Below are 114,079 nucleotides of genomic sequence, written 5' to 3' on the forward strand. Positions count from 1 at the left end.
ATCTTCTGATTAGCCAAGGCGATTTTCCTCCGGCAGTCAAAATTGGTTCCCGCTCCGTGGCATGGCTGGAAAGCGAAGTGAATGACTGGGTTGCTGAACGTATCAGCAAACGCGAGGAAATACAGCAAGCGGGGAAGCGAAACGATGAGTAAATCCGTAACCGATACCGAAGCAGAATTCAAAACCTCGCTTCCCCTGCGCAAAGGTTCTGACGGCTTTGACACCCAACAGGACTATCTGATTAAGGGGTATTTACCAGCCTCGTCCGTTGCCAGCGCTTACGGTGCCAGCGGATCTTACAAATCCTTCCTGGCGGTATCATGGGGGTGCCATATTGCCACTGGCAAGCCGTGGGCTGGTAAACCGGTCACACAAGGAGCCGTCATTTATGTCGTCGGTGAAGGTGGGATCGGCGTTCCCCGCCGTATCCGGGCATGGGAGCAAACGCTTAACGGCGGTAGCCCGATTGATGCGCTTTATCGCATCGATTGCCCGGTCTTTCCTGCCAGCCCGGAGAGCGTACAACAGGTGATACAAGCCGCCAAAGATGTTAAGGCTGCAACCGGTATGCCGATCCGTCTGATCATTCTGGATACGCTCGCCCGCTGCTTCGGTGGCTCGGACGAGAACGCCGCTAAAGACATGGGTGCATTTATTCAGGGATGCGACTATATCAAAGCGGCCACACAGGCTACGGTGCTAATCATTCACCACTCTGGCAAAGATCAGGATAAAGGCGCGCGCGGTTCCAGCGCATTCCGGGCGGCACTGGACGTGGAGTTTAACGTGCGCCGTGAAGGTGACGGTGGCGCGTTGATCCTAAGTTGTACCAAGATGAAAGATGCGGAAGAACCGCCACGTCGTGCCTATGACCTACATTCCGTCGATTTATACGTGGATGATGATGGCGATCGGATCACCTCGCTGGTGCTGAACGATGAAGGCCGTGAAGTCAGGGAAAATGATGTTACCAGCGACCCTGATTTGATCGGTATTTCGCGGCTGACGGAAAATCATTTTGCCCTATGGCAGGCCATTCGTTCGCGCACGGCCAGCGGCGATAGCTGCACCCGCGCATTAGTCAGGGACGATATGAAAGCGATGGGATTTGATGTATCCAAAAAGTTTACCCGCTGGCTGGATAAACTGGAAAAGGATGGTCTGATCACATTGGGTGGCGAACACATTACGCCATTGCCGCATCGCCACAAAATGGGGGATTAAGCGGGGGAAAGTGGGGGCGAACGGATATCTGGTCATCCTGTCCGGTATTTTCCCCCACTTCCTGGATGTATATATACGCTAAGTGGGGGAATGATTTAACCTACTAATAAACAATCATTTTTTGCATAACTATAAAAATCATGTGGGGGAAAGCGTGATCCATCCCCAAATGGGGGGAATGTGGGGGATTATTTTCTAACTTTCCCCCATTAAGAAACAAGTAAACATACACATCAACAACTAAGTATTACTTAGTATATTTTTAACAAGCGCAGATGAGAATCGTGACAGGATACGTTAGAAATCAGGATTCTTATGCTACCTCATCGCTTAAAAGCCGCCCGTTTAAAGGCTGGCCTATCACAGGAACGGTTGGGGATTCTTGCCGGGATAGATGAAGCGACGGCCAGTGCTCGTATGAATCAATATGAGCGCGGTATACACACGCCGGACTTTGAACTGGCCTGCCGGTTAGCATCAGTTATGAATATTCCCGCCTGCTATTTTTATACGGTAGAGGACGATCTGGCGGAAATAATACTGGAATATGCGAATACTCGTCAGTCCGGAATCTAACCGATATATGAACCCATACCGCATATCGTCATTTACCGATTAGTCATATCTCTGATAGCGCCCGCATAAAGCGCCTCAATATTGATATCCTCATCAATATCTTCCCAATATATACCACCGCCATAGCTAAGGGTGAAATTATCTCTCTGTTTTGCCGTAGCGCGTTCAAGGCGAGGGAAGTTTTTGAGTGGGATATTTAGCTGTTCTTTTCCCTTAACCTGTACATGCAGATATTCGCTTGAAAAATAAACAGCTACTGTCGATTTATCCAGCAATGGATTGCTCATCCTTTTCATTCAATTTTTTCCTTATGCGTATTTTTCTGTCCAGTAGAACACCAGAATCATCAAAATAACGGCTGGGCCAGATTTCCGCAGGATGCACGTCCAGCGCCGTAGCCACAAGCCATTCTCCTTTTGGCCATGGGCGAGAAAGCACATTGGCGAGTGTTGAAGAACTCAGTCCCGCAGAACGCGATAGCGCGGCCAACGTAGTGCCTTTCTTACGTAAGGCGGCGATGATATCTGCCTGATGCCAGTCATGATGTGATGTCATACCTTTCTCCATTAAGATCCCAAGTAACCACACACACCAGATACTAAGTATTACTTAGTATATTTTCAATACATACAGATGAGAATCGCGGCAAGTCACGCAAGAAATCAGGATTCTCATGTTACCTCATCGCTTAAAAGCTGCACGTTTAAAGGCTGGCCTATCACAGGAACGACTGGGGATTCTTGCTGGAGTCGATGAAGCGACAGCGAGTGCCCGCATGAATCAATATGAACGCGGTATACACACGCCGGACTTTGAACTGGCCTGTCGGTTAGCGTCGGTTATGAATATTCCCGCCTGCTATTTTTACGCGGTAGAAGACGATCTGGCGGAAATGATTCTTGATTATTCTAAGGCGAAGAAAAATTAGTCACATAAGAAGTATTAGCTCCAGCCCCCCACGAGAAGGGGGCTGGAGCGGTGTAAAGGTAGATGCGCAGGTAATTGATGGATGGTGTCTGTAAAATTCTTTATTCTTTAAACCATTTAGGCATTTTTGATTGACTTACAAGAACACGTTTTAATGAGTCTTGGTTTTTATCATCTTTAATACAATTAATTTCTTCAAACCCCCACTTCCCATCACGATTAGAGAAATAGACTGTGTACTTGTCTGTATTAAATCCGAAATAACGCTCTGCGGAATCACTAATATTCAGAGAACCGCATGTTATAGAAGTATGCCATTCACTACTGGTAGCCCAATCGAGCACGACTACTACAAAATTCTCAGCCCAGCGAGGTACAGCAAACAACAGTAATGATGTTAACATGATGACTCCAAAAATAGTCATCAACTGATGCCCTTTTAATTTATTTGATACTAACAGAAAAATACCGTATGAAACTGGTTGTAAGAACATGAAAAAATAAATAGCAAAAAAAGCAATCTTCCATCCAAACTCAAGCAACGGAGAATCACTTATATCCATATTGCTCATTTGCATAAAATAGCTAGCCGCATATGTACTTGTAATGAAATACAATAAGGATACACCACTGACAAACACAATTTTCAGCTTACTAAAAATAACACTATTTCCACGTTCAAGGTCATAAAAGGTAAAAACACCGCTAATAACGACAAATATAATAAATGCCAGAATAAACCATCTAGCAAACCATACAAGACCAATGTTTAGTAAGAAAAAAGATGATAAAAAGAACAACCAGGCTAGTAATGATAGCCCTCCTGAAATTTTCTTGACAAGCTTGTCATTATTAAAATAAATAAAATAATATATTATTCTTCTAAATTCATCCTTTTTATAGAAACAAACAACCACCGTCAAAAAAAGAAACAACAAAATAAATATTTTTTTAAAAATGAATTCGTGCTTAACAAGAAAAGTATTAGTAATTAAAAACACTGATAAAATTATATAAAGAAAATACGTTTTTATCTTTTCGAATAACATAGCATTTTATCCATAAAATAATTACAGGTTAAATTATGAGCGCATAAAACTCATCCCCTCATAAACTCATACGGCACCACATACCCTTCCCGATTCGCATCAAGATAATCCGCCCACCATTGCAGCATCAGCTGCCGTTCTTCGATATGTTCGGCTTTATGAATATAAGCCGCCCGCACGCCATTGCGCTCCTGGTGGCTCATTTGCCGCTCGACCGCATCCCGCGACCACTGCCCGGACTCAACCAGGGCGCTACAGGCCATCGTGCGGAAACCATGCCCGCACAGTTCGGTTGTGGTGTCATATCCCATAACCCGCAGAGCATTATTGACGGTGTTTTCACTCATCGGTTTAGTCGGACGACGATCGCCGGGGAATATCAGTTCGTGACCACCGCTGATGGCCTTAATCTCTTTCAGCAGCGCCAAACCCTGACGGGAGAGCGGCACTAAGTGTTCAGTGCGCATTTTTGCCCCGCGCTGAGAGTGTTTCACGCCGGGGATCGCTTCACGTTCAGCCGGAATGGTCCACATAGCGCGTTTAAAATCGATTTCAGTCCAGCGGGCAAAACGCAGTTCGCTGGAACGGATAAAAACGCACAGCGTGAACTTTAAAGCCAGGGTGGTTAACGCTCGCCCTTTATAGTGTTCAATCCTTGCCAGAAAATCCGGCAGCTTATCCAGCTTCAACGCCGGACGATGGGTTGCCTTCGGCGGCGCTATTGCCCCGGAGAGATCCTGAGCAGGATTGCGCTCTATCAGATCGTTCTGCACCGCATAGCGCATAATATCGGTCACCCGCTGGCGTAGCCGTGACGCTAAATCGAGATGACCGTTTTGCTCCACGGCTTTCAGCGGTTCCAGTAAATCTTTGGTTTTCAGATCCGCAATGTGACGATGCCCTATCGCTGGCAAGATATTGCGCTCCATATCGCGCCATACCCGTCCAGCATGGGTTTCTGACCAGCGGTTTTGGCTGATGTTTCGGTGCCAGTCTCTCGCGACCTTCTCAAAGGTAATCAGCGCGGCCTGCGCTTCTTCCATTTCCTCTTCCCGTTTTTCTGCCGGGTTGATGCCATCGGCAAGCAGCAACCGCACCTCATCGCGCTTTTCTCTGGCCTTCGCCAGCGAGATCAGCGGATAAGCACCGAAAGCAATCCGGCTCTCCTTACCTGCAAAGCGGTACTTAAGATACCAGCGCTTAGAGCCGCCAGGGCTTATCAACAGATACAGACCATGTGCATCCGCGAGTTTATAAGCTTTCTCGCGAGGCTTTGCGGTTCGGGCTACAACGTCTGTCAGGGCCATAATTGGGGGTCAACTCTTAATCGAAGTGAACTGACCCTCATCTTGACCCCCAAATCATCTGGATGTCAATGGACGAAAAAAGACCAATGTGGATAAATTGAACAGTTCAGGAGGGAGTAAGATAATAATTAATTTGTTATTAAACAATTGGATATGGAAGTTAGTGGAAGATTATGGACATAAAAAAAGCCACCCGAAGGTGACTGATTTTTCCACAATGGTGCCGAAGGCCGGACTCGAACCGGCACGTATTTCTACGGTTGATTTTGAATCAACTGCGTCTACCGATTTCGCCACTCCGGCACAGAAGGGATACGGAAACGTTGTGGATTATACCTGTCGTTGGCTGCCATGCAAGCAACAGCGTATTCCGGCTACGCTAAGTGTCGAAAAAAACAGCGTAACCCGCCTTATGCCGCGCTAATGCGCGCGATCCCATGCTCTCTCAGGCATTTATCTCCGAACCCACTCGCAAAAACCTGCAAACGCTTCAGGGCGGTTTACATTTTCAGCCATTTGTTATCAGATCCTGTTATTGGTTCGCGTAATAACGCCGATACTTTCCCAATAACAGGGTGCCCGCTATGCGTTTCTATCAGATCGAACCCACGCTGGAGAACTACTGGCGCGGCATTATTCTGTTTGGCAAGAACGTCGCCTCCTATAAGTTCGCGCTGGCCCACGCCCTGTACGACGTCCGCCGCGACGGCAGCGACCTGATCCTGCTCGAAGACCTGGCGCTGCCCTTCAGCCAGCATCTGTGCCGCCATCTGCAGCAGGCGCCGAAGCAGATCACCTCTGCCAGAAGCCAATTCCTTAATACCTGCGACAGCTTTAACCGCCGGGAGATAAGCCAGGATCGGCTCACCGCCGCCACGGTGAAGCTCGGCTTTAGCGTGGTGCTGGATAAGTTTCATAACGTCAATCAGGGTGAAATCGATAAGCGCTTTTTTATCGACGAGCGCAAAACGCACAAGGGCATCCGCCTGACCGACAGCTTTTACCAGTTGACGGAGCGCCAGCAGTACCCGAACCTGATCCATGAAACCGAGGCCCGCTGGCGACTGGTCGAGCAGGCGTGGGCGATGAACGTCTCCCGCAGCCTGATCGCCATCGAGTATGATGCGGCCGAACAGCAGCTGTTCAGCGCCAGCAACGCCCGTCGGGTAGCTATCTCCAGCTGTCGCGACAGCCTCAACGGTTACCAAAAAGGACGATGCTTTTACTGCTACGCGCCGGTTAGCCTCGATCGCGGCGACGAGAACCTGGCCGACGTCGACCACTTTATCCCGTGGAGCGCCCGTCATGAGGTGGGCAATATCAACGGCGTCTGGAATCTGGTCCTCGCCTGCCGGGGCTGCAACCGCGGCGAGCGGGGCAAGTTTATGCGGGTGCCGTCGCAAAAATTACTCTACCGGTTGCGCGACAGGAACGAATATTTTATTACCAGCCACCTGCCGCTGCGCGAAACGCTCATCCGTCAGACCGGTAGCACGCCGGCGCGCAGGCATGATTTTTTAAACAACGCCTGGAATACCGCGCGTATTACCCTGCTTCATGAATGGGAGCCCCAGGCCGCCGGGCCGGATATCTTCTGATGACCATCAACTATTACCAACACAACGCCGACAGCTTTTTTACCGCCACCGTCGCTGTCGATATGTCCTCCCTGTACGCCCCCTTCGTTGAGGCGCTAACTCCGCCGGAGCTGATCCTCGATGCCGGCTGCGGTTCCGGGCGCGATGCGAAAGCTTTCGCCGAGATGGGCTATCGGGTCGAAGCCTTTGACGCCTCCTCGGAGATGGTGGCGCGGGCGGCGCGCTACAGCGGGCTGCCGGTCCGCCAGCGCAGCTTTACCGACATCAGCGAAACCGCACGCTACGATGGGATCTGGTGCTGCGCATCGCTGCTGCACGTTCCTGAAGATGAGCTTCCCGGCGTGATGCAGCGGCTGGCGACGGCGCTCAAACCCGGCGGCGTCTGGTACGTCTCGTTTAAATACGGTGCCGGCGAGCGCGAAAAGGAGGGACGACGCTTTACCGACCTCGATGAAGCGGGCCTCAAGACGCTGGTCGCCGCTCTGGCGGATATCGACATCACGCGGATGTGGCAAACCCTGGATAAGCGCCCGGACCGCAGCGAAACCTGGCTGAATGCGCTGCTGCTGAAGGCCTGAGCCTACGCTCCGTTCCCCTCGCCGCCGAGGGGAACTCTGGCCGCTCTTCGTTTCTCGCCCCACCCACGCCCCTCCCCACACCTCCTTCTGCCAAGCGTCGCCACCCCCAATGCTCTACACTTCCTTCTTATCTATGCCAAAACCAAGGAAACCGTCATGAGCATAATTAAAAGCTACGCCGCCAAAGAAGCGGGCGCCGATCTGTCGCTATGGGAATACGACGCCGGCGAACTCCGGCCGGAAGATGTTGAGGTCCAGGTGGAGTACTGCGGCATCTGCCACTCGGACCTGTCGATGATCGACAACGAATGGGGCATGTCGAGCTACCCGCTGGTTGCCGGCCATGAAATCATTGGTCGCGTAGCGGCGCTGGGCAGCGCGGCGCAGGAGAAAGGGCTGAAGGTTGGTCAGAAGGTCGGCATCGGCTGGACGGCGCGCAGCTGCGGGCACTGCGACGCCTGTATCAGCGGCAACCAGATCAACTGTCTGGAAGGCTCGGTGCCGACCATCATCAACCGCGGCGGCTTTGCCGATAAGCTGCGCGCCGACTGGCAGTGGGTGATCCCCCTGCCGGAAAGCATCGATATCGCATCCGCCGGCCCGATGCTCTGCGGCGGCATCACCGTCTTTAAACCGCTGCTGATGCATCGCGTCACCGCCACCAGCCGCGTCGGCGTCATCGGCATCGGCGGCCTCGGCCACATCGCCATCAAGCTGCTGCGCGCGATGGGCGCGGAAGTCACCGCCTTCAGCTCCAACCCGGCGAAAGAGCAGGAAGTGCTGGCGATGGGCGCCGATCGCGTGGTCAACAGCCGCGATCCTGAAGCCTTAAAAGCGCTGGCCGGCCAGTTCGACCTGATCATCAACACCGTGGCGGTGGATCTCGAATGGCAGCCGTACTTCGAAGCTCTCTCCTGGGGCGGCAACTTCCACACCGTCGGCGCGGTGATGAAGCCGTTCCCGATTCCCGCCTTCACCCTGATTGGCGGCGACCGCAGCATCTCCGGTTCGGCGACCGGCAACCCGTCCGAGCTGCGCAAGCTGATGAAGTTCGCCGGGCGCAGCAAAGTGGCGCCGACCACCGAGCTGTTCCCGATGTCGCAAATCAACGAGGCGCTCAAGCACGTGCGCGAAGGCAAGGCGCGCTATCGGGTGGTGCTGAAAGCCGACTTCTGACGATCTCCGCCGCGCTCAGGCCGCATGCGCGCGGCCTGAGCGCCAATGATTCAATATATCCGCCGGGCGGCCCGTCCGCCCGGCAGCTGCGCCTCCGGTCATTAAATAGTCATCTTCCCGCCATACTTTTGCAGTCAAAGCTTCTCACAATCCGTGCTTCGACAATGCCTGATTGAGACGTCGCCGTTATGAGAAAAAGCTGGCTCCCCTGGCTGATACTGTCACCTTCGCTGCTGTTTTTGCTGCTGTTTACCTGGTTCCCGCTGGGGCGCTCGGTCTACGACAGCCTGTTCGATACCCGGATGGTCAGCGACGGCGCGCAGTTCGTCGGCCTCGATAACTTCACCCGCCTGTTCGCCGACGGCGTCTTCTGGCAGTCGCTGGTCAATAACCTGCTCTATATCCTGCTGACGGTGGTACCGGGCGTGACCCTCGCCCTGCTGCTGGCCGTCGCGCTGAGCGAAAACCATCGCGTCAACCGCTGGCTGCGCACCGCCTTCTTCTTCCCGATGATTATCCCGATGGTCAGCGCCGCCGCGCTGTGGCTGTTTATCTTTATGCCCGGCCTCGGCCTGCTCGACCACTATCTGGCGAAGATCGTCGGCCCGATGAACAACAACTGGCTGGGGCGCAGCAATACCGCCCTGCTGGCGCTGGCGCTGATTGGGGTGTGGAAGTTTGCCGGCTACTACATGCTGTTTTTCCTCGCCGGCCTGCAGAGTATCCCGGCCTCGACCCGCGAAGCGGCGATTATGGAAGGCGCCACCCGCAGCCAGGTGTTCTTTAAGGTCACCCTGCCGCTGCTGCGCCCGACCCTGAGCTTCGTCATCACCACGGCGCTGATCTACTCCATCACTCAAATTGACCACGTGGCGGTGATGACCCGCGGCGGGCCGGACAACGCCACCACCGTGCTGCTCTACTACATCCAGAACCTGGCGTGGGATACCCACGACCTCGGCAAAGCCTCCGCCGCCACCTTCCTGACGCTGGCCGGGCTGTTCGCCTTCTCGCTGCTTAACCTCAAACTGCTGGAGAAAGGAGCCCACCATGAGCGCTGAAATTTCGCCGCTGGCCGTGCGCTCGTCGGGCGCATCGCGTCCGCTGTGGCTGCGCCTGCGTCGTTCGCAGCCCTTTACCCTCAGCGTGCTGATGTGCTGCCTGGCGCTGCTGTGGGTGAGCCCGTTTATCTGGATGCTGGCGACCTCGTTCAGCGCCACCACCTTCGGCGAAGATATGGCCTCGCTGCTGCCCAGGCTGCCGCTGACCCTCGATAACTTCCGCGACGCCTGGGCCAGCGCCGACTGGCCGAGCCTCTACGCCAACACCATTATCTTCACCTTCGGCACCTTCTGCGTGCAGCTGCTGACCATCACCACCGCCGGCTACGTCTTCGCCTGCCACGAGTTCCGCGGCAAGCAGACCCTGTTCCTGCTGTTCCTGGTGCAGCTGATGATCATGCCGGTGGTGATGATGGTGCCGAACATGCTGACCCTCAAAACCTTCGGCCTGCTCAATACCCTGACCGGGGTGATGATGCCCTACTTCACCTCGGCCTTCGGCGTGTTCCTGATGCGCCAGGCGTTCCTCGCCATCCCCAAAGAGCTGGAGGAAGCCGCGCTGATGGAGGGCTGCCGCTGGTGGCAGGTGCTGTTCCGCGTGCTGCTGCCGATGTCCTGGCCGTCGGTGCTGGCCTTCGCCACCGTCAGCATTACCTACCACTGGAACGAATACCTGTGGCCGCTGATGATGCTCAACGATCCCGATAAGCAAGTGCTGACCGTGGGGCTGGTCTCCTTCGCCATGGGCGCCGAATCCGGCGGCCAGTGGGGCACCATCGGCGCCGGGACGCTGATGGTCTGCCTGCCGCTGATGCTGGCGTTCATTCTTTTCCAGAAACAGTTCCTGCGAAGCTTCGGCTTCTCCGGGATCAAATAAGGAGTTATTGATGCTGTTAGCGCAAATTTCCGATACCCACTTCCGCAGCCACGGCCAGAAGCTGTACGGCTTTATCGACGTTAATGCCGCCAACGCCGACGTGGTTTCCCAGCTCAACGCCCTGCCGGAGCGTCCGGACGCGGTGGTGGTCAGCGGCGATATCGTCAACTGCGGCCGCCCGGAGGAGTACGAGGCGGCCCGCCAGATCCTCAGCGGCCTGAACTACCCGCTGTATCTGATCCCCGGCAACCACGACGATAAAGAGCTGTTTCTGGAATACCTGCATCCGCTGTGCCCGCAGCTCGGCAGCGATCCGCAGAACATGCACTACGCGGTGGACGATTTTGCCACCCGCCTGCTGTTTATCGACTCCAGCCGCGCCGGCACCTCCAGCGGCTGGCTGACGGACGAGACCATTAAATGGCTGGAAGCGCAGCTGTTCGACGGCGGCGATAAGCCTGCGACGGTATTTATGCATCACCCGCCGCTGCCGCTGGGCAACGCCCAGATGGACCCCATCGCCTGTGAAAACGGCTATCGCCTGCTGGCGCTGGTGGAGCGCTTCCCGTCGCTGACGCGCATTTTCTGCGGCCACAACCACAGCCTGACCCTGACCCAGCACCGCCAGGCGATTATCTCCACCGTGCCGGGAACCGTGCATCAGGTGCCCTATTTCCACGAAGATACCCGCCCGTACTACGATATGTCGCCGGCCTCCTGCCTGATGCATCGCCAGGTAGGCGAGCAGTGGGTGAGCTACCAGCACTCGCTGGCACACTATGCCGGGCCGTGGCTGTATGACGAAAACATCAGCTGTCCGACGCAAGAGCGCTAATCGCCATGCTTAGTTTGCAAAATATCAGTAAACGCTTCGACGGCAAGCCGGCCCTCAGCGCCCTGTCGCTGGATATTCACGAAGGCGAGTTCGTGGTGCTGGTCGGCCCCTCCGGCTGCGGTAAAAGCACCCTACTGCGCCTGCTGGCCGGGCTCGATCGGGTCAGCGACGGTGAAATCTGGCTGCATGAACAGAACATCACCGATATGTCGCCGCGCGAGCGTAATTTCGCGATGATCTTCCAGAACTACGCCCTGTTCCCCCATCTGTCGGTGCGCGACAACATCACCTTCGGCATGAAGGTGCGCAAAGAGGAGAAGGCCAGCTGGCAGCCGCGGGTGGATAAAGTCGCGCAGATGCTGCAGCTGGACGCCTTGCTGGATCGCAAACCGGCGAAGCTCTCCGGCGGCCAGCGCCAGCGGGTGGCGATGGCCCGCGCCATCGTACGCAATCCGCGGCTGTTCCTGATGGATGAGCCGCTCTCCAACCTCGACGCGCGCCTGCGCAGCGAGGTGCGCGACAGCATTATGGATCTCCACCAGCAGCTGAAAACCAGCACCATCTACGTCACCCACGACCAGACCGAGGCGATGTCGATGGCCGACCGCATCGTGGTGATGAACGCCGGCCACGTGCAGCAGGTCGGGCGCCCGGAGCACCTCTACACCCACCCGGCCAACCTGTTCGTCGCCGGGTTTATCGGTTCCCCGGCGATGAACCTGCTGTCGCTGCCCTGCGCCGACGGCGAGGTAAGGCTCGGCGAGCTGCGTCATCCGCTGCCGCCGCGCTATCGCGATGAGTCCCGCGTCTGGCTGGGCATCCGCCCGGAACATATCAGCGATCGCGTGGAAGAGGGCCATCTGCGCCTCTGTGCCACCGTGCTGCAACGAGAACTGATGGGGGCCGACTACCTGCTCCACGTCAGCACCCCCATCGGCACCCTGCGCTTTAGCCGCCGCCATCGCGGCGCGGTGCCGGAGAAAGGCGATTCGCTGATCCTCGGTTTCGCGCCCGGGGATATTCATCTTTTTCATGCTGAGAAACAGCATAATTTACTCCAGGAGATTGACCATGCTTAAAACTCTGACAGCCGTCGGGCTTTCGCTCGCGCTGAGCGGCGCGGCGCTGGCGAAAGAGAAGATCGATTTCATGTTCCCGGCGCCGGTAGACGGCAAGCTGACCATGGAGATGACCCGCGTCATCAAGGCCTTTAACGACTCGCAGCAGGACGTGGAAGTGCGCGGGATCTTTACCGGCAACTACGACACCACCAAGATCAAAGCCGAGTCGGCGCAGAAGGCCGGGCAGCCGCCGGCGCTGGTGATTATGTCCGCCAACTTCACCACCGACCTGGCGCTCAAGGATGAGATCCTGCCGATGGACGAGCTGTTCAAATACGGCGACCAGAAGGCCGGGGATTTCCTGGTCAACGAGTTCTGGCCGGCGATGCACAAAAACGCCCAGGTGATGGGCACCACTTACGCCATTCCGTTCCATAACTCGACGCCGATCCTCTACTACAACAAAACCCTGTTCGAGCAGGCCGGGATCAAGCAGCCGCCGCAGACCTGGGCCGAGCTGCTGGCGGATGCCAAAAAGCTGACCGACGAGAGCAAAGGCCAGTGGGGCATTATGCTGCCGTCCACCAACGACGACTACGGCGGCTGGATCTTCTCGGCGCTGGTGCGCGCCAACGGTGGGAAATACTTTAACGAAGACTATCCTGGCGAAGTCTATTACAACGCCCCGACCACCATCGGCGCCCTGCGCTTCTGGCAGAACCTGGTGTATCAGGACAAGGTGATGCCCTCCGGCGTGCTCAACTCGAAGCAGATCAGCGCGTCGTTCTTCTCCGGCAAGGTCGGGATGGCGATGCTGAGCACCGGCGCGCTGGGCTTTATGCGCGAAAACAGCAAAGACTTCGAGCTCGGCGTGGCGATGCTGCCGGCCAAAGAGCAGCGCGCGGTGCCGATCGGCGGCGCCAGCCTGGTGAGCTTTAAAGGCATTTCCGACGAGCAGAAAAAGGCGGCGTATCAGTTCCTGACCTGGCTCGTCAGCCCGCAGGTCAACGGCGAGTGGAGCCGCTTTACCGGCTACTTCTCACCGCGCAAAGCCGCCTACGATACGCCGGAAATGAAGGCCTATCTGCAGCAGGACCCGCGAGCGGCCATCGCCCTGGAGCAGCTGAAATACGCCCATCCGTGGTACTCCACCTGGGAAACCGTCGCCGTACGTAAGGCGATGGAAAACCAGCTGGCGGCGGTAGTCAACGATGCGAAGGTCACCCCGGAAGCGGCGGCCCAGGCCGCACAGAAAGAGGCCGATGCCCTGATGAAGCCGTACGTAGATAAAACCGCTCTCGCGGAGATAAAGTAAGCCCCCACCTCGTCGCCCCGACGGCCGCACCGCGCTGAGCGGGGCGACGAGGAGTTTTCACCCCAGCCGTTTGATTTTTCAGCCTAAAAAGGGTACTTTTTCACCCTCTCCCCGCGTGAATGGTCGTACATTATGCCTATTATTCAGTCTGTTGAACGTGCTTTGACGATCCTCGATCTGTTTAACGACCAGGCGAAGGAGCTCAAAATCACCGACATCAGCAAGCAAATGGGCCTGAGCAAAAGCACGCTCCATTCGCTGCTCAAAACTCTGCAGCTGCACGGCTATATCGATCAGAACCCGGAAAACGGCAAATACCGCCTCGGCATGAAGCTGGTGGAGCGCGGCCACTTTGTGGTGGGCTCAATGGATATCCGCCAGAAGGCGAAAAGCTGGCTGACGGAGCTATCCCGAAATACCGGGCAAACCACTCATCTCGGTATTCTCGACGGCCATGAAGGCGTCTATATCGAGAAGATCGAAGGCCGGCTTGCCGCCATCGCCTACTCGCGTATTGGCCGCCGCCTGCCGGTGCACGCCACCGCCATCGGCAAGGTGCTGATTGCCTGGCTGGGCGACGCGGAGCTGAATACCCTGCTCGAAGGCTATCAGTACACGCCCTTCACGCCCGCGACTATCACCTCCCGCGAGGCGCTGCTGGAGATATTGGCGCAAACCCGCGCCCAGGGCTACGCCCTGGATAGCGAAGAGAACGAACAGGGCGTACGCTGCGTGGCGGTACCGGTGTGGAATCATGAATCGCGGGTGATTGCCGCGCTAAGCCTCTCCACGCTCACCTCACGGGTGGACGATGACGAGCTTGTCCGCTACCGGCTGCAGCTGGAAGAGGCCGGGCGCCAGCTGTCAAAAGCGCTGGGCTACCCGGCCTGATGGCCTGGTCCGCTACCGGCAGGGCAGGTAGCGGAAGTAGTCAAAATCAGCGTAGCAGCCGTCGCCGCTGATATCCTCGCAGTGCAGGCCGACGAACGCCCCGGTAAAGAACCCGCGGCCGCCGATATAGTCGTCCGACAGTTTCCACGCCGCGTAGTCGATCGGCACCCGGTGCCAGTTCTCGCCGTCAAACGAATAGCTATAGCGGTACACCAGATGGTCAACGTCCACCCGCAGCCACACGCTCTGCGCCTCATCCGGCACCGGGATCGGCTGGTCGTGCAGCGGCCAGGACGGGACGTTGTGGTCGAGCTGCAGCACCTTCAGCGTCCTGCCCCGCCCCTCCTCGAAATCGACAAAACAGTAGCTCCAGTTTTTGGTGTTGTAATAGCAGGTTAACCCCGCGCTCTGCTGGAAGTTCTCCGGCGCAAACTCCATCCGCGTTTCGGCGCGGAAGGCAAAGTGCTGCCAGCGCCGCGCCACGGTGGACTGGGTAAAGGTGGAGTTAAGCGAATCGTTGCCGTACAGGCGCAGATAGCCCGGCCGGGCGCTGAGGGAGCCGAGCGTCTGGTCAAAGGGAATACGCAGGGTTTGCAGCTCCGGGTCGAGAGTCGCGCCGTCGAACTCATCGCACCACGCCGACTCTGCCGGCGCCTGGCTTTCCGTCATCTGCGGCCCCGGCACCGTCAGCGCCGCGTGTTTACCGCCTTCGATGACCGGCCAGCCGTCGCGCCAGGCGACGGGCGTAATGCCGGTTTCACGCCCCAGCGAGCAGTAGCCGCGCCCGCCGGATGCCAGCAGCGGTACGCCGGGCAGGCGCTGCGGGCGGCCGGTGAGATACGCCATATACCATTCGCCGGTATGCGTCTCCAGCAGCGAACCGTGGCCGCTTTTCTGCAGCGGATTCTCCGGCAGATGCCAGCTGCTCATCAGCGTCACCTCAGGAGACAGCTCATAGGGCCCGTCGATATTTTTCGCCCGCAGCACCACCACCGCGTGCTCGTAGCTGGTGCCGCCCTCCGCCACCAGCAGGTAGTACCAGCCCTCTTTGCGGTACAGGTGCGCCCCTTCGGTATAGCGCAGCCCGGTGCCGGTAAACAGGGTTTTACGCTGCGGCGACAGGGTCCGGGTCTGCGGGAAATACTCCTGCAGGACGATGGTACAGTGCGGATCGCTGTGGTGGCGCGGCCCCCACGGGCGGTAGATGTAGTATTTTCGGCCGTCGCTATCGTGAAACAGCGACGGGTCAAACCCGCCGTTGCCCATCGCAATCGGCTCGCTCCACGGGCCTTCGACGGAGGGGGCGGTCACCAGATAGTTGCGGCCGTTTTTCCACGGCGAGTCGACGATTTTCACATCGGTATACAGCAGCCAGAACAGGCCGTCGGCGTAGCTCAGACACGGCGCCCAGATGCCGCCAGAGTCAGGATTGCCTTTCATATCCAGCATCGACACGCGATCCAGCGGCGTGCTGACCAGCGACCAGTTTTTCAAATCCCGCGAGTGGTAAATACGCACGCCCGGAAACCACTCAAAGGTGGAGGTCGCGATGTAGTAATCCTCGCCCTGCCGGCACAGCGACGGGTCGGGGTTGAAACCGGTCAAAATCGGGTTAGTAATCGTGTACATATTGCCTCCCTCTTAATTGGATGCTGCGGCCGCTGCGGCGGGAACGTCTTCATTCTGCGCCGCGCGATGCTTACGTAACTGCTGGCTGATGGCCTCAACGCGCTCATCGCTCAGCTTGTAGAGTGAAAGCATGATGAACATGCCGACGTAGAGCATCACCGGCACCACGCAGAACAGGATTTTAATGGTGGTGAGCACCTCAAGCGGCTGCACGCTGCTGCTGGCGGAGTAGTTCACAAAGGCGAGAACCCAGCCCACCACCGCGCCGCCGATCGCCAGGCCGATCTTCAGGCTGAACAGATAGGTGGAGAACACCAGCCCGTCGAGGCGGCGGCCGCTGCGGCTCTCTTCATAATCCACCACGTCGGAGGCCATCAGCCACTGCAGCGGCGTGGTGGTGTTAAAGATGAACAGGAAAACGATGTTGAGCGCGAAAATCAGCCCAATCTGTTCGGCAGGGATAAAGAACAGCAGCAGGCTTAACAGCGAATAGATAACGATAATTCCTTTGAAGGCCTTCACCCGATCGAAGCGCCCCAGCAGGCGCGACGAGGCCAGCGAGCCGAACATGGTGGCAATGCTGCCGTACAGCAGAAACTGCATCGCCATCTCCGGGTGATCCATCACGTATTTGACGAAGTAGAGCGTCGCCCCGCCGCGCACCACGTTGGAACAGGTCGCCATCATTTTGAAGGCGCACATGATCCGCCACTGGCTATTGCCGAACAGCAGCCGAAGATCTTTCATCACCGAGGCGCCCGGCTGCACTTCGAAGGTGTAGCGCTCTTTGGTAGTAAAGAAGCAGACGTACAGCAGCGCCACGCCGGTCAGCCCCAGCACGCACATCGCGCCAAAGTAGCCCACCTGCTCGTTGCCCTTGCCGATGATCCCCACCAGCGGCAGCGCGATACCGCTGATCGCCAGCGATCCGGCGGCGGCGAGGAAAAAGCGCCACGACTGCAGCGTGTGGCGCTCTTTCGGATCGGCGGTGATCACCCCCGGCATCGCGCAGTAGGGCACGTTGACGAAGGTGTACACCAGCGTCAGCAGGATATAGGTGATGCTGGCATAGATGATTTTACCCTGCGCGGAGAAGTCCGGCGTGTAGAAGGTCAGCATGCAGACAAGGCCAAACGGGATCGCTCCCCACAGCAGGAACGGGCGGAACTGACCGTGGCGGGTGCGGGTGCGATCCACCAGCAGCCCCATCAGCGGATCGGTAACGGCATCCAGCACGCGTGAAACTAAAAACAGCGTTCCCATTACGCCGGCGGAGAGCCCAAAGACGTCGGTATAGAAATAGGCCAACAGGAACATCGTCGCCTGCCAGACAAAGCCGCAGGCGGTGTCACCCAGCCCGTAGCCAATTTTATCTTTCATGGTCAATTGCATATTTATCCCCAACCCCAGAGAGTGGAATGATGCAAACGTCAGGGGCCTGAAGAGGGCAAAAAAATACCCGCTGCGTCGTCAGGAAAACACCCGTGATGCGTGTGCCTAATTCACGTTTTCGTGTTAACAGAGTGTAATTAGGCGATCGTTTTTACAACAATGACCATTTTTAATTTATGAATTATGTTTTTTTGTTTTTGTGATTACGGTCGGTATAAAGATGAAACTGAAAAAAATATTTTTAGCTTTTATTTTTAATAGCTTATTGAATAATAAAATTCTCAAAAAATAGTCTTTTTAAGGAAACGAAAATTCGCCCGCGGAATATTTTCCGCAGGCTAAAATTAACGCTTATTTATTTATAAACCGAGGGCTTTTTTACCGGCGTTAATAACCTCAATAATTTTATCGGTATCATAAATACAGCCTTTCCAGGTGCCGCCGCTCACCGACTGCAGCGCGGCCCAGAGGCGCGTATCGTCCGGTAAAAAATCATGGGCGTGCAAATCCGGATGCGGCGCTCTCGCCGCCAGCTCCGCGGCGCCCTCCTCCACCGTCAGGCGCGCCTCCGCCGTGCCGATAAAGTTCACGCTGCCGGTCAGGGCAAGACGGTCGACCACGATCTCGATAATGTCGTTATCGCGCAGCCTGCCGATGGGCCCGCCCGCCAGCGCCTCGGGCGCCACGTGGCCAAAACAGGCGCCGGTAGAGACACCGGAGAAGCGGGCATCGGTGATCAGCGAAACCGTTTTTCCCCACGAAACGTGCTTCAGCGCCGAGGTGAGCTGGTAGGTCTCCTCCATGCCGGTACCGGACGGCCCGCCGCCGATCACCACCATAATATCGCCCCGCTCAATCTCGCCGTTTTTAATGGCCCCGATCGCCCGCGCCTCCGAGACAAATACCCGCGCCCGGCCGGTGTGGCGGTACACGCCGTCGTCGTCCACCACCGACGGGTCAATGGCGGTGGCTTTGATCACCGACCCTTCCGGCGCGATGTTGCCCACCGGGAAGGCCACCGTCGAGGTGAGCCCTTTCGCTTTAGCGCGCTTCGGCGGCAGGATCACGTCATCCGGATCGACGCCGTCCTGCTCCAGCAGGCACTGGCGGAACTTCTGCCGACGCTCCGAGGCCTGCCACCAGTCGAGGTTTTCCCCGACCGTCTGGCCCGTGACCGTCATGGCATCCAGGTGCAGCAGGCCGAGATCGCGCAGATGCAGCATCACCTCCGGCACGCCGCCGGCGAGGAACGCGCGCACCGTCGGATGATAGTCCGGGCCGTTGGGCAGCACGCTGACCAGCCGCGGGACCTTACGGTTGATGCGCGTCCAGTGCTCGACGTCGGGAATGGTGCAGCCCGCCGCGTGGGCAACGGCCGGGATATGCAGCAGCAGATTGGTTGAGCCGCCAAACGCGGCGTGGAGCACCATCGCATTTTCGATGGCCTTATCGGTCAGGATCTCGCGGGTGGTAATGCCGCGATTATCCAGCTCGCTCACCGCCCGCGCCGACTGGCGGGAGATCTCCAGCCATACGTCCTGCCCGGACGGGGCCAGCGCCGAGTGCGGCAACGCCATTCCCAGCGCCTCCGCCACCACCTGCGAGGTGCCGGCGGTGCCTAAAAACTGGCAGCCGCCGCCCGGCGACGCGCAGGCCCGGCAGCCTAATTCCGCCGCTTCCTGCAGCGACAGCTCGTGGTTGGCGTAGCGTGCGCCGATGGTCTGCACCTTTCCGGCATCTTCGCCAAAGGTTGGCGGCAGCGTCGCTCCGCCGGGCACGAGGATCGTCGGCAGATTATGCATCGCCGCCAGCGCGATCATGGTCGCGGGCAGCCCCTTGTCGCAGGTGGCGACGCCGATCACCGCGCGTCGGGTAGGCAGAGAGCGGATCAGGCGGCGAAACACGATCGCCGCGTCGTTGCGATACGGCAGGGAGTCGAACATCCCGTGGGTGCCCTGGGAGCGTCCGTCGCACGGATCGCTGACGAAGGCGGCGAAGGGAATGCCGCCGCTGCGGGTGATCTCTTTTGCCGCCGCCTGCATCTGCAGGCCAATCTCCCAGTGCCCGGTATGGTAGCCCAGCGCGATCGGTCGGCCGTCGCCCGCGCGAATCCCGCCCTGGGTGCCGACGATCAGTACCTCTTTTCCCGTCAGCTTATTGGCGTCCCAGCCCATACCGGCGTTTTGCGTCATGCCGAACAGGTTGCCGCTCGGCGACTCCATCAGCATTTGCGGCGTCAGCGGCAGCGCGCCCTGAGGGCCTGCGGCATGGGTGGTGACCGCATAGAATGCATCGTCCTGCGGGGTGAAAATCTTGTCGATGGTCATCGTTTTTTTCCGTTTCAGCAGAGCTTGAGCCGTTGCAGCAGCGCTTTGAGCTGCGCCTTACCCGCGTCATCCAGCGGCGAGGCCGGCGGCAGCACGTGCGTGGACAGCGGCCGGCCGCACAGGACCGTCGCCTCTTTAATCACGTTCACGAACGGCGTATCGAGCTGGTAGATCTGCGGAATTTGCAGCAGCGTCTGATGATAGTGCGCCGCCTGCGCCAGGTCGCCGTCGCGGAAGGCCTGCAGCAGCTTCACCGACAGCTGCGGCGCAAAGTTAACGCTGGCCGAGATCGCCCCGTCGCCGCCCAGCAGCAGCGTATTGAACAGGTGATCGTCGTAGCCGCAGAGCACCGAGAAGTTCGGGTGCGCCGATTTTACGATCAGGATCATGCTGCGCAGGTGGGCAACGGAATCGATGGTGTCCTTGATGCCGACGATATTGCTGCGTGAATCCGCCAGCGTTTTGACCAGCGCTGGCGTCAGGTCCTGGCCGCTGAGCGCCGGGAAGTTATACAGGATCACCGGCAGCGTGACGCAGTCCGCCACCTGCTGGTAGTAACGAATCAGGTTCTGTTCCGACACTTTCCAGTAGTAAGGGTTAATCACCACAATGCCGTCAGCTCCCGCCGCCTGGGCATGCTGGCTGAGCTCAATGGTCTCACGCGCATTGGTGCCGCCGGTGCCAATCAGAACCGGCACCCGCCGATCGACGTGGCCGATAGCGAATGCCGCGATCGCCTTACGCTCTTCGGCGTTGAGCTGCGAGAACTCCCCGCCGCTGCCGAGAAAGAACAGGCCGTCAACGCCCGCGGCGATCGTATCGTCGATAAGCGCCGCGAAGCCCTGCTTATCAAGCTGGCCGTCGGCGGTAAAGATGGTAGAAACAGGCGGAATAATCCCTGAGAACTGCACGGTCTGCTGCATGAGATCCCCTTGCTGATGCATTTGTTCTACATTATAGAACAGTGTTCGTTTATTTAACGATCATACTATGCTGCGAGGAAAGGCAAGGTAAATGGGGTTGCGGGCGCAGGTGCCCGTTTTTCAGGCTGGATCACAAAATGCTGCAACGGCGCTGATTCATAGCCCCGGTAAGCGCAGCGGAAGCGGGGAGAATACCAGGACGGTGCCAGCCCGGATTCCCGCCGGGCGCAGCGCCAGCAGGGGAAATCCCCGGAAGCGTTGCACAGCGCCAGTCCAGGCAGCAGGGAGCCGGGCCCACATCCCCGCAAGGCGGCGCGGCGCCTGCGGGGATTTTCCGAGGTAACGCTGACTTAGGCCTTATCCGCCTGGGATTCGGCCCACACCTTACGAGCGGCCTTGCGCTCTTCGCTGGTATCAAGCCGGTCCTGCAGATAGTGCTCAATCTGCTCGAGGCTGCGGTTGCGGGTTTCCGGCACGCATTTTATGACGAACAGCGCGCCAAATACGCCGATTCCGGCAAAGATAAAGAACGTCCCGGAGAGGCCAATCCACGACAGGAGGATCGGGAAGAAGAGCGAAATCAGGAAGTTGGCTATCCACATTGAGAACACCGCCCCGCCCATAAAGATCCCGCGCAGGCGGGTGGGGAAAATCTCCGACAGCAGCAGCCAGGTCACCGGCGACAGCGCGCCCTGCTGGAAGCTCAGGAACAGCAGCATTCCCGCCAGCACCATATAGGCACGCAGCGCGTCCGGCTGGCCGTTGACGGTTTCCGGCAGCAAATAGCTCACCGCGCCGATAAACACCAGGCAGGCGGTACAGCCAAACTGGCCGATCATGGTCATCGTCCGGCGGCCAATTTTACCCAGCATCCAGATGCCGACAAAGGTCATCAATACCGACACCACCCCGTTGGCGATGGTGGCAAACAGCGCGGCGTTATCGCTCATCCCCACCGACGTCAGCACCGTTGGCGCGTAGTACATAATGGTGTTTACGCCGGTAAGCTGCTGAATAACGGCAATACCGATGCCAATCATAAACAGTTTGAACAGCCACGGAGTCATAATTTCGCGGAACCGCGGCTTGCCGAGACTGCGCTGCTCGTCGAGGGTTTCGCTGATCTCCATCAGCTCCCATTCGACGTCCTCTTTGCGGCGGGTGCGCTCCAGAACCCGGCGCGCTTCCGCCAGGCGCCCTTTCATCGCGTACCAGCGCGGTGAATCGGGCATAAACATCATGCCAAACCACAGCAGCACGGCGGGCAGCGTGGCGACCGCCAGCATCCAGCGCCAGGTACTCTCCCCGCCCCACACGGCGTGGAACCCGGCGTTCGAGATATAGGCCAGCAGCTGGCCCGAGACAATCATCAGCTCCTGCAGCGTGACCAGCTGCCCGCGCTTATTCGCCGGCGCCATTTCGGCGATATAGACCGGAACGGTTGCCGCCGCGCCGCCTACCGCCACGCCGAGCACCAGGCGAAAGAAAATCATCCAGTTAACGTCGGGCGCCAGCGCGGTACCGATGGCGCCGACGGCGAAGATAACCGCCAGCCAGAGGATGATTTTCTTTCTACCCGCCGCGCTGGCCATATAGCCGGAAAGCAGCGCGCCGAACGCGGCGCCAAACAGCAATGAGCTGGTCACCAGGCCGGTGGTGAACGGGGTGAGATGCAGCTCATTGCCCATAAACAGCAATGCGCCGGAAATAACGCCGGTATCGTAACCGAACAGCAAACCGCCGAGCGTTGCTATCAGCGCGACGATTTTCACAAACGGCGTGGTCGGGGCATCGCTATTCGGCCCCGAGGCCCTGTTGAGGGTGAGATATTGTTCCTTTGACATAAAAGACTCCAGTAACCTGCCTTGTAGGGGGAGATCCGCTCTGGTCTGAATGCAGAGGCGATGGCCTCACTGACGTGTGTGTATCTGATTAGCGCGTAGCGCCTGGAAAAAGCAGGCCACGCTGCCGCATGGCCTGAAAGGGAAACAACGATTAGATTCCTGCCGTTTCGCGAATATATTTCCGCGCTTTCAGCGCATATTCAAAGGGGTTGGCCAGCGCCGGATCCTGCTCGGCTTCCACCACCATCCAGCCCTTGTAGCCAAAATCATCCAGCAGCTTAAATACCGGACGGAAATCGATCGCGCCGTCGCCAGGGACGGTAAAGGTTCCCTTTTTCACGCCGTCGAGGAATGAAAGCCCGTCGCGACGCACCTGCTCAATCACCGCCGGGCGCACGTCCTTCAGGTGCACATGGTTGATCCGCGGCAGATATTTTTTGAGGATCGCCAGCATCGGCTCTTCGCCGCCTTCGGAGTACCAGGCATGGCCGGTGTCGTACAGCAGGAAGACGCCGTCATCCACCAGCGACATAAATTTATCGATCTCTTCCGTCGTTTGAACGCCGGTGCCCATGTGGTGGTGCAGGCAAACCTGCATCCCTTTTTCAGCGGCCAGACGGCCCAGGGTGTTGTAGCCCTCGGCAACCCGCTGCCACTGCTCTTCGCTAAAGCACGGCTTAGCGTCGGCCAGAATCGGCTTGTCCAGCCCCTGAATGCTGCCGCTCTGCTCGGAGCAGCCGATCACCTTCGCCCCCATCGCATGGAGGAAATTCATATGGTTAACGAATTCATCAATGGTTTTTTCGCGCTGCCCGTCGGCAAAAAAGGTGCTAAACCAGGCGTTACAGATCTGGATGCCGCGGATCGCCAGCATCGGCTGCAGCACCGCCGGATCGCGGGGGTATTTACTGCCGACTTCGCTGCCGCTAAAGCCCGCCAGCGCCATTTCGCTGACGATCTGCTGGAAGGTATTTTCGCCGCCCAGCTCCGGCATATCGTCGTTAGTCCAGCCGATCGGAGCGATGGCCAGTTTGATATTATCTTTGTTCATTAGGTTGCTCCTGCCGCCGCGTCTTAACGACGCAGCAATTCACGTTCGATGAGTTCACGGGTTTCCACTGCCTGGTACTTCATCTTTTCCGGGTAGCCGAACAGGGAGGCGGCCACAATCGGCTCGCCGCCGACTTTGAACGTCCGTTCGGCAAATTTCATCTCGCGCAGCGTGCGGAACAGCGCGTTGAAATCAACGTCCCCTTCGCCGACGCCCACGTGCTGGTGCACGGCGGCATCAACGCCCGGCGGGTTGACGATGTAACGGCAGTGCCTGGTATGGTTGCGGGTATCGGCAATCAGTACGTGGGAGAGATCGCCGCCGGCGTAGCGCAGCATCTTCTCCACGTCGCCTTTCCCTTTGTCATAGAAGAAGGTGTGCGGCACGCTGTACACGTACTTCACGTTTTCGCTGCGGAACGACTTCACGATATCGACGGTTTCATTGTTCTCTTCGCAGAAGTCCCACGGATGCGCCTGGATCTCGACGCGAATGCCTTCGCGTTCAAAGATCGGCAGCAGCTCTTCCATCGAGCGATAGAACATCTCTTCGCAGATTTCCGGCTGGTTGGGATCGCCGGAGAACTCGGTGTTGATCACCTGGACGCCCATCTCCACCGCGACTTCGATCAGCCGCTTCCAGTTTTTTACCGCCGCCTGACGACGCGCTTCATCCGGCCCCGACCAGCGATAGACGCAGATGAATGAAGAGAGCTCAACGCCGGTGTCGCGCAGCGCCTGCTTGTACTCGGCAATCACTTCGCGACCGGCGCGCGGGTGCTTATAAAACGGGTTAATCTGCGGGTGCGGCGACTGCTCAATATAGCGGTAGCCCCACTCCGCCACCTGATGCACCATCGCGCTAATCCCGAGGTCTTTAATCACATCCACATCAAAGGCAATTTTCATCGTCGAGTCCTGTTTGCAGAGGTTCCGGAGACGAAGTCCCGCTTAGCGCTGGTAGAACGCCGGGCATTCCGGCAGCGCGACCGCTACCGGCTCAGCGCTTTCCTGCGCCTGCAGGCAGGCGTCGGCCGCGACGGACGCCGCATAGCCATCCCACGCCGACGGGCCCTGCAGCCTGCCGGCCTGCACGTCGTTGATAAAGGCCTGCAGCTCGACGTCGTAGGCTTTGATAAAGCGATCTTTCCAGTCGGTCAGGATCGGGGTCGACAGATTGGCCGCTTTGCGCATCTGCACCGCCGACGGCTCCGGCAGGCGCGCAATCCCGGTTTCACCCACGACTTCACACTGGATGTCGTAGCCGTACTGGCAGTTGACGAAAACCTCGACGTCGATCAGGGTGCCTTTTTTGGTTTCAAACGAGACGATCTGCGGGTCTTTCAGCCGGGCGTGGGTGTGGGAAGTCGCGCGCGGGAAGCGAACCTGCACCGAACGATAGTCGTCGTTAAGCAGCCAGCGCAGCACGTCCAGCTCGTGGATCAGGGTGTTGGTGATCGCCATATCGGTGGTGTAGTTCTCGCCGACGCTCTGGTTACGGTGCGCGCACTTCAGCATCAGCGGCGCGCCGATGTCGCCGTCATCAATCACTTTTTTCAGCGCCAGATAGCCTTCATCGTACGGGCGCATAAAGCCGACCTGCACCAGCCGACGGCCGGCTTTTATTTCGGCATCGACAATGCGGCGGCAGCCTTCCGCGCTCATCGCCAGCGGCTTTTCGCAGAATACCGGCTTGCCGGCGGCGATCGCCGCGAGGGTATATTCTTCGTGGGTCGGGTCCCAAGACGTCACCAGGATAGCGTCAACGTCGCTGGCGTTAATCACGTCGTGACCGTCGGCGTAGACTTCGGCGTGAACGCCAGGCAGCGCAACCGCCGCCCGCGCGTTGTCGGCATTGATGTCCGAAACGGCCACCACCGTGGCCCCCTGTAATACCTGCGTGCAGCGACGAATATGCTCTTTACCAATGGCGCCAGCGCCGATAACGCCTAATCTGAGTGACATAATTGTGTTCTCCCGCGGTTCTGTAGGGTTCAGGGTGGGTGTTCTGTTTTAGTAATCCCGCGCCTCGGCGCGTTTTTCATTTATCTGTTCTGCGACTTTGCGGATCCGTTCGGAGAGCGCCGTCTGGGCCACGCCGACGTTCCACCAGCTGCCGTACTTATGCACCATGGTTTTTGGCAGCACTTTAATATCAATCAGCGTACTGACCGTTTCGCGACGCGCGGCGTCCAGCGCCTGGCGCAGTTCATCAAGGGTGGTGACGCGCCAGGTTTTGCAGCCGTAGCCCGCGGCGATGGTCGCGAAATCGACCGGCACCAGGCCGCCCTGCAGCCGCCCGCTCTCCGCCGAGCGGTAGCGGAACTCGGTGCCGAAGCTGTCCATACCGTGCTCGATCTGCAGGTTGTTAATACAGCCGTTGGCCATGTTGTCGAGCAGCACGATGTTGATCTTGGCGCGCTCCTGTAAAGAGGTGACCAGCTCGGAGTGCAGCATCATGAATGAGCCATCGCCCACCAGCGAATAGACCTCGCTCTGCGGCTGCGCCAGCTTCACCCCCAGCGCGGCATTCACCTCGTAGCCCATGCAGGAGTAGCCGTACTCAACGTGGTAGGTGTTGATCGCCCGGTTGCGCCAGACGCGCTGCAGATCGCCGGGCAGGCTGCCCGCCGCCGCCACGATCACCGCGTCGGAGGCCAGCGTTTCATTCAGCACGCCCAGCACGCTGCACTGCGTTAAGGTTGAATCCGTGATCTGGCGGAATTCGCGGTACACCGCATCGCGATCCAGACGATCGTCAATTTCCGGGACGAAAGACTCCTCCTGCCATACCGCCTGATAGACGCGCTGGGTCTCTTTCAGCTGACGGCTCTGAACGCTGTCGATCTGCGCTCCCCATGCCGCCTGCCAGGACTCGCCTGCCAGCGCGCCGTCCAGCGCGGTAAGCGCTTCGCGGGCATCGGCCAGCAGCGGGATCCCGTCGAGCTTCCAGGCGTCAAAGTTGCTAACGTTGACGTTGAGGAAGCGCACGCCGGGGTGCTGGAAAAGCCATTTTGAGGCGGTGGTGAAATCGCTGAAGCGGGTACCGACGCCAATCACTAAATCAGCTTCTTTCGCCAGCAGGTTGGCCGCGAGGCAGCCGGTTTCGCCCACCCCGCCAACGTTCAGCGGATGGGAAGAGACCACCGAGCCTTTCCCGGCCTGCGTTTCCGCAAAGGGGATGCCGTAGCGTTCGGCAAAGCGGGAGAGCGCCTCGCCAGCGCCGGCGTATTTCACCCCGCCGCCGCAGATAATCAGCGGCTTGCGGCTGGCCTTAATCGCCGCCAGCGCATCCGCCAGCTGCGCGGCGCTGGCCGGGCGACGGTCGAGCCGATGCACGCGTCGGGCAAAGAAAGCGGGCGGATAATCCCAGGCTTCGCCCTGAACATCCTGCGGCAGACAGAGGGTGACGGCGCCGGTCTCTGCCGGGTCGGTCAGGACGCGCATCGCGTTAATGCAGGCGCTCATCAGCTGCTCCGGACGCGTAATACGGTCCCAGTATTTGCTCACCGCGCGAAACGCGTCGTTGGTGCTGATGCTCAGGTCATAGCTCTGTTCAACCTGCTGCAGAACGGGGTCAGGCTGGCGGGTAGCAAACACGTCGCCGGGCAGCAGCAGGAGAGGAATACGGTTGGCGGTCGCGGTAGCCGCGGCGGTAATCATGTTGGCGGCGCCGGGCCCTACGGAAGAGGTGCAGGCGATGATCTGCCGGCGCAGAGACTGCCTGGCAAAGCCGGTCGCCGCGTGCGCCATCCCCTGCTCATTACGCCCCTGGAATACCCGCATTTCGCCACTGTCCTGCTCCAGCGCCTGACCCAGCCCCAGCACGTTGCCGTGGCCGAAGATGGCAAAAATACCTTTAACGAATTTATGCTCTTCGCCATCGACTTCCAGATACTGGTTATCAAGGAACTTCACCAGCGCCTGCGCCATTGTCAGTCTCAGTTTGCCCATGTTGCACAATCCTTATTGTTCAGTATTTGTGTGTGGGTTAGCGCTTTAGCCCCTGCGGCAATACCGGAAAAGGTAGAGGGAAATCGTTAACGGCCACTGGAATACTGTTGGATTATAGGCAAACATTTTTTTCATTAAAAATAAATACAGAAAAAATATTTCATTTTGCGAGAAGGATCAAACTCTCAGCGCATTTCATCCGTTTCATCGACATCGGCGCGCAATCCGCCTCCCATCTTACGCCATGCAAAATGCAAATATCCTTTTAAAAATCAGGTATAAAGATGTTTATCATTCGCCATTTTTCACGCGGGAGCAGCCAGCGCTGGCGATCCTTTGTATAATGGGGCCCGGCGCCGCAGAGTGGTAGATCCCTCACACTTTTGGTTTTTTAATTTCGATCCAATTTGCAAATGAAATATTTATTTCTCAAACTAAGGGGAATCGTTCACCCTCAGGCTGTTTGTGGAGACCTCGTCGATATCGACCCTTCCGTACAGCAGACATGCAAAAGGAAACCCTAGCTATGAATGCAGCAGTAAAGCGGCTCGACGTCATCTGTATTGGCCGGGTGGCTGTCGACCTCTATGCCCAGCAGATTGGCGCAAGGCTGGAAGACGTCGCCAGTTTCTCTAAATATCTGGGCGGCTCCTCCGGCAACGTGGCCTTTGGCACCGCCATTCAGGGCTTAAAATCGGCGATGCTTGCCCGCGTGGGTGATGAGCACAACGGCCGCTTTTTACGTGAAACGTTAAGCCGTGCCGGGGTCGATACCGAATATCTGATCACCGACCAGCAGCGTCTCACCGCGCTGGTGATGCTGGGGATTAAAGATCAGGAAACCTTTCCGCTGATTTTTTACCGCGACAACTGCGCCGACATGGCGCTGACGCCGGAAGATATTAAGGAAGAGTACATTGCCTCCTCCCGGGCGTTGGCGATCACCGGTACGCACCTTTCACATGCCAATACCCGCGCAGCGGTGCTGAAAGCGCTGGAGTACGCCCGTCGCCACGGCCTGCGGACGGCGTTGGATATCGACTATCGCCCGGTGCTGTGGGGATTAACCTCGCCCGGCGATGGTGAAACGCGTTTCATTGCTTCCGGTTCAGTCACCCGTCAGCTGCAGGAAGTGCTACATCTGTTCGATTTAGTGGTCGGTACAGAAGAAGAGTTTCATATTGCCGGCGGCAGCACCGATACGCTGACGGCGCTGAAAAACGTCCGCCACGCCACCAAAGCCACCCTGGTGTGCAAGCGCGGTCCGATGGGCTGCGTGGTGCTGGAAGGCGAGATCCCCGACGGCTGGGACAGCGTGCCGCTGCAGCAGGGCGTGCGGGTGGAGGTGCTCAACGTGCTGGGCGCCGGCGATGCCTTTATGTCCGGCCTGCTGCGCGGCTGGCTGAACGACGAGGGCTGGGAGCAGGCCTGCCGCTACGCTAACGCCTGCGGGGCGCTGGTTGTCTCACGCCACGGCTGCGCGCCGGCGATGCCGACCAAGGTTGAGCTGGATGACTATCTGCTGCGCGCGGAATCGGTCCCGCGTCCGGATCTCGACGCGCGGCTGAACCATCTGCATCGGGTGACCAGCCGCCGCCAGCAGTGGCCCGAGCTGTGCATTTTCGCCTTTGACCACCGCAAGCAGCTGGCGGAGCTGGTGCAGGAAACCGGCCGCGATGCGGCCTGCATCCCTCAGCTCAAGCTGCTGCTGCTGGCCGCCGCCGAAGCGGCGGCGCAGGAGGCGGGGCTCGATCGGCGCAGCGGTATCCTCGCCGATGGCACCTACGGCCAGCGCGCGCTGAACGCCATTACCGGCAAAGGCTGGTGGATCGGGCGGCCAATCGAGTTGCCGGGTTCGCGCCCGCTGCGTCTTGAGCACGGCAATATCGGCTCTCAGCTGATCGACTGGCCGCTGGAACAGGTGGTTAAGTGCCTGGTCTTCTATCATCCGGCCGACCCGGCGGCGCTGCGCGCCGAGCAGGATGCGCTGCTGCTGGAGGTCTGGCAGGCCTGCAATAAGTCCGGGCACGAGCTGCTGCTGGAAGTGATCCTGCCGGAGAGCGGGCCGGATAAGGACGAGCGCCACTATTACGCCATGCTGGAACATTTTTACCAGCTCGGTATCCAGCCCGACTGGTGGAAGCTGCCGCCGCTCTCCAGCGCGAACTGGGAGAAGATCGCCGCGCTGATCGCACGCGAAGATAGCCTGTGCCGCGGGATCCTGATCCTTGGCCTCGACGCATCCCCCGATCGCCTGCGCGCCGGATTCGCCGAAGCCGCGAATCACCCTATCATCAAAGGCTTTGCCGTCGGCCGCACCATCTTTGGTCAGCCTTCGCGCCGCTGGATGCAGGGTGAGCTTAGCGATGAGGCGCTGATCGATGAGGTGAAACGCAACTACCTGGCGCTTATCGGCTACTGGCGCGAAGCCCGCCGCTAATCCTCTTCAGCCCGCACCTTCCCCCTCCGGAGCGGGCTTTTTCGATTTCTTCGTGAAATGAATCGCGTATTTCATCGCAAAAAATGAAAAATTCGCTTCATTTGGTACACTGGAAGTTATATTTCTTTCATTTCATCAGAGCGCAACTTATGGCCAATAATCCAACCCAACTTACCATCCTGCAGGATGAGATCAGGCGTCGCTACGATACGTTAAGCAAACGCTTAAAACAGGTGGCGCGCTATATTCTGGATAACAGCAATAGCGTGGCTTTCGATACCGTCGCGTCTATCGCCCAGCAGGCCGACGTTCCGCCATCAACCCTGATTCGTTTCGCTAATGCTTTTGGCTTCAGCGGCTTTAACGAAATGAAGCAGATGTTCAGACAGCATCTGATGGAAGAGACCGCCAACTATACCGAGCGCGCGCGCCTGTTCCGCCAGACCACCAACGATGAGAGCTCGCCGCCGGAAACGCCGACCGAAATTCTCAATATGTTTACCATGGTCAATACCCAGGCGCTGCAGCAGCTTGCCATGCAGACCTCGGGCGACGATCTTGAGCGCGCGGTGGCCCTGCTGGCGGAAGCGGAGAATATCTACGTTATCGGCCTGCGCCGCTCGTTTAGCGTCGCCTCCTATCTGACCTACGCCCTGCGCCATCTCGATCGTAAGGCCTTCCTGATTGACGGGCTCGGCGGCATGTTTACCGAGCAGCTGAGCCTGGTCGGCCCAAAAGATGTGGTGGTGGCGGTCAGCTTCTCGCCTTACGCCCGCGAAGTGGTTGAGCTGGTTGAGCTGGGCGCTCAGCGCAAGGCGCGGCAAATCGCCATCACCGACAGCCAGGTCAGCCCGCTCGCGGCATTTAGCGACGTCTGCTTCGTAGTGCGCGAGGCCCAGGTTGACGGGTTCCGCTCGCAGGTTGCTTCGCTGTGTCTCGCCCAAACGCTGGCGGTTTCGCTGGCCCTCAACAGCAGCAAAGAGCCGCAGGCCCAGCAGGCCTGATGCCCCGCCTCCCCGGAGGCGGCGCCCGCGCCCGTCCGGGCAACAACGACCGATCCTTCTTCCCTCTCCCGGATTGCGGCGTCAGCGCCTTCTCCGGGCTACCGCCGCACGCCTCGTCGCCCCGCTCAGGCAGCGCGACCGGGAAGGCTTCGGCAAGAAAAAAGGCCGGTTAGAGAATCTAACCGGCCCTGCATAGCGTTCATAGCGTATCAGTCGTGGCGAGGATAGTCGGGGCTATTGATCCACGCGTGATCCTCTTCCCAGCTAAACAGCCACCGGCGATCCGGACCGGCCATCACGTTCAGATAATAGCTGTCATAGCCGGCGATCGCCGCCACCGGATGATAGCCGCGCGGCACCATCACCACGTCGTGGTTGTAAGGCGCCATGCAGGCATCCAGGCTGCGATCATCGGTATAGACGCGCTGGAAAGCAAACCCCTGCGGCGGGTCGAAGCGGTGATAGTAGGTCTCTTCCAGCTGGGTCTCCCGACCCGGCAGCGCGGTATCGTGCTTATGCGACGGCCACGAGCTGGTGGCCCCCTCATCGGTGTAGACCTCGACCACCAGCAGGCAGTCAGCCTGCGCGCTATCCGGCAGAATATTGTGCACCCGGCGCTGGTTGCGCCCTTTCCCGCGATGCTCAACGCCAACCTCCTGCGGGCGAATCACCCGAGCCGGGAAGCTCCCCTTACCCGGCGCGCTGCATACCGCCAGCTCCAGATCGGAATCGGCGGTGACCTCGACTTTATCCTGCGGCGGTACGTAGACCGACCACGGCGGCGTGCGCTCAAACGGCGACATCCGCTGACCGAGGTCCGGGAAATCGGCCTTCGTCGTTTTGACCGATGCCAGCCCGGCAACCAGCACCAGGCACAGCTCGCGCTCGCCGCTTTCCAGCGTCACGCTTTGTCCTTTCTTCAGCATCCAGACGTCAAAGCCGATATAGCGCCAGCCGGCGCTTTGCGGCGTAATATGCTGGATCTGCCCCTTTTTTTGCGATTTAGCCAGTAACGACATGGCGCTCTCCTTCGCCGATTAGCCTAAAGTCGGCATGCTGAATTCAGATACGGTTTGCTGCCCTTCCGGCCAGCGGACGGTGGCGGTTTTCATGCGCGTGTAGAAACGAACGCCGTCCGGCCCGTGTACGTTCAGGGCGCCAAAGACGGAACGCTTCCAGCCGCCAAAGCTGTGGAACGCCATCGGTACCGGCACCGGCACGTTGACCCCGACCATCCCGGCCTGCACGTCGTGCACGAATTCACGCGCGGTGTGACCGCTGCTGGTAAAGACGGCGCTACCGTTGCCAAACTCGTGGCTGTTCACCAGCTCCAGCGCGCTGTGATAGTCGGCGACGCGCACAATTCCCAGCACCGGCCCGAAAATCTCTTCCCGCCAGATGGTCATCTCCGGCGTCACGTTATCAAACAGCGTCCCGCCGACGTAGTAGCCTTCATCATAACCCGCCACCCGCGGCTTACGGCCGTCGACGACCAGCTTCGCGCCTTCGCTGACGCCCTTATCAATATAGCCCAGCACTTTTTTCTGATGGCTGTCGGAAACCACCGGGCCCATTTCGTTCTCTTCTTTACCGCGCATGCAGCCAGGGCCGACCTTCAGCGCCTGCACCAGCGGCTGCAGGCGCGCAATCAGCTTATCCGCCGTGGCATCGCCAACGGCGACCACCACCGGCAGCGCCATGCAGCGTTCGCCCGCCGACCCAAACGCGCCGCCCATAATCGCGTTCACCGTGGCATCCAGGTCCGCATCCGGCATCACGATCGCATGGTTTTTCGCCGCGCCGAACGCCTGCACGCGCTTACCGTGAGCGCTGGCGGTTTTGTAGATATGCTCCGCCACGCCGGAAGAGCCCACGAAGCTGACCGCCGCAATCCGCGGATCGGTGTAGAGCTGCCCGGCGTCTTCGTTGCTGCAGTGAATCACGTTAAAGACGCCATCCGGCAGGCCCGCTTCTTTTAGCAGTTCAGCAAGGCGCACCGCAGCGGTAGGCGCCAGCGCGGGAGGCTTGAGGATAAAGCTGTTGCCGCAGGCCAGCGCGAGCGGGAACATCCACATCGGCACCATTGCCGGGAAGTTAAACGGCGTAATCCCCGCCACCACGCCCAGCGGCTGCATCAGGGAATAGCTATCCACGCCGGTACCGACGTCGGAGGAATACTCGCCTTTAATCAGGTGCGGGATCCCGCAGGCAAACTCGACCACTTCCAGGCCGCGGGTCAGCTCGCCCAGCGCATCCGACCACACCTTACCGTGCTCGCTAACGATGATCCCCGCCAGCTCATCGGCATGTTGTTCCAGCAGCATTTTAAAGTTGAACAGCACCCGGGCGCGGCGCAGCGGCGTGGTACGCGACCAGCTTTCAAACGCGTCGCGCGCGACCTGAATGGCGTCAGAGACCTCCTGGGCGGTGGAGAGCGTGACTTCGCGCACCACTTTTCCCGTCGCCGGGTCAAACACCGGCATCGTTTCATTGCTGCTGCTGGTAACGGTCTGCCCGCCAATAAAGTTTCCTGTGATCGTCATGTTCTCGCCTCATGGTGTGGAAGGCCAACGCTGCGGCCCATCTCCGATTTTGCTGTGCTATAACCGTAGTAAAATGAAATGTATATTTCAACATAGATATAAAATGAAATTCTAATTTGGTGATGATGGTCGCAATTTTCAGCAATAACGCTTCTGTTCCGGCAACAAAGCGCGATCGCCCGGCAACAGACGCTGCGGCCTTTTGACCGGACGCGCATCGGCTCTTTAGCGCACGCTATTTTGCGAGGCAGCTCAAATAATCACCATTTCACTCATTGCCAATTTTGAAATAAACGTTTTGACTAGTAGGTAATCGAACGAACCTACTTCATCCTGTTCCCGGAGAGTAAAATGGCTATTGCCCAGCACCGCTTCTGTATTAATCGCAAGATCGCCCCTTCGCTGAATATCGAGTCCTTCTTTCGCCTGGTGCATAGCCTCGGGCTGAACAAAGTCGAGCTGCGCAATGATTTACCCGGCGGAAAGGTGACGGACGACCTCAGCGCCCGCCAGGTGCGCGAACTGGCAGAGCGCTACCACATTGAGATTCTGACCATCAATGCGGTTTATCCCTTCAACTGCCGTACGCCGGAGGTGCGCAGCCTGACCGAATCCCTGCTGAAGGAGGCGCAGGCCGTTGGCGCGAAATCGCTGGTACTCTGCCCGCTCAACGACGGCAGCGCGGTGTCCACCGACGAGACGCTGAGCGCGCTTCGCGAGCTGGCGCCGCTGTTCTCTTTTTACGGCATCCAGGGGCTGGTTGAGCCGCTGGGCTTTCCGCAAAGCTCGCTGCGTTCGGCGGCGCAGGCGCAAACGCTTATTCACGATGCCCGCGTGCCGTTTAAGCTGCTGATCGATACGTTCCACCACCATCTCTACCCGCAGGCGGATGAGGAGTTTAGCCAGCTGGAGATCGACGCCATCGGCCTGGTCCACCTCTCCGGCGTCGAGGATAGCCGCCCGCGCGACCAGCTGACCGACGATGAGCGCATCATGCTGACGCCTGGCGACAGGCTGGAAACCTGCGAGCAGGTCAAAAATCTGGAAGCGCGCGGCTATCGGGGGGTTTACGCCTTCGAGCCGTTTGCGCCGGAGCTGGCGAACTGGCGCGAAGACGACATCCGTCGTGAGGTGGAGCAGAGCATCGCGCTGCTTCAGCAGCGCTGCGCCTGAAGAAAACCGACGCCCGCGCCGGGGTAAAGTGTCGATTCCTCTCACCTCTTTGCGACGAGTCTGCCTATAATCGACGCAGGATAAATGGAGGAATCGACCATGAGCTCACCCCTGCTGATTGCGCGTACGCTGGAAAAACAGCTGCATCTACTTCCCGGAATGGCCAACCGTCACGGCCTGATCACCGGGGCCACCGGTACCGGTAAAACCGTCACCCTGCAAAAGCTGGCGGAGTCATTTTCCGAAATCGGCGTACCGGTATTTATGGCCGACGTGAAAGGCGACCTCACCGGTATTGCCGAGGAGGGCCAGAGCAGCGAAAAGCTGCAGGCGCGGCTGGACAAAATCGGCGTCACCGACTGGCAGCCGCACGCTAACCCGGTGGTGGTGTGGGATATTTTCGGCGAGAAGGGCCACCCGCTTCGCGCCACGGTCTCCGACCTCGGGCCGCTGCTGCTGGCGCGCCTGCTGAACCTCAACGAGGTCCAGTCCGGGGTGCTGAATATCATTTTCCGCATCGCCGACGACCGCGGCCTGCTGCTGCTCGACTTTAAAGATCTGCGCGCCATTACCCAGTACATCGGCGATAACGCGAAAAGCTTCCAGAACCAGTACGGCAACATCAGCAGCGCCTCGGTGGGGGCGATCCAGCGCGGCCTGCTGACGCTTGAGCAGCAGGGCGCGGAGCACTTCTTCGGCGAGCCGATGCTGGATATCGCGGACTGGATGCGCGTTGATGCCAACGGCAAAGGGGTGATTAATATCCTCAGCGCCGAAAAGCTGTATCAGATGCCGAAGCTGTACGCGGCCAGCCTGCTGTGGATGCTCTCGGAACTCTACGAGCGCCTGCCGGAAGCCGGCGATCTGGACAAACCGAAGCTGGTCTTTTTCTTCGACGAAGCGCACCTGCTGTTTAACGATGCGCCGCAGGTTTTACTCGATAAAATCGAACAGGTTATCCGCCTGATCCGCTCCAAGGCGGTGGGGGTTTACTTCGTTTCGCAAAACCCGGCGGATATCCCCGACGCGGTGCTCGGCCAGCTGGGTAACCGGGTGCAGCACGCCCTGCGCGCCTTCACGCCGAAGGATCAGAAGGCGGTAAAAACGGCGGCGCAAACCATGCGCGCCAATCCGGCGTTCAGTACCGAACAGGCCATTCAGGAGCTGGGCACCGGCGAGGCGCTGGTTTCGTTCCTCGACGAGAAGGGCAGCCCTTCGGTGGTAGAGCGCGCGATGGTTATCGCCCCCTGCTCGCGGATGGGGCCGGTCACGGACGATGAGCGTAACGGGCTGATTAACCACTCCGCGCTGTACGGAAAATATGAGGAGGAGGTCGATCACGAGTCGGCGTTTGAAATGCTGCAAAAAGGGGTGCAGGCCACCACCGAGCAGCAGGACGCGCCGCCGGCCAAAGGCCAGCAGAGCAGCGACGACGACGGACTGCTCGGCGGCCTGAAGGATATCCTGTTTGGTACCACCGGCCCACGCGGCGGCAAGCGCGACGGTATTGTGCAAACGGCGGCCAAAAGCGCGGTGCGTCAGGTGACGAATCAGATAGTGAGAGGGATGCTGGGAAGCTTACTCGGCGGGCGAAAACGTTAGGTTAATGTCCCCCTCTCCGCGCCGGAGAGGGGGAGGCGCGCTAGCTTTTTCTCATCATCAGCCAGAGGCTTATCAGGAAGAAGCTGGCGCTCGGCAGCAGCGCGCCGATGATCGGCGGAATGCCGTAGACCAGGGTCAGCGGGCCAAAAATCTGGTCCAGCACGTAGAAGATAAAGCCGAAGCTGATCCCGGTGACCACCCTCACGCCCATCGCCACGCTGCGCAGCGGACCAAAGATAAACGACAGCGCCATCAGCATCATTACCGCCACCGACAGCGGCTGGAAGATCTTGCTCCACATATTGAGCTGGTAGCGGCCAGGGTCCTGACCGCTGGACTTCAGATAGGTGACGTAGTTATGCAGGCCGCTAATCGACAGCGCGTCGGGATCCAGCGCCACCACGCCCAGCTTATCCGGCGTCAGTTTGGTATTCCAGGTGCCGCTGACCATCTGCGAACCGGTGATCTGTTTCGGGTCGGTCAGGTTGGACTCATCGACCTGCGACAGGCGCCAGACCTTATTCTCGCTATCGAATTTCGCCGACGCGGCGTAGCGGACCGACTGCAGGCGCCGCGCATCGTTGAAGGCGTAGATGCTCACGCCGCCCAGCTCATCGTTGCCCTTCACCCGTTCGATATAGACAAAATTGTGGCCGTCTTTCGCCCACAGGCCCTGCTGAGTTGAAAGCAGCGAGCCGCCGTACATCTGCTGAGCGCGGTAGTTACGCGCCATCTGCTCGCCCTGCGGCGCAACCCATTCCCCCATAGCCATCGTCAGCAGAACCAGCGGGATAGCGGTTTTCATCACCGCCAGCGCCACCTGCAAACGAGTGAAGCCGGAGGCCTGCATCACCACCAGCTCGCTGCGCTGCGCCAGCGCGCCGAGGCCAAGCAGCGCCCCGAGCAGCGCCGCCATCGGGAAGAATATCTGCACATCTTTCGGCACGCTGAGAAGGGTATATAGCCCGGCGCCCAGCGCATCGTAGCTGCCCTGCCCGGCTTTTTTCAGCTGATCGACAAACTTGATAATGCCCGACAGCGAAACCAGCATGAACAGCGTCATCATGATGGTGTTGAAAATCGTCTTACCGATGTAACGGTCAAGTACGCCAAACGCCTGCATCACGCCGCTCCTTTGTTAAAACGGGCACGGAAGCGACGCATTGGCACCGTATCCCACAGGTTCAACAGCACCGCCAGCGCGAAATAGAGCAGGTTGATGCCCCACATCCAGATCATCGGGTCCATTTTACCTTTGCCGCCGTTCGACTTAATCGAGGTTTGCAGCAGGAAGAAGACCAGGTAAAGCAGCATTGCCGGCAGCATCGACAGCACGCGGCCCTGGCGCGGGTTGACGACGCTCAGCGGAACCACCATCAGCGCCATGATAAAGACGGTCGCCACCAGCGTGAAGCGCCAGTGCAGCTCGGCGCGAGCGCGATCGGTCTGGGTATGCCACAGCGTGCGCATATCCATCTGTTCGGTGTCATCGGGATCCGACGTCACCGCCTGGTGGCCGACAATCGCCTGATAGTTTTTGAAATCGGTGATGCGGAAATCGCGCAGCATCGCGGTGCCCTCAAAGCGGGTACCCTGATTCATGGTCACCACCTGCGAGCCGTCTTTCTGCTGCGAGAGTTCGCCTGAATCGGCGACCACCACCGACGGACGGGCGTTGCCTTTCGGCCGCAGCTGCGCAAGGAATACGTCCTGGAAACGCTTGCCGTTAACGCTTTCAATAAACAGCACCGCGCTACCGTCGCTGGCCTGCTGGAACTGGCCCTGGGCCAGCGCGGCCATGCCGGGGTTAGCTTTAGCTTCCGACAGCACTTCATCCTGATGACGGGACGACCACGGCCCCGCCCACATCACGTTTACCGCCGCGACTGCGCCGGTGAACAGCGCGAGGATCATCGCCGCCTTCACCAGTACCGCTTTGCTCAGGCCGCAGGCGTGCATCACCGTGATTTCGCTTTCGGTATAGAGTTTGCCCAGCGTCATCAGCAGCCCGAGGAACAGGCTCAGGGGCAGGATCAGCTGCGCCATCTCCGGAATGCCCAGCCCTAACAGCGAGAGCACCAGATTTGTCGGGATCTCGCCATCTACCGCAGCGCCGAGGATCCTGACCAGTTTCTGACAAAAGAAAATGAGTAACAGGATGAATAGGATCGCCAACTGGCTTTTCAGCGTCTCACGAACCAGATATCTTATGATTATCACTATAAATACGCCCGTAAAAACCCGTCTTATTGCAGGAAAATTGCTTGTTTCATGGCTTAAACGTCATTTATTCTCTTTGGTCGTCGAAAACATCGCTAAGATTAAATGACTCATCGGTTCTGCGTATCAGGTTTTTTTCTGACGAACCAAGGCCGTAATAACGTTAAGATTAACACGAAGTCACCACAACAGCGGACATGAGTTACGAAAGCTTTCAATTCTATCCGTAGCCACCGTCGTTGTCTTTAAGATTCAGGAGCGTAGTGCATGGAGTTCAGTGTAAAAAGCGGTAGCCCGGAGAAGCAGCGGAGTGCCTGTATCGTGGTCGGCGTCTTCGAACCGCGTCGCCTCTCCCCCATTGCCGAACAACTCGATAAAATCAGTGACGGCTATATCAGCGCCCTGCTGCGTCGCGGTGAACTGGAAGGTAAGCCAGGCCAGACGCTGCTGCTCCACCATGTGCCAAATATTCTGTCAGAGCGCATTCTGCTGATTGGATGTGGCAAAGAGCGCGAGCTGGATGAGCGCCAGTACAAGCAGGTGATCCAAAAAACCATTAATACCCTGAATGATACCGGGTCGATGGAAGCGGTTTGTTTTCTGACCGAGCTGCATGTCAAAGGACGTAACAACTACTGGAAAGTTCGCCAGGCCGTTGAGACCGCCAAAGAGACGCTGTACAGCTTCGATCAGCTGAAGACCAACAAGAGCGAGCCGCGTCGTCCGCTGCGTAAAATGGTCTTCAACGTGCCAACCCGCCGCGAGCTGACCAGCGGCGAGCGCGCAATCCAGCACGGCCTGGCCATCGCCTCAGGGATCAAAGCGGCAAAAGATCTCGGCAACATGCCGCCAAACATCTGCAACGCGGCCTATCTGGCCTCGCAGGCGCGCCAGCTGGCGGATACTTACAGCAAAAACGTCATCACCCGCGTGATCGGCGAACAGCAGATGCGCGAGCTGGGGATGAACTCTTACCTTGCGGTCGGCAACGGTTCGCAGAACGAATCGCTGATGTCGGTGATTGAGTACAAAGGCAACCCGTCGGAAGACGCGCGACCGATCGTGCTGGTCGGTAAAGGCCTGACGTTCGACTCCGGCGGTATCTCCATCAAGCCTGCCGAAGGCATGGACGAGATGAAGTACGACATGTGCGGCGCGGCAGCGGTGTACGGCGTCATGCGCATGGTGGCCGAGCTGCAGCTGCCGCTGAACGTCATCGGCGTACTGGCGGGCTGTGAAAACATGCCCGGCGGCCGCGCCTATCGCCCAGGCGACGTTCTGACCACGATGTCCGGCCAGACGGTTGAGGTGCTGAATACCGATGCCGAAGGCCGCCTGGTGCTCTGCGACGTCCTGACCTACGTAGAGCGCTTCGAACCGGAAGCGGTGATTGACGTGGCGACGCTGACCGGCGCCTGCGTGATTGCCCTGGGGCACCATATCACCGGCCTGATGTCGAACCACAATCCGCTGGCCCATGAGCTGATTGGCGCATCTGAACTGGCGGGCGACCGCGCGTGGCGTCTGCCGCTGGGCGACGAGTTCCAGGATCAGCTGGAGTCTAACTTTGCGGATATGGCCAACATCGGCGGCCGTCCTGGCGGGGCTATTACCGCCGGCTGCTTCCTGTCGCGCTTCACCCGCAAGTACAACTGGGCGCACCTCGATATCGCTGGCACCGCATGGCGTTCGGGTAAAGCCAAAGGCGCGACCGGTCGTCCGGTGGCGCTGCTGTCGCAGTTCCTGCTCAACCGCGCCGGGTTCACTGGCGAAGAGTAATCTTGCGGGCCGGATAGCGCGACGCTTATCCGGCCCGTGAGTTCGAGCAATTAGAATTCTGTACCCTATGGATTTCGAGTTGCATCGCGGCGGCAGAGCGGAGCACACTCCCGCCAGCATAGTTTACTCTGCGGCTGGAGTGCCCAAAGGCAGCCAACCAAGAGGCAACGGGAAAGACAACGGGTAGAGATATGAAGAACGCAACCTTTTATCTTCTGGACAATGACGCGCAGCAGGACGGTTTAAGCGCCGTCGAACAGCTGGTGTGTGAAATTGCCGCAGAACGCTGGCGCAGCGGCAAACGCGTGCTGATCGCCTGTGAAGATGAGCAGCAGGCCATTCGCCTCGACGAAGCGCTGTGGACGCGGCCACCGGAGAGTTTTGTCCCGCACAATCTGGCGGGAGAAGGCCCCAGAGGCGGCGCGCCGGTGGAGGTCGCCTGGCCGCAGAAGCGCAACAGCAGCCCGCGGGACATCCTGATCAGTCTGCGGGTAAACTTTGCAGATTTTGCCACCGCTTTCACAGAAGTGATAGACTTTGTCCCTTACGAAGACTCTCTGAAACAACTGGCGCGCGAACGCTACAAAGCGTACCGCATGGCTGGTTTCAACCTGAACACGGCAACCTGGAAATAATGGAAAAGACATACAACCCACAAGATATCGAACAGCCGCTTTACGAGCACTGGGAAAAGCAGGGCTATTTCAAACCGAATGGTGATGAAAGCCAGGAGAGCTTCTGCATCATGATCCCACCGCCGAACGTCACCGGCAGTTTGCATATGGGTCATGCCTTCCAGCAAACCATCATGGATACCATGATTCGCTACCAGCGTATGCAGGGTAAAAATACTCTGTGGCAGGCCGGTACCGACCACGCGGGTATCGCAACCCAGATGGTGGTTGAACGTAAGATTGCCGCCGAAGAAGGTAAAACCCGCCACGATTACGGTCGCGACGCCTTTATCGATAAAATCTGGCAGTGGAAAGCGGAATCCGGCGGCACCATTACCCGTCAGATGCGCCGCCTGGGCAACTCCGTGGACTGGGAGCGCGAGCGTTTCACCATGGATGAAGGCCTCTCCAACGCCGTGAAGGAAGTCTTTGTCCGCCTGTACAAAGAAGATCTGATCTACCGCGGCAAGCGCCTGGTCAACTGGGACCCGAAGCTGCGCACCGCGATTTCCGACCTCGAAGTGGAAAACCGCGAGTCTAAAGGCTCCATGTGGCACATCCGCTACCCGCTGGCCGACGGCGCGAAAACCGCCGACGGCAAAGATTACCTGGTGGTCGCCACCACTCGTCCGGAAACCGTGCTCGGCGATACCGGCGTGGCGGTTAACCCGGAAGATCCGCGCTATAAAGACCTGATCGGCAAATTCGTTATTCTGCCGCTGGTTGACCGCCGCATTCCAGTCGTGGGCGATGAACACGCCGATATGGAAAAGGGCACCGGCTGCGTGAAGATCACCCCGGCGCACGACTTTAACGACTATGAAGTCGGTAAACGTCACGGCCTGCCGATGATCAATATCCTGACCTTTGACGGCGATATCCGTGAAAGCGCGGAAGTGTACGACAGCAAAGGCAACGAGTCTGACGCCTACCCCAACGAGATCCCGGCTCAGTTCCAGAATCTGGAACGTTTTGCCGCGCGTAAAGCGGTGGTTGCCGCCGTTGACGCGCTGGGCCTGTTAGAAGAGATTAAACCGCACGATCTGACCGTACCGTACGGCGATCGCGGCGGCGTGGTTATCGAGCCGATGCTGACCGATCAGTGGTACGTTCGTGCCGACGTGCTGGCAAAACCGGCGGTTGAAGCGGTTGAGAACGGCGACATTCAGTTCGTGCCGAAGCAGTACGAAAACATGTATTTCTCCTGGATGCGCGATATTCAGGACTGGTGTATCTCCCGTCAGCTGTGGTGGGGCCACCGCATCCCGGCATGGTACGACAACGAAGGCAACGTCTACGTTGGCCGTAACGAAGACGAAGTGCGCCAGGAAAACAACCTCTCCGCCGACGTGGCGCTGCGCCAGGACGACGACGTTCTCGATACCTGGTTCTCCTCCGCGCTGTGGACGTTCTCCACCCTCGGCTGGCCGGAAAACACCGACGCGCTGCGTCAGTTCCACCCAACCAGCGTGATGGTATCCGGCTTCGACATCATCTTCTTCTGGATTGCCCGCATGATCATGATGACCATGCACTTCATCAAAGATGAAAACGGCAAGCCGCAGGTACCGTTTAAGACCGTCTACATGACCGGCCTGATTCGCGATGACGAAGGCCAGAAGATGTCCAAATCCAAGGGTAACGTCATTGACCCGCTGGATATGGTCGACGGTATTTCCCTGGCTGACCTGCTGGAGAAACGCACCGGCAACATGATGCAGCCGCAGCTGGCGGAAAAAATCGCTAAGCGTACCGAAAAACAGTTCCCGGACGGCATCGAGCCGCACGGTACCGACGCCCTGCGCTTCACCCTGGCGGCGCTGGCCTCTACCGGCCGCGACATCAACTGGGATATGAAGCGTCTGGAAGGTTACCGTAACTTCTGTAACAAGCTGTGGAACGCCAGCCGTTTCGTGCTGATGAATACCGAAGATCAGGATTGCGGCTTCAACGGCGGCGCAATGGAGCTCTCTCTGGCCGACCGCTGGATCCTTGCGGAATTCAACCAGACCATCAAAGCGTACCGCGAAGCGCTGGATAACTTCCGCTTCGATATCGCCGCGGGCATTCTGTACGAGTTCACCTGGAACCAGTTCTGCGACTGGTATCTGGAGCTGACCAAGCCGGTGATGAACGGCGGCACCGAGGCCGAGCTGCGCGGTACCCGCAATACGCTGGTAACCGTGCTGGAAGGCCTGCTGCGCCTGGCGCACCCGATCATTCCGTTTATCACTGAAACCATCTGGCAGCGCGTGAAGGTCATCTGCGGCGTGACGGCCGATACCATCATGCTGCAGCCGTTCCCGCAGTACGATGCATCGCAGGTTGATGAAGCCGCGGCTTCCGATACCGAGTGGCTGAAGCAGGCAATCATCGCCGTGCGTAACATTCGCGCGGAAATGAACATTGCCCCAGGCAAACCGCTGGAGCTTCTGCTGCGCGGCTGTAGCAACGATGCGATTCGTCGCGTAAACGACAACCGCAGCTTCCTGCTGAACCTGGCGCGACTGGAAAGCATCACCGTGCTGGCTGCCGATGATAAAGGCCCGGTTTCGGTCGCCAAGATCATCGACGGCGCCGAGCTGCTGATCCCGATGGCCGGCCTTATCGACAAAGATGCCGAGCTGGCGCGTCTGGCGAAAGAAGTGGCGAAAGTCGAAGCGGAAATCGGCCGTATCGAAAGCAAGCTCTCCAACGAAGGCTTTGTCGCCCGCGCGCCGGAAGCGGTCATTGCTAAAGAGCGTGAAAAGCTGGAAGGTTATGCGGAAGCGAAAACCAAGCTGGTTGAACAGCAGGCCGTGATCGCCGCGCTGTAATCCTCTGCCCCTTGTCCGACCGGGCAAGGGGCACAATCACCGCGGATACCACGCGCTGAAGACCCCAGGTTGCAGCACAAACGCCCGTCGCGTTGAACAGCGCTTGCGCTGCCCCCTTTTCCGATGTTATTAACAACAACATCATCCGCCATTTTTGCTATGAGTAATCGTATGAATACGATCGCGACCATCACGGTGTCGCTGCGCCGGATCACCGCGCAAGACAATGCGGCTATCGCCGGCGTTATTCGCCAGGTTTCAGCCGAATACGGGCTGACCGCCGATAAAGGCTATACGGTAGCCGACCCTAATCTGGATGAGCTTTTCCAGCTCTACAACCAGCCGGGTTCCGCATACTGGGTGGTGGAGCAGAATGGTCAGGTGGTCGGCGGCGGCGGCGTGGCGCCATTGGCCCACAGCGAGCCCGATATCTGCGAGCTGCAGAAAATGTACTTTATGACTTCGGCCCGCGGACAGGGGCTGGCGAAAAAGCTGGCGCTGCTCGCGCTGGATCATGCCCGCGAGCAGGGTTTCAGGCGCTGCTACCTGGAAACGACCGCCTTCCTGAAGGAAGCGGTGGGTTTATATGAGCACCTTGGCTTCGAGCATATCGACGGGCCGCTAGGCCATACCGGCCACGTTGATTGCGAAGTTCGGATGCTTAAAACGCTGTAATTTACGCCTCCCCGGTCGCGCTGCGCCTACCGGGGACCCGCCCTCATCCCGTTGCTCCGGGAACCCCGCTTCAGGCCGCCACCGGCACTCCGCTATGAAAGCGAATCTCGGCCTCCGGCGCGTTAATCAACGCGGCTTCCGCGGCGCCCAGCTGGCGCACGCGCTCGCTGATATCGTCTCCGGCAATCTGCTGCGCCAGGCGCAGATAATCCTCGAAGTGGCGCGCTTCCGAGCGCAGCAGCGACAGATAGAACTTCTGCAGGTCGTCGTCCAGCCACGGCGCCAGGGCGGCAAAGCGCTCGCAGGAGCGCGCTTCGATATAGGCCCCGCAAATCAGCTTATCGATCAGCATCGCCGGCTCATGGGATCGCACCTCCCGGCGTAATCCGCGGGCGTAGCTGCTGGCGGTGATTTTGACGTAAGGAATGTCGTGCGCCAGCATTATCTCGCGCACCTGCCAAAAGTGATGCAGCTCTTCTTTAATCAGCAGCACCATACTGTCAATCAGCTGGCGCCCCCACGGGTCGTCCGTATGCGGCATCGTGCTTTTATTTATCTGCTTATGCAGCGCGACGAAATCCGGCTCCGGGCCCCAGCGGTAGGTAAAGTCCTCGTACGGCTTCAGGCAGGCCAGCAGCTCATCGGCGCCCTCTTTATCCGCCACATATTTACGCACCAGCAGCATGGCGTTTTGCGCCGCTTTCAGCTCGCAAACCATATGATCGGTGAGCAGCAGCGGCAGGTGTTCCGGCTTACGAGCTTCATCAATCCACGCTTGCGGAGTTGTACAGTGCAGGAAGTTGAGTATGGGGGAGAGTATTTGCGGGTAATCCATCGAGGTTCCTTGCTATACGGCGGCAGATACCGCCGTATCCATCAGCGGCTTAGTGACGTACGCCGTCGTCGTCTTCATCGACGAAATCTTCGTCATCGTCTTCGTCGCCATCTTCACCGTTAGGGTCTTCGAAGTAGGTGCCCCAACCGTCATACTCCACGCCAAACTTTTCTGCCAGCGTCAGCAGCTGTTCAACCTGGGCGTCAATCAGCTCAACCTTCAGCGCGCTCTCGCTCAGGATGTCGCAGCAAATAACGGTTTCGCCTTCTTCGACTTCCAGCTCTTCCGGCTCGGTCACTTCATAACCCAACTTGAAGGCTTCTACCGCAACTTTTTCCAGCGTTTCGAAGTCGTCGGCGGAGAGATGATGCTCGATGGTGTACAGCGCGTCCGGATCGCTGCCGTCTTCGAGCAGCTCTTCAATAATCAGACGCGTTTCTTCACGCTGTTCTTCCAGTAGTTCCGGGTTTGCCATGGCTCGTTCCTCTTAATGTGCGGCAGTTACTTCTATTGTCACATACCGCCGTGATTGCCTCCACCTTTGTGCGAAAGATTTGTGTTGCGGGGTTGCAAATGAATATTCATACATATAAAGTGAATTTTAATTCAATAAGTGGTTTAAACCATGCGAGGGAAACATGTCCACGTTTTATCAGAAGCATTTTTTGAAGTTGCTTGATTTTACACCTGCAGAAATCACGGCCCTGCTCAAGCTGGCGACCAGACTCAAAACCGATAAAAAAAACAGTATTGAAATCCAGCATCTCGCCGGCAAAAACATCGCGCTCATCTTCGAAAAAGACTCTACCCGCACACGATGCTCTTTCGAAGTTGCCGCATTCGATCAGGGCGCGCGCGTAACCTACCTCGGGCCAAGCGGCAGCCAGATCGGCCATAAAGAGTCAATTAAAGATACCGCCCGCGTGCTGGGCCGGATGTATGACGGTATTCAGTATCGCGGCCACGGCCAGGAAGTGGTTGAAACCCTCGCCCAATACGCCGGCGTGCCGGTGTGGAACGGCCTGACCAACGAATTTCACCCTACCCAGCTGCTGGCGGATCTGCTGACCATGCAGGAACATCTGCCGGGGAAAGCGTTCAACGAAATGACCCTCGCGTATGCCGGCGACGCGCGTAATAACATGGGCAATTCGATGCTCGAAGCGGCGGCACTTACCGGACTGGATCTGCGTCTCGTCGCGCCGTCGGCCTGCTGGCCGGAAGAGAGCCTGGTGGCCGAGTGCAAAGCGCTGGCGCAAAAGAACGGCGGCAACATAACCCTGACCGAAGATATCGCCGCCGGCGTGAAGGGCGCGGACTTTATCTACACCGACGTTTGGGTATCGATGGGCGAAGCCAAAGAGAAGTGGGCCGAGCGTATCGCCCAGCTGCGTGACTATCAGGTGAACAGCAGCATGATGGCGCTGACCGGCAATCCGCAGGTGAAGTTCCTCCACTGCCTGCCGGCGTTCCACGACGATCAAACCGCGCTTGGCAAGCAGATGGCCGCCGAGTTCGGCCTGCACGGCGGCATGGAGGTCACCGACGAGGTGTTTGAATCTGCGGCGAGCATCGTCTTCGATCAGGCCGAAAACCGCATGCATACCATCAAGGCGGTGATGGTCGCAACCTTGAGTAAATAACCCGGCGGGGATTTCCCGGAGGCGGCGCGCAGCGCCTTATCCGGGCTACCGCACCGGCCCGTCGCCCCGGTAAGTGCAGCACGACCGGGGATTGACGGCGCTTAGCCCATCAGCATCTTCACCACCGCTTTGCGCACTTTGGCGGGCGAGCCCACCGCACACAGCGGCTTATGCACCTCCCCCGGATAAAACACCACAAAATCTCCCGCGCTGAGAATCATGGTTTTCTCCTGCTCGCCGGCGGCGAGGAACGCAATGTCTTTATCCGCCAGCCAGTCGATATCCGGCGTCCCGGCGGGCCGGGTGCTGAAGGTCATCCCCTCCTCGCCCTGCAGCACAATCTGGATATCCAGGTAGCGCGCGTGATACTCGGCGCGGCGCTCGCTGAGCGCTTCGGTAGTGTCCTGCGAAATCAGATAAAACAGATTGTTGCCGTCAATATCATGCTTACCGAGCGGCGTCTCCTCGCTGACGTGAGCCTTAACATATTCGATAGCCTGGCGCAGCGGTTCCGGTAGCCAGGCCTGCAGATGATAAATGTTCCCGACGATCATAATAACCCTCAAATATAAAACAGCTTTTCATTTCTGATTTTTATACGCCCCTTGCGACTGCCATACCACCACTTTTTAACGCTTTTTTGCGCTGACGCGGCGTTATCGAAGCAAACGTTTACCTGTTTGTGGACTAATCGCTTGATCCGAAATTTGAGCTGCGTATAATGCCGGTCGATTTGCCGGGAGGAAGCATGGTCTATTGCGTACGACATTCTGTCTTACCGCGTCTGAAAACAGGCGCTGGCGTAGCGTTTTTCTTTCCGTTGCTCAATGAATTCTCGAAGCCCCTTATTTAAGGGGCTTTTTTTTTGCCCAGGCGTCAGGAGATAAACATGGCTAACCCGCTATATCAAAAACATATCATTTCCATAAACGATCTCAGCCGCGAAGACCTTGAACTGGTCCTGGCGACCGCTGCAAAGCTGAAAGCGCGCCCGCAGCCGGAACTGCTGAAGCACAAGGTTATCGCCAGCTGTTTCTTTGAAGCCTCCACCCGCACCCGACTGTCGTTCGAAACCTCAATGCATCGCCTCGGCGCCAGCGTGGTAGGCTTCTCCGACAGCAGCAACACCTCGTTGGGCAAAAAAGGCGAAACCCTCGCCGACACCATTTCGGTCATCAGCACCTACGTTGACGCCATCGTGATGCGTCATCCGCAGGAAGGCGCGTCGCGGCTGGCAACCGAATTCTCCGGCGGAATTCCGGTGCTCAACGCCGGCGACGGCGCCAATCAGCACCCGACGCAAACCCTGCTGGATCTGTTCACCATCCAGGAAACCCAGGGCCGCCTGGAAAACCTTAACGTGGCGATGGTCGGCGACCTTAAATACGGCCGCACAGTGCACTCCCTGACCCAGGCGCTGGCGAAATTTAACGGCAACCGCTTCTACTTTATCGCCCCTGACGCGCTGGCCATGCCGCAGTACATCCTCGATATGCTTGATGAAAAAGGGATTGCCTGGAGCGTACATAGCGCCATTGATGAGGTCATGGAGGAGGTCGATATTCTGTATATGACCCGCGTACAGAAAGAGCGCCTCGACCCGTCGGAATATGCCAACGTGAAGGCGCAGTTTGTGCTGCGCGCCGCCGATCTGGAAGGCGCCCGCGACAATATGAAAGTGCTGCACCCGCTGCCGCGCATTGACGAAATCACCACCGATGTTGATAAAACGCCGCACGCCTGGTACTTCCAGCAGGCCGGCAACGGCATCTTCGCACGCCAGGCGTTACTGGCACTGGTACTGACTAGCGAGCTGGCTCTGTAAGGGGAAACGACCATGACACATGATAATAAACTGCAGGTAGAAGCCATTAAGCGTGGCACCGTCATCGACCACATCCCCGCGCAGGTGGGCTTTAAGCTGCTGACGCTGTTCAAGCTGACCGAAACCGACCAGCGCATCACCATTGGCCTGAACCTGCCATCGGGCGAAATGGGCCGCAAGGATCTGATAAAAATCGAGAACACCTTCCTCACCGACGAGCAGGTCAACCAGCTGTCGCTGTACGCCCCGCTTGCGACGGTCAACCGTATCGACGATTACGAAGTGGTCGGCAAGTCGCGGCCTAACCTGCCGGATCGGATTAACAACGTGCTGGTGTGCCCGAACAGCAACTGTATCAGCCACGCAGAGCCCGTTTCATCCAGTTTTGCGGTGAAAAAACGCGAAAACGACATCGCTCTGAAGTGCAAATATTGTGAAAAAGAGTTTTCACATTATGTGGTTCTGGCCGACTAATTGAGGTTGGTATTGGCAACCCGGCTCCCTATAATGGCCGGGTCCTTACGCGCTATCCTTCAAGCTGCTTCCTTGACGGCGACTCGCCCCCTGCCGCGTCGATGCAACCCGAAGGATTTCGCGTCACTTCTTAATTAAGCTGTTATTCAGGAGAACTCATGTCTAAAACTATCGCGACGGAAAATGCACCCGCAGCTATCGGCCCGTACGTTCAGGGTGTTGATCTGGGTAGCATGATCATCACTTCCGGCCAGATCCCGGTTGATCCTAAAACGGGTAGCGTACCGGAAGATGTTGCCGCTCAGGCGCGCCAGTCTCTGGACAACGTAAAGGCTATCGTTGAAGCAGCAGGCCTGAAAGTGGGCGATATCGTTAAAACCACCGTATTCGTCAAAGACCTGAACGACTTCGCCACCGTGAACGCCGCTTATGAAGCGTTTTTCACCGAACATGATGCGACCTTCCCGGCACGCTCCTGCGTCGAAGTTGCGCGTCTGCCGAAAGACGTGAAGATTGAGATTGAAGCTATCGCGATTCGTCGCTGATTGTTCGGCCCTCTCCGCTGCGGAGAGGGCTATCTTCGGCGATTCATCTCATGACGACGCATTCATCTCGCGCACAAAATCAATAAACGCCTGCAGGGGCACGGGGATCAGGCGACGATCGTTGTAGTAAAGATAGGGCCCGGAGAACGACAGCCACCACGGCTGTAGTATTGCCTCGAGCTGGCCGCTGGCGATAGCGGGCCGCAGCCACTCTTCGAACAGATAGATAACGCCAATACCGGCAATCGCGGACTCGACCGCCAGGTCGACTGCGCTACCGACGCTCACCACCAGCGGGCCATTCACCTGTACGCTGTAGCTCTCTCCCTCACGCTCAAACTCCCACGCCGGCATGACGCCCGTGGCGTAACGGCCGCGTATACATTGATGGCGCATCAAATCGCGCGGATGCGTTGGTCTGCCATGCTGGCTTAAATACGCCGGGGCAGCGGCAGTGGCAAAGCGCTGGCGGCGCGGGCCGATAGGAAGGGCAATCACATCCTGTTCGAGCCGCTCGTCATAGCGAATGCCGGCATCGCAGCCGTCACGAAACACATCCTGGACGTTACTTTCGGCGACGATCTCCAGCTGAATATTGGGATAACGGCGGATAAACTCCGGCACCAGAGAGGGCAATACCAGCCGCGCGGCGCTGACCGGCACGTTCAGCCGCAGCGTGCCGCCGGGAGTATTACGATAGCGATTGAGCGAATCCAGCGCGGCGTCCACTTCGTTCATGGCCGGAAGCAGGCGCTCAATCAGCGCCCTGCCGGCCTCGGTCAACACCACGGTGCGCGTGGTTCGATGAAACAGCCTGATACCGAGCTGCTCCTCCGCACGACGCACCGCATCGCTTAGCCGCGACGCGCTGCTGCCGGTGATCCTTGCGGCCTCGCGAAATCCCCCGGCCTTCGCCACTTCGACTACCGCATGCAGCAAACCAATATCCATCGACACTGTGCGCCACCTCGTACAGGTTGTTCTTATTTAGCCGGATAGTTGCACAGCGCATTCACCGATACAATCGAAACACACTCATACAGGAGAGCACCATGTCAAAACCCACAATGACTTACCGCCTCGGCGACCGCGAAGTTAACCGTTTAGGCTATGGCGCAATGCAGCTGGCAGGTCCGGGCGTTTTTGGCCCGGTGAAGGATGAAGCGCGGGCAATTCAGGTTCTTCGTGACGCCGTCGCCTCCGGCGTTAACCACATTGATACCAGCGATTTTTACGGCCCGCATGAGACCAACCGGCTGATTAAAAAAGCGCTACATCCCTATTCCGACGACCTGAGCATCGTCACTAAAGTTGGCGCACGGCGGGATGAAAAAGGCGGGTGGCTCCCGGCCTTCAGCCCGCAGGAGCTGACCCGCGCGGTAGAAGAGAACTTACAGAATCTGGGGCTGGACGCCATGCAGGTGGTGAATCTGCGCAGCATGCATGACGTCCATACGCCGAAGGAAGGCTCGCTGGAAAAAGAGCTGGAAACGCTGATTCAGCTGAAAGAGCGCGGATTAATCCGTCATATTGGCCTGAGTAACGTGACCGCCAAACAGATCGCCGATGCGCAAAAGATGACGCCGATTGTCTGCGTTCAGAATATGTATAACCTTGCCAACCGCCAGGACGACGAGCTGGTCGATAGCCTGGCCGCGCAGGGCATCGCCTACGTGCCGTTCTTCCCGCTTGGCGGTTTCTCGCCGCTGCAGTCCGCGCTGCTCGATGACGTCGCCAGCGAATTACAGGCAACGCCCATGCAGGTCGCCCTCGCCTGGCTGCTCAAGCGCTCGCCCAATATTCTGCTGATCCCCGGCACGTCATCGCCGCAGCATTTGCAGGAGAACCTGGCAAGCGCGCAAATTGCACTGTCCGATGAAGTGATGGAAAAGCTGAACGGGATCGCTGGCTAAGCTGCCGGGCTCTACGGAAAGCGTACTCTGCTACCATGCCGGCCCTTAATGCCGGCACTGGCATATCTCCCCTACTCGACCTTCGTCGCCCGCAGCAGTTTCTCCAGCGGATAGACCGCCGCAATCACCAGCTCATCCTGCGTTTTCGCCGCCTCATCCAGCTGCGCCTGCACCGACGCATACTCCTTATCATCCAGCGTTCCCTGGCGAGCCACCAGGTCCGTCAGGCGCATCCCCAGCGTCGCCAGCTTATCAACCTGCTGCACCACCGGGCCGATCGCCGCCAGCTGATAGCTGCTTTCAGTTAGCGCCAGCGCATCGGCGGTATTATTTTGCCAGCGGGTAAAGACGTGACGCAGCGCGTCCGCGCTTTCGTTATCTTCCGCATCGCTAATCAGCCTTTCGGCCCAGCGGTTAAGGCTGCGCACGGTGTCGCTCTCCGCCGGCAGCGCGTCGGCCAGCCGGTTCAGCGGCTCGAACTGATGATAGTTGTTGGCCTGGAATTTCAGATGCTGGCGGGTGTAATAGTGCGCCGGCTCGATGGCCTGGGCGAGGATCTGCAGCGCCAGGGTGCTGCCGCCGTTTGCCAGCCGGGTGAACTGCACCAGCTGCTGGCCGTGCTGCTGCAGGCCGACCGAGACCGTTGACCAGCCGTCCATCGCCTGCAGACGCTGGTACATATTGTCGCTGTCTTTGACATCCTGCGCCGACCACAGGCGCTCGGCAACCGCGAAGGTTCGCGGCCACAGCTTAATATCCAGCACCGGCGCCGCCACGTTTTCCGCCCACAGCGCCGCTTCGCCGCCGAGCAGGTTCTTCTGCTGTTCGCCATCGGGAACCACCGGCTGGCTCCCCTCGGGCACATCGTCCAGCCGCTGCCCGCTCACCGGATAGCGGACGTTGCCCAGCAGGAAGTAGCCGCCAAGCTTATCGTCGTTGACGGTCAGCACCGGCCGGGTTTCCCCCATCCAGGTATCGACGCTAAAGGTTATCTGGTTATCATTCAGCCATGCGATATCCTGCACCGCCCGTCGAGATTTTCCTTTAAAATCAATAAACCCGCGCCAGCCGCTCTCCCCTTTTACCAGCGTGAAGCTGCCTTCCACCGCGCTCCCCTTGAGCCGCGGCATCACGAAGCTCCAGCTTTGGGCGCTGTCGTTATCGGTAATGGTATCGACGCCGTTCAGCCCCTGCGGCACGATTTCATTGCGGTAGTGATAGGCGGTGTACTGCGGCTGATCGAGATAAAATCCGGTAGAGAGGATCCCGCGATAGCCGTGCTTCGCCACCTCCCCCAGCGCATCCTGCCCCTGCCACGACTGGATCAAAATGCTTTTCAGCAGATCGGGGTGATAGATTTCGTCCCAGCCCACCATCTGGCGACGATGTTTTTCGAGGATCGCCTCCAGCCTGCGGTTGAAGTACGCCTGCAGCGCGTGGCTGTCCGCCAGCCCCTTATCGCGCATAAATTTCTGGATCGCCGGGTTCGCCTGCCACTGGCTGTCGTCCACCTCATCCCCGCCAATATGCAGATAAGGGTCGGGGAAGATCGCCGCCAGCTCGCCGATCATCGCCTCGGCAAAGGCGTAAGTGGCCTCTTTGGTCGGGTCGAGCACCGGCTTAAGCACGCCCCAGTGGCGCTCCATTTGATAGGGGCCCGGCGCGCTCATCAGCTCCGGATAGGCCACCGCAATGGCCGAGGCGTGTCCCGGCATATCGATTTCCGGCACCACGCGGATGCCGCGATCCGTCGCGTAGCGCACGATCTCTTTCATCTGCGCCTGAGTGTAGAACAGCCCGTCGCTGGCCTGCTGCTGTAGCTTCGGGTAGCGCGTGGAGGCAAAGCGCCAGCCCTGATCGTCGGTCAGGTGCCAGTGGAAGACGTTGAGCTTGGCGGCCGCCATGCCGTCGATCTGCCGCTTAATGGCCTCCAGCGGCATAAAGTGGCGCGCGGAGTCCAGCAGCAGCCCGCGCCACGGGAAGCGCGGCGCATCGTCGATCGTGACGTAAGGAATGGCGGTATTCTCCGCGCCGTTCTGTATCAGCTGGAGCAGGGTTTCCATCCCGCGCAGGGCGCCGAAACGGGTGTTCGCCTTGAGGGTCACGCCCTCGGCGGTCACCTTCAGCTGGTAGCTTTCATCGCTGTCGGGGCGCGGAATGGCCGGGACCTTTTTGGCAATCACCACCGCAATAGTCGGCGTTTTCGCGGCGGTCATTTGCGGCTGCAGAGTCCAGCCGGTCTGGCGGGCGATGCGCTCCCGCCAGCGGCCGGCGGCATCCCCCAAATCGTCGCCGCTGACGTTTAGCGTCAGCTGATTATTCAGCACCAGCGCGCCCTGCGCCTGCGGGCGCTCGACGTGAGCCGGCCAGGGCATAAGCGGCAGGTCGCCCGCCGGTGCGGCGCAGGCCAGGCCGCTGAGAATTAATCCGCTGGTAAGCAGGCCATAGCGCACGGTGTTAAGCATGAGTTTTCCTTTTGATGACGGGCCAAAAAAAGCAAAACATTTGGTTAACACGCGCGAAAAATAGCGTCAAGGAAATGTAATGACGCGCTTCACAACTTGATGAAGTTTAAGATAAATGCCCTCTCCCTGAGCGGGAGAGGGGCGGAGGAAGTCAGGGTTACTGCCAGCCGTAGCGACGGCTGTAGAAACCTTTGACCATCTGGGTCAGCGTCATGTAGCCCGCCAGAATCGCAATCAGCCACGGGAAGTAGCTCAGCGGCAGCGCCTGCAGCTGCAAATAGCCCGCCAGCGGCGAGAACGGCAGCGCGATGCCGACCACCATCACCACCAGGGTCATCGCAAACAGCGGCCACGCGGCGCGGCTCTGAACAAACGGAATACGGCGGGTACGGATCATATGCACAATCAGCGTTTGCGACAGCAGCCCTTCAATAAACCAGCCAGACTGGAACAGCGTCTGCGCTTCCGGCACGTTGGCGTGGAACACCCACCACATCAGGCAGAAGGTGAGGATATCGAAGATTGAGCTTATCGGGCCGAAGAAGACCATAAAGCGTCCCAGCTCGGCCGGATTCCAGCGCTGCGGTTTACGGATCTGCTCGTCGTCAACGTTATCAAACGGGATCGCCACCTGGGATACATCGTACAGCAGGTTCTGGATCAGCAGATGCAGCGGCAGCATCGGCAGGAACGGCAGAAATGCGCTCGCCACCAGCACGCTGAAGACGTTACCGAAGTTCGAGCTGGCGGTCATTTTGATGTACTTGAGCATGTTGGCAAAAGTGCGGCGCCCTTCGATCACCCCCTCTTCCAGCACCATCAGGCTCTTTTCCAGCAGGATGATATCCGCCGCCTCGCGGGCGATATCCACCGCTCCGTCAACGGAAATACCGATGTCCGCCGCGCGCAGCGCCGGGGCGTCGTTAATCCCGTCGCCCATAAAGCCCACCACGTGCCCCTCGCGTTTGAGCAGCGTCACGATGCGCTCTTTATGCAGCGGCGCCAGGCGCGCAAACAGGGTGGTTCGTTTAGCCAGCGCCGCCAGCTCATCATCGCTGAGCGCTTCAATCTGGCTCCCAATAACTACCTCTCCCGCGTCGAGGCCCACCTCATGGCACACCTTCGCCGCCACCAGCTCGCTATCGCCGGTGAGGATTTTGACGGTAATGCCGCTGGCCTTCAGCGCTTTCAGCGCCGGGGCGGTAGTCTCTTTCGGCGGATCGAGAAACGCGATATAACCTTCGAGGATCAGATCCGACTCATCGGCCCGCTGATAGTCCCCTTCCCGCGCCGGCAGATAGCGGGTAGCCACCGCCACCACGCGCAGCCCCTGGCGATTGAGGGTGTCGGTGACGCGGCGGATACGGCGCAGCATGGTCTCGTCCAGCGGCACGATTTCACCGTTGTAGCGAACCTGGGTCGAGACGTTGAGGATCTCCTGCAGCGCGCCTTTACAGATAAGCTGATGGACGCCTTCCTGCTCGCTCACCACCACCGACATCCGGCGGCGCTCAAAGTCGAACGGGATCTCGTCCACTTTCTGCCAGCGCTCGGCAAGCTGGCGAGCGGCATCCAGCTCCACGCCTTCCAGCACCGCCGTATCCAGCAGATTTTTCAGCCCGGTCTGGTAGTGGCTGTTAAGCCAGGCGGAGTTCAGCACCAGCTCGCTCACCTTACCGGACACGTCGGTATGGTTTTCCAGCACGATTTTATCCTGGGTCAGGGTGCCGGTTTTATCGGTACACAGGATATCCATCGCGCCAAAGTTCTGGATTGCGTCGAGGTGTTTGACGATAACTTTCTGTTTCGACAGCTTCACCGCCCCGCGCGCCAGAGTCGAGGTGACGATCATCGGCAGCATTTCCGGCGTCAGGCCAACCGCCACCGACAGGGCGAACAGCGCCGCTTCCCACCAGTCGCCTTTGGTAAAGCCGTTAATCAGCAGCACCACCGGCGCCATCACCAGCATAAAGCGAATCAGCAGCATGCTGACGCGGCTGATGCCTTTCTGGAAGGCGTTGGGTTCGCTCTCCTGCTCGCTCACCCGCCCGGCCAGCTGGCCGAACCAGGTGCCGCCGCCGGTAGCGAACACGATCGCCTGCGCCGTTCCGCTCACCACGTTGGTCCCCATAAAGCACAGGGTGTCGCACTCCAGCGGGTTGGCCTGCAGCGCATCGCGGGTGCGGGCCACTTTTTCCACCGGCAGCGATTCGCCGGTCAGCGACGCCTGGGCGACAAAAAGATCGCGCGCCTGGAGGATGCGCAGGTCTGCCGGGATCATATCTCCCGCCGAGAGCTTAACGATATCCCCCGGCACCAGCCGATCGATAGGCAGCTCGCACCAGCGGCTTTCGCCCTGCTCGTTGACCACCCGCAGCACCGTGGCGGTGTTGCTCACCATCGCTTTCAGCGCATCCGCCGCTTTGGTGGAGCGGGCTTCCTGAATAAAGTTGAGCAGCGTGGAGATCCCGACCATCAGCGCAATCACGCCCGCGGCGAACAGATCCTCCGTGGAATAGGAGACGACGCCCAGCACGGTCAGCAGCAGGTTGAAGGGGTTGCGATAGCAGGTCCACAGATGTACCCACCACGGCGAAGGCTGCTGGGCGGGGATTTGGTTGTCGCCGTGCGCCGCAATTTTCTGCGCCACCTCGGCGGCGTTGAGCCCTTCCGGGTGGCTGTCGAAGGCGCGCCAGATTTCGTTTTCATCCATTGCCGCCACGTTCAGACAGCGCTTGCCCAACGAGTCCGGGATAGGCGCGCTGGCCAGATTGCGGGCATCGGGCAGCGGATCGCGCTGCACCAGGCGGCGTGGCAAATGGCGGCTAAGCTGCGTAAACAGCTGCCGGGTAAAATTTTTCAGCATAAACAGTCCCTCCGCGCTCGCACGGCGAACGCAGCAAATCGACGGGCACGGTAAAACCATACCTGTCAGGCATTATTTTTTTATGGCAGGGACATCAAGGACGTCACTGCTTTACGCTTCCGGTAAAGCAGTGCTAAGCAGGCTTACCGGAAAGGGGTATAACTCCATCGAGGATGAGGAGTGGGATCGGGGTCCATAAAATCTCCGGTAAGTGAGTAAAAACGGCGCGGATTATACCGCGGCCAGCGATCTATTTGTGGCAATTATGGCTATGGTAACCCCGCGTAACTAAACCAAACGTATACGCGCAGCCGTTCAGGCCTTTTTATCACGCGTTCAGCATCGCGAACGCATTAGCGCCGCAAGCGCATCGCCCAGCGCCTCCGCCATTTCGCCTAAGGCCTGTTTTGTCTCTTCATAATCTCCCGGCAGCTGATCGAACCACGGGCAGGTAATCACCGCATGGGCGTAGCTATCAGGCCCGAAAACGGGCCACGAGGCCGACGTCAGCCCAATAATGCGATCGTGCGGGATTTCAGCAAACCCCTGGGATTTTATGCGCGAGAGCTGCTCGACCATCTCCCCGCGTAACGCCGTATCCAGCGCGTAATGACGGATCAAACGCCAGCTATCCTGGTCGCTGGCGAAGGCCAGAAGCACCAGCGATGAGCTTGAGCGGATGGTATGCAGTAGCGCCCCTTCTCTGGCGCTAATCGCCGGGGTGAAGTCCGGATGACGATGGGCGATAACCACCACCCGATCGTCCCGCAGCCCGGCGAGGTGGCAGGGCTGATTGGTGCGCCAGGTGAAGTCTTTCATCAGCTGCTGGCAGCGTTCCGACTGCGCCAGCTGCTCGATATAGCGATACTGGCCGGTAAGGCTGAGTTTATCGGTCAGATGGTAATAGCGCCGGGCATCCTGTTTGAGGTACCCCTCCTCTTCCAGGCACTGAATAATCCGGAACAGATGGTTAAAGGAGAGGCTGAGCGCCAGGCTAATCTCCCCCATCGTCATAGGGACGCCCGACGCCGACAAATATTCCAGTACGCGTAAACCCCGGCTTAACGCCGGGGCACGATAATCGGTCATAACGCTCCTTTCTGTGGCGCATCGGTAGGGGACAGGGGATCGCGATCGTCGCTGCGCCGGTGCAGATAGCGAATCGTCAATAGCGTCACCACGCAGCCGATGGCCATACACCCGCCTAAATAGTACATCGGAGCGCTGACGCTCCCCGTCAGATCGCGTACCGCCGGAACGGTATTTTGCGCAAAGAAACCGCCGAGGTTAGCCAGCGAGTTTATCGCCGCTAATCCGGCCGCTGCCGCCGAGCCGCCTAAAAATCGCGTCAGGGTCCAGAAGCAGGGCTGAATTGAAAATATAGCCATAATCACCAAGGTTATGCATAAAAAACTCAGCCAGGGCGTGGCGATAAACAACGCGCTGCCGGCAAGGAAAATAGCGGCCACCAGCATCGGCAAGGCAATATTTTTCACCGGATCGGAGGTCCGCTCCGGATTGCGCGTCATCCACCAGAGCAGCAGCATCGCCATCAGCCAGGGGATCATGTTGATCAGCCCGTTGGTCATATCGGATACGCCAAACCCTTTGACAATGGTTGGCATCCAGTAGCTCAGACCATAGGCGCCGAAGGAAATAAAGCCCAGCACCAGCGCCAGCAGCAGCACCCGCGCATCTTTCAACGTTTTCAACACGCCGCTCACCTGGCGATCCCGATCCCGGCTCTGTTCCTGCTGCAGCATCGCCCCAAGCCAGGCTTTTTCCTCCGCGGTCATAAAACGGGCCTTTTCCGGCGTATCGGGCAGCCAAAAAAGGACCGGAATAATAAACAGCAGCGCCGGCAGCCCGGTGCCAATGAAAATCCACTGCCAGCCTTCAAGATTCAATATGCCGTGAATGCTTAATAGCGCGCCATTAATCGGAGCCCCGATCAGATTCGCCGCCAGGCTGGCCATAATCAGATAGCCCACCACCCGGGGACGGTACGCCAAAGGAAACCAGCGGGTCATGTAATAAAGCAGGCCGGGATACAGCCCCGCCTCGGCGGCGCCGAGGCAAAAGCGTAAAACGTAAAACATGCTGGCGCTGGTGGTAAAAGCCATTAAAACCGTAATCGCGCCCCACGTCAGCATAATCCTGGCAAACCATAAGCGGGCGCCAACTTTATGCAGCATGATATTGCCTGGAACTTCAAATAATAAGTAGCCGATAAAGAATAACGATGCGCCAAGACCATAGGCGGTTTCGCTCAACGACAGGCTTTCCGCCATATGAAGTTTTGCGAAGCCTATATTCTGCCGATCGATATAGGCAATAACGTAGAGCATCACCATGATCGGTATTATTTTCAGTGAAATTTTATTTATCGTCGTTCTTTCAATACGACGGTCTGCAGAACACATAATTGCATCCTTAATTAGTTCATCAAATAATGATGTCGATACATAAGCGTGATGGCAGAATAAAAACCCGGAGAGCAATAGAATAACGCTTACATAATACCGAACTTATCAAAAGCCTCGACGGTACTCATTCCTGTTCTCAGCGCGTGCAGCACTTCATTTTCGCCTTTGGCCTTTTCAAAGGCCCCGTGGAAGGCTTCGTCCACGGCCTCCGCCGGGATCACCAGCACGCCGTCGCGATCGCCAAAAATCACATCGCCAGGCGCAACGCGCACGCCGTCCAGTTCAACAGGCACGCGCCAGTCGACCACCTTGCCGCGCGGTCCCTGATCCTGCGCGTAGCTGCCAAAGGAGGCCACCGGGAAACCGAGGTCCAAAATTTCATGGCTGTCCCGATGGTAGCCATGAATAACGGCTCCAGCCGCCCCGCACTGCATGGCGCGGGTCGACATTAGCCCGCCCCATTGCGCATAGCGTAGCGAGCCGCCCGCACAAATATAAACTTCATTCTTTTGCAGATCGTCCAGCGCGTGAAACATTAAGCCGAACGGCTTTTCGCTGAGCGTATTATGGCCTGGAGCGCTTTGCTGGAAATAATCAGCTTCGAGTACCGGCATCGCCCGGCCAATAATAACCATATTGGCATCAATCGGTTTTAACTGCGGCGATAAAAACTGATGAAGCAATCCCATTGAATCCAGAATATCCCCCACTAATGCAACAAAGAGCTTTTCTTTTGCTAATGCAAATAACGTTTCATCATCTGACCAGGAGTGGCGCATAAAATTTCCTCTGTGTATTATTCAGGATGGGGTTCACGTTTAATGTCACTACCTGACTTACCCGGTAAAAAGTTCAGGTCGGCGCCGGTGTGCGCCTGCTGCACCGTCTGGATATAAAGGCTGGCGTAGCCGCGGGGATAATCAGGATATTCCTGCGGTCGGTTTTCTTTACGCTTGCTCAGTTCGCTCTCGCTGACGTGCAGCGTCAGCCGGCGCTCGCGGCAGTTCAGCTCAATCATGTCGCCGTTCTCCACCACCGCCAGGGTCCCGCCGATGGTCGATTCCGGGCTGACGTGCAGGACAATCGTGCCAAATGCGGTGCCCGACATGCGCCCGTCCGAGATACGCACCATATCGCGCACGCCCTGCTGCAGGATCTTCAGCGGCAGGCCAAAGTTGCCGACTTCCGGCATGCCCGGATATCCCTTTGGCCCCACGCCCTTCAGCACCAGAATATCGTCGGGCCGTACGTCCAGATCCGGGTCATTAATGCGCTGGTTATAATCTTCAATGTTCTCAAAAACGACCGCCCGCGCGGTGTGGTTGAGCAGCGCCGGCGTAGCGGCCGAAGGCTTTATCACCGCGCCGTCGGCGCAAAGGTTGCCCTTCAGCACAATCGTTCCGGCGTCATCGAGCAGCGCGTTTTGCCGCGATGCGATAACCCGCTGGTTCAAAATCGCCGCCTCGCGGTAGTTCTCCTCCAGCGTTTTGCCGTTGCACTGCAGCACCTGCGTATGCAGCTTGTCGGTAAGCTGGCCGATAACCGCCGGAACGCCGCCCGCGTAGTAGAAATCCTCCATCAGAAATTCTCCCGATGGTTTCAGATTCGCCAGCAGCGGAACGTTCTGGCTAAACCGATCAAAATCCTCCAGCGTCAGCGGCACTTCGATGCGCCCGGCAAGCGCCAGAAGGTGCAGGATAAAGTTGGTTGAGCCGCCGATTGCCGCATTGACGACGATGGCGTTCTGGAAAGCCTCGCGGGTCAGGATCTGCGACATGCGCAGATCCTCTTTCACCATCTCGACAATACGGCGACCGGACAGACGGGAGACCCGCCTGCGCGCGGCATCAACGGCGGGAATGGCGGCAGAACCCGGCAGCGACATGCCCAGCGCCTCAACCATGCAGGAGAGGGTGGACGCGGTGCCCATCGTATTGCAGGCGCCGGGGCTACGCGACATCGCGTTTTCCACCTCGTCAAACTCGGCCTGGCTCATGAGGCCCGCACGTAAATCCTCGCTAAACTTCCACAAATCGGTGCCGGAACCGATATCCGCCCCGCGATATTTGCCATTGAGCATCGGTCCGCCGCTCACCACCAGCGTCGGTAAATCAACGCTGGCCGCTCCCATCAGGCAGGATGGCGTCGTTTTGTCGCAGTTGGTGAGCAGCACCACGCCGTCAATGGGATTCCCACGAATCGACTCTTCAACATCCATGCTGGCAAGGTTGCGGAACAGCATGGTCGTCGGCTTCATTAGCGCTTCGCCGAGCGACATCACCGGGAATTCAAAAGCCACGCCGCCCGCCTCGAGAACGCCCATTTTGACCTGCTCGGCAAGATCGCGCAGATGCGCGTTGCAGGGGGTTAATTCAGACCAGGTATTACAAATCCCGATAACCGGGCGACCATCAAAAATATCATTGGGCAGCCCCTGATTTTTTAACCAGCTTCTGGCAATAAACCCTGATTTATCCTTGCGTCCAAACCACGTCTGGCTACGATATTTTTTCATTACGTTGCGCTCATTTTCCAGAAAAGGTGAGAGTTAGCGGCAGTGTAATTGATGTGGCGATCCCGTCAATTCGCGGCAGGATACGGGCGAAAGCCGCCGTTTGTGAGTGAGTAAATAAAATCTTCGCCCCCGCTCGCCCCACGCTTTTACGGGTAAAAGTCAAAAATCATCCACCGCTATTGATGGCTAAAATATTATTTAATATCAGTGCTATATAGTTAGGTTGCTTTTTTCTGGTTTCATATATAAAAGTTAAATTCCCGCGAATAAATCGCGAAAATGTGATCTGTATCGGAATAGCCGCGGCGGCCTGGCGCCACGCCTGCCGCGATAAGCCGCGCAAACGGTCAGCGGATCGGCTGCCGGACGTAAACCAGACTTTGCTCATTGCGGTTTGGTTGAGTAGCATTAGGCTCAATTTAATCGGACCACCGCGAGAATCCTGCATGCAAAACCGGCTGACCATCAAAGATATCGCGCGCTTAAGCGGCGTCGGGAAATCGACGGTATCGCGCGTGCTCAACAACGAAAGCGGCGTTAACGAGCGCACCCGCGAGCGGGTGGAAGCGGTAATGCAGCAGTACGGCTTCTCCCCCTCCCGCTCCGCGCGCGCGATGCGCGGCCAGAGCGACAAGGTGGTGGCGATTATCGTCACCCGTCTGGACTCGCTTTCAGAAAACCTCGCCGTGCAGACGATGCTGCCCGCTTTTTACGAGCAGGGTTACGATCCGATTATGATGGAAAGCCAGTTCTCCCCGGCGCTGGTTAGCGAGCACCTCAGGATCCTCGCCCGCCGCCACATCGACGGCGTGGTGCTATTCGGCTTTACCGGCATTACCGAAGAGATGCTCACGCCGTGGCGCGAAACCCTGGTGCTGCTGGCCCGCGACGCGCCGGGCTTTGCCTCGGTCTGCTACGACGACGACGGCGCGGTCAGGATGCTGATGCAGCGTCTCTACGATCGCGGCCATCGTCATATCAGCTTCCTCGGGGTGCCGCACAGCGACGTCACCACCGGCCAGCGCCGTCATCAGGCCTATCTCGATTTCTGCCAGCAGCACCGGCTCTCCCCTACCGCCGCGCTGCCGGGCCTGGCCATGAAGCAGGGTTATGAAAACGTCGCCAGCGTCCTCAACCCCGACAGCAGCGCCCTGCTTTGCGCCACCGATACCCTCGCCCTAGGCGCCAGCAAGTATTTGCAGGAACAGCGCATTGAAGGCCTGCAGATCGCCAGCGTCGGCAGCACGCCGCTGCTGAAGTTCCTGCACCCGGAAATTATCACCGTCGATCCGGGCTACGCCGAGGCCGGACGCCAGGCGGCGCGGCAGCTGATCGAGCAGATCGCCGGCAACGCCAACCCCCGTCAAATCGTCATTCCCGCGGCGCTGATTTAGTCCCGCCGGCAGGATTTATGTGATCGTGGTTGCGTTTCGGGAACGTTCCCATTTTGCAAACGAAGCGGAGCGGTTAGGATTCGTCTCAGGTCATTACGCAATCTCTTCCCTCTGTTTTGAGGCCTCACAATGAGTAAAGTAAATCAGCAGGACATCGATAAATTAATCGAACTGGTGGGCGGGCGCGACAACATCGCCACCGTCAGCCACTGTATTACCCGTCTGCGCTTTGTGCTGAATAATCCGGCCATCGCCAAACCGAAAGAAATTGAGCAGCTGCGCATGGTGAAGGGCTGCTTTACCAACGCCGGGCAGTTCCAGGTCGTAATTGGCACGGACGTGGACGATTACTACAAGGCGCTGCTGGCTACCACCGGCCAGGCATCTGCTGATAAAGAGCAGGCCAAACAGGCCGCGCGGCAGAACATGAAGTGGCACGAGCAGCTGATTTCGCACTTTGCCGAGATCTTCTTCCCGCTGCTGCCGGCGCTGATCAGCGGCGGCCTGATCCTCGGCTTCCGTAACGTGATCGGCGATCTGCCGATGAGCAACGGTCAGACGCTGGCGCAAATGCACCCGTCGCTGAAAACGATTTATGACTTTCTGTGGCTGATTGGCGAAGCCATCTTCTTCTATCTGCCGGTCGGCATCTGCTGGTCAGCGGTGAAGAAAATGGGCGGCACGCCGATCCTCGGCATCGTGCTGGGCGTCACGCTGGTTTCTCCCCAGCTGATGAACGCCTATATGCTCGGCCAGCAGGTACCGGAAGTATGGAACTTCGGCCTGTTTACCATCGCTAAAGTGGGCTATCAGGCGCAGGTGATCCCGGCGCTGCTGGCGGGCCTGGCGCTGGGCTTTATCGAAACGCGCATGAAGCGCATCGTGCCTGACTACCTCTACCTGGTAATAGTGCCGGTGTGCTCCCTGATCCTGGCGGTGTTCCTTGCTCACGCCTTTATCGGCCCGTTCGGCCGCATGATCGGCGACGGCGTGGCCTTTGCGGTGCGCCACCTGATGACCGGTAGCTTCGCGCCGATTGGCGCCGCGCTGTTCGGCTTCCTGTATGCGCCGCTGGTGATCACCGGCGTCCATCAGACCACGCTGGCTATCGATATGCAGATGATTCAGAGCATGGGCGGTACGCCGGTGTGGCCGCTGATTGCGCTCTCCAACATTGCCCAGGCCTCGGCAGTGGTCGGCATCATTATCGCCAGCCGCAAGCAGAATGAGCGTGAAATCTCCGTCCCTGCGGCCATCTCCGCCTATCTTGGCGTCACCGAGCCGGCGATGTACGGGATCAACCTCAAGTACCGCTTCCCGATGCTCTGCGCCATGATCGGCTCCGGCCTCGCCGGGCTGCTGTGCGGCCTGAACGGCGTGATGGCGAACGGGATCGGCGTCGGCGGCCTGCCGGGCATCCTCTCCATCCAGCCGACCTACTGGCAGGTTTACGGCCTGGCAATGGCTATCGCCGTCGTCGTGCCGATTGTTCTCACGACCTTCGTGTACCAGCGCAAATTCCGCCAGGGCACCTTGCAGATTGTCTGACTTTATCTTCCTTCCGGGGCGCGAAAGCGCCCCCTCGTTGTAGCAGGAAAGCACTATGAATACCCTTCCCCTCTGGTGGCAAAACGGCGTTATTTATCAAATCTATCCGAAGAGTTTCCAGGATACGACCGGCAGCGGTACCGGCGATCTGCGTGGGGTCACCGCGCGGCTCGACTACCTGCGCAAGCTCGGCGTGGACGCCATCTGGCTGACCCCGTTCTACGTCTCGCCGCAGGTGGATAACGGTTACGATGTGGCGAACTATACCGCCATCGATCCGGCCTACGGCACGCTGGCTGATTTTGACGAACTGGTGGCGCAGGCTAAAGCGCGCGGCATCCGTATCGTGCTGGATATGGTCTTCAACCATACCTCGACCGCCCACGCCTGGTTCCGCGAGTCGTTAAACAGAGAGAGCCCGTACCGCCAGTTTTATATCTGGCGCGACGGCGAGCCCACCACCCCGCCGAACAACTGGCGCTCGAAGTTCGGCGGCAACGCCTGGCAGTGGCACGCCGAAAGCGGCCAGTACTATCTGCACCTGTTCGCCGCCGAGCAGGCGGACCTCAACTGGGAAAACCCGGCCGTGCGCGCGGAGCTAAAAAAGGTCTGCGAATTCTGGGCCGATCGCGGCGTTGACGGCCTGCGCCTCGACGTGGTCAACCTGATCTCCAAAGACCAGTCCTTCCCGTCCGACGCCGAGGGCGATGGCCGCCGTTTTTATACCGACGGCCCGCGCGTGCACGAATTCCTGCAGGAGATGAGCCGCGACGTCTTCACCCCGCGCAATCTGATGACGGTCGGGGAAATGTCCTCCACCACCCTGGAACACTGCCAGCAGTACGCGGCGCAGGACGGCCGCGAGCTGTCAATGACCTTTAACTTCCATCACCTGAAGGTGGATTATCCCGGGGGCGAAAAATGGAGCCTCGCGCGTCCTGACTACGTGGCGCTGAAGGCGCTGTTCAGCCACTGGCAGCAGGGGATGCACAATCGGGCGTGGAACGCCCTGTTCTGGTGTAACCACGATCAGCCGCGCATCGTTTCGCGCTTCGGCGACGAGGGCGAATACCGGGTTCCGGCGGCCAAAATGCTGGCGATGGTGCTGCACGGTATGCAGGGCACCCCCTATATCTACCAGGGGGAAGAGATTGGCATGACCAATCCGCACTTCTCGCGTATCAGCGACTATCGCGACGTGGAAAGCCACAACATGTTTATTGAGCGTTCGGCACAGGGGCAGGCGCCCGACGAGCTGCTGGCGATTCTGGCCAGTAAATCCCGCGACAACAGCCGGACGCCGATGCAGTGGAACGGCCGCGAGAACGGCGGCTTCAGCGAGGGCGAACCGTGGATTGCGCTGTGCGATAACTACCGCGATATCAACGCCGAGGCGGCGCTGGCCGATCCTGATTCGGTGTTTTATGCCTATCAGCAGCTGATCGCGTTGCGCAAAACCACGCCGGTGCTGACCTGGGGCGACTATCTCGATCTTTGCGCGGAGCATCCGTCTCTGTGGTGCTATCGCCGGCAGTGGCAGGGGCAAACGCTGGTGGTAGTGGCCAACCTGAGTCGTGAATTCCAGAACTGGCAGCCGGATGAGATGGAGGGCGACTGGCAGGTATTGATGAGCAACTACGCGGAAGCGGCTAATCGCCCGGCGGCCATGACCCTGCGTCCGTTTGAAGCCGTGTGGTGGCTGCAGGCGTAAGAGCGACGCCCGGTCTCGCGCTGCGCTTAGCCGGGCTACGTTACGGTAGCCCGGGCTGGCGCAGCGCGCCGCCTTTGTCGTCAGGCTCTGTCGGCCGTTGACAGCGCGCTGCCGGCCTCCTGGCGCGTCGAGGCGTGCTCCTCTTTCGCCTTCAGGCGATCCCACGCCCGGAAGAACGGATAGTAAACCACCAGCGAAATCGTCAGGTTCACCACCTGCAGAATGGTCCCGGAAATATGCCCGCCCGTTGCCAGATAGCCGCTAATAAAAATCGGCGTGGTAAACGGCAGCGCAATCCCCGCCGGCGGAGCGACCAACCCGGTCGCCATCGCGGTATAGGAGACAATTACCAGCAGAACCGGCGTCAAAATAAACGGCAGGAAAAAATAGGGGTTCATCACCAGCGGAATACCGAACACCATCGGCTCGCTGATATTAAACAGCGCGCCGGGCGCGGCGATTTTCCCCAGCTGCTTCATCTGCTGGCTACGGCTTCTGAACAACATAAAGAGCACCAGCCCCAGCAGCGCCCCGGTACCGCCGGGAGCAATCCACAGATCGTAAAACTGCTGCGTAATGATATGCGGGATCGGCTGGCCGTTCTGGAACGCGGTGAGGTTTTCCGACATATTCGACAGCCACACCGGCTGAATAAACACCAGCACGATGGCATCGCCGTGCAGCCCCAGCGTCCACAGAATGCCGATCAGGATAACCGAGAAGATCATCCCCGGCAGCGTACCACCGACGTGGTGCATCGGAATGCCGATAATGGTGGCGATCATGCTGTTAATGTCGCCGAATGGCGAAGCTTCGACGATCAGGCGCAGCGCCAGCACCACCGCCAGCACGCAGAATCCGGGGATCAGCGCGAGGAACGATTTCGCCACCGCCGGCGGCACCCCGTCCGGCATGCGGATCACCAGGTTGCGGCCGGCGACAAAGCGATAAATCTCGGTAGATAACAGCGAAATAACGATGGCGACAAACAGCCCCTGGCTGCCCACCAGCCCGACCGGGATCACCCCTTTGACCACTTCCGCCGCGCCGTGCACCGGCGTAAACAGCGTACTTTGCGGGATCGTCATCACGAACGCGACCAGCGACATGGCCCCGGCGGTGAGCGGGTCAAGCGTGCGGTACTTCTCCGCCAGCCGGTAGGCAATCCCGAAGCTCGATATCAGCGCCATAATGTCGTAGGTCGCTTTAACCGGATAAAGCATTTTATCGCGCCAGACGTCGCCGAACAGACCGCTCATCATATCGGCATAGCCGGGAATGGGCAGATAGGCGAAAATCAGGAAAAATGAACCAATCAGCATAAACGGCATGTTCAAAATAATGCCGTCGCGCACCGACAGGACGTGCTTTTGCCCGGCGATTTTCAGCGCCGCGGGCATGACGTAACGTTCAATCCACGTAGTGTTCGACATGAGACGATCCCCAAAGGAAATAACGGTCAGTTAAATTGCGTCAGCCATTGACGGTTGATGGTTAAGACTTCGTCCAGCAGCGCCTGCGCGTCGGTGACGTTGCCCACCAGCGGGTTGGTCACCAGCGCCAGCAGCGCGCTATCGCGACAGCCGTGTACCGCGGCTTCAATGGTCAGCCGCTCAAAGGCCTTCACCTGCTGCGTCAGGCCGTTCATCGCCGGAGGCAGCGCGCCAAAGGTCAGCGGGCGGGCGCCCTGGGCATCAATAATGCTGTTGGTTTCCACCACCGCATCATCGTCCAGGCCGTGAATCGCCCCGTTGTTGCGGGTATTCACCACCATCTCTTTGCCGAGATTGTTATGAATCGCGTTGATTAACTCCACGGCCACTTCCGAGTAGTAAGCGCCGCCGCGGAAGCTGAGCTGCTCCGGCTTCTCATCGAGGGCCGGATTGGCGTACAGCTCGAACAGCTCCTGCTCGACCTTCATCACCTGCTCGGCGCGGGTGCCTTTGGTTTTTGCCGCGGCGATCTCCTCCGCCAGCATCGCCGGCGTCAGCCAGAAGTAGCGGTGATAGGGGCAGGGAATCGCGTTCAGCGCGCGCAGGAACGGCGCCGGCCACGGCAGCTCTTTAATATTGTTCATCGATAGCGCTTTGCCATCGCACAGCATGTCGATCACCTTACGGGTGACGTCTTCGCGCCCCTGCATCACTTTATGCACCCATACCATATGGTTGAGCCCGGCAAAGCGCAGGTTAACCTCTTCTTCTTTCGCGCCCAGCATGCCGGTAATCATGTGCTGCATATTAATCGGCACGTTGCACAGGCCGATAATCTTCGCCTTGCTGTAGCGGCTCACCGCCTCGGTGACAATCCCGGCCGGGTTGGTGAAGTTGAGGATAAACGCCTGCGGCGCCAGCTGCTCAACCTTGCGCGCCACCTCAAGGATCGCCGGGATCGTGCGCAGCGCTTTGGCGAATCCGCCCACGCCGGTGGTTTCCTGGCCCAGCAGGTTATACTTCAGCCCGAGACGCTCGTCGCTGGCCCGCGCCGCCAACTGCCCGACGCGCAGCTGGGTCAGCACGAAGCTGGCCCCGCGGATCGCCTCGTCCAGCGCAAAATGGACGCTGACTATGACGTGCTCCAGCCCCTTGCGGGTGAGCATCCGGCGCGTCAGCGCGGCGATAATTTCCACCTTCTCCCTGCCTGATTCAACGTCAACCAGCGCCAGCTCCGTTACCGGAAGCTGTTCATAACGAACGATAATTCCTTCAATAAGCTCCGGCGTATAGCTACTGCCGCCGCCAATGACGGCAATTTTTAGTGCTTGCATAGAGACCTCTTTCGGCATGCAGAAAGCCGCGCGCGGTCGACGTGAGCGCGCGTGATGGTTCCGGGATATAAGAGAAAAAAATCAGGGATTAAGCAGCGCGAGCGCCTTATCAAGCACCGCCGCGCCGCGCATCATGCCGTAGTCGGCCATATCGATCACCGCGACCGCTTTTCCGTGCGGAGCGGCCAGCGCGCTCAGGCGTCCGGCCTCATATTTCACCTGCGGTCCCAGCAGGATCACGTCGGCGTTGGCCAGCTCGCGCTCAAATTCCGCCACCGCCACCGCGTAGATATCCAGCGACAGCGCGCGCTGCTGCGCCTCGGCTTTCATCTTCGTCACCAGCATGCTGGTCGACATACCTGCTGCACAGCACAGAACGATTCGTTGCATGACCTCTCCCCCAGATGGATTTATAACCTCGCCCGTTAGGGCCTCAGCGAATATATTGTTAAGATTGTGTGAAAGTGAAGGCTATATGAAAATAATTTTCACCGATGTGATCGAAACGTAATTTTTGATCATTATTGCTCACGCCGTTTGCCCGATTAACGGCGAAACCATAGGAAATACCTTGGGCTGATGCTATAAATAGGCACAGGCGGTAAGTGAAAAATATTTTCAACATGATGTTCTGGAGAAAGGGACGGTCAGGATGGATATCGTAGGTCAGTTGCAGCAAGGGCTGGTGCGCTTTAGCACCCAGGAGTCGCGGGTTGCGGCGTTTATTCTGGAAAATTTGAGCTTTACCGCCAGCGCGTCCATCGATGAACTGGCCGCCAGCGCCGGCGTCAGTCCGGCCACCATCACCCGCTTCGCCCGCTCCGTTGGCTGCGAGGATATTCGCGATCTGCGCAAGCAGCTGGCGCAGGCCAGCGAGCGCCGGACCAGCTGGGTGAGCCCAAACAGCCACGCCCTGCCCGCCGCCTGGCGCGACAGGCTGAGCTATCTTGGCGATACGCTTACCCGACAGCTGGCGCAGACCTCGGAGGCGGCGGTCGAAAAGCTCAAATCTCGCCTGCTGACCGCGCGCGCCGTGCACTGCTTCGCGCTCGGCGCCCAGGATGTCGCGCTGGCCACGCTGCTGCAGCACCAGCTGCTGCCCTCCGGTATCGCCATCAACCTGTGCCAGGACAGCGCCCTGATGCGCATGACGGCCTCGACGCTGAGCAACGACCACCTGCTGCTGGTGCTGGTCACCGCCGGCGCGGACAATATTTTGCAAAGCGCGACCCTGCAGGCGCGAACCCAGGGGGTGACCATCATCGCCCTGACGCCGGAAAACCACGCGCTGGCCAACATGGCCGCCGGGATTATCCCGCTCCCCGATAGCCCGCAGCTGGCCCGCTACGCCCTGCTGCTGCTGGTCGATCTCCTTAACGATACGCTGATTGCCTGAGCCGCGATGCCCGCCGCCTGCGCGGGCGGCATCCGGGCATTTTTATGCTTGTTTTTTAAGCATATAAATTTACATTTAGCGCAAGCGCCCACCATCCGTACTCTCACCTTTTTACTTTGTCCTGCGTCAATAAAATCGCAAACATCTTTGATGCAAATCACTACATGTAGAACTTAAAATGCGTCCCGGCCCTACATATTGTATTAATCGTCTATTATGTCGGCACAGCCCATCGTATTTAGGCGGTGGTGGGATGTGGATAAAAAGGGCCGGAGCCGAAGGAAAACGGCGGCAGCTATAGCGCCTCGCGACCTCGGTATACCTTCCGCCTCTGTGGATAACCTGTTCTATAAAGTATGGAGTGATCATGACACCGCATGTGATGAAACGAGATGGCTGCAAAGTGCCGTTCAAGTCAGAGCGCATTAAAGAAGCAATTCTGCGTGCAGCTAAAGCAGCGGGAGTCGATGACGCAGACTATTGCGCCACCGTCGCAGAAGTCGTTAGCCAGCAAATGCAGAATCGGGCTCAGGTCGATATTAACGAAATCCAGACCGCCGTTGAGAATCAGCTGATGTCAGGCCCGTGGAAGCAGCTGGCTCGCGCCTATATTGAATATCGCCACGATCGCGATATCGAGCGTGAAAAACGCGGCCGCCTGAACCAGGAGATCCGCGGCCTGGTAGAGCAAACTAACTCGTCCCTGCTTAACGAAAACGCAAACAAAGACAGTAAGGTGATCCCCACCCAGCGCGACCTGCTGGCCGGGATTGTGGCCAAACACTACGCTCGCCAGCACCTGCTGCCGCGCGACGTGGTTCAGGCGCACGAACGCGGCGAGATCCACTATCACGATCTCGACTACTCGCCGTTCTTCCCGATGTTTAACTGCATGCTGATTGACCTCAAGGGCATGCTGACCCACGGCTTTAAAATGGGCAACGCCGAGATCGAGCCGCCGAAATCTATCTCTACCGCCACGGCGGTAACGGCGCAGATTATCGCCCAGGTCGCCAGCCATATTTACGGCGGGACCACCATCAACCGGATTGACGAAGTGCTGGCGCCGTTCGTGGCCGAGAGCTGCAAGAAGCATCGTAAAATCGCCGAAGAGTGGCAGATCCCCAACGCCGAAGAGTACGCCCGCTCGCGTACAGAGAAAGAGTGCTACGACGCCTTCCAGTCGCTGGAATACGAAGTGAATACCCTGCACACCGCCAACGGCCAGACGCCGTTCGTCACCTTTGGCTTTGGCCTCGGCACCAGCTGGGAATCGCGTCTGATTCAGCAATCGATTCTGCGCAACCGCATTGCCGGTCTGGGTAAAAACCGCAAAACCGCGGTGTTCCCGAAGCTGGTCTTCGCCATTCGCGACGGCCTGAACCACCGGTTCGGCGACGCCAACTACGACATCAAGCAGCTGGCGCTGGAGTGCGCGAGCAAGCGCATGTATCCGGATATCCTCAACTACGATCAGGTGGTGAAGGTCACCGGCTCGTTTAAAACGCCGATGGGCTGCCGCAGCTTCCTCGGGGTGTGGGAAAACGAGAACGGCGAGCAGGTTCACGATGGCCGCAACAACCTCGGCGTCATCAGCCTTAACCTGCCGCGGATCGCGCTGGAAGCCAAAGGCGACGAAGCCGCCTTCTGGACCCTGCTCGATAGCCGCCTGGAGCTGGCGCGTAAGGCCCTGATGACGCGTATTGCACGCCTCGAAGGGGTGAAGGCCCGCGTCGCGCCGATTCTGTATATGGAAGGCGCCTGCGGCGTACGCCTGAAGGCGGACGACGACGTGGCGGATATCTTTAAAAACGGCCGCGCGTCGATTTCGCTGGGCTATATCGGCATTCACGAAACCATCAACGCGCTCTCCGGCAACCAGCATATGTACGATAGCGACGCGCTGCGTGAGAAAGGCATCGCCATCGTCAAACGCATGCGCGACGCCGTGGAGCAGTGGAAGGAAGAGACCGGCTACGGCTTCAGCCTCTACAGCACGCCGAGTGAAAACCTGTGCGATCGCTTCTGTCGTCTCGATACCGCCGAGTTTGGCGTCATCAACGGCGTGACCGATAAGGGCTACTACACCAACAGTTTCCACCTCGACGTCGAGAAGAAGGTCAACCCTTACGACAAGATCGATTTTGAAGCGCCTTACCCGCCGCTGGCGAACGGCGGCTTCATCTGCTACGGCGAATACCCGAACATTCAGCACAACCTGAAGGCGCTGGAAGACGTCTGGGATTACAGCTACCAGCACGTGCCCTACTACGGAACCAACACGCCAATCGACGAGTGCTACGAGTGCGGCTTTACCGGCGAGTTCGAGTGCACCAGCAAAGGGTTTACCTGCCCGAAATGCGGCAACCACGACGCGGCCCGCGTCTCGGTGACCCGCCGCGTGTGCGGCTATCTCGGCAGCCCGGACGCCCGCCCGTTCAACGCCGGCAAGCAGGAAGAAGTTAAACGCCGCGTTAAGCATTTGGGTAACGGGCAGATCGGTTAATTTCGACAGTATTATTGCCCGGCAATGCGACGCTTTTCGCAAAGCAATTGGCGCCAGGACAAGGCGGCAAGCAAGCGAATCCCGGGGGAGCTTACATAAGTAAGTGACCCGGGTAAGCGAGCGTAGCCAACGCAGTAATGGCGTCAATTGAGAAACGAAAATGAATTACCATCAGTACTACCCGGTCGATATCGTCAACGGTCCCGGCACCCGCTGCACCCTGTTCGTCTCAGGCTGCGTCCACGAATGCCCCGGCTGCTATAACAAGAGTACATGGCGGCTCAACTCCGGCCTGCCGTTCACCACCGAGATGGCCGACCGCATCATCGCCGACCTCAACGACGCGCGCATTAAGCGCCAGGGAATCACCCTTTCCGGCGGCGATCCGCTGCACCCGCAGAACGTGTCGGAGATCCTCGCGCTGGTGCAGCGCATTCGCGCCGAGTGTCCCGGGAAGGATATCTGGATGTGGACGGGCTACAGGCTTGAGGAGCTCAACGACGCGCAGATGGCGGTGGTCGACCTGATTAACGTGCTGGTCGACGGCAAGTTCGTGCAGGATTTAAAAGACCCAATGCTTATCTGGCGCGGCAGCAGCAACCAGGTGGTGCATCATCTGCGCTAGCCGCGGTTAAAAGCGGCTGACGCACTCCATTGCCACGGTTTTAAATTCGTCAAAGCTGCCGGTGGCGGCAAGGCGGGTCATCGCGCGTTCGCGCAGGAAAGTCACGAAAATATCGTAGATCGCCATCGCCTCTTCATACTCGCTTTTGCTGATGGCCAGCAGGAAGATGATGTGGGCGGTCTCATCGCCCCAGACTATGCCGTTCGGGGCAATCACGGTGTAGACCACCGTTTTTTTCGCCAGCAGACCAAGGGCGTGCGGCAGCGCAATGCCGTCGCCGAGCATGGTGCTGACGATAGCCTCACGCTCGACAACGGAGTCATAGAACCCGGCGTCGACAAAACCCTCCTCCTGCAGCTGCCGGCACAGTTCGGCAAACAGCGTCTGGCGATCGACGGGGGTATCAATCACCCGGAAATGGGCCTCATCGAAATACTTATCCAGCATCCACGGACGGGTTCTGTCCACCAGCACCAGCTTGCCGATTTGATCCAGCTGATAATCCGTCGGGAACGGCGCAATGGTCACCACCGGCTTATCCTTTTCACCGATGCGCACGGTGGAAATAACAAAATCCTCGGCAACGGCCTCAAGCTGCTCGTACTCGCGCTGCGAAAGGGTGGCGGCAATTTCCAGCTGCGGATATTTACGCTGCAGGGTCGCTTCGATCATCCGCACCATCGCGTTGCTGGTATCGCACACCAGCAGCACGCGCGGCTGGCGCTGGTAGCCAATATTGTAATGACGCTCAAGGCCGACGCCGATGTGCAGCACCAGGAAACCGATCTCGTTTTCACTGATCGCATAGGGGGTGTATTTCCCCCAGCTGGAGACGGCCGCCAGGGTCATATCCCATGCCATCGGGTAGTGCTGCTTGATGTTATCCAGCAGCGGATTGGGGATCATGATCTGATAGCGCACCCGGGTGATCATGGTCTTAATATGGGTCAGCAGATCGGCGTGCAGCTGGGCGTCATCGAGCAGGTTGTAGTTATACTGGGTATTGATATAGCGCAGGATGTAGTTCACCAGCGCTTCGTCGTCATCGGCGCTGATGGTGCCCGGATCAACGTCCTGCACCTGGCGGGCGGCAAGGTGCACGCACAGCCACTCCTCTTCCGCCGCGGAGAGCGCCTTCCCCGCCAGCTGCTGCAGCATCCCGACCAGCTCCCGGGCGGCATCGCGCACGTTCTGGGCCACATCTTCAGCGCTAAATTCTGCCAGCGGGTAGCCCTCGCTGGCGCGGCGCACCACCACCGTGCTGTAGAGGCGGATAAAGCGCTCGCCTTCATCCGTCAGACGGACGTGGTGGCGGGTAAGGATCTCCTGCAGCTCGCGCGCCAGCCGTTCCGACACCTCCGCGCTCAGCCCGCCTTTATCGACCGGCAGAGGCAATCCCCCCTGCTGCGACTGCTCCCACAGGAGATCGGTCAGGCAGGCGCGAATCGACACTTCGCTGCCGAACAGCTTCATGCCGTGACGCGGGCGAGTCTCCAGGGTCAGCTGGTAACGCTGGAAACGTTCGCGCACGTCCACCATATCGCTCTGCAACGTGGCGCGGCTGACGAACCACTCGTCCGCAAGGTCTTCGAGCTTTAGCGAGAAGGCGGAGGTCAAAAAGCGCACCAGCAGAAAGTTAATGCGATCCTGCGCGGTACGCGGAATATGCTGCGCTTTCGGCGCCGTCTCCTCCAGCGTCCGGTACAGCGTCGGATCGTCGACTTTGAGCTGATAGCCGCTGCCGCGGATAAGCAGAAACTGCGCCCCGTAGGGCAACAGCAGCGCGTTAAGCGCCGTAATATCGGCGCGTACGGTACGGGTAGAAACTGACAGCCGCTGCGCCAGTTCATCCTGCGGCAGCGTTTCGTTTTGCAGCAGGCTAAACAGCTGTGCTAAACGTTGGTTGGGAAATCGCATGTCAGTTCCTTCATCTTTACGGCTCAAGGTTGAGCGGATATCACCATCTGTGACGGGCTGCCTACCGGAGTATAGTCCGGGGCAAACGTCAGCCTGCCGCTCTGAGGCGCCACGCTGAAACGGGTAATATTATCGCTACGCTGGTTCATGACGTACAGCCACTGCCCCTGATTATCCAGCGTGAGCGTTCGTGGGTAGTCCCCGCGCGTCCAGACATCTTCCTGATGGCTCAGGCTACCGTCCGCCATCACGCTAAAGTGCGCGATGCTGTTATGCAGGCGGTTCGCCACGTACAGCTGCCTGCCGTCGGCGCTCAGCGCCAGGCCGGCGGCAAAGCTGGTGCCTTTATACCCCTTCGGCAGCGCGGAAATCGTTTTGCCCTCGCGCAGCAGGCCGCTGGCCTTATCAAGATGATAGAAGGTTAGCGTCGAGGACTCTTCGTTAATCAGCCACAGCCCGTCGCCCTTCGGCGTGAAGACAAAGTGACGCGGCCCGGCACCCGGCGAAGATGCGGAGATAAACGGCGGATCGTTTGGCGTCAGCTTGCCGCTGGCGCTGTCCATCCGGTACTGATAGATCCGATCCAGCCCCAGATCGGTGGAGTAAACGTATTTCCCGCTGGGATCGGCCGAGATCATATGGGCGTGGGGGCCGTTATGGTCGCTAATGGCGAAGCTGCCCTCAACGGCCGCCGCCGGGCGCGCCGCGCCGGCCGGTCCCTGATCCTGATGAACGTCCACCGCCTCGCCCAGGCGACCGTCTTCCTGCACCGGCAGCACGGCAGTCGTGCCGCTAACGTAGTTTGCCACCAGCAGATGGCGACCGTCCGGCGTCAGGGAGAGATAAACCGGCCCGGCCCCGCCGGAAGAGACCTGGTTTAGCTCGCTCAGCTCGCCGTTAGCCCCCACGCGCCACGCCTGCACCGCGCCCTTTTCCACTTCGCTGGCGGCGTACAGGGTTTTGCCATCGCGCGAAACGGTGAGCTGCGCGACGTTGGGCAGGGAGCTGACCAGCGTTCTGTTGCTCAACGCGCCGGTTTTCGCCTCGACGGTAAAGCGATACAGTCCTTCACCGTTGGGGTTGTAGGTGCCGACCCAGGCGTACTGCGCCTGGGCGCAGGTGCTGGCGGCGAGCAGGGAAAGTGAAGCAACAAGCAGGTGACGAGCGGCAGGCATAGTGACTCCTTGATGGTTCGGTAGGGTAAGGTGGCTGTCCCCCGCCCCGCCCTTGCGGCGGGGTTCGGGGGACGGCAGGGCAATGACTATTTAACCAGCGCCCTGGTCATCTCCAGCAGCTGACGCACGTCCGCCGGACGAGTGTTGCCGCTCTCTTTATCGATAATAGAGCTGTAGATGTGAGGGATGATTTTGCTGACGCCGGCGTCCAGCGCGATCTGCAGGATCTCGCCGTAGTTTTGCAGATCGATCCCACCGGTCGGCTCCAGCCAGAAATCGTGGCGGGCGCAGGCCTGAGCGACGGCGAGGTACTCATCGCGATGCTTCAGGCCGCCCATCGGGAAGTATTTTATCGAGCTGCCGCCCATGTCTTTTAGCAACGCAATGGCGGTTTCCAGCGGCACGATCCCGTCCGCCGCGCCGCTGCTCAGCGGGCCGGTGGAGATCTTCACCATCCCCGGCGTGCCGGTCGGCGACACCAGGCCGTTGACGACGGTTTCGCTCTGCCCCAGCAGCGCGCGGCTGGTGCCGACGCCGGTAAAGACCTGGTTGACGTGCTGCGGCTGCACCTGGCGGGAGATCTCGCTGACCATCGCCGACTGGTTTGGATCCCCCGCGCCGAGGCCCACCGACAGCGCGTTATCGATAAGCCGGGCGTATTCACGCATATCGGCCACCGCGCTCGCCACGTCCGGATAGTTTTTAGAGAGCACGCCGACCAGAACATGACCTTCCGCCGCTTCGTAGATGTCGCGGGCGTTGTCTTTGCTGCCCGCCAGGACGTTCAGGCACACGCGATCGCGGTAAAAATTCGGGGTCAGTTTCATGCTTTCTTCTCCATGTTCAGAACTTCGCCGATGCGGCGGGAGACGATCTCCAGCTGCTGTGCGGTAACGCTGCGCACGTCGGCCTCAATAATGCCTTCGTTGGCCTTATAGCCGCGGAAGTAGATGGCGTATTCGCCCTGCTTCAGCGCCTCAACCAGCTCGCCGGTGGCGATGCCGGTCACGGCTTCAGTAAATTTAATTTCCGCGCGCGCGATATCGCGACCGGCGCTATCCCATACCACCCGGGCGCTCACCCCGGAGAGGGCGTTGAGCTGGTCAATGAACGGCGTCATCTTCGCCACCATCTCATCGCCGCTCTCCTTGCGGGCGGTCAGATAGTGTTCAATCGCGCAGGTCAGGCCAAGAATCCCCTCTTTACCGACCTTCATCGCCCGGCCAATGCCGGCAGACTGGCGTTTAACCCACTCCACGTACTGCGTTTTACCGACCACCAGGCCGCTGGTTGGGCCCTCAATCGCTTTGGCGCCGCTGTAAATTACCAGGTCGGCGCCGGCGCTGTAGTAACACTGCAGATCTTCTTCCGCCGCCGCATCAACGATCAGCGGCAGGTTGTGCTTACGCGCCACTACGACCGCCTGCTCAACGCTGAGCATGCTTTTCTGCACGCAGTGGTGAGATTTGATGTAGAGGATCGCCGCGGTGCGCGGAGTGATCGCCGCTGCCAGCTGATCGGCGGAACATTCGTTGGCGTAGCCGGCTTCCACCAGCCTGCCGCCGCCCAGCGCGACCATCGTTCCCACCGGCGCGCCGAAGTTAACGTTATGGCCTTTCGGCAGGACGATTTCGTTGTTTTCGATCGGGGTGACGTGGAGGTTTTCCAGCAGCCAGCTGCTGTCTTTCACCAGCACCGCCGCCACCGACTGGGCGATCCCCGCGGAGGCGCAGGAGACAACCGTCGCCCCTTCCACCTCCAGCAGGTTCGCGATGTACTCACCGGTCTTATTGACCAGGTCTTTCATTTCGAAGTAGTGATTCATGCCGCTCATTACGGCTTCAACCACCTCAGGACGCGGCGTGGATACGCCCAGCGCCGTCATGCGGCCTGATGTATTAATAACTTGTTTTAAATTGTATTTTTCAAAAATCGAAGGCATTTTCCGCGCTCCCTTGTTCGGTCAGATAGCCCTTGCCCGCGCGAATCGCAGCAAGCGGCACCAGAATATTGTCAGCCTGCAGGCTCTCTTTTTCGGCGTCGACCAGTAGCGTCGGCGCATGCTGCAGGGTAAAGAGGGTTAAATCAGCGTCGTAGCCCACGGCCAGACGCCCTTTTTGCGTCAGGCGCAGCCCGTCAGCGGCGCTGGCGGTAACGCACTCCACCACCTGCGGTAGCGACATGCCGATGGCGAGAAACTTCGACATCACCAGCGCCAGCGAACGTACCGGGCCGTCAATACGGTTGCGGCAGTAGATGTCGGAGCTAATGGTCTGCGGCAGAATGCCCATCGCTATCGCCCGGCGCGCCACCTCAAAGCTGAAGCTGGCGGTACCGTGGCCGACGTCAAGGCGCACGCCGCGCTTCAGGGCGCGGGTCACGGAGGCGCGCAGCTCGCCGGAAGCGGTCAGAATGCGGTTCGGCTTGCCGTTATAGCAGTGGGTGATGATGTCTCCCGCGCCCAGCAGGTCGGCAATTTCGTCGAGGTTCGGCGGATTATTGCCGATGTGCACCATCAGCGGCAGGTCGCCATTTTCGCGCTGCATCGCCTTCGCCCGTTCCAGGGGGGTAATTCCGTTGTCGCCGACCACGCTGCTGCTCATTCGCGCCTTCAGGCCGACGATAAAATCAGGGTGGCGCTTCACCGCCTGGGTCACCGCTTCGGCATCGACGTTGGCCATATTGGCCAGCTCGTTCTGGGCAATCAGCCCGACGCGGGAGATGTTGAGCAGCGCCAGGACCTCGGTGGCCGCGCTGCGGGTCAGCTGATAAAAATCGTCGATATCGTCCGCCCCGGTGCTGCCCGCATCAATCACCGTGGTGACGCCGGTGGCGATGCCCACGCTGTCCGGCTGGTCGTGATAAATCGGCGAGTTCGGGTAGCAGTGAACGTGGGAATCAATCCAGCCGGCGCTGGCGTAATAGCTGCCGTCCAGCTCAATGGTTTTGCGCGCAGGCGCGCTAATCTCGCCCAGCGCCGCAATTTTCCCGTCCTGAATGGCGATATCGATCAGGGTATCGTCGACGAGGTGCGCACGGCGCAGGAGTAAATCAAACATGGGTCTCTCCTGTTAAAGCGGGCGCTCACGCGCCCGCAGGACTTAACCAATAGCAATCGGGAAAAGGGAACCGAGGATCATCGCGCCAAGGATGGCGCCGCCGGTGATCGGCTTCTGCCAGATGTAAAACAGCAGGGCGCCAACCAGAGAACCGATACCGATAGGAATCGATGCGGTCATCGCGCTGAGGATAATCAGCGGCCCGAGGAAGCGGCCCGAGGCGTTACCTGCTCCCATCATGACGTCGGCACCGTAGGTGGAGTCGCTCTGATTGATGGTGAACTTACGCGCCAGAATAATGATGTAGCCAACGGCCAGGCCCAGCGCCAGGCCGGTAGCCAGCGAGGCGGCAAAGTTGGCCACCGGGAAGACGAAGCCCGCCCCCAGCAGCAGCGCCGGCACGCCGAGGCCGATACCGGTTTGAATCGCGCCGCCGATATCGAGGATCCCCACCAGCGAGCCTTCAATGATGCGCGCAAACAGGAAGCTGGCGCCAAACGCCGCGACCGCCCCGTAGGCGCCGGTATCAATGCCCGCTTTCAGCATGGCCACGAAGGCCACTTCGTTAAACGCGCCGATGCCGTAGAGGTAGTACATGTGTGTCCCGGCGAAGACGCCGGAGGAGAGCAGGCCAACAAAGATCGGGAACGACCAGTCGGCATACCAAAAACCTTTATTCTGTTCCATTTAGAGGCTCCTGTTATTTGCCGCTGAGCGAGTTGTGAATCAGATCCAGCCAGTTCGGTACGCCCAGGTGGAAGGATTCCAGGGTCTTAATGTCAAAGCCGCGGAAGAAGGCGCTCAGCACGAACAGTGCGACAATGGCGGACATCATCACTTTAGTGACGCGGTGCCAGCCGCTCTCTTCAACGCCCTTACCGATCAGGATGCCCAGTACCAGACCCGGAACGGCGTTGCCCATAATCAGCTGCGCCGCGCCGCCGAAAATGGTGGCCCAGAAGCCCGATTTTTTCCCGGCATCGATGGCCGCCAGCCAGAAGATAACCGGCATCACCGTGTTAACCAGCAGGTTAGCCGCCGGGACCAGCACCTTAACGGCAGTGACCTGCAGCGCTTCCGGTACGGAAGAGGCGGTCAGGTTAAGGAAGGAGACCACGAACATGCCGATAACGCCGCAGGCAATCGCCATCTTCTTCGGATCGTGCAGCGTCTCGCCGACGTTGCGGTTTTTCAGCATCAGCGCGGCGGCGCCCCAGTTAGGGATAATGCGGTGATCGACGTCCTGGGTGAAGGAGCCTGCTGCGACAGAAGAAGCCCAGGCGTTAAAGAAGAAGCCGAGACCAAAGGAGAAGTGGGACGCCGGATCGCCTTCGCAGGAGTTCAGCTCGCCCAACGTACGAAATGCGCCCATCCCTTGCGTGGTGGGCGCATGAAACATACGTGCCGCTCCGGCGCCCACGCCGACGCCGACCAGGCCGCCGATAATGAGCGATTTTATTAAAATTATCAGGAACATAGTTTAACCCTATGGTGAAGATCAGGTTTGCGTGACGAAATCCACTTTATCGAGATTAATGGCGGTCACGTTGACGGTGACGTTCAGCTCCACGCTGTAGGTCCGTCGTTCACGGCGCAAAAAGAAGAATAAAAACGCTTCTTTGCGCACCGCTTCACGCGCATGAACAACCTCCACATCCTGTGGCTCAATACGCAGTAAAATGTGCGGCGACGTTTTCATCACCGCTGCCTGTACGTGGTTCAGGGCATCGGCGAACGCCCGCGTCTTGCTCTCGCCTTTGCCCGTAACGCTCACCGTGGTGGTGAATTGCTCTTTCATACTCAGGCGCCGTATTTCTTTTTCCAGGCTTCTACCAGGCGCTCGCCCAGCTCTTCTTTATCCATAAAGCCGAAGCCCAGAACGTTGTAGCCTTCGTTGATAGCGGTGACGCCTTCATCAACGGAACGCATGCCGTATTTCGCTTTGTAGCCATGTTTGTTTTGCGCGGTGATGGCGCCTGCGCCGCCGCTGCCGCAGAAGGAGATACCAAAGGTGGCATTCTCTGCTTTCATCACGTCGCCCAGCTTCATATCAGCGGCAACGCCCGGAACCACGACTGCACGAGCTCCGGCTTTTTCCGCGCCAGCGGCAACTTTTTGCCCTTTACCCAGGCGATCGCCAATTACTACGGTGATTTGTTCCATTTTTAGCTCCTTACAGGTTTTCTTTAGCGACTTCGAAGTGGACCGACAGCAGCCAGGACTCTTCCTCTGGCAGGTTGCCGAATTGCGCGACCACTTCGCGAGCCAGCATCATTGAATCTTCTGAAATCTCTTCAAACAGGCTGGCATCCACTTCCGGCAGCGGCTCGCCGCTAATTGACCGGTGGGCCATAGCCCGCACGTGGGAGGTCAGCATCTGCTCCTGGACGGCGTTGGGGATGATGTTACGGCGACCTAGCAGGGTATAAACCTGCTGCAGCATCTTCTCAGCCAGCTGCTCGGTTTGCGTTGCCTGCTCCCCTACGTCGTGTGTTACCGCTCCGTTATTCACTTGTCTTACCCCGTTGATGTCTCTGGGGACAAAACTAACGCCGGGGGGGAGGAGTTTGTAGCGAGTTGTTTTCCACTTCGAAGTGGAAAGGCGGACGGACGATGCGATCCATTGCACAGAATTGGCGTAAATTTGCTATTTTCGGCAAAACGGCGTGATGAGAATCACAAGATTGCGATTTAACTGGCGACCGGAAGCGGCCGAACCGGCGGCGGAGAAGAGAAGTAAACTGTGACAGGGGTTGGGTTTTATGCGCAGACGAAATGCAGGAGGTACCGGCTGATACCTCCTGGAAAAGAACTTAACGGTACTTCTGGTGGTAGGTATTACGGGTGGCTTTGAACTCTTCCGCAGCGGCCTGCGCTTCTTTGACCTTGCCTTCATTGGCCAGCTTCAGGGCGCCGTCAATCTGGCCAATCAGAATATCGAGGCCGTGGCGGTAGTCCTTCATCTCCGCGCTGTCCGCTGCTTTGCCTTCCAGCTTCGGCGGGGTCTCTTTCTGCGCATTGACGGCGGCGTCGCGCATCTTCGTCAGCGCCGCTTTTTGCTCACCGGCATCAGAGGTCTTCTGTACCACCTGCAGATTTTGCGCAATGGTGTCCATATCCTCACCGAGATCGGCGGCAAACGCCGACGCTGAACCCATCGCCAGGGCTGAGACAGCCAGCACTGCTAACAGTTTTTTACGCATTGCTCACTTCCTTTTTTATTATTTAAGCATAAGGAAAAGGCGCCACCTGGGCGCCCTTCTATACCCGTTATTCTTCAAGCCGCAGCCTGAACAATCCGGTAAAACACGCCGTTATTGCCCGGCGATTTTCATCTCTGGCAGCAGCACGGAACCACACTGGATATTGCTGCGCATTTCGATATCGTCGGCAACGGTCACGATATTACGCCACATATCTTTCAGATTTCCGGCGATGGTGATTTCGCTTACCGGATACTGAATTTCGCCATTCTCAACCCAGAAGCCGGATGCGCCGCGTGAGTAATCGCCGGTAACGCCACTGACACCCTGCCCCATCAGTTCGGTGACGACAAGTCCGGTGCCCATCTCTTTAAGCAACTTTTCAAAACTCAGGCCGCGGCCGTTGATTCGCCAGTTGTGAATGCCGCCCGCGTGGCCGGTGCTCTTCATGCCCAGCTTGCGCGCCGAGTAGTTGGTCAGCAGCCACTGCGTCAGAATGCCGTCCTTAATGATATCGCGACGCTCCGTACGCACGCCTTCGCTGTCGAACGGCGTTGACGCCAGCCCTTTCAGCAGATGCGGATGCTCCTCAATGGTCAGCCAGTCCGGCAGGATCCGGGTGCCGAGCGCGTCAAGCAGGAAGGTCGATTTACGGTACACCGCGCCGCCGGCAATCGCCCCGACCAGGTGACCAAACAGCCCGGTCGCCACTTCATTGGCAAAAATCACCGGCGCCTTCATCGTCGAGAGCTTGCGCGGCGCCAGGCGCGAGAGGGTGCGGCGGGCGCACTCGTCGCCCACCCACTCCGGCGACTGCAAATCTTCAATCGCGCGGCCGATGGTATAAGCGTAATCACGCTCCATATCGCCGTTTTCTTCCGCGATAACGCAGCTGGACAGCGAATGGCGGGTTGAGCAGTAGCCCTGCAGCATTCCGTGGCTGTTGCCGAATACCTTGATGCCGTAGTGGCTGTTGAAGCTGCCGCCTTCGGTGTTGGTGATGCGCTTATCGGCCTGCAGCGCCACCTGTTCGGCGCGGGCGGCCAGCTCGATCGCCCGATCCGGGCTCACTTCCGCCGGGTGGAACAGGTCAAGATCCGGGGCGTCAAAGGCCAGCAGCTCTTTATCGGCAACGCCGGCGAACGGGTCCGGCGAGGTATAGCGGGCAATGTCCAGCGCCGCCTGCACCGTGCGGGCAATCGCCTGCGGGCTAAGATCGGTTGAGGAAGCGCTGCCCTTGCGATGCTGATGATAAACGGTGATGCCTAAGGCGCCATCGCTATTAAATTCTACGTTCTCCACCTCGCCGTAGCGGGTGCTGACGCTGATGCCGGTGGTTTTGCTGACGGAGACTTCCGCACCGTCTGATTTACCTGCCGCCAGTTCCAGCGCCGTGGTCACGGCCTCTTCCAGCGCCTTACGCTGCTGTGCAACTTGAGAGATGACTTTCATCGCTAATGCCATAATGTAGGAAGGAGTTAATTGAAGTCTAACAGAGAACCGTTTTTCAGTGCGCGCCTTAACTGGTAACATTAGCCTCTTTTTTTAAGGAGCCTGAGATGACAAAGCAGCCCGATGACTGGCTCGACGACGTTCCCGGTGATGACGTCGAAGATGAAGACGATGAAATTATCTGGGTCAGTAAAAGTGAAATTAAGCGTGACGCCGAAGAACTGAAGCGTCTTGGCGCAGAACTGGTAGAGCTGGGGAAAAACGCGCTGGATAAGATCCCGCTCGATACCGACCTGCGCGACGCCATTGAACTCGCCCAACGGATCAAGAAAGAGGGCCGTCGCCGCCAGATGCAGCTGATTGGCAAAATGCTGCGCAGCCGCGACGTTGACCCTATTCGCCAGGCGCTGGACAAGCTGAAGAACCGCCACAACCAGCAGGTTGCGCTGTTCCATAAGCTGGAGATGATCCGCGACCGCCTGATTGCCGATGGCGATGACGCGGTACCGGAAGTGCTGAACCTGTGGCCGGAAGCTGACCGTCAGCAGCTGCGTTCGCTGATCCGTAACGCGCAAAAAGAGAAAGAAGGCAACAAGCCGCCGAAGTCCGCGCGCCTGATCTTCCAGTACCTGCGTGAACTGGCCGAAGGCGAAAGCTAATTCCGCTGCCGCCCGCCTGATTTTCCCGCAGGCGGCGCGCCTGTCCGGGCTACCTGATAACGTTTAACCTGTAGCCCGGCATGCGTACGCTACGCATTGCCGGAAAGGTTATCTTTCCCAACGCCGCGCCCCTGGGCGCTCCCCCTGTTCAGCCTCTGTTCAGCCACCCTTTGCTCTCGTTTTGCTCTCCTTTTGCTCCCCCTTGCGCTTTTATCCGGCTGACGCGCCGTTCTGCTGCTCGTCAGAGGACGCGGTTTTTCCGCCGCGTCTGCTGCCCATAAAAGCTGAATCGTTAAAGCTAACTATGTTTAAATTCACATTTTTTCGGCAATAATAATAAAAACTTGCATTAAAATAGGACTAAAGTCGCAGTTAAAAACAGCAAATCGCGCATATTCTCACCAGGTGAGGCACTTCACATTTTCATCAGCCGCTAGCCATTAGATTTCCCTTATTGATAACAATATCGATTCAGCAAAAAGGGACGAAAAATGAAAAAAATAGTAGCGTTGACCGCAGTAGCGATGATGTTCTCTGGGCAAGTCGCGGCAAAAACCTGGGTGCTGACAAGCGCTGAAAGCAGCATAGAGAAAGGAAACTGGCAGGTAAGCAGTGACCAGCTGAAGATAAAAGATCGCCATTTCAGCATAGAGCAAAAAGTCCTTCATGGCGGCAAGCAGGAGGGCAGTAAAGTTATCGTTATTCGCAGCCAGGACGGCCTGACTATCGCTCTCAGCCCGACTCGCGGGATGAATTTACTTAAAATCGAAGGTTTCGGCACGCGAATGGGCTGGGACTCACCGGTCAAAGAGGTGGTTAATCCGGCCTTTATTAATCTGGAAAGCCGCAACGGGCTGGGCTGGCTGGAAGGTTTCAATGAGATGATGGTGCGCTGCGGCTACGAATGGACCGGCCACCCGGTCACCGCCGACGGGCAGATTTATACCCTGCACGGCAAAGCCGGGAACACGCCGGCATCGCAGGTCGAGGTTGAGGTTGCCGATAGCGCGCCGTATGAAATTCGCGTTCGCGGGCTGGTGAAGGAAAGCACCTTCAAAAAAGCCGATTTGCAGACCATGACCGAGCTGCGCTACGTGCCCGGCAGCAACAGCTTCAGCCTGCACGATGTCTTAACCAACCACGCCGATTATCCGCATGATTATCAGATCATTTACCACAGCAATTTCGGTACGCCGATTCTGGAAGAAGGCGCGCGTTTTCTCGCGCCGATGGCCAGCATCAGCCCGTTCAACGACTATGCCAAAGCCGGTTTGAAAACGTGGCAAACCTATGCCGGCCCGACCAAAGATTTTGACGAGATGGTATTTAATATTCAGCCGCTGTCCGATGACCATCACCAAACGCTGGCGGCGGTGGTTAACAAGGCTGGCGATAAAGGGGCGTCGATTCAGTTTGATACCCGCCAGCTGCCGGTCCTGACGCTGTGGAAAAACACCGACAGCCAAAAACAGGGCTATGTCACCGGCATTGAGCCAGGCACCAGCTATGCCTATCCGGTCACCGTTGAGCGCGAGCAGAAACGCGTGAAGCAGCTGCAGCCAGGAGCCAGCGCGCAGTTTGATCTGACCTATACCCTGCTGCACAACAATAAGCAGGTTGCCGACGTTGAGCAGAGAATTGCGGCAATCCAGGGCGACGCGAAGGTCGCGGAAAACGAAGCGCCGATCGCCAAAGAGTAACCTTACGCCGGCGCTGCTCCCGGGCCTCCGGGAGAGACGGCGCCCGCACCGCACATCACCTTCCCGGCGCCAGCGCCGGGATATCGGCTTAGGCCATCACCACCTGGCGTAGCTGCTGCGCAAAGCGCTGGTACTGCGCTTCGTCAATCGCCTGCGGGTAGCTCAGCACCATCAGCGCATGATCGGCGATGCCGCAATGATAGGTCGGGTGGCTATGCGGCCACGGGTTATCGCTAAAACCCATCGTGACATAAAACTGCAGGCGCCTGCGGGCGATTTCCGTGGTGAGCGGATCGATCTCGAGGATGGTCAGCGGCGCACGCTTAAGTATTTCCGCCAGCAGACGCTTGCCGTAGCCGCGCGAGCGCAGGCTGTCGTCGATCGCCAGATGCTCAATGTAGCCATAGTCCGCAAACTGCCAGCTGCCGCTCAGCCCGATAAACTCCCCCTCATCAAACCACGCCTCCAGCGCGTAGTGCGGATCGCGCAGCGCGCGCTGTTTAGCCAGCGGCTCACGCTGCTCGTGCCAGGGAAAAGCCTTGACGTACAGCGCGTCGAGCGCGGGGAAATGCGGCGAATCGGTCGAGGTCAGTTTTTCAGAAGTGAGCATGACAAAATCCAAATAGCAAAAAATCTGCCCTCACGCGGAGGGCAAAGAGACGATCGTCGGGATTATTCTGCCGCAGCCGCCTTACTGGCCAGCTTATCCAGCAGCTTCTGATGAATGCCGCCGAAGCCGCCGTTGCTCATCACCAGAATGTGGTCGCCCGGATGGGCGGTTTTGATAATCATATCCACCAGCACATCGACATCAGCGCTCCAGTGAGCAGGCTGCACGCAGGCTTCAGCCACCTCGGCGACCTGCCACGGAATATGCTGCGGCTGGAGCAGGAACACTTCATCCGCGCGGCCCAGCGACGGCGCCAGATCGTCTTTGCAGACGCCCATTTTCATGGTGTTCGAGCGCGGTTCGAGCACCGCCAGAATGCGGGCGGTGCCGCCAACCTTACCGCGCAGCGCCTGCAGCGTCGCCAGGATCGCCGTCGGGTGATGGGCAAAATCGTCGTACACGGTGACGCCGTTCGCTTCGCCGCGCAGCTCAAGGCGGCGACGGGCGTTGATAAAACCGCCCAGCGCGTTGGCGGCGTCCGCCGGCACCACGCCGACGTGGCGGGCGGCGGCAATCGCCATCAGGCCGTTGTGCATATTATGCTCGCCGACCAGCGCCCACTTCACTTCCCCGACCTTCTCGCCGTCAAGCCAGACTTCCCACTGCGAGGCGTCGGTGTTGAGCTTTTTCGCCTGCCAGTGGCCCTGCTCGCCGACCAGCTCCTGCTCGCTCCAGCAGCCCATCGCCATAGTCTGTTTCAGGTTGATGTCGTTTTCCGGCAGAATAATTTTGCCCTGACCCGGGACAATGCGCACCAGATGATGGAACTGCTTCTGGATAGCCTTCAGGTCATCAAAGATATCCGCGTGATCGAACTCAAGGTTATTGAGGATCAGGGTTCGCGGGCAGTAGTGAACAAATTTCGAACGCTTATCAAAGAAAGCGCAGTCATATTCATCCGCTTCGATAACAAAGAACGGGCTGTCGCCCAGACGCGCGGAGACCTCGAAATTACCCGGCACGCCGCCAATCACAAAGCCGGGCTTATAGCCGCAGGCTTCGAGGATCCAGGTCGCCATGCCGGCGGTCGTCGTTTTGCCGTGGGTGCCCGCCACCGCCACAACCCAGCGATCGCGCAGGACGAAATCATGCAGCCACTGCGGGCCGGACATGTACGGAATGTTGTTTTCCAGCACCGCTTCGACGCACGGATTGCCGCGCGTCATCGCGTTACCGATGATCACCAGATCCGGCCGAGGCTCCAGCTGGCTGGCGTCATATCCTTGAATTAGATCGATACCCTGGCTTTCCAGCAGGGTGCTCATCGGCGGATAGACGTTAGCATCCGACCCCGTTACCTCATGACCGAGGGAACGCGCCAGCATCGCCAGCCCCCCCATAAACGTGCCACAGATACCTAAAATATGAATGCGCATTCGTCACTTCCCTCTTTAATCTGGCGCACATTTTACCCTTATGTTCGGCATCAGAGAAATGCATTTCAGGCGAATCCGTTTTTTGCTGGCGCGATTCACCTGTGCGTATTTTTTTTATTCTTTGTTAAGATTGTTGCGTTCGTTTTACTTCACATAAACATGCAGGGAACGGGTTATGAAAACGTTAGGTGAATTTATTGTCGAAAAGCAGCACGAGTTCTCCCACGCAACCGGCGAGCTAACTGCTTTGTTGTCGGCGATAAAACTAGGCGCCAAGATCATCCACCGCGATATCAACAAGGCCGGTCTGGTCGATATCCTGGGTGCCAGCGGTGCTGAAAACGTCCAGGGCGAGGTGCAGCAAAAACTCGATCTGTTCGCCAATGAAAAATTGAAGGCCGCACTGCGAGCGCGCGATATTGTTGCCGGGATCGCCTCTGAAGAAGAAGACGAAATCGTCGTCTTTGAAGGCTGCGAACACGCAAAATACGTGGTGCTCATGGACCCGCTGGATGGTTCCTCTAACATCGACGTTAACGTCTCTGTCGGGACTATCTTCTCCATCTACCGTCGCATAACCCCGGTCGGAACGCCGGTCACCGTCGAAGATTTCCTGCAGCCGGGCAGTAAACAGGTCGCCGCAGGCTACGTGGTTTACGGCTCCTCCACGATGCTGGTTTATACCACCGGCTGTGGCGTTCATGCCTTCACCTACGATCCTTCTCTTGGCGTATTCTGCCTCTCTCAGGAGCGCATGCGCTTCCCGGAGAAAGGCAATACCTACTCCATCAACGAAGGCAACTACATCAAATTCCCGATGGGCGTGAAGAAGTACATTAAGTTTTGCCAGGAAGAGGATCTCGGGACCCAGCGCCCCTACACCTCGCGCTATATCGGCTCCCTGGTGGCGGATTTCCACCGTAATCTGCTGAAAGGCGGCATTTATCTCTACCCGAGCACCGCCAGCCACCCGGAAGGGAAGCTGCGCCTGCTGTACGAATGCAACCCGATGGCGTTCCTCGCCGAGCAGGCGGGCGGTAAGGCCAGCGACGGTAAAGAGCGTATTCTCGATATCATCCCGGTAAGCCTGCACCAGCGTCGCTCCTTCTTCGTCGGCAACAACCATATGGTTGAAGACGTCGAAAACTTCATTAAAGAGTTCCCGGACGCATAACGCCCCCTGACTTCCCCTCTCGCCCGGCGAGAGGGGATTTTACGCTAGCGATTCGCCGTTCCGCTCACCCGCGATACCGGCGAGTTCTGGCGGTTCTCCCACAGCACCGTCAGCCCGCGCTGCAGCGCAATAAAGATAAACAGCAGAATGCCGATCGCAATTTTCGTCCACCACGAGCTGAGCGTGCCGTCGAAGTTAATGTAGGTCTGGATCAGCCCCTGAATCGCTACGCCAAACAGCGTCCCTAATACCGTGCCGACGCCGCCGCTGAGCAGCGTGCCGCCAATCACCACCGACGCAATCGCGTCCAGCTCAACGCCAACCCCGGCCAGCGCGTAACCGGCCTGGGTGTAGATAGAAAAAACGATCCCCGCCAGCGTCGCCAGCCCGGTAGAGAGCATGTAAATGCGAATAGTGGTCCCACGGGTCGAAATGCCCATCAGATTTGCCGAGACGGCGCTGCCGCCAATGGCGTACACCTGGTTGCCAAAGCGGGTGCGGTGGGCCATAAAAATGCCCGCCACCACCACCAGCAGCATCAGCAGCCCCATCGCGCTCAGGCGACCGCCGCCGGGAATAGTCCACGCCAGCCCGGAGAGCGTGTCATACACCGGGTGATCGATAGGAATGGACTCTTCAGAGACCAGATAGCTCACGCCGCGCAGGAAGAACATCCCGGCGAGGGTAATAATAAATGCCGGGATCTTCAGCGTATCGATAAGCCAGCCCATCAGCGCGCCAAACGCGCAGCCCATCGCCAGCACCAGCGGGAACGCCAGCAGCGGCGTGATCCCCCAGACGCCAATCGCTTTCGCGAGGAACACGCCGGTGAAGGCGATCACCGACCCGACCGACAGGTCGATGCCGCCGGAGAGGATCACGAAGGTCATCCCCACGGCAATAATGCCAAGAAAAGCGTTATCGGTGAGGATATTGCAGATCACCCGCGTCGAGGCGAAGCCGGGAAACTGGGTCAGGCAATAGAGGTAGCCCAGCACGAATACGGCAAGGGTAATCATCAACGGCAAGTTACGTTTTATCACGGCCGCGTACTCCTTTCAGTAAGCTGATAAAGCGCGGCGACTGCACGATCAGTACGCACAGCACCACCACCGCTTTCACTACCTGGTTAAGCTCCGGCGGGAAGCCCGACAGCAGGATCCCGGTGTTCATCCCCTGGATAATCAGCGCGCCGACTACCGAGAGCAGAAGGTTAAAGCGCCCGCCCATCAGCGATCCGCCGCCGATCACCACTGCCAGGATGGCGTCCAGCTCCAGCCAGAGTCCGGCGTTGTTGGCATCGGCGCCGCGGATGTCCGCCGCAACGATGATCCCGGCTATCGCCGCGCACACGCCGCTCAGCACGTAGGCCAGCATCACGACGATGCGGGTGTTGACCCCGGCATTTTTCGCCGCCCGAATGTTAATCCCTACCGCTTCAATGAACATTCCCAGCGCGGTTTTGCGGGTGAACAGCCAGAACAGCAGCAGCGTGGCGGCGGCAATAAGCACCGGCGTCGGCAGCAGCAGCAGCGAGCCGCTGCCGAGCCACGCCAGAGGCGGCGAGTCGAAGGTGACAATCTGCCCGGAGGTGATCAGCTGCGCGACGCCGCGCCCGGCCACCATCAGGATCAGCGTGGCCACGAACGGCTGGATCTTCAGCACCGCCACCAGGATACCGTTCCATAGCCCGGCCAGCGCGCCCGCCCCCAGCGATACCAGCAGCACCACCGGCAGGCTGTGCCCGGCAACGGTCATCGAGGCGGCGGTAGCGCCGGCAATCGCCATCACCGCGCCGACCGACAGGTCAATCCCGCCGGTGGCGATAACCAGCGTCATGCCAATCGCCAGCAGCGCGACCGGCGCCGCGCGGTTAAGAATATCAATCGGGCTACCGAACAGACGCCCCTCCTGGAGGACAATCTGGAAAAAGTGCGGCGCCACCAGGCTGTCTACGGCCAGCACCAGCAGCAGCGCAATGATTTGCGGCATACCCTTCGGCCAGCTGAAGCGACGCTTCGTTTGGCCGGTTTGCGGAAGAGATCCTGGCATCATGATTTACTCCTATGCCGCAATTGCGTTCATGATCGCCGGAACGGAGAGCTCCCCGAGCGGGATCTCCGCAACCTGTTTGCGATCGCGCATGATAATGACCCGATCGGCATAGCCCACCAGCTCTTCCAGCTCTGACGAAATGACCAGCAGCGCCAGGCCATCGGCGCACAGGGTTTCAATCAGGCGGATGATCTCGGCATGCGCACCGACGTCTATCCCGCGGGTCGGCTCATCGAGGATCAGAAACTGAGGTTTGGTCAGCAGCCAGCGGGAAAGCAGTACCTTCTGCTGATTGCCGCCGGAAAGAAATTCGATCGGCTGCTCGGCGCTGGGGGTACGGATCCCCAGCTGGCGGATAAAGCGTTCGGCGATCTCGTTTTGCTCGCGCCGCGGAATTGGGCGCAGCCAGCCGCGCTGCGCCTGCAGGGCCAGCACGATGTTCTCCCGTACCGACGCCGCCGCGATAATGCCGTCGGTTTTTCGGTCTTCCGGGCAAAAGCCGATCCCGAGGCAGGAGGCCTGATGCGGCGAGCGCAGCGTCTGCGGCTTGCCTTTGATCAGCGCCTTGCCGCTATCGGCCGGTTTGATACCAAAAATCACTTCCGCCGTTTCGGTGCGCCCGGAGCCCAGCAGCCCCGCCAGGCCAACAATTTCGCCGGGGCGAACCTGGAGGTCGAACGGCGCGATCGTGCCCTTTTTACCAAAGCCTTCAAAGGCGGCGATCGGCTTATCGCTCAGCAGGGTGCGGCCCGCGCGCTGTAAAGCGTTATGCTCCAGCTCGCGCCCCAGCATCATTTTCACCAGCTCAATCTGCGGCAGTTCGCGTGTTTCCCGGCAGCCGACGAAGCCGCCGTTGCGCAGCACGGTAATCCGATCGCTCACGGCGTACACCTGATCGAGAAAGTGGGTAACAAAAATCAGGCTGACGCCGCTGTCGCGCAGCTGGCGCATCAGGGTGAAGAGCATCTCCACCTCCTGGGTATCCAGGCTGGCGGTAGGTTCATCGAGGATCAGCACCTTAGCCGACAGGTCGATGGCGCGGCAGATAGCGACAATCTGCTGCATCGCCACTGAAAAGCGGTTAAGAGGCTCACGGACGTCGAGGGAGAAACCGTAGGAAGCCATCAGCTCGGTGGCGCGCTTTTCCATCTCTTTACGCCGCAGCAGGCCAAAGCGACGGGGCTCGCGGCCGATAAATAAATTGTCCGCCACCGACATATTCGGCAGCAGGTTGACCTCCTGGTAGACGGTACCGATGCCCAGCTGCTGCGCGTGGGCGGTATTTTTCGGCGCTATTGCCTGGCCCTCGAGCCAGATAGTGCCGCGATCGGCGTGATAAACGCCGGTGAGCGCTTTGATCAGGGTCGATTTCCCCGCGCCATTCTCACCCAGCAGGGCCATGATCTCACCGCGCCGCAGGCTGAAATTAACGTTATCCAGCGCCTTTACGCCGGGGAAAAATTTGCTCAGTCCCTCGGTACGAAGGATCTCCTGATGTACTTCGCCGTTCATGGTTTCCCCTCCCCTAACCCTCTCCCCACCGGGGAGAGGGAACTAAACCGAGCGTCCTGATGGCCTACGCTCACTCAATAGCCCATATTTTTCTTCTTCTCTAACTCTTCTTTCGCCGTATCCGGCAGATAGAGCGTCGATTTGGTGATGGTCAGCTTCTCAGGCAGGGTGCCGTCTTTCTTGAATTTTTCCAGCGCATCGAATGCCGGCCCGGCCATATTTGGCGTCAGCTCGACGCTGGCGTTAGCTTCGCCGGCGATCATCGCTTTGTAGATATCCGGTACGCCGTCAATGGAGCCGGTAAGAATATCTTTACCCGGCTTCAGCCCGGCCTCTTTAATCGCCTGGATGGCGCCGATAACCATGTCATCGTTATGGGCATAAACCATGCAGATGTTCTTGCCGTTATTTTCCGCTTTGATAAAGCTCTCCATAACCTCTTTCCCCTTGCTGCGGGTAAAGTCGCCGGACTGAGAGCGGATAATCTTGATGTTCGATGCCTTAGCGATGGCTTCAGCGAAGCCTTTTTTGCGGTCAATGGCGACGCTGGCCCCGACGGTGCCCTGCAGCTCAACGACGTTGCACGGCTTACCGTCGACGGTTTTCACCAGCCAGTCGCCAATCAGCTGACCTTCCAGCACGTTATTGGCGGTGACGGTGGTCATGTAGAGATCTTTGTCCTTCACATCAATGGAACGGTCGAGCAGGAATACCGGGATTTTGGCCTCTTTGGCCTCTTTCAGCACCGGCTCCCAGCCCGTCGCCACGACCGGGGCGATAAAGATGGCGTCGACCCCCTGCGCAATGAAGGAGCGTACCGCTTTAATCTGGTTTTCCTGCTTTTGCTGACCGTCGGCAATTTTCAGAGTAATACCGCGCTTAGCGGCCTCCTCCTTCGCAACGCTGGTTTCGGCCGCACGCCAGCCGGATTCAGACCCGACCTGCGAAAATCCTACGGTCAGAGGGGCAGCTATTGCCATAGATGACATAGCTGCGGAAACTGCTGTGACAAGAAGTAAGCGCTTCCACATAAGGCGATCCTCGTAGGGTTATTGTTAGTGAAATCGTTATCTGCGGACAAACTATAGACAATCAGAGATGTAACTGAATGCGTTACATCACACTTCGAAAAAGTAAACTAAATGTTAATTCACGCCGTTTATGGCAGCTTAGAGCGGATAAGGCTTTCGCCACGTTGTCGCCATCGCCGCTGATGGCGAAATTTTTAGCACTTTGATAAATCAATCACATGCAATGTAAACGCTTACATAAATTTATTCAGGATGTGGCTATGTTTATGGATTTTCAGGTTGTTTTACGATGAAAAATGACGCCATCTTTCCGCCGCCAGAAACAAAAGAAGCGAAGACATTCGATGTGAGTTGGCTATAATACCGGGCACTTGTTTGCTATACATTTTAAAGGAACAGACATGAGCTTACTCAACGTACCTGCGGGTAAAGATCTGCCGGAAGATATCTACGTCGTTATTGAGATCCCGGCGAACGCAGACCCAATCAAATACGAAGTCGACAAAGAGAGCGGTGCACTGTTCGTTGACCGCTTTATGTCCACCGCGATGTTCTATCCGTGCAACTACGGCTACATCAACCACACCCTGTCTCTGGACGGTGACCCGGTAGACGTGCTGGTTCCGACTCCGTATCCGCTGGAGCCAGGCTCAGTGATCCGCTGCCGTCCGGTTGGCGTTCTGAAGATGACCGACGAATCCGGTGAAGATGCCAAGCTGGTTGCGGTACCGCACACCAAGCTGAGCAAAGAGTACGATCACATCAACGATGTGAACGACCTGCCGGAACTGCTGAAAGCACAGATCACTCACTTCTTCGAGCACTACAAAGATCTGGAAAAAGGCAAGTGGGTTAAAGTTGACGGTTGGGACAATGCTGCTGCGGCGAAAGCTGAAATCATTGCTTCCTTCGAGCGCGCGGCGAAGAACTAAGTTCGCCTCTGCGTAAAGCCAGACCCTGAACGCCGGCTGCCGGTTAGTAAGGGTTTTTTTATGTCCGCTGTTCACCTCCCTGCCCGTTTATTCCTCCCCTATCTCCCGACCCGTCGGGCAAACCTGCGGCCATATTTTCGCCTACCAGAATAGGGAGTTGGCCCGTCACATTTACAATTGCGAATGAAATTAAAAATCATTATCATTTTCAGTTCGTAAATAAATGTGAATAAACGTCAATGAACCTCCACAATGTGAAGACTTTAAAGCTCTGTTCCGGCATGGCGCTGACTGCGGCCCTGCTCCTGACCGGCCTGACCGCAGCGGCCGCCGTGCTTCCTGAGAAAGAGTTCCTGACTCGTGAAGTCGGTCATGGCGTCTATGAGCTGGCGGTAGACGCACAGCAGCATGCGCTGTTCGCCGCCTCCGCCCCCTCGTTTGATAAAGACAAAACCACGGGGCAGATTTACAAGCTGGATCTGGAAAGCCTCACCACCGTTGAAGTCATTAAAACCAGCCGGCGGGCGTTTGCCACCGCGCTGGACGACGCGAATCATGTCCTGTACGTCGGCAATACCCTCGAAGGTTCGGTCACGCTGATTGATACCCGCAGCGGTAAGGAGCTGGCGGTGCTGCAGCTCAGCGAGGCGAGCGACCCCAAAGAGATTATCCATACGCGCGAAATGGTCCTCGATAAGCAGAATCACCGCCTGTACGTCTCAGGCGTCGCGGAAAAGGGCGTTGTCTGGGTTGTCGATACCGAAAAGCGGGCCGGGGTTGCGACCATTAGCGATATGGGCGAATACCCAACCGGCATGGCGGTCGATCCGCAAAAAAACCGGCTCTACGTGGTGAACGGCAGAAATGGCCTGATCGCCATCGATACCACCAGCAATAAAATTATCGACCGCTTTACCGTCGCCCCGGATAAAAAACGTTTTTTCCTCAATATCGCCGTGGATGTCAAAAACAGTCGCGCATTTATTACCGACCCGGATTTACCCAATGTATTAGTGGTCGATATTCGTAACGGTAACGTCCTTTCTGAAATTGACGTGATTAACTCCCTGGCCGTTATTTATAACGAAAAGCGCAAGGAAGTTTATATTACCCATCGTAACGCCAAACTGATAACCATCGCCGACAGCGAAACCGGCAAGGTAAAACAGAGTATTCAAACTACCGCCCTTCCCAACAGCCTTGCGCTTTCCGCCGACGCGAACGCGCTGTATGTCAGCATTAAACAGCCCGAAGAGCTGATGGGTAAAAAGCCTGATTACGTGATGAAAATCGACCTGACGCAATACTAATAATCATCACTCGTTATTTTTCACCTTGTGGCGGCGCACCGTCACGAGGTGATGTCGTTATTTTTTCTTTGCAGGTGTCTGATATTATGAAAACGCGTCAACTCATTGCGCTTACGGGGATCGTAGCCTTATCCGGTGGGGTCATTTTGCCCTCTCAGGCGGAAGAACTTAGCGAAACTTCGCGTAGCGGCGAAGAGCAAATGGTGGTCACCGCCACCGGCTTTGCGCAGGAAAAGCGTGAAGCGCCGGCGACCATCTCGACAATCGATCGCCAAACGCTGGATATTCAGCCCGACCGCAACGTCGGCGAGGCGATAAAAAACCTTCCCGGCGTGTCGGTGTCGAGCGGCAGCGAAATATCCTCGGGCAGCATTATGATGCGCGGCATGGACCCGTCCTACACCGCCTTCATGGTTAACAGCGTCAAACAGAATACCGGCGAATCACGCCCCTATGGCCAGGACCTCGGCACCGAAGCCAGCTTCCTGCCGCCGATGGAGGCGATTGAGCGTATTGAGGTTATTCGCGGCCCGATGTCCTCCCTCTACGGCTCAGATGCCATCGGCGGGGTGGTGAACGTTATCACCAAAAAGCCTTACGGCGTGAAGGAGTGGACCGGCGCGATGGCCGCCAACACCTGGCTCCAGGAGCACCATGATTTTGGCAATACCAGCCAGATGAATCTGTTCACCATGGGCCCGCTGATCCCCGACGTCCTCGGCCTCAGCCTCGCGGCAGACTGGCTGGATCGTCGCGATGACGAACGCGAAAACTACTTCGGCAAGCACAACCGCAAGTCCCTCGATATGACGCTCGGCCTGGCCGCCAGCGAGAACAACCTCTTTGACCTGAACGTGGTAACCGGCGAGCAGGAGAAAAATCGGACCTGGCAGCGCGGCACGCCCTGGACATGGCGCTTCGACCGCGACGCGTTAACCCTGACGCACTCCGGCTGGTATGCCGACGATACCGTCGCCACCACCAACTACATTAATTATGAAAAAGGCCGCTCAAAGTACGTCTATGACGGGCAAACGCCGCAATACGTGCAGACGGAAAACTACGTTGCCAACAGCCAGACAACGCTGAGCCTTGATAACCACAAGCTGACCGTGGGCGCGAACTTTACCCGCGAAGAGCTGAATGACCGCTTTGATGTCGCCAACAAAACCCTGCCGGGCTCCACCCCGGTTACCAAAGTTAGCCGCAACGGCTGGGCGCTGTTTGCCGAAGACGGCTGGACCCTCGGCGATTTCATCCTGACCACCTCAGGGCGTCTCGATCGCGATGATAACTTTGGCACCCACGTCACGCCAAAGCTGTACGGCAACTGGGCGTTTAGCGACGCATGGGCGCTGAAGGGCGGGGTTTCAGCAGGCTATAAAAAACCGGAGCTGCGCGCGACCTCCAGCGATTTTATTACGCCGCACGGTTCAACCGTACCCTATCCCTTCCTGACGGTCGGCAACGACGACCTGAAGCCGGAGAAAAGCGTTAACTCCGAGCTCGGCCTGTACTGGACGGGCAGCGCCCTGGCGCTGGACGGCACGGTCTTCTATACCCAGTTCAAAGATAAAATTACCGAGCAAAACATCTGCGAAACCACGGCAACCAACCAGTGTTCCGTCAACGGCTACAAAGCAGATTCGATCGACAAATACTTTAACGTCAGTAAAGCCGACGTCTACGGCGTCGAGCTCAACGCTGACTGGCAGATTAGTGCCGATATCAAGGCTAACGCCAACTACACCTACAACCACAGCGAGCAGAAAAGCGGTGCCGAAAAAGGCTATGCGCTGAACGACTATCCGCGCCATATGGCAAATCTGTCGCTCAGCTGGGCGGCGACGCAGAGTATGGATGTCTGGAGTACGGTGAACTATCGCAGCAGCAACCGCGATAGCGGCAGCCATAATGAGTATGAGGCCTATACGATGGTGGATGTCGGCCTGCGCTATCAGCTGAACAAAAACGCGCAGCTGCTGGCGGGGATCTATAACCTGTTTGATGCGGACCCTAAACGCACCACCTCGTGGGGCGAGTACGGTCAGATAGAGGGCCGACGCTATAATCTCGGCGCCCGCGTCGAGTTCTGATTAACGCCCGCAAAAAACAGCGCCACCCGAGGGTGGCGCTGTCGTTTTTAATACTGGTCTCTGTCTAACCAGTTACCGCTCTCTATCAGCGTAAACCCCTCAACCGGGCGCTGATAGACATACATCCATGCGCCGCCATACGGCGTCTGGATAAGATGGCGCGCGTATTCGCCGCCTTTGGTACGCAGAGCATCCAGTTCGGCCAGCGTCGATGCGTCAATACGATAGACTTCACCATGTACCGTGCCTTCACCGGGCACCGCGCCTGGATAGTGGCCCAGGCTGTACAGCTGATAATCGTTGACACTATGATCGCCCAGCCACTGAGCGTTGGTCATCCAGTGGCTGTTGCCTTGTTTGCGTCGTAAACTGCCGTAAACAAATATTCGCATTGCTAAAACTCAAACTGATAGAGCAAATCGAGAGCCTGGTCTACGCCAGACACCGCTTCCATATATAGCTTAGGCATCAGGCGATAGCGTAATGTCAGCGTCGCCAGGGAGTCGAAGATACCGACCCCGTATTTTACCTGCAGACCCGGCAGCACATAGCCGCTGACTACCACCTGGGAAGAGTCGCCTACCCCCTCGGTATCCAGCGCCAGATTGCTTACGCCAAACGTCTCGCCGATTTTACCCACAACCTGACCACTTTGTGCAACCCCCAGGCCAATAAGCATTGACGTCATTGCGGCACTATCGCTCTGCCCGCTGCTCAATCCCTGGCCGCGCAGCAGATAAGAAAGCGCTTCCTGCTGCGACATTACCGGGTCGGAGAAGATCTCCGCCTTCGGCTGGTCGGCGGAGCCGGTGACGCGAACGCCGGCAATCACGTCGTCTTCTGTGGCATCCGGGTTGCGAATGGCTTCGATATTCAGTGAAGGCTGATCCGGCGGACCGGAGAACAGCAGCTCGCCTTTACGTACGATCAGATCCTGGCCGTAGGCGTGGAAGCGCCCTTCCGGAATATTGATCTGCCCGTTCAGGCCCAGACCTTGTCTATCCTGAGCAACTTTTAAATCGCCGGTCAGGCGCGCCTTCAGACCAAACGCGCTGAGGCGAACGTTATTACCGACATGGATCGTCAGGTTACTGTTGATCGGGATACCGGCGCTCTGCGGCTTAATCGGCTGCAGGGAGTCGTTCAGCATGACCTCATCGGAAGAGACGCCGACCGCGCTCTCCGGCACGTCGTTAACCACAATACGCGCCCACGGAACATCGACGCTACCGTCAAGATTAAACAAGCTCGGCGTCGCGGTAAAGACCACATCCGGCGAAACGTCCAGGCGCACCATCGGCGGCACCGTAATACGCACCCGGCTGCCCTTCGCCGCGATCTGCGCGCGCCAGTTGTCTATCTGGGTCCAGTCGGCGTTGCCGTTAAGGCTAATCTGGCCCTGGCTCGTATTCACCGTACCCTGCAGCGTCGAGCGGGTGCCGTTGAAGTTCATCGCCAGCTGGCTGGGCTGCATATCGAACGGCATAAAGTTACCGTCAATGTCCACGCCGTTCAGCTGCATCTGACCAAACAGCTGCGGATTTTGCACATCGCCGCCGAGGCGCAGGTTGGCGTTCAGCCGGCCCTCCGCCTTTTCCCCTCGGGAGAAGATCGGATTAATCATCGCCAGCGAGAAGTTATTGATGTTGATATTACCGCCGAGATTGCGTCGGCCCTGCGGGTCGGTGACCTGAACCTGTCCGTCAAGCTGACCGTTATTGGTCAGGCGGATCAGCCAGCCGAGCTGCGCGCGGTTGTTGTGCAGATCGGCGGTGAGGTTCAGGGTATCGAAAGCCACCGGCAGCGGCGCATCGTTGACCGTCTGCGTTACCTTCACGTTACGTCCGTTCAGCGTCACCTTGCCCTGCGGCAACCCCTCTTTGGTGGTGTCCCAGCTCACGTCGGCGTTGCCGCTAAAGACGCCGCTGGCCTGGGTGGCCTCCGGCATAAACGGCTTCAGCATCGCCAGATCGAAACGGTTGAGGTTAACGACCGCCCGGCCGCTCGCGCCCGCATCGATCGCTTGCGGCACGCAGAGCTCGGCGTTCGGGTTGGTCCAGCAGTGCGGCCCGATGCTGATTTTCTGCTCGCGGTTACGGTAGTCCAGCGCGATATTGCGCGTCAGCGAAACCGGGCCCACCGGCGTCTGGAAGCGGGTATTGCTCATCGTTCCCCTCCAGCGCTCCTCTTTACGGTCAAAACTCCCCGCCAGAGACAGCTGGCCGGAGACCGGCTCCCCCTGCACTTTAAGCTGCAGGTCATGCTGCTTCTCATTACCTTTCGCATTGAGCTGCACCAGGCTGATATTGACGCCCGGCTGGCTGATACGGTCGATACGCACATCGAGATTGCCGGCAATCTGATCGCTGGATTTAACGTCGCCTTTGACGTTAACCTGGGCAATCGATAGCTCCTGCCAGCGCAGGGCGCGGGCGGTGATATCCGCCAGCAGCTGCGGCGCCTCCACGGTGCCGCGCACTTTCACCAGCCCTTTCGCCGTCCCGCCAAGGCCCGGCAGCGCGTTATCGAGATGCGGCGCATCAATGGTGGCGTCGAGATCCAGATCTTTAACCCCCAGCTCGCCTTTCACGTCGGCGCTGTTGGGGCCTAACGCCAGATGCAGGCCGGGGATTTTCCACTGCATATAGCTATTGCCCTGCAGGGAACCGCTGACATCAACCTTATTCTGCTTCACGTTACCGGTGATTTTCAGCTCCGGGACCGACATCTGCCAGCTGCCGCCGTACAGGCTGCCCTGGGTTTTGATCAGGCCGTTCAGCTTCGAAGGCCAGTCCGGGACCTCTTTGGCCGTATTAATGCCGTCAAGGGTCAGCTCGCCGCGCCAGCTAATCGCCTGCTGCCAGTCGAGCAGCGCCTTCAGCTCGGTTTTCCCTTCCAGCGCGGCGACGGTCAGTTTATCAATATTCACCTGCTGCTCGTTGCCCTTAGCATTGAGGCTGATTTTCGCCGGCGGCAGAGATTGCCCCTTCACCGCGGTGCTCAGCGCCAGGGCGTAGTCGGTCATTTTGCCGCTGAATTTCAGCTGCAAATCGTCGGCCTGGAACTGCTTTTCGCCGCTAAACGGCCAGTACAGCTGCTTGCTTTTCAGCTCCATATTGAGCGGCAGCCCAGCTTCAGCCAGCTGCGCATCGGCGCGTAGCGTCATTGCCACCGGGCCGGCTAAATCAACGCCAACCGTCAGCTTTTTGCGCATCTCGCCGCCGACTTTCAGCTGCACCTTCTCGCCCTTGAGCGGGTCAATATTCAGCGTACCGTCGAGGGTAATATCCACCGGCCAGCTATCCTGCAGCTGCGCGCTGCCCGCGGCGGTGACCTTGCCCTGATCGGAATCGATATCCAGCGCATCGAGCTTCATCTGCCCGTCAATGCTGCTGACCTTCAGCAGCAGGCTGTAGATGGTCATATCGGTATCGCCGGTAACCCGCAGCTGCTCGCCGCGGAACTCCTCAATATTGAGGTTGAGCGGCAGATGGACGTCGGCCATTTCCGGGAGCACCGGCTGCGCAAACAGCGCCTTCATCGTCTCGCCGAGCGGTTTTTCCTCCGGCTGAGGATTCTCTATCTTCGGCTCAACGACCTGCTCCTGCGCCACCTTAGCGACTTTCGGCAGTGCGATAAGCAGCCCCTGCAGCGACGTTGGCGTCAGGGTCAGGTTTTTCTCCTGCCAGCGCAGGCCGGTGGAGAAATCCCGCACCGACACGGCGGTATCATCAATTTTGACGTTAACGTTTTGCAGCGCGACGCGGCTCAGGGTGATGGGATATGGGGTTGAGAGATTCAGCGGCCCTGAATCCTCCTCTTCTGGCGGCGCGGAAGGCGGCATTTTTGAGGTATCGATCGCGACGTAGATATCGCGTAGCGAAATGTCGTTGACGCACAGGCTGCTGTCCCACAGGCAGCGTAGCTTCACCGCAAGGTGGAACTGACCGGCGGTAACCGCCACGCCCGGTTGGGCGAACCGCACGTTCTCCAGCGTCAGGTCACGCCAGCCGCCGGAGACCTTGCCGATCTCCAGGCCAGGCACCCAGCGGTCTGCCGCTTTCAGCACCAGATGCAGGCCGCTGGTGGTGCCGACCAGGAAGCCAACCGTGCCCAGCAGCAGGACCAGAAAGAGCACGACCCCGAGGCTTATCTTCTTCCATAAACTCATAATTCAGGCCCCAGACCGATGTAAAACTGTAAACCGTGTTCGTCTTTGTCGCCGACCGGCGCGGCGATATCCAGCTTGATAGGACCGACCGGCGACTGCCAGCGAACGCCAACGCCGGCGCCGGTTTTGAAGTCGCTTTTGCGGATATCGCTTACTGCCTCACCGCCGTCGATAAACATCGCCCCCCACCACTTTCCGCTGACGTTGTACTGGTACTCCAGCGAGCCGGTGGCCAGCTTCGATGCACCGATCAGCTTGCCATCGTCGTCTTTTGGCGAGATAGATTTGTATTTGTAGCCGCGAATGCTGCGGTCGCCCCCGGCGAAGAAACGCAGATCCGGCGGGACCTTGTCAAAATTGTCGGCCTCAATCCAGCCGAGGTTACCGCGCACCACAAAACGGTGGCGATCGTAGAGCGTGCGGATCCACACGTCCTGCGCCTGGGCGACGACGAAGTTAATATCCGAGCCCCACATGGTGTTGGAGTAATCCACCGAATAGCGCTGGGAATCGCCCCAGGTCGGCATCAGGCCGCCCCGCGAGCGGGTGCGGTTAACCGATACCCCGGGATAAATCAGCATGGTGGTATTGGTGACGTTAGCCTGGGTAAAGTGATCGAGGCTCCAGCGCAGGTTGATAGCGCGCTGCCAGCCGCTCGACATCTCCCAGTAACGCGATGCCGCGAGGGTGGTGGAGTCGGCTTTGGTATCGTTGAGATCCGTGCGCTTAAAGCCGCCCTGCATCAGGTAATACTGTTCCAGCGGGCTCTTCAGCAGCGGGACCTTATAGCTGAAATCAAGCTGCTGCTCCGGTGCGGAGAGGCTGACGCTGGAGGTCAGGCTGTGGCCATAGGAGTTCATCCACGGCTTTTTCCAGGTCGCCTTTACCCGCGGCCCGACGTCGGTCGAATAGCCGATACCGGTTTCGACGGTATTCTCTTTGCGCGGCGCGACCACGCCCTTCAGAGGCAGCACTTTCGTTTTTCTGGACTTCTCAAACTCCGGCGCGACCACCACCGAGCTGAACCAGCCGGTGGCCGCCAGGCGGCGGTTTAGCTCCGCCAGATCCTCGGAGGTATACTCATCCCCCTGCTTAAACGGCACCAGATTTTGCAGGTACTCGTCGCGGATCTGCGACCCGCTGAAGGTCACGGCGCCGAAGCGATAGCGCTCGCCGCTGTTGTAATCGATATCCCAAAAGGCCTGATGACGATCGAGAGAGACCCCGAGCTGGCTTTTATTGAATTCACTATCAAAGTAGCCTTTGCGCAGCGCTACGCGGGTCAAGGAGCTTTTAAAACCGTCGTAATCGCCGTGATTCAGCACGGTGCCGATTGCCGGACGCGTTTTTAACAAATCCAGATAGTCACGGTCGGTTCGCGCTCCGCCGCGCAGAATGACGTCGGTACCGCCAATACGCACCGGTTCGCCGGGCGTCACTTTGGCAATCAGCACCTGCCGCCCTTTTGCCGGCGGCGGACGTAAATCAAAATCGATCGTCGGTTCGTAGTAACCTAGCGCTTTCAGGCCTTCACGGATGGCATCATCAACGCGCGCGCGAAAGCGTCGATCCGGCGTGACTTCATCACTTTGGATCGTCGATAGCTGGGCACGGACATTTTTTTGCAGTTCCCCGGATAGCCCCTCAACCTGCAAACGCACGCTCGCGGCGCTAGCGACCCCGCTGACCAGCAAAAGGCTGGTGACACATAACTGGCGGATTTGTAGCACGTTTTCTCCTGAATATCCTTGTTTCCCCCCGAAGGAAACGAAAGCGCCGATCCCCGGCTTAACAAAACCCTAACAGCTAAGGGTTGAAAAAATGACGATAACCCAAATAATTCTTATGTTTAACTCTAGACGTACCGATCGTGTTTATTGTGTAAAAAGACACGCATCGTTACAACCTTAACTACGACTTATGTTTTAGAGAGGCCAACCGTGAGTCTATTTGATAAAACGCATCTTGTCGCCCAGGCGGATGCGCTACCCGGACGCAACACCCCTATGCCGGTGGCAACGCTCCACGCCGTCAATGGCCACTCCATGACTAACGTTCCTGCGGGAATGGAAGTTGCGCTGCTGGCGATGGGCTGCTTTTGGGGAGTTGAGCGCCTGTTCTGGCAGCTGCCCGGCGTTTACAGCACCGCCGCAGGCTATACCGGCGGCTACACCCCTAACCCAACCTACCGCGAAGTGTGTTCCGGTGATACCGGCCACGCCGAGGCCGTACGCATCGTGTACGACCCGCAGGTCATCAGCTATGAGCAGCTGCTGCAGGTATTCTGGGAAAACCATGACCCGGCTCAGGGAATGCAGCAGGGCAATGACCACGGCACCCAGTATCGTTCGGCTATCTATCCGCTGACGCCGGAGCAGGATGCGGCCGCTAAAGCCAGCCTGGCACGTTTTCAGGCGGCGATGCGCGACGCCAACGACTCGCGCCAAATCACTACTGAGATAGCAACGGCGAAGCCGTTCTACTATGCTGAAGACGACCACCAGCAGTATCTGCATAAAAATCCGTACGGATACTGCGGGATCGGCGGGATCGGCGTATGCCTGCCGCCGCAGGCGTAGTAGTGAATATTTCCGGGGCGCACAATTAACGCTCTGGCGGCTTTACAGTACCTTACGCTATACTAGGCTGTGTTGTAGCCGGTCCAGTGCCTTCGGACCGGTTTTTTATGTATTCCACATTAGAGTTATCAACTTCCCTTCCGAGGATCTGGCCTCAATGGCTAGATAAACTATGTTAAACAGTATTTTAGTAATACTTTGTCTGATTGCCGTCAGCGCATTTTTTTCGATATCAGAAATCTCGCTGGCCGCCTCACGTAAAATCAAACTCAAACTGCTGGCCGATGATGGTCACGTGAACGCTCAGCGCGTTCTCAAAATGCAGGAAAACCCTGGGATGTTCTTCACCGTCGTGCAAATCGGCCTCAACGCGGTGGCGATCCTCGGCGGTATCGTCGGCGATGCCGCATTTTCACCGGCTTTCAACAGCCTGCTAAGCGGCTATATGTCGCCGGAACTCTCCGAGCAGCTCAGCTTTATTATCTCTTTTACTCTGGTCACCAGCCTGTTCATCCTGTTTGCTGACCTGACCCCGAAACGCATCGGTATGATTGCGCCAGAAGCAGTAGCTTTGCGTATCATCAACCCGATGCGCTTCTGCCTGACGGTGTTCCGCCCGCTGGTGTGGCTGTTCAACGGCATGGCCAACAATATTTTCCGGCTGTTCAAATTACCGATGGTGCGTAAAGACGACATCACCTCCGATGATATTTACGCGGTCGTCGAGGCCGGCGCGCTGGCCGGCGTGCTGCGTAAGCAGGAGCATGAGCTGATTGAGAACGTGTTCGAGCTGGAATCACGTACCGTTCCGTCGTCGATGACCTCGCGTGAAAATGTTATCTGGTTCGATCTCCACGAAGATGAGCAGAGCCTGAAGAACAAGGTTGCGGAGCATCCGCACTCCAAATTCCTGGTCTGTAATGAGGATATCGACCATATCATCGGCTACGTGGACTCCAAGGATCTGCTGAACCGCGTGCTGGCGAATCAAAGCCTGGTGCTGACCGGCGGCGTGCAGATCCGCAATACGCTGATTGTCCCTGATACCCTGACGCTGTCAGAAGCGCTGGAGAGCTTTAAAACCGCCGGCGAAGACTTTGCGGTCATCATGAACGAATATGCGCTGGTGGTCGGGATTATTACCCTGAACGACGTAATGACCACCCTGATGGGCGATCTGGTCGGCCAGGGGCTGGAGGAGCAGATCGTCGCCCGCGACGAGAACTCATGGCTGATTGACGGCGGTACGCCGATTGATGACGTGATGCGCGTGCTCGATATTGACGATTTCCCGCAGTCCGGCAACTATGAAACCATCGGCGGCTTCATGATGTTTATGCTGCGCAAGATCCCGAAGCGCACCGACGCGGTGAAATTCTCAGGCTACAAGTTTGAGGTGGTGGACATCGATAACTACCGCATCGATCAGCTGCTGGTCACCCGCATCGACAATAAACCGACGGTGATGGTACCGAAGCAGTCGGAAACGGTGGTAAGCGAAAAAGAGTCGGCATAATCGCCGCCTTCAGAAACACTAACGGCTCCTATCAGGAGCCGTTTTTTTTACCGTACAGCTATACCACTTTTCAGATTAAGCCATCTCTGTTTGCAGACGCAGAACCTGACGATTGACCTCAGACATCACAGAAAAATGCTGCTTGTCTTTTACCTTCGGGATAAGGATTTTGCCCTTATCAAACTCAAAAGCGCCAACATCCTTGATGTATAACCGTCCACGGAACAGGATCTTCACGTACTTCGCCACTTGCAGCGGATTGTAGCGTTGGAAAATTTTCATTGTTGTCTCCTGCCAGGGTTACGCTCCTGTGGTGCCACACTTAGCCCACGAATCCAGAGCGCAAATTTTAATGCCCTGAAACTATAGTCCAGAACTTCTGTAATACCCAGCATGCATAAGTTTATTTACCTTTTGATGACACTAATTAAGAATTTTCTTTTCAAACATACGTAGAAGTGAGTATAAGTCACCGATTTTATTCGAATATGTGCGTTAACACGCAATCTGGCACTCTGATTGCGTGTCATGCCGATAAATCGCATTTATGCTTAAGCCAGACCAAGTGGTCGGATCACCTGCACATAATAAGGAAACATCATGACCCTACGTAAAATTCTGGCGGCTTCACTCCTTCTGCTACCGCTGATCGCCTCAGCGCATAATTTTGTCGATGGTCAGCGCGTCGCGCCGGTTGGCATCGCCGACCGGGGAGAATTAATTCTGGATAATGATAAGTTTAGCTATAAAAACTGGAATAGCTCGCAGCTGGCGGGAAAAGTTCGCGTGGTGCAGCACATCGCCGGACGCACGGCGGCAAAAGAGAAAAACGCCACGCTGATAGAAGCTATCAAGGCCGCGAAGCTGCCGCACGATCGCTATCAGACCACCACTATCGTCAATACCGATGACGCGATCCCGGGCTCAGGGATGTTCGTACGCAGCAGCATTGAGAGCAACAAGCAGCTCTATCCGTGGTCGCAGTTTATTGTCGACAGTAACGGTCTGGCACGTAAGGCGTGGCAGCTGCAGGAGGAGAGCTCAGCCATCGTGGTGCTGGATAAAGACGGCCGGGTTCAGTGGGCCAAAGACGGCGCGCTGACCCAGGATGAAGTGCAGCAGGTTGTCGCCCTGCTGCACAAGCTGCTCAGTAAATAGAAACCCGGAAGCCGGGGTTGAGGAAGGATTCACGCGGCGTGTAGTCGAGGGTTCTCCCCTGCCAGTCGTGAACGTGCGCCCCGGCGGCAACCGCGACCGCATGGCCGGCAGCGGTGTCCCAGCTGTTGGTCGGCCCGAAGCGCGGATAGAGCTGGGCCTGCCCCTCCGCCACCAGGCAGAACTTCAGCGATGAGCCGATCGAGGTGGTTTGGTGTTCACCAATCTGCTCGAGGTACTCCTCCAGCTCCGGATCGTTGCCGTGGGAGCGGCTGATGACCACCAGCGGAGGTCGGGCGTCGCGGACCTGAATTTGCTTACGCCTGCCGCACTCCTCTTTCCAGGCCTTGCCGTTTTCCGCGCAGTACAGCACCTTCATCACCGGCGCATAGACCACGCCAAGCACCGGTTTGCCTTTCTCAATCAAGGCGATATTGACCGTGAACTCACCGTTGCGCTTGATAAACTCTTTGGTGCCGTCCAGCGGGTCCACCAGCCAGTAGCGCTGCCAGTGCTGGCGCACCTGCCACTCCTGAGGGTCTTCTTCAGACAGGATCGGGATATCGGGCGTCAGCGCCAGCAGGCCGCTCATAATGACTTTGTGCGCAGCAATATCCGCCGCGGTGACCGGAGAATCGTCCTTCTTGCTGGCAACGTCCATCGGCTGATTTCCATCATAGACTTCCATAATGGCATCGCCCGCGATCCGTGCAAGCTGACATACTTGTTCTAACATTCTCCACCTCATCTGGTTGCAGTGGCGTTAACTCGTTGTTTTATTTATATCGCATCGCTGCGAGTTCCGCTATCTGTGATAGCGATGGCGGTTTCAATTATCGTTTTTCTGGCATGATTCACAATTCTGTAAGCAACAAAATGTAAATACATTTTCTTCTGTGCCATTGCTCATAAAAAAGGACGCCTCTGATGATTAAGTTTAGCGCAACGCTCCTGGCCACGCTGGTCGCTGCCAGCGTAAACGCGGCGACGGTCGATTTGCGGATTATGGAAACCACCGATCTGCACAGTAATATGATGGATTTTGATTATTACAAAGACGCCGCTACGGAAAAATTTGGCCTCGTGCGTACCGCCACGCTGATTGAAAAAGCCCGCCAGGAAGTGAAAAACAGCGTGCTGGTCGATAACGGCGACGTTATTCAGGGTAGTCCACTGGGCGACTATATGGCGGCGAAAGGTCTCAAAAGCGGCGATATTCACCCGGTTTATAAGGCCATGAACACGCTGGATTATGTCGTGGGCAATCTCGGCAACCACGAGTTCAACTACGGCCTCGATTTCCTGCACAAAGCCCTCTCCGGAGCGAAATTCCCCTACGTCAACGCCAACATTATCGACGTAAAAACCGGCCAGCCGATGTTTACCCCGTACCTGATTCAGGATACCAGGGTTGAGGATAGCGACGGCAAAACGCAGACCCTGCGTATCGGCTATATCGGCTTCGTCCCGCCGCAAATCATGACCTGGGATAAAGCCAATCTCGCCGGCAAAGTGACCGTTAACGACATAACCGAAACCGCGCGCAAATTTGTTCCGGAAATGCGCGAGAAAGGCGCGGACGTCGTGGTGGTTATCGCGCATTCGGGCCTCTCCGCCGATCCGTATCAGGCAATGGCGGAAAACTCGGTGTATTACCTCAGCCAGGTTCCCGGCGTTGATGCCATCATGTTCGGCCACGCGCACGCGGTATTCCCGGGGAAAGATTTCGCCGGCATCAAGGGCGCGGATATCAGTAAGGGCACGCTTAACGGTATTCCGGCCGTGATGCCCGGCATGTGGGGCGATCATCTGGGCATCGTCGATCTGGCTCTTAGCCACAATGACGGCAGGTGGCAGGTCACCCAGGCTAAAGCCGAAGCCCGCCCAATCTACGATCCGGTCGCCAGGAAGTCGCTGGCGGCGGAAGATGGCAAAATGGTGGCGGTGCTAAAAGCCGACCACGACGCGACGCGTGAATTTGTCAGCAAGCCGATCGGCCACGCCTCCGACAATATGTACAGCTTCCTTGCGCTGGTGCAGGACGACCCGACCGTGCAGGTGGTCAATATGGCGCAGAAAGCTTACGTCGAGCACTTTATTCAGGGCGATCCGGACCTGGCGAAGCTGCCGGTCCTCTCCGCCGCCGCGCCGTTTAAGGTCGGCGGACGCAAGAACGATCCCGCCAGCTTCGTTGAGGTGGAGAAAGGCCAGCTCACCTTCCGCAACGCCGCCGATCTGTATCTCTATCCGAACACCCTGGTGGTGATGAAGGTGAGCGGCAAGGAGGTCAAAGAGTGGCTGGAGTGCTCTGCCGGGCAGTTCAATCAGATAGACACGACCAGCAGCAGGCCGCAGTCATTAATCAACTGGGACGGTTTTCGCACCTATAACTTCGACGTGATTGACGGAGTTAATTACCAGATTGACGTCAGCCAGCCGGCGCGCTACGACGGCGAGTGCCAGATGATTAACCCGCAGGCGCAGCGCATTAAGGATCTGACCTTTAACGGCAAGGCCATCGACCCTGCCGCCACCTTCCTGGTCGCGACGAATAACTACCGCGCCTACGGCGGCAAGTTCGCCGGTACCGGCGATAGCCACGTTGCTTTTGCTTCCCCGGATGAAAATCGCTCGGTGCTGGCGGCGTGGATTAGCGCTGAGTCGAAAAAAGCGGGGGCCATCCACCCGGCGGCGGATAACAACTGGCGCCTGGCGCCGCTCCACGGCAAGGTGCCGCTGGACATCCGCTTTGAAACCGCGCCAACCGAAAAAGCGGCGGCATTTATCAAAGAGCAGGCGCAGTACCCGATGCGACAGGTTGCCACCGACGATATCGGCTTTGCCATCTATCAGCTGGATTTAAGCAAGTAACCCGCCCCGGCTCTGGCAACAGGGCCGGGCAAATTTCACGCCACCGGCTCGTGGTTCGCCAGCACCGCGGGTAGATTCAGCTCAATCCAGTCGGCCAGCGCCGCCACCTTCTCGCTCACCTGCTCACCCAGCGGAGTCAGACTATATTCAACATGCGGCGGGACCACCGGATACGACACCCGGTCGATAAAGCCATCCTGCTCCAGCGCCTGCAGCGACTGGGCCAGCATCTTTTCACTCACGCCCCCCATCTTGCGGCGCAGGTCGCTGAAGCGATGGGTTCCCGCGCGCAGCGCCACGAGGATGAGCACGCCCCAGCGGCTGGTGACATGCTTCAACACATCGCGCGAAGGGCACTGTTCGGCAAACAGGTTGCCGTCGCGCAGCTGTTCACTTAGCGTCAGATTCGCCATTTTATACTTACCTTTTTGTACGTACTTACCAAAAGTTAGCTATGGTGTTAGCTTACCACAACAGCCAATAAACACGAAGGAGAAGACCCATGATCGCAATTACCGGTGCAACCGGCCAGCTAGGCCACCACGTTCTGGAAAACCTGTTAAAAACCGTTCCCGCCAGCCAGATTGTGGCGATTGTCCGTAACCCGGCGAAGGCCGAATCCCTGAGCCAGCAGGGTCTGGTCGTCCGTCAGGCGGATTACACCGACCAGGCGGCGTTCACCGCCGCGCTGCAGGGCGTGGATAAGCTGCTGCTGATCTCATCCAGCGAGGTGGGCCAGCGTGCGTCCCAGCATCGCAACGTCATCCAGGCAGCGAAAGCCGCCGGGGTCAAATTTATCGCCTACACCAGCCTGCTGCATGCGGATAAATCTCCGCTTGGCCTGCACGTTGAGCATGTGGAAACCGAGAAGATGCTGGCCGAGTCCGGTATCGCCTATACCCTTCTGCGCAACGGCTGGTACACCGAAAACTATCTCGCCAGCGCGCCGCCGGCTCTGGAACACGGGGTCTTTATCGGCGCCGCCGGCGACGGGAAAATTGCCTCAGCGACCCGTGCCGACTATGCCGCCGCCGCCGCCCGCGTCGTCGCCGAAGAGGGCCATGCCGGGAAGGTTTACGAGCTGGCGGGCGATGAGGCCTGGACCCTGAGCGCGCTGGCCGCCGAGCTGAGCAAACAGAGCGGTAAGAACGTGGTTTATCAGAATCTTAGCGAAGCCGACTTCGCTGCGGCGCTGAAGGGCGTGGGCCTGCCGGCAGGGCTCGCGGATATGCTCGCGGACTCCGATATCGGCGCCTCTAAGGGCGGCCTGTTTGACGATAGCCATACCCTGAGCAGCCTGATTGGTCGCCCGACCACTACGCTGGCGGAAAGCGTCAAAGGCATCCTGTAACTGTTGCAAACTGGTTAATTTTTGTAGCATCCCCGTAGGTCATCTCCGATAATCAAAGATGGCCTATGGGGAGAAACCAGATGCAGGGCGTACCGGAACAGTTCAGCGATGAGAGAGACAGCGCGCGCTTTCGCCATCTGGCGCAGGTGCCGGGCGTTGAGCTGTATCATGCCCATATCTCCCGCTATGCCTTCGAACCGCATACCCACGAAGCCTTCGGCATTGGAGCGATCGAGCTGGGCGCTGAGCGCTTTCGCTATCGCGGTAGCCAGTACGTCGCTGCGGTGAACTCCATCGTCACCATGAACCCTGACGAACTGCACACCGGCGAAGCGGAAACCGCCGACGGCTGGCGCTATCGGATGGTTTATCTCGATCCCGCGCTGCTGGAAGAGGTGACCGGCGTGCGCCACTGGTGGTTCAGAGAAGTGGTGCGCCAGGACCCGCAGCGTTCGCGACAGCTCTGTCATCTCATATACGGCCTGTGGCACGCCGACGATCCGCTGGCCCAGCAGGGTCTGCTGCTCGACGTTATCGACACCTTTCGCCCGTTCGCCCGTCACGTGCCCGTGCTGACGGAGGCCGCCCATCGTTTCGAACGCGTGCGCGAGTATCTGCACGACAACTACATGCGCGCGGTCACCCTCGATGAGCTGGCGCAGGTTGCCGCCCTCAGTCCCTGGCATTTTCAGCGCCAGTTTAAAGCCCATTTCCACGTCACGCCCCACCAAATGCTGATGGCTATTCGCCTGTGGCGCGCCAAAGCCTTCCTGACGCACGGGATGCCCGCCGCCGAGGTGGCCGCTGCCGCCGGTCTTACCGACCAGTCGCATCTGACCCGCGCCTTTACCCGCCGCTATGGGATTACCCCGGTGCGCTATCAAAAACAGGTCATCCGGCGCTAATGCGCAATCTCATACAATATTCCCGCGCCGGCCTCACCTACACTTTTGCCAACGATAACGATAATGGATGGCGTGATGATTAGCGGCGTGTTGTATGCCCTGCTGGCAGGGTTGATGTGGGGTCTGATTTTTGTCGGCCCTCAGGTGGTGCCGGAATACCCGGCGGTACTACAGTCAATGGGGCGCTATCTGGCGCTGGGGCTCATCGCCCTGCCGCTGGCGTGGCTTGGCCGCGT

The 114,079-nt window shown here is 58.3% G+C and carries 103 protein-coding genes and 1 tRNA gene (2 of these 104 only partly in view); 48 read left to right on the plus strand and 56 right to left on the minus strand.

The features are described 5' to 3' along the window. The 3 genes from GO007_RS23590 to GO007_RS23600 form a co-directional block, all read left to right on the plus strand. On the plus strand, positions 1-152 hold the 3' portion of the coding sequence (locus GO007_RS23590; RefSeq protein ID WP_095104215.1) for a helix-turn-helix transcriptional regulator. The gene continues 70 nt to the left of window position 1, outside the view; 152 of the gene's 222 nt are visible here — the last part of the coding sequence; the start codon falls outside the window, past its left edge; its stop codon occupies positions 150-152. After that, entirely contained in the window at positions 145-1,224 is a 1,080-nt protein-coding gene (locus GO007_RS23595; RefSeq protein WP_095104216.1) for a helicase RepA family protein, read from the plus strand. Before GO007_RS23590 ends, GO007_RS23595 begins: the two co-directional genes overlap by 8 nt. Before the next feature lie 315 nt (positions 1,225-1,539). After that, positions 1,540-1,800, plus strand: coding sequence for a helix-turn-helix transcriptional regulator (locus GO007_RS23600; RefSeq protein WP_095104217.1), 261 nt, complete (start codon positions 1,540-1,542; stop codon positions 1,798-1,800). A 32-nt stretch (positions 1,801-1,832) separates the two neighbouring features. Here GO007_RS23600 and GO007_RS23605 read toward each other — a convergent pair whose 3' ends face one another. Then, positions 1,833-2,096, minus strand: coding sequence for a DUF2442 domain-containing protein (locus tag GO007_RS23605; RefSeq protein WP_095104219.1), 264 nt, complete (start codon positions 2,094-2,096; stop codon positions 1,833-1,835). Next, positions 2,065-2,355 (minus strand): helix-turn-helix domain-containing protein, encoded by a 291-nt coding sequence (locus tag GO007_RS23610; protein ID WP_095104220.1) that lies wholly within the window; start codon positions 2,353-2,355, stop codon positions 2,065-2,067. Before GO007_RS23610 ends, GO007_RS23605 begins: the two co-directional genes overlap by 32 nt. Positions 2,356-2,473: 118 nt before the next feature. Here GO007_RS23610 and GO007_RS23615 point away from each other — a divergent pair, with 118 nt between their 5' ends. Then, positions 2,474-2,728 (plus strand): helix-turn-helix transcriptional regulator, encoded by a 255-nt coding sequence (locus GO007_RS23615; protein WP_095104221.1) that lies wholly within the window; start codon positions 2,474-2,476, stop codon positions 2,726-2,728. Between the two features lie 100 nt (positions 2,729-2,828). Here the strand turns inward: GO007_RS23615 and GO007_RS23620 are convergent, their stop codons facing one another. The 3 genes from GO007_RS23620 to GO007_RS23630 form a co-directional block, all read right to left on the minus strand. Next, positions 2,829-3,776 (minus strand): hypothetical protein, encoded by a 948-nt coding sequence (locus GO007_RS23620; RefSeq protein WP_095104222.1) that lies wholly within the window; start codon positions 3,774-3,776, stop codon positions 2,829-2,831. A 50-nt stretch (positions 3,777-3,826) separates the two neighbouring features. After that, positions 3,827-5,083, minus strand: a complete 1,257-nt coding sequence (locus tag GO007_RS23625) for a tyrosine-type recombinase/integrase (RefSeq protein WP_095104224.1) — start codon at positions 5,081-5,083, stop codon at positions 3,827-3,829. A gap of 218 nt (positions 5,084-5,301) precedes the next feature. Further along, a tRNA-Leu gene (locus tag GO007_RS23630) sits at positions 5,302-5,386 on the minus strand. A gap of 281 nt (positions 5,387-5,667) precedes the next feature. Between GO007_RS23630 and GO007_RS23635 the strand changes: the two genes are divergently transcribed. From GO007_RS23635 to GO007_RS23675, 9 genes are all read left to right on the plus strand, one after another. After that, entirely contained in the window at positions 5,668-6,681 is a 1,014-nt protein-coding gene (locus GO007_RS23635) for an HNH endonuclease (protein WP_095104225.1), read from the plus strand. After that, entirely contained in the window at positions 6,681-7,259 is a 579-nt protein-coding gene (locus tag GO007_RS23640) for a class I SAM-dependent methyltransferase (RefSeq protein WP_095104226.1), read from the plus strand. Before GO007_RS23635 ends, GO007_RS23640 begins: the two co-directional genes overlap by 1 nt. A gap of 156 nt (positions 7,260-7,415) precedes the next feature. Continuing rightward, the gene (ahr, locus tag GO007_RS23645; protein ID WP_095104227.1) at positions 7,416-8,435 is read left to right on the plus strand and encodes an NADPH-dependent aldehyde reductase Ahr; all 1,020 of its coding nucleotides are present in this window, start codon (positions 7,416-7,418) and stop codon (positions 8,433-8,435) included. 188 nt (positions 8,436-8,623) lie between these two features. Then, on the plus strand, positions 8,624-9,496 hold the full coding sequence (locus GO007_RS23650) for a carbohydrate ABC transporter permease (RefSeq protein ID WP_095104229.1): 873 nt from the start codon (positions 8,624-8,626) through the stop codon (positions 9,494-9,496). Continuing rightward, positions 9,486-10,373 carry a carbohydrate ABC transporter permease gene (locus GO007_RS23655; RefSeq protein WP_095104230.1) on the plus strand — a complete coding sequence of 296 codons (888 nt, stop codon included), beginning with the start codon at positions 9,486-9,488 and terminating at the stop codon, positions 10,371-10,373. The genes GO007_RS23650 and GO007_RS23655 overlap by 11 nt, the downstream gene beginning before the upstream one ends. A gap of 10 nt (positions 10,374-10,383) precedes the next feature. Then, positions 10,384-11,208, plus strand: coding sequence for a phosphodiesterase (locus tag GO007_RS23660; protein WP_095104231.1), 825 nt, complete (start codon positions 10,384-10,386; stop codon positions 11,206-11,208). A 5-nt stretch (positions 11,209-11,213) separates the two neighbouring features. Next, positions 11,214-12,287, plus strand: a complete 1,074-nt coding sequence (locus GO007_RS23665) for an ABC transporter ATP-binding protein (protein WP_095104233.1) — start codon at positions 11,214-11,216, stop codon at positions 12,285-12,287. After that, entirely contained in the window at positions 12,280-13,584 is a 1,305-nt protein-coding gene (locus GO007_RS23670) for an ABC transporter substrate-binding protein (protein WP_095104235.1), read from the plus strand. The genes GO007_RS23665 and GO007_RS23670 overlap by 8 nt, the downstream gene beginning before the upstream one ends. 132 nt (positions 13,585-13,716) lie before the next feature. Then, complete coding sequence (locus tag GO007_RS23675) at positions 13,717-14,475, plus strand: IclR family transcriptional regulator (RefSeq protein ID WP_095104237.1); 759 nt, start codon at positions 13,717-13,719, stop codon at positions 14,473-14,475. A 12-nt stretch (positions 14,476-14,487) separates the two neighbouring features. Here GO007_RS23675 and GO007_RS23680 read toward each other — a convergent pair whose 3' ends face one another. From GO007_RS23680 to iolD, 9 genes are all read right to left on the minus strand, one after another. Next, positions 14,488-16,104, minus strand: coding sequence for a glycoside hydrolase family 43 protein (locus GO007_RS23680; RefSeq protein ID WP_095104239.1), 1,617 nt, complete (start codon positions 16,102-16,104; stop codon positions 14,488-14,490). A gap of 12 nt (positions 16,105-16,116) precedes the next feature. Next, entirely contained in the window at positions 16,117-17,496 is a 1,380-nt protein-coding gene (locus GO007_RS23685) for a glycoside-pentoside-hexuronide (GPH):cation symporter (protein WP_095104241.1), read from the minus strand. A 359-nt stretch (positions 17,497-17,855) separates the two neighbouring features. Then, positions 17,856-19,823 (minus strand): YjhG/YagF family D-xylonate dehydratase, encoded by a 1,968-nt coding sequence (locus GO007_RS23690; protein WP_095104243.1) that lies wholly within the window; start codon positions 19,821-19,823, stop codon positions 17,856-17,858. Between the two features lie 14 nt (positions 19,824-19,837). Next, on the minus strand, positions 19,838-20,746 hold the full coding sequence (locus GO007_RS23695) for a dihydrodipicolinate synthase family protein (protein ID WP_095104245.1): 909 nt from the start codon (positions 20,744-20,746) through the stop codon (positions 19,838-19,840). 350 nt (positions 20,747-21,096) lie between these two features. Then, positions 21,097-22,590, minus strand: a complete 1,494-nt coding sequence (locus GO007_RS23700; protein WP_095104247.1) for a sugar porter family MFS transporter — start codon at positions 22,588-22,590, stop codon at positions 21,097-21,099. Between the two features lie 151 nt (positions 22,591-22,741). Next, positions 22,742-23,641 carry a myo-inosose-2 dehydratase gene (gene iolE / locus GO007_RS23705; RefSeq protein WP_095104249.1) on the minus strand — a complete coding sequence of 300 codons (900 nt, stop codon included), beginning with the start codon at positions 23,639-23,641 and terminating at the stop codon, positions 22,742-22,744. A 23-nt stretch (positions 23,642-23,664) separates the two neighbouring features. After that, entirely contained in the window at positions 23,665-24,549 is an 885-nt protein-coding gene (locus GO007_RS23710; RefSeq protein WP_095104251.1) for a sugar phosphate isomerase/epimerase family protein, read from the minus strand. A 42-nt stretch (positions 24,550-24,591) separates the two neighbouring features. Beyond that, the gene (gene iolG / locus GO007_RS23715) at positions 24,592-25,605 is read right to left on the minus strand and encodes a bifunctional inositol 2-dehydrogenase/D-chiro-inositol 1-dehydrogenase (protein WP_095104253.1); all 1,014 of its coding nucleotides are present in this window, start codon (positions 25,603-25,605) and stop codon (positions 24,592-24,594) included. A gap of 48 nt (positions 25,606-25,653) precedes the next feature. Beyond that, the gene (gene iolD / locus GO007_RS23720) at positions 25,654-27,594 is read right to left on the minus strand and encodes a 3D-(3,5/4)-trihydroxycyclohexane-1,2-dione acylhydrolase (decyclizing) (protein ID WP_095104255.1); all 1,941 of its coding nucleotides are present in this window, start codon (positions 27,592-27,594) and stop codon (positions 25,654-25,656) included. 526 nt (positions 27,595-28,120) lie between these two features. Between iolD and GO007_RS23725 the strand changes: the two genes are divergently transcribed. Both GO007_RS23725 and GO007_RS23730 read left to right on the plus strand, forming a co-directional pair. Beyond that, entirely contained in the window at positions 28,121-30,034 is a 1,914-nt protein-coding gene (locus tag GO007_RS23725) for a bifunctional 5-dehydro-2-deoxygluconokinase/5-dehydro-2-deoxyphosphogluconate aldolase (RefSeq protein ID WP_095104257.1), read from the plus strand. A gap of 149 nt (positions 30,035-30,183) precedes the next feature. Further along, positions 30,184-31,038 (plus strand): MurR/RpiR family transcriptional regulator, encoded by an 855-nt coding sequence (locus tag GO007_RS23730; protein WP_095104259.1) that lies wholly within the window; start codon positions 30,184-30,186, stop codon positions 31,036-31,038. A gap of 209 nt (positions 31,039-31,247) precedes the next feature. Here the strand turns inward: GO007_RS23730 and iolB are convergent, their stop codons facing one another. Continuing rightward, entirely contained in the window at positions 31,248-32,057 is an 810-nt protein-coding gene (gene iolB / locus GO007_RS23735; protein WP_095104261.1) for a 5-deoxy-glucuronate isomerase, read from the minus strand. An 18-nt stretch (positions 32,058-32,075) separates the two neighbouring features. Then, a complete protein-coding gene (locus GO007_RS23740) occupies positions 32,076-33,581 on the minus strand; it encodes a CoA-acylating methylmalonate-semialdehyde dehydrogenase (RefSeq protein WP_095104263.1) in 1,506 nt (501 codons plus the stop codon). Between the two features lie 351 nt (positions 33,582-33,932). On the opposite strand from GO007_RS23740, the gene GO007_RS23745 reads away from it, so the two are divergent. Both GO007_RS23745 and GO007_RS23750 read left to right on the plus strand, forming a co-directional pair. After that, positions 33,933-34,754 (plus strand): TIM barrel protein, encoded by an 822-nt coding sequence (locus GO007_RS23745; protein WP_095104265.1) that lies wholly within the window; start codon positions 33,933-33,935, stop codon positions 34,752-34,754. A 99-nt stretch (positions 34,755-34,853) separates the two neighbouring features. Next, positions 34,854-36,356, plus strand: a complete 1,503-nt coding sequence (locus GO007_RS23750) for a helicase HerA-like C-terminal domain-containing protein (protein ID WP_095104267.1) — start codon at positions 34,854-34,856, stop codon at positions 36,354-36,356. Between the two features lie 40 nt (positions 36,357-36,396). Here the strand turns inward: GO007_RS23750 and lptG are convergent, their stop codons facing one another. Together lptG and lptF are read right to left on the minus strand one after the other, a co-directional pair. Beyond that, positions 36,397-37,479, minus strand: coding sequence for an LPS export ABC transporter permease LptG (gene lptG, locus GO007_RS23755; RefSeq protein WP_095104269.1), 1,083 nt, complete (start codon positions 37,477-37,479; stop codon positions 36,397-36,399). Further along, complete coding sequence (lptF, locus tag GO007_RS23760) at positions 37,479-38,576, minus strand: LPS export ABC transporter permease LptF (protein ID WP_095104271.1); 1,098 nt, start codon at positions 38,574-38,576, stop codon at positions 37,479-37,481. Before lptF ends, lptG begins: the two co-directional genes overlap by 1 nt. 267 nt (positions 38,577-38,843) lie before the next feature. Here lptF and pepA point away from each other — a divergent pair, with 267 nt between their 5' ends. The 4 genes from pepA to GO007_RS23780 all read left to right on the plus strand — a co-directional run bounded on the left by pepA (position 38,844) and on the right by GO007_RS23780 (position 44,520). Beyond that, a complete protein-coding gene (gene pepA, locus GO007_RS23765) occupies positions 38,844-40,355 on the plus strand; it encodes a leucyl aminopeptidase (RefSeq protein ID WP_095104273.1) in 1,512 nt (503 codons plus the stop codon). Between the two features lie 191 nt (positions 40,356-40,546). Continuing rightward, positions 40,547-40,990, plus strand: a complete 444-nt coding sequence (holC, locus tag GO007_RS23770) for a DNA polymerase III subunit chi (RefSeq protein WP_095104275.1) — start codon at positions 40,547-40,549, stop codon at positions 40,988-40,990. Next, on the plus strand, positions 40,990-43,845 hold the full coding sequence (locus GO007_RS23775) for a valine--tRNA ligase (RefSeq protein WP_095104277.1): 2,856 nt from the start codon (positions 40,990-40,992) through the stop codon (positions 43,843-43,845). Before holC ends, GO007_RS23775 begins: the two co-directional genes overlap by 1 nt. A gap of 171 nt (positions 43,846-44,016) precedes the next feature. Further along, on the plus strand, positions 44,017-44,520 hold the full coding sequence (locus tag GO007_RS23780; protein WP_095104279.1) for a GNAT family N-acetyltransferase: 504 nt from the start codon (positions 44,017-44,019) through the stop codon (positions 44,518-44,520). Between the two features lie 70 nt (positions 44,521-44,590). Here the strand turns inward: GO007_RS23780 and miaE are convergent, their stop codons facing one another. Continuing rightward, a complete protein-coding gene (gene miaE / locus GO007_RS23785) occupies positions 44,591-45,355 on the minus strand; it encodes a tRNA isopentenyl-2-thiomethyl-A-37 hydroxylase MiaE (protein WP_095104281.1) in 765 nt (254 codons plus the stop codon). Positions 45,356-45,404: 49 nt separating this feature from the next. Next, on the minus strand, positions 45,405-45,830 hold the full coding sequence (gene rraB / locus GO007_RS23790; RefSeq protein WP_095104283.1) for a ribonuclease E inhibitor RraB: 426 nt from the start codon (positions 45,828-45,830) through the stop codon (positions 45,405-45,407). A gap of 98 nt (positions 45,831-45,928) precedes the next feature. Here rraB and argL point away from each other — a divergent pair, with 98 nt between their 5' ends. Both argL and argF read left to right on the plus strand, forming a co-directional pair. After that, on the plus strand, positions 45,929-46,024 hold the full coding sequence (argL, locus tag GO007_RS29750) for a putative translational regulatory protein ArgL (protein WP_223261819.1): 96 nt from the start codon (positions 45,929-45,931) through the stop codon (positions 46,022-46,024). Then, positions 45,994-46,998, plus strand: coding sequence for an ornithine carbamoyltransferase (gene argF / locus GO007_RS23795; RefSeq protein WP_095104285.1), 1,005 nt, complete (start codon positions 45,994-45,996; stop codon positions 46,996-46,998). Before argL ends, argF begins: the two co-directional genes overlap by 31 nt. 101 nt (positions 46,999-47,099) lie before the next feature. Here argF and GO007_RS23800 read toward each other — a convergent pair whose 3' ends face one another. After that, positions 47,100-47,552, minus strand: a complete 453-nt coding sequence (locus GO007_RS23800; protein ID WP_095104287.1) for a NanQ anomerase/TabA/YiaL family protein — start codon at positions 47,550-47,552, stop codon at positions 47,100-47,102. Between the two features lie 194 nt (positions 47,553-47,746). Here GO007_RS23800 and GO007_RS23805 point away from each other — a divergent pair, with 194 nt between their 5' ends. From GO007_RS23805 to ridA, 5 genes are all read left to right on the plus strand, one after another. Beyond that, entirely contained in the window at positions 47,747-47,851 is a 105-nt protein-coding gene (locus GO007_RS23805) for a pyrBI operon leader peptide (RefSeq protein WP_080773194.1), read from the plus strand. Then, entirely contained in the window at positions 47,826-47,885 is a 60-nt protein-coding gene (locus tag GO007_RS29425; protein ID WP_112150686.1) for a pyrBI operon leader peptide, read from the plus strand. The genes GO007_RS23805 and GO007_RS29425 overlap by 26 nt, the downstream gene beginning before the upstream one ends. Positions 47,886-47,887: 2 nt before the next feature. Continuing rightward, complete coding sequence (pyrB, locus tag GO007_RS23815) at positions 47,888-48,823, plus strand: aspartate carbamoyltransferase (RefSeq protein ID WP_095104289.1); 936 nt, start codon at positions 47,888-47,890, stop codon at positions 48,821-48,823. A 12-nt stretch (positions 48,824-48,835) separates the two neighbouring features. After that, the gene (gene pyrI / locus GO007_RS23820; protein ID WP_095104291.1) at positions 48,836-49,297 is read left to right on the plus strand and encodes an aspartate carbamoyltransferase regulatory subunit; all 462 of its coding nucleotides are present in this window, start codon (positions 48,836-48,838) and stop codon (positions 49,295-49,297) included. A gap of 158 nt (positions 49,298-49,455) precedes the next feature. Further along, positions 49,456-49,842 carry a 2-iminobutanoate/2-iminopropanoate deaminase gene (gene ridA / locus GO007_RS23825; protein ID WP_076946998.1) on the plus strand — a complete coding sequence of 129 codons (387 nt, stop codon included), beginning with the start codon at positions 49,456-49,458 and terminating at the stop codon, positions 49,840-49,842. 48 nt (positions 49,843-49,890) lie between these two features. On the opposite strand, the gene GO007_RS23830 is transcribed toward ridA, so the two are convergent. After that, entirely contained in the window at positions 49,891-50,799 is a 909-nt protein-coding gene (locus tag GO007_RS23830) for a LysR substrate-binding domain-containing protein (protein ID WP_095104293.1), read from the minus strand. Between the two features lie 95 nt (positions 50,800-50,894). Between GO007_RS23830 and GO007_RS23835 the strand changes: the two genes are divergently transcribed. Then, complete coding sequence (locus tag GO007_RS23835; protein ID WP_095104294.1) at positions 50,895-51,755, plus strand: aldo/keto reductase family oxidoreductase; 861 nt, start codon at positions 50,895-50,897, stop codon at positions 51,753-51,755. A 71-nt stretch (positions 51,756-51,826) separates the two neighbouring features. On the opposite strand, the gene GO007_RS23840 is transcribed toward GO007_RS23835, so the two are convergent. The 7 genes from GO007_RS23840 to GO007_RS23865 all read right to left on the minus strand — a co-directional run bounded on the left by GO007_RS23840 (position 51,827) and on the right by GO007_RS23865 (position 62,027). After that, the gene (locus GO007_RS23840) at positions 51,827-54,220 is read right to left on the minus strand and encodes a beta-N-acetylhexosaminidase (RefSeq protein WP_095104296.1); all 2,394 of its coding nucleotides are present in this window, start codon (positions 54,218-54,220) and stop codon (positions 51,827-51,829) included. Between the two features lie 157 nt (positions 54,221-54,377). Then, on the minus strand, positions 54,378-57,086 hold the full coding sequence (mgtA, locus tag GO007_RS23845; protein WP_095104297.1) for a magnesium-translocating P-type ATPase: 2,709 nt from the start codon (positions 57,084-57,086) through the stop codon (positions 54,378-54,380). Between the two features lie 143 nt (positions 57,087-57,229). Continuing rightward, positions 57,230-57,283, minus strand: a complete 54-nt coding sequence (gene mgtL / locus GO007_RS29615) for a mgtA regulatory leader peptide MgtL (RefSeq protein WP_220432789.1) — start codon at positions 57,281-57,283, stop codon at positions 57,230-57,232. 139 nt (positions 57,284-57,422) lie between these two features. Next, positions 57,423-58,175: an IclR family transcriptional regulator gene (locus tag GO007_RS23850; RefSeq protein WP_095104299.1), complete on the minus strand. Its 753-nt coding sequence runs from the start codon at positions 58,173-58,175 to the stop codon at positions 57,423-57,425. Then, positions 58,172-59,509: an MFS transporter gene (locus tag GO007_RS23855; RefSeq protein WP_095104300.1), complete on the minus strand. Its 1,338-nt coding sequence runs from the start codon at positions 59,507-59,509 to the stop codon at positions 58,172-58,174. The genes GO007_RS23850 and GO007_RS23855 overlap by 4 nt, the downstream gene beginning before the upstream one ends. Before the next feature lie 89 nt (positions 59,510-59,598). Then, the gene (locus GO007_RS23860; protein ID WP_095104301.1) at positions 59,599-60,291 is read right to left on the minus strand and encodes an RraA family protein; all 693 of its coding nucleotides are present in this window, start codon (positions 60,289-60,291) and stop codon (positions 59,599-59,601) included. A 17-nt stretch (positions 60,292-60,308) separates the two neighbouring features. After that, positions 60,309-62,027: an IlvD/Edd family dehydratase gene (locus tag GO007_RS23865; RefSeq protein WP_095104303.1), complete on the minus strand. Its 1,719-nt coding sequence runs from the start codon at positions 62,025-62,027 to the stop codon at positions 60,309-60,311. 446 nt (positions 62,028-62,473) lie between these two features. Between GO007_RS23865 and treR the strand changes: the two genes are divergently transcribed. The 3 genes from treR to treC all read left to right on the plus strand — a co-directional run bounded on the left by treR (position 62,474) and on the right by treC (position 66,680). After that, complete coding sequence (treR, locus tag GO007_RS23870; RefSeq protein WP_095104305.1) at positions 62,474-63,421, plus strand: trehalose operon repressor TreR; 948 nt, start codon at positions 62,474-62,476, stop codon at positions 63,419-63,421. Positions 63,422-63,550: 129 nt separating this feature from the next. Continuing rightward, positions 63,551-64,969 (plus strand): PTS trehalose transporter subunit IIBC, encoded by a 1,419-nt coding sequence (gene treB / locus GO007_RS23875; RefSeq protein WP_095104306.1) that lies wholly within the window; start codon positions 63,551-63,553, stop codon positions 64,967-64,969. Between the two features lie 55 nt (positions 64,970-65,024). Beyond that, positions 65,025-66,680, plus strand: coding sequence for an alpha,alpha-phosphotrehalase (gene treC, locus GO007_RS23880; protein ID WP_095104309.1), 1,656 nt, complete (start codon positions 65,025-65,027; stop codon positions 66,678-66,680). A gap of 80 nt (positions 66,681-66,760) precedes the next feature. On the opposite strand, the gene celB is transcribed toward treC, so the two are convergent. The 3 genes from celB to GO007_RS23895 all read right to left on the minus strand — a co-directional run bounded on the left by celB (position 66,761) and on the right by GO007_RS23895 (position 69,837). Then, positions 66,761-68,113, minus strand: coding sequence for a PTS cellobiose transporter subunit IIC (gene celB / locus GO007_RS23885; RefSeq protein ID WP_095104311.1), 1,353 nt, complete (start codon positions 68,111-68,113; stop codon positions 66,761-66,763). A gap of 26 nt (positions 68,114-68,139) precedes the next feature. Next, the gene (locus GO007_RS23890; RefSeq protein WP_095104312.1) at positions 68,140-69,447 is read right to left on the minus strand and encodes a 6-phospho-beta-glucosidase; all 1,308 of its coding nucleotides are present in this window, start codon (positions 69,445-69,447) and stop codon (positions 68,140-68,142) included. Positions 69,448-69,528: 81 nt separating this feature from the next. Next, the gene (locus GO007_RS23895) at positions 69,529-69,837 is read right to left on the minus strand and encodes a PTS sugar transporter subunit IIB (protein WP_095104313.1); all 309 of its coding nucleotides are present in this window, start codon (positions 69,835-69,837) and stop codon (positions 69,529-69,531) included. A gap of 262 nt (positions 69,838-70,099) precedes the next feature. Between GO007_RS23895 and GO007_RS23900 the strand changes: the two genes are divergently transcribed. The 3 genes from GO007_RS23900 (at position 70,100) to nrdG (ending at position 73,974) form a co-directional block, all read left to right on the plus strand. Beyond that, positions 70,100-70,843, plus strand: coding sequence for a MurR/RpiR family transcriptional regulator (locus tag GO007_RS23900; protein ID WP_095104315.1), 744 nt, complete (start codon positions 70,100-70,102; stop codon positions 70,841-70,843). Between the two features lie 367 nt (positions 70,844-71,210). Then, entirely contained in the window at positions 71,211-73,349 is a 2,139-nt protein-coding gene (gene nrdD, locus GO007_RS23905; RefSeq protein WP_095104316.1) for an anaerobic ribonucleoside-triphosphate reductase, read from the plus strand. 160 nt (positions 73,350-73,509) lie between these two features. After that, complete coding sequence (gene nrdG / locus GO007_RS23910) at positions 73,510-73,974, plus strand: anaerobic ribonucleoside-triphosphate reductase-activating protein (protein ID WP_095104317.1); 465 nt, start codon at positions 73,510-73,512, stop codon at positions 73,972-73,974. A 6-nt stretch (positions 73,975-73,980) separates the two neighbouring features. Here the strand turns inward: nrdG and GO007_RS23915 are convergent, their stop codons facing one another. The 12 genes from GO007_RS23915 to pmbA all read right to left on the minus strand — a co-directional run bounded on the left by GO007_RS23915 (position 73,981) and on the right by pmbA (position 84,792). Beyond that, positions 73,981-75,891: a BglG family transcription antiterminator gene (locus GO007_RS23915; RefSeq protein WP_095104318.1), complete on the minus strand. Its 1,911-nt coding sequence runs from the start codon at positions 75,889-75,891 to the stop codon at positions 73,981-73,983. A 23-nt stretch (positions 75,892-75,914) separates the two neighbouring features. Further along, positions 75,915-77,066, minus strand: a complete 1,152-nt coding sequence (locus tag GO007_RS23920; RefSeq protein WP_095104319.1) for a lactonase family protein — start codon at positions 77,064-77,066, stop codon at positions 75,915-75,917. 86 nt (positions 77,067-77,152) lie between these two features. Beyond that, positions 77,153-77,893: a 2-dehydro-3-deoxy-phosphogluconate aldolase gene (dagF, locus tag GO007_RS23925; RefSeq protein WP_041143765.1), complete on the minus strand. Its 741-nt coding sequence runs from the start codon at positions 77,891-77,893 to the stop codon at positions 77,153-77,155. Further along, positions 77,890-79,008, minus strand: coding sequence for a DgaE family pyridoxal phosphate-dependent ammonia lyase (locus GO007_RS23930; protein ID WP_095104321.1), 1,119 nt, complete (start codon positions 79,006-79,008; stop codon positions 77,890-77,892). Before GO007_RS23930 ends, dagF begins: the two co-directional genes overlap by 4 nt. Further along, positions 78,992-80,125 carry an amidohydrolase/deacetylase family metallohydrolase gene (locus tag GO007_RS23935; protein WP_095104323.1) on the minus strand — a complete coding sequence of 378 codons (1,134 nt, stop codon included), beginning with the start codon at positions 80,123-80,125 and terminating at the stop codon, positions 78,992-78,994. Before GO007_RS23935 ends, GO007_RS23930 begins: the two co-directional genes overlap by 17 nt. 42 nt (positions 80,126-80,167) lie before the next feature. Further along, a complete protein-coding gene (locus tag GO007_RS23940) occupies positions 80,168-80,812 on the minus strand; it encodes a DUF4310 family protein (protein WP_032689791.1) in 645 nt (214 codons plus the stop codon). Between the two features lie 13 nt (positions 80,813-80,825). After that, positions 80,826-81,602, minus strand: a complete 777-nt coding sequence (locus GO007_RS23945) for a DUF4311 domain-containing protein (protein ID WP_041143762.1) — start codon at positions 81,600-81,602, stop codon at positions 80,826-80,828. A gap of 21 nt (positions 81,603-81,623) precedes the next feature. Then, entirely contained in the window at positions 81,624-81,923 is a 300-nt protein-coding gene (locus GO007_RS23950; RefSeq protein WP_041143761.1) for a DUF4312 family protein, read from the minus strand. A 2-nt stretch (positions 81,924-81,925) separates the two neighbouring features. Further along, entirely contained in the window at positions 81,926-82,288 is a 363-nt protein-coding gene (locus GO007_RS23955; RefSeq protein WP_045853321.1) for an SFCGS family glycine-rich protein, read from the minus strand. 10 nt (positions 82,289-82,298) lie between these two features. Further along, positions 82,299-82,637: a glycine dehydrogenase gene (locus GO007_RS23960; protein WP_095104325.1), complete on the minus strand. Its 339-nt coding sequence runs from the start codon at positions 82,635-82,637 to the stop codon at positions 82,299-82,301. Between the two features lie 301 nt (positions 82,638-82,938). Then, a complete protein-coding gene (gene cybC / locus GO007_RS23965) occupies positions 82,939-83,328 on the minus strand; it encodes a cytochrome b562 (protein ID WP_095104327.1) in 390 nt (129 codons plus the stop codon). 111 nt (positions 83,329-83,439) lie between these two features. After that, positions 83,440-84,792, minus strand: coding sequence for a metalloprotease PmbA (gene pmbA, locus GO007_RS23970; protein ID WP_095104329.1), 1,353 nt, complete (start codon positions 84,790-84,792; stop codon positions 83,440-83,442). 95 nt (positions 84,793-84,887) lie between these two features. On the opposite strand from pmbA, the gene yjgA reads away from it, so the two are divergent. Further along, complete coding sequence (gene yjgA / locus GO007_RS23975) at positions 84,888-85,439, plus strand: ribosome biogenesis factor YjgA (RefSeq protein ID WP_041143756.1); 552 nt, start codon at positions 84,888-84,890, stop codon at positions 85,437-85,439. A gap of 491 nt (positions 85,440-85,930) precedes the next feature. Continuing rightward, a complete protein-coding gene (locus GO007_RS23980; RefSeq protein ID WP_095104331.1) occupies positions 85,931-87,139 on the plus strand; it encodes an aldose 1-epimerase family protein in 1,209 nt (402 codons plus the stop codon). An 88-nt stretch (positions 87,140-87,227) separates the two neighbouring features. Here GO007_RS23980 and GO007_RS23985 read toward each other — a convergent pair whose 3' ends face one another. Beyond that, positions 87,228-87,749 carry a GNAT family N-acetyltransferase gene (locus tag GO007_RS23985; RefSeq protein ID WP_095104333.1) on the minus strand — a complete coding sequence of 174 codons (522 nt, stop codon included), beginning with the start codon at positions 87,747-87,749 and terminating at the stop codon, positions 87,228-87,230. Positions 87,750-87,811: 62 nt separating this feature from the next. After that, positions 87,812-89,185, minus strand: coding sequence for a UDP-N-acetylmuramate:L-alanyl-gamma-D-glutamyl-meso-diaminopimelate ligase (gene mpl / locus GO007_RS23990; protein WP_095104335.1), 1,374 nt, complete (start codon positions 89,183-89,185; stop codon positions 87,812-87,814). Positions 89,186-89,360: 175 nt separating this feature from the next. Between mpl and fbp the strand changes: the two genes are divergently transcribed. Continuing rightward, positions 89,361-90,359 (plus strand): class 1 fructose-bisphosphatase, encoded by a 999-nt coding sequence (fbp, locus tag GO007_RS23995; protein ID WP_095104337.1) that lies wholly within the window; start codon positions 89,361-89,363, stop codon positions 90,357-90,359. A gap of 44 nt (positions 90,360-90,403) precedes the next feature. Here fbp and yjfF read toward each other — a convergent pair whose 3' ends face one another. The 4 genes from yjfF to ytfQ all read right to left on the minus strand — a co-directional run bounded on the left by yjfF (position 90,404) and on the right by ytfQ (position 94,957). Next, a complete protein-coding gene (gene yjfF, locus GO007_RS24000; RefSeq protein WP_095104339.1) occupies positions 90,404-91,402 on the minus strand; it encodes a galactofuranose ABC transporter, permease protein YjfF in 999 nt (332 codons plus the stop codon). After that, on the minus strand, positions 91,389-92,414 hold the full coding sequence (gene ytfT / locus GO007_RS24005) for a galactofuranose ABC transporter, ATP-binding protein YtfT (protein ID WP_095104341.1): 1,026 nt from the start codon (positions 92,412-92,414) through the stop codon (positions 91,389-91,391). Before ytfT ends, yjfF begins: the two co-directional genes overlap by 14 nt. 9 nt (positions 92,415-92,423) lie before the next feature. Further along, a complete protein-coding gene (gene ytfR / locus GO007_RS24010; RefSeq protein ID WP_095104343.1) occupies positions 92,424-93,926 on the minus strand; it encodes a galactofuranose ABC transporter, ATP-binding protein YtfR in 1,503 nt (500 codons plus the stop codon). Positions 93,927-94,000: 74 nt separating this feature from the next. Further along, complete coding sequence (gene ytfQ / locus GO007_RS24015; protein ID WP_076947019.1) at positions 94,001-94,957, minus strand: galactofuranose ABC transporter, galactofuranose-binding protein YtfQ; 957 nt, start codon at positions 94,955-94,957, stop codon at positions 94,001-94,003. Positions 94,958-95,358: 401 nt separating this feature from the next. Between ytfQ and ppa the strand changes: the two genes are divergently transcribed. The 3 genes from ppa (at position 95,359) to GO007_RS24030 (ending at position 99,295) form a co-directional block, all read left to right on the plus strand. Further along, positions 95,359-95,889, plus strand: a complete 531-nt coding sequence (gene ppa / locus GO007_RS24020) for an inorganic diphosphatase (protein WP_041143747.1) — start codon at positions 95,359-95,361, stop codon at positions 95,887-95,889. 239 nt (positions 95,890-96,128) lie between these two features. After that, positions 96,129-97,199, plus strand: a complete 1,071-nt coding sequence (gene yncE, locus GO007_RS24025) for a 7-bladed beta-propeller protein YncE (RefSeq protein WP_095104345.1) — start codon at positions 96,129-96,131, stop codon at positions 97,197-97,199. 86 nt (positions 97,200-97,285) lie between these two features. Next, entirely contained in the window at positions 97,286-99,295 is a 2,010-nt protein-coding gene (locus GO007_RS24030) for a TonB-dependent receptor domain-containing protein (RefSeq protein ID WP_095104347.1), read from the plus strand. A gap of 47 nt (positions 99,296-99,342) precedes the next feature. Here GO007_RS24030 and GO007_RS24035 read toward each other — a convergent pair whose 3' ends face one another. The 3 genes from GO007_RS24035 to tamA are packed head-to-tail and all read right to left on the minus strand — an operon-like array spanning position 99,343 to position 105,196. Further along, positions 99,343-99,687 carry a gamma-glutamylcyclotransferase family protein gene (locus tag GO007_RS24035; protein WP_095104349.1) on the minus strand — a complete coding sequence of 115 codons (345 nt, stop codon included), beginning with the start codon at positions 99,685-99,687 and terminating at the stop codon, positions 99,343-99,345. A 2-nt stretch (positions 99,688-99,689) separates the two neighbouring features. Then, positions 99,690-103,466 (minus strand): autotransporter assembly complex protein TamB, encoded by a 3,777-nt coding sequence (gene tamB / locus GO007_RS24040; RefSeq protein WP_095104351.1) that lies wholly within the window; start codon positions 103,464-103,466, stop codon positions 99,690-99,692. Beyond that, positions 103,463-105,196 carry an autotransporter assembly complex protein TamA gene (tamA, locus tag GO007_RS24045; RefSeq protein ID WP_095104353.1) on the minus strand — a complete coding sequence of 578 codons (1,734 nt, stop codon included), beginning with the start codon at positions 105,194-105,196 and terminating at the stop codon, positions 103,463-103,465. Before tamA ends, tamB begins: the two co-directional genes overlap by 4 nt. Positions 105,197-105,406: 210 nt before the next feature. Here tamA and msrA point away from each other — a divergent pair, with 210 nt between their 5' ends. Continuing rightward, entirely contained in the window at positions 105,407-106,045 is a 639-nt protein-coding gene (gene msrA / locus GO007_RS24050; RefSeq protein WP_095104356.1) for a peptide-methionine (S)-S-oxide reductase MsrA, read from the plus strand. A gap of 172 nt (positions 106,046-106,217) precedes the next feature. Further along, positions 106,218-107,561: a polyamine export protein PaeA gene (gene paeA / locus GO007_RS24055; RefSeq protein ID WP_095104358.1), complete on the plus strand. Its 1,344-nt coding sequence runs from the start codon at positions 106,218-106,220 to the stop codon at positions 107,559-107,561. 75 nt (positions 107,562-107,636) lie between these two features. Here the strand turns inward: paeA and GO007_RS24060 are convergent, their stop codons facing one another. Beyond that, entirely contained in the window at positions 107,637-107,843 is a 207-nt protein-coding gene (locus tag GO007_RS24060) for a DUF1107 domain-containing protein (protein WP_041143739.1), read from the minus strand. A 318-nt stretch (positions 107,844-108,161) separates the two neighbouring features. Here GO007_RS24060 and GO007_RS24065 point away from each other — a divergent pair, with 318 nt between their 5' ends. After that, on the plus strand, positions 108,162-108,719 hold the full coding sequence (locus GO007_RS24065; protein ID WP_095104360.1) for a YtfJ family protein: 558 nt from the start codon (positions 108,162-108,164) through the stop codon (positions 108,717-108,719). Here GO007_RS24065 and cysQ read toward each other — a convergent pair. Further along, positions 108,709-109,452 carry a 3'(2'),5'-bisphosphate nucleotidase CysQ gene (gene cysQ / locus GO007_RS24070; RefSeq protein WP_045853338.1) on the minus strand — a complete coding sequence of 248 codons (744 nt, stop codon included), beginning with the start codon at positions 109,450-109,452 and terminating at the stop codon, positions 108,709-108,711. The genes GO007_RS24065 and cysQ overlap by 11 nt on opposite strands. Before the next feature lie 191 nt (positions 109,453-109,643). Between cysQ and GO007_RS24075 the strand changes: the two genes are divergently transcribed. Then, positions 109,644-111,587 (plus strand): bifunctional 2',3'-cyclic-nucleotide 2'-phosphodiesterase/3'-nucleotidase, encoded by a 1,944-nt coding sequence (locus GO007_RS24075; protein ID WP_095104362.1) that lies wholly within the window; start codon positions 109,644-109,646, stop codon positions 111,585-111,587. A 35-nt stretch (positions 111,588-111,622) separates the two neighbouring features. Here the strand turns inward: GO007_RS24075 and GO007_RS24080 are convergent, their stop codons facing one another. Further along, on the minus strand, positions 111,623-112,000 hold the full coding sequence (locus tag GO007_RS24080) for a winged helix-turn-helix transcriptional regulator (RefSeq protein ID WP_095104364.1): 378 nt from the start codon (positions 111,998-112,000) through the stop codon (positions 111,623-111,625). Positions 112,001-112,089: 89 nt separating this feature from the next. On the opposite strand from GO007_RS24080, the gene GO007_RS24085 reads away from it, so the two are divergent. The 3 genes from GO007_RS24085 to GO007_RS24095 form a co-directional block, all read left to right on the plus strand. After that, positions 112,090-112,938 carry an SDR family oxidoreductase gene (locus tag GO007_RS24085; protein ID WP_095104366.1) on the plus strand — a complete coding sequence of 283 codons (849 nt, stop codon included), beginning with the start codon at positions 112,090-112,092 and terminating at the stop codon, positions 112,936-112,938. A gap of 80 nt (positions 112,939-113,018) precedes the next feature. Next, positions 113,019-113,843 carry an AraC family transcriptional regulator gene (locus GO007_RS24090; protein ID WP_095104368.1) on the plus strand — a complete coding sequence of 275 codons (825 nt, stop codon included), beginning with the start codon at positions 113,019-113,021 and terminating at the stop codon, positions 113,841-113,843. A 75-nt stretch (positions 113,844-113,918) separates the two neighbouring features. Continuing rightward, positions 113,919-114,079, plus strand: partial view of a DMT family transporter gene (locus tag GO007_RS24095; protein ID WP_095104370.1) — the beginning only. The gene runs 814 nt beyond the window's last position; the window shows 161 of its 975 coding nt (coding positions 1-161); its start codon is at positions 113,919-113,921; its stop codon lies beyond the right edge, outside the window.

Source organism: Klebsiella sp. 10-1 (assembly GCF_009758445.1).
In the GTDB taxonomy this organism is placed as follows: domain Bacteria; phylum Pseudomonadota; class Gammaproteobacteria; order Enterobacterales; family Enterobacteriaceae; genus Klebsiella; species Klebsiella scottii.

Excerpts from the sequence above, each read along its gene's own strand:
- GO007_RS23595 (WP_095104216.1), top strand. The coding sequence starts at position 145 with ATGAGTAAATCCGTAACCGATACCGAAGCAGAATTCAAAACCTCGCTT.
- GO007_RS23600 (WP_095104217.1), top strand. The coding sequence starts at position 1,540 with ATGCTACCTCATCGCTTAAAAGCCGCCCGTTTAAAGGCTGGCCTATCA.
- GO007_RS23605 (WP_095104219.1), bottom strand. The coding sequence starts at position 2,096 with ATGAAAAGGATGAGCAATCCATTGCTGGATAAATCGACAGTAGCTGTT.
- GO007_RS23610 (WP_095104220.1), bottom strand. The coding sequence starts at position 2,355 with ATGACATCACATCATGACTGGCATCAGGCAGATATCATCGCCGCCTTA.
- GO007_RS23615 (WP_095104221.1), top strand. The coding sequence starts at position 2,474 with ATGTTACCTCATCGCTTAAAAGCTGCACGTTTAAAGGCTGGCCTATCA.
- GO007_RS23620 (WP_095104222.1), bottom strand. The coding sequence starts at position 3,776 with ATGTTATTCGAAAAGATAAAAACGTATTTTCTTTATATAATTTTATCA.
- GO007_RS23625 (WP_095104224.1), bottom strand. The coding sequence starts at position 5,083 with ATGGCCCTGACAGACGTTGTAGCCCGAACCGCAAAGCCTCGCGAGAAA.
- GO007_RS23635 (WP_095104225.1), top strand. The coding sequence starts at position 5,668 with ATGCGTTTCTATCAGATCGAACCCACGCTGGAGAACTACTGGCGCGGC.
- GO007_RS23640 (WP_095104226.1), top strand. The coding sequence starts at position 6,681 with ATGACCATCAACTATTACCAACACAACGCCGACAGCTTTTTTACCGCC.
- ahr (WP_095104227.1), top strand. The coding sequence starts at position 7,416 with ATGAGCATAATTAAAAGCTACGCCGCCAAAGAAGCGGGCGCCGATCTG.
- GO007_RS23650 (WP_095104229.1), top strand. The coding sequence starts at position 8,624 with ATGAGAAAAAGCTGGCTCCCCTGGCTGATACTGTCACCTTCGCTGCTG.
- GO007_RS23655 (WP_095104230.1), top strand. The coding sequence starts at position 9,486 with ATGAGCGCTGAAATTTCGCCGCTGGCCGTGCGCTCGTCGGGCGCATCG.
- GO007_RS23660 (WP_095104231.1), top strand. The coding sequence starts at position 10,384 with ATGCTGTTAGCGCAAATTTCCGATACCCACTTCCGCAGCCACGGCCAG.
- GO007_RS23665 (WP_095104233.1), top strand. The coding sequence starts at position 11,214 with ATGCTTAGTTTGCAAAATATCAGTAAACGCTTCGACGGCAAGCCGGCC.
- GO007_RS23670 (WP_095104235.1), top strand. The coding sequence starts at position 12,280 with ATGCTTAAAACTCTGACAGCCGTCGGGCTTTCGCTCGCGCTGAGCGGC.
- GO007_RS23675 (WP_095104237.1), top strand. The coding sequence starts at position 13,717 with ATGCCTATTATTCAGTCTGTTGAACGTGCTTTGACGATCCTCGATCTG.
- GO007_RS23680 (WP_095104239.1), bottom strand. The coding sequence starts at position 16,104 with ATGTACACGATTACTAACCCGATTTTGACCGGTTTCAACCCCGACCCG.
- GO007_RS23685 (WP_095104241.1), bottom strand. The coding sequence starts at position 17,496 with ATGCAATTGACCATGAAAGATAAAATTGGCTACGGGCTGGGTGACACC.
- GO007_RS23690 (WP_095104243.1), bottom strand. The coding sequence starts at position 19,823 with ATGACCATCGACAAGATTTTCACCCCGCAGGACGATGCATTCTATGCG.
- GO007_RS23695 (WP_095104245.1), bottom strand. The coding sequence starts at position 20,746 with ATGCAGCAGACCGTGCAGTTCTCAGGGATTATTCCGCCTGTTTCTACC.
- GO007_RS23700 (WP_095104247.1), bottom strand. The coding sequence starts at position 22,590 with ATGTCAAAGGAACAATATCTCACCCTCAACAGGGCCTCGGGGCCGAAT.
- iolE (WP_095104249.1), bottom strand. The coding sequence starts at position 23,641 with ATGAACAAAGATAATATCAAACTGGCCATCGCTCCGATCGGCTGGACT.
- GO007_RS23710 (WP_095104251.1), bottom strand. The coding sequence starts at position 24,549 with ATGAAAATTGCCTTTGATGTGGATGTGATTAAAGACCTCGGGATTAGC.
- iolG (WP_095104253.1), bottom strand. The coding sequence starts at position 25,605 with ATGTCACTCAGATTAGGCGTTATCGGCGCTGGCGCCATTGGTAAAGAG.
- iolD (WP_095104255.1), bottom strand. The coding sequence starts at position 27,594 with ATGGGCAAACTGAGACTGACAATGGCGCAGGCGCTGGTGAAGTTCCTT.
- GO007_RS23725 (WP_095104257.1), top strand. The coding sequence starts at position 28,121 with ATGAATGCAGCAGTAAAGCGGCTCGACGTCATCTGTATTGGCCGGGTG.
- GO007_RS23730 (WP_095104259.1), top strand. The coding sequence starts at position 30,184 with ATGGCCAATAATCCAACCCAACTTACCATCCTGCAGGATGAGATCAGG.
- iolB (WP_095104261.1), bottom strand. The coding sequence starts at position 32,057 with ATGTCGTTACTGGCTAAATCGCAAAAAAAGGGGCAGATCCAGCATATT.
- GO007_RS23740 (WP_095104263.1), bottom strand. The coding sequence starts at position 33,581 with ATGACGATCACAGGAAACTTTATTGGCGGGCAGACCGTTACCAGCAGC.
- GO007_RS23745 (WP_095104265.1), top strand. The coding sequence starts at position 33,933 with ATGGCTATTGCCCAGCACCGCTTCTGTATTAATCGCAAGATCGCCCCT.
- GO007_RS23750 (WP_095104267.1), top strand. The coding sequence starts at position 34,854 with ATGAGCTCACCCCTGCTGATTGCGCGTACGCTGGAAAAACAGCTGCAT.
- lptG (WP_095104269.1), bottom strand. The coding sequence starts at position 37,479 with ATGCAGGCGTTTGGCGTACTTGACCGTTACATCGGTAAGACGATTTTC.
- pepA (WP_095104273.1), top strand. The coding sequence starts at position 38,844 with ATGGAGTTCAGTGTAAAAAGCGGTAGCCCGGAGAAGCAGCGGAGTGCC.
- holC (WP_095104275.1), top strand. The coding sequence starts at position 40,547 with ATGAAGAACGCAACCTTTTATCTTCTGGACAATGACGCGCAGCAGGAC.
- GO007_RS23775 (WP_095104277.1), top strand. The coding sequence starts at position 40,990 with ATGGAAAAGACATACAACCCACAAGATATCGAACAGCCGCTTTACGAG.
- GO007_RS23780 (WP_095104279.1), top strand. The coding sequence starts at position 44,017 with ATGAATACGATCGCGACCATCACGGTGTCGCTGCGCCGGATCACCGCG.
- miaE (WP_095104281.1), bottom strand. The coding sequence starts at position 45,355 with ATGGATTACCCGCAAATACTCTCCCCCATACTCAACTTCCTGCACTGT.
- rraB (WP_095104283.1), bottom strand. The coding sequence starts at position 45,830 with ATGGCAAACCCGGAACTACTGGAAGAACAGCGTGAAGAAACGCGTCTG.
- argL (WP_223261819.1), top strand. The coding sequence starts at position 45,929 with ATGAATATTCATACATATAAAGTGAATTTTAATTCAATAAGTGGTTTA.
- argF (WP_095104285.1), top strand. The coding sequence starts at position 45,994 with ATGTCCACGTTTTATCAGAAGCATTTTTTGAAGTTGCTTGATTTTACA.
- GO007_RS23800 (WP_095104287.1), bottom strand. The coding sequence starts at position 47,552 with ATGATCGTCGGGAACATTTATCATCTGCAGGCCTGGCTACCGGAACCG.
- GO007_RS23805 (WP_080773194.1), top strand. The coding sequence starts at position 47,747 with ATGGTCTATTGCGTACGACATTCTGTCTTACCGCGTCTGAAAACAGGC.
- pyrB (WP_095104289.1), top strand. The coding sequence starts at position 47,888 with ATGGCTAACCCGCTATATCAAAAACATATCATTTCCATAAACGATCTC.
- pyrI (WP_095104291.1), top strand. The coding sequence starts at position 48,836 with ATGACACATGATAATAAACTGCAGGTAGAAGCCATTAAGCGTGGCACC.
- ridA (WP_076946998.1), top strand. The coding sequence starts at position 49,456 with ATGTCTAAAACTATCGCGACGGAAAATGCACCCGCAGCTATCGGCCCG.
- GO007_RS23835 (WP_095104294.1), top strand. The coding sequence starts at position 50,895 with ATGTCAAAACCCACAATGACTTACCGCCTCGGCGACCGCGAAGTTAAC.
- GO007_RS23840 (WP_095104296.1), bottom strand. The coding sequence starts at position 54,220 with ATGCTTAACACCGTGCGCTATGGCCTGCTTACCAGCGGATTAATTCTC.
- mgtA (WP_095104297.1), bottom strand. The coding sequence starts at position 57,086 with ATGCTGAAAAATTTTACCCGGCAGCTGTTTACGCAGCTTAGCCGCCAT.
- GO007_RS23850 (WP_095104299.1), bottom strand. The coding sequence starts at position 58,175 with ATGACCGATTATCGTGCCCCGGCGTTAAGCCGGGGTTTACGCGTACTG.
- GO007_RS23855 (WP_095104300.1), bottom strand. The coding sequence starts at position 59,509 with ATGTGTTCTGCAGACCGTCGTATTGAAAGAACGACGATAAATAAAATT.
- GO007_RS23860 (WP_095104301.1), bottom strand. The coding sequence starts at position 60,291 with ATGCGCCACTCCTGGTCAGATGATGAAACGTTATTTGCATTAGCAAAA.
- GO007_RS23865 (WP_095104303.1), bottom strand. The coding sequence starts at position 62,027 with ATGAAAAAATATCGTAGCCAGACGTGGTTTGGACGCAAGGATAAATCA.
- treR (WP_095104305.1), top strand. The coding sequence starts at position 62,474 with ATGCAAAACCGGCTGACCATCAAAGATATCGCGCGCTTAAGCGGCGTC.
- treB (WP_095104306.1), top strand. The coding sequence starts at position 63,551 with ATGAGTAAAGTAAATCAGCAGGACATCGATAAATTAATCGAACTGGTG.
- treC (WP_095104309.1), top strand. The coding sequence starts at position 65,025 with ATGAATACCCTTCCCCTCTGGTGGCAAAACGGCGTTATTTATCAAATC.
- celB (WP_095104311.1), bottom strand. The coding sequence starts at position 68,113 with ATGTCGAACACTACGTGGATTGAACGTTACGTCATGCCCGCGGCGCTG.
- GO007_RS23890 (WP_095104312.1), bottom strand. The coding sequence starts at position 69,447 with ATGCAAGCACTAAAAATTGCCGTCATTGGCGGCGGCAGTAGCTATACG.
- GO007_RS23895 (WP_095104313.1), bottom strand. The coding sequence starts at position 69,837 with ATGCAACGAATCGTTCTGTGCTGTGCAGCAGGTATGTCGACCAGCATG.
- GO007_RS23900 (WP_095104315.1), top strand. The coding sequence starts at position 70,100 with ATGGATATCGTAGGTCAGTTGCAGCAAGGGCTGGTGCGCTTTAGCACC.
- nrdD (WP_095104316.1), top strand. The coding sequence starts at position 71,211 with ATGACACCGCATGTGATGAAACGAGATGGCTGCAAAGTGCCGTTCAAG.
- nrdG (WP_095104317.1), top strand. The coding sequence starts at position 73,510 with ATGAATTACCATCAGTACTACCCGGTCGATATCGTCAACGGTCCCGGC.
- GO007_RS23915 (WP_095104318.1), bottom strand. The coding sequence starts at position 75,891 with ATGCGATTTCCCAACCAACGTTTAGCACAGCTGTTTAGCCTGCTGCAA.
- GO007_RS23920 (WP_095104319.1), bottom strand. The coding sequence starts at position 77,066 with ATGCCTGCCGCTCGTCACCTGCTTGTTGCTTCACTTTCCCTGCTCGCC.
- dagF (WP_041143765.1), bottom strand. The coding sequence starts at position 77,893 with ATGAAACTGACCCCGAATTTTTACCGCGATCGCGTGTGCCTGAACGTC.
- GO007_RS23930 (WP_095104321.1), bottom strand. The coding sequence starts at position 79,008 with ATGCCTTCGATTTTTGAAAAATACAATTTAAAACAAGTTATTAATACA.
- GO007_RS23935 (WP_095104323.1), bottom strand. The coding sequence starts at position 80,125 with ATGTTTGATTTACTCCTGCGCCGTGCGCACCTCGTCGACGATACCCTG.
- GO007_RS23940 (WP_032689791.1), bottom strand. The coding sequence starts at position 80,812 with ATGGAACAGAATAAAGGTTTTTGGTATGCCGACTGGTCGTTCCCGATC.
- GO007_RS23945 (WP_041143762.1), bottom strand. The coding sequence starts at position 81,602 with ATGTTCCTGATAATTTTAATAAAATCGCTCATTATCGGCGGCCTGGTC.
- GO007_RS23950 (WP_041143761.1), bottom strand. The coding sequence starts at position 81,923 with ATGAAAGAGCAATTCACCACCACGGTGAGCGTTACGGGCAAAGGCGAG.
- GO007_RS23955 (WP_045853321.1), bottom strand. The coding sequence starts at position 82,288 with ATGGAACAAATCACCGTAGTAATTGGCGATCGCCTGGGTAAAGGGCAA.
- cybC (WP_095104327.1), bottom strand. The coding sequence starts at position 83,328 with ATGCGTAAAAAACTGTTAGCAGTGCTGGCTGTCTCAGCCCTGGCGATG.
- pmbA (WP_095104329.1), bottom strand. The coding sequence starts at position 84,792 with ATGGCATTAGCGATGAAAGTCATCTCTCAAGTTGCACAGCAGCGTAAG.
- yjgA (WP_041143756.1), top strand. The coding sequence starts at position 84,888 with ATGACAAAGCAGCCCGATGACTGGCTCGACGACGTTCCCGGTGATGAC.
- GO007_RS23980 (WP_095104331.1), top strand. The coding sequence starts at position 85,931 with ATGAAAAAAATAGTAGCGTTGACCGCAGTAGCGATGATGTTCTCTGGG.
- GO007_RS23985 (WP_095104333.1), bottom strand. The coding sequence starts at position 87,749 with ATGCTCACTTCTGAAAAACTGACCTCGACCGATTCGCCGCATTTCCCC.
- mpl (WP_095104335.1), bottom strand. The coding sequence starts at position 89,185 with ATGCGCATTCATATTTTAGGTATCTGTGGCACGTTTATGGGGGGGCTG.
- fbp (WP_095104337.1), top strand. The coding sequence starts at position 89,361 with ATGAAAACGTTAGGTGAATTTATTGTCGAAAAGCAGCACGAGTTCTCC.
- ytfT (WP_095104341.1), bottom strand. The coding sequence starts at position 92,414 with ATGATGCCAGGATCTCTTCCGCAAACCGGCCAAACGAAGCGTCGCTTC.
- ytfR (WP_095104343.1), bottom strand. The coding sequence starts at position 93,926 with ATGAACGGCGAAGTACATCAGGAGATCCTTCGTACCGAGGGACTGAGC.
- ytfQ (WP_076947019.1), bottom strand. The coding sequence starts at position 94,957 with ATGTGGAAGCGCTTACTTCTTGTCACAGCAGTTTCCGCAGCTATGTCA.
- ppa (WP_041143747.1), top strand. The coding sequence starts at position 95,359 with ATGAGCTTACTCAACGTACCTGCGGGTAAAGATCTGCCGGAAGATATC.
- yncE (WP_095104345.1), top strand. The coding sequence starts at position 96,129 with ATGAACCTCCACAATGTGAAGACTTTAAAGCTCTGTTCCGGCATGGCG.
- GO007_RS24030 (WP_095104347.1), top strand. The coding sequence starts at position 97,286 with ATGAAAACGCGTCAACTCATTGCGCTTACGGGGATCGTAGCCTTATCC.
- GO007_RS24035 (WP_095104349.1), bottom strand. The coding sequence starts at position 99,687 with ATGCGAATATTTGTTTACGGCAGTTTACGACGCAAACAAGGCAACAGC.
- tamB (WP_095104351.1), bottom strand. The coding sequence starts at position 103,466 with ATGAGTTTATGGAAGAAGATAAGCCTCGGGGTCGTGCTCTTTCTGGTC.
- paeA (WP_095104358.1), top strand. The coding sequence starts at position 106,218 with ATGTTAAACAGTATTTTAGTAATACTTTGTCTGATTGCCGTCAGCGCA.
- GO007_RS24060 (WP_041143739.1), bottom strand. The coding sequence starts at position 107,843 with ATGAAAATTTTCCAACGCTACAATCCGCTGCAAGTGGCGAAGTACGTG.
- GO007_RS24065 (WP_095104360.1), top strand. The coding sequence starts at position 108,162 with ATGACCCTACGTAAAATTCTGGCGGCTTCACTCCTTCTGCTACCGCTG.
- cysQ (WP_045853338.1), bottom strand. The coding sequence starts at position 109,452 with ATGTTAGAACAAGTATGTCAGCTTGCACGGATCGCGGGCGATGCCATT.
- GO007_RS24075 (WP_095104362.1), top strand. The coding sequence starts at position 109,644 with ATGATTAAGTTTAGCGCAACGCTCCTGGCCACGCTGGTCGCTGCCAGC.
- GO007_RS24080 (WP_095104364.1), bottom strand. The coding sequence starts at position 112,000 with ATGGCGAATCTGACGCTAAGTGAACAGCTGCGCGACGGCAACCTGTTT.
- GO007_RS24085 (WP_095104366.1), top strand. The coding sequence starts at position 112,090 with ATGATCGCAATTACCGGTGCAACCGGCCAGCTAGGCCACCACGTTCTG.
- GO007_RS24090 (WP_095104368.1), top strand. The coding sequence starts at position 113,019 with ATGCAGGGCGTACCGGAACAGTTCAGCGATGAGAGAGACAGCGCGCGC.